General features: G+C 33.5%; 83 protein-coding genes, 1 tRNA gene and 2 riboswitches (2 of these 86 cut by a window edge). Of the genes, 50 read left to right on the top strand and 34 right to left on the bottom strand.

Annotated elements, in window-relative coordinates; translation table 11 throughout:
- The 6 genes from OZP08_RS01570 to OZP08_RS01545 all read right to left on the bottom strand — a co-directional run.
- Positions 1–1,157, bottom strand: partial view of a glycoside hydrolase family 31 protein gene (locus OZP08_RS01570; protein ID WP_281322833.1) — the start only. It extends 1,234 nt beyond the left edge of the window; 1,157 of the gene's 2,391 nt are visible here — the first part of the coding sequence; the start codon lies at positions 1,155–1,157; the stop codon falls past the left edge of the window.
- A gap of 10 nt (positions 1,158–1,167) precedes the next feature.
- Positions 1,168–3,006: a glycoside hydrolase family 13 protein gene (locus OZP08_RS01565; RefSeq protein ID WP_281322832.1), complete on the bottom strand. Its 1,839-nt coding sequence runs from the start codon at positions 3,004–3,006 to the stop codon at positions 1,168–1,170.
- A 124-nt stretch (positions 3,007–3,130) separates the two neighbouring features.
- Positions 3,131–5,437 (bottom strand): glycoside hydrolase family 65 protein, encoded by a 2,307-nt coding sequence (locus tag OZP08_RS01560; protein ID WP_281322831.1) that lies wholly within the window; start codon positions 5,435–5,437, stop codon positions 3,131–3,133.
- Between the two features lie 92 nt (positions 5,438–5,529).
- Positions 5,530–6,189 (bottom strand): beta-phosphoglucomutase, encoded by a 660-nt coding sequence (gene pgmB / locus OZP08_RS01555; RefSeq protein ID WP_268848005.1) that lies wholly within the window; start codon positions 6,187–6,189, stop codon positions 5,530–5,532.
- A gap of 102 nt (positions 6,190–6,291) precedes the next feature.
- Positions 6,292–7,620, bottom strand: a complete 1,329-nt coding sequence (locus tag OZP08_RS01550; RefSeq protein WP_281322830.1) for an MFS transporter — start codon at positions 7,618–7,620, stop codon at positions 6,292–6,294.
- A 710-nt stretch (positions 7,621–8,330) separates the two neighbouring features.
- Positions 8,331–9,353, bottom strand: a complete 1,023-nt coding sequence (locus tag OZP08_RS01545; protein ID WP_281322829.1) for a LacI family DNA-binding transcriptional regulator — start codon at positions 9,351–9,353, stop codon at positions 8,331–8,333.
- A 241-nt stretch (positions 9,354–9,594) separates the two neighbouring features.
- Here OZP08_RS01545 and OZP08_RS01540 point away from each other — a divergent pair, with 241 nt between their 5' ends.
- The 4 genes from OZP08_RS01540 to OZP08_RS01525 all read left to right on the top strand — a co-directional run bounded on the left by OZP08_RS01540 (position 9,595) and on the right by OZP08_RS01525 (position 18,006).
- Positions 9,595–12,570: a SusC/RagA family TonB-linked outer membrane protein gene (locus OZP08_RS01540; RefSeq protein WP_281322828.1), complete on the top strand. Its 2,976-nt coding sequence runs from the start codon at positions 9,595–9,597 to the stop codon at positions 12,568–12,570.
- Positions 12,571–12,592: 22 nt separating this feature from the next.
- Entirely contained in the window at positions 12,593–14,197 is a 1,605-nt protein-coding gene (locus OZP08_RS01535; RefSeq protein ID WP_281322827.1) for a RagB/SusD family nutrient uptake outer membrane protein, read from the top strand.
- Between the two features lie 21 nt (positions 14,198–14,218).
- On the top strand, positions 14,219–15,037 hold the full coding sequence (locus OZP08_RS01530; RefSeq protein ID WP_268848000.1) for a SusE domain-containing protein: 819 nt from the start codon (positions 14,219–14,221) through the stop codon (positions 15,035–15,037).
- An 86-nt stretch (positions 15,038–15,123) separates the two neighbouring features.
- Positions 15,124–18,006: an alpha-amylase family glycosyl hydrolase gene (locus OZP08_RS01525; protein WP_432419626.1), complete on the top strand. Its 2,883-nt coding sequence runs from the start codon at positions 15,124–15,126 to the stop codon at positions 18,004–18,006.
- Positions 18,007–18,184: 178 nt separating this feature from the next.
- Here the strand turns inward: OZP08_RS01525 and OZP08_RS01520 are convergent.
- Positions 18,185–18,257: transfer RNA gene (locus OZP08_RS01520), tRNA-Phe, on the bottom strand.
- Positions 18,258–18,357: 100 nt separating this feature from the next.
- On the opposite strand from OZP08_RS01520, the gene OZP08_RS01515 reads away from it, so the two are divergent.
- From OZP08_RS01515 to OZP08_RS01490, 6 genes are all read left to right on the top strand, one after another.
- Positions 18,358–19,092 carry a type III pantothenate kinase gene (locus tag OZP08_RS01515; RefSeq protein ID WP_268847999.1) on the top strand — a complete coding sequence of 245 codons (735 nt, stop codon included), beginning with the start codon at positions 18,358–18,360 and terminating at the stop codon, positions 19,090–19,092.
- Complete coding sequence (gene bamG, locus OZP08_RS01510; RefSeq protein WP_268847998.1) at positions 19,085–20,338, top strand: BamG family beta-barrel-assembly machinery protein; 1,254 nt, start codon at positions 19,085–19,087, stop codon at positions 20,336–20,338. Before OZP08_RS01515 ends, bamG begins: the two co-directional genes overlap by 8 nt.
- 44 nt (positions 20,339–20,382) lie before the next feature.
- Positions 20,383–20,937, top strand: a complete 555-nt coding sequence (lptC, locus tag OZP08_RS01505; RefSeq protein WP_268847997.1) for an LPS export ABC transporter periplasmic protein LptC — start codon at positions 20,383–20,385, stop codon at positions 20,935–20,937.
- A 19-nt stretch (positions 20,938–20,956) separates the two neighbouring features.
- On the top strand, positions 20,957–21,151 hold the full coding sequence (locus OZP08_RS01500; RefSeq protein ID WP_268847996.1) for a hypothetical protein: 195 nt from the start codon (positions 20,957–20,959) through the stop codon (positions 21,149–21,151).
- Positions 21,152–21,154: 3 nt separating this feature from the next.
- Positions 21,155–22,414 (top strand): hemolysin family protein, encoded by a 1,260-nt coding sequence (locus OZP08_RS01495; protein WP_281322826.1) that lies wholly within the window; start codon positions 21,155–21,157, stop codon positions 22,412–22,414.
- Between the two features lie 110 nt (positions 22,415–22,524).
- Complete coding sequence (locus tag OZP08_RS01490; RefSeq protein WP_281322825.1) at positions 22,525–24,630, top strand: peptidylprolyl isomerase; 2,106 nt, start codon at positions 22,525–22,527, stop codon at positions 24,628–24,630.
- A 113-nt stretch (positions 24,631–24,743) separates the two neighbouring features.
- Here OZP08_RS01490 and OZP08_RS01485 read toward each other — a convergent pair whose 3' ends face one another.
- Positions 24,744–25,655, bottom strand: a complete 912-nt coding sequence (locus tag OZP08_RS01485; RefSeq protein WP_268847991.1) for a GYDIA family GHMP kinase — start codon at positions 25,653–25,655, stop codon at positions 24,744–24,746.
- Positions 25,656–25,717: 62 nt separating this feature from the next.
- On the bottom strand, positions 25,718–27,040 hold the full coding sequence (locus tag OZP08_RS01480) for a hydroxymethylglutaryl-CoA reductase, degradative (protein WP_281322824.1): 1,323 nt from the start codon (positions 27,038–27,040) through the stop codon (positions 25,718–25,720).
- 318 nt (positions 27,041–27,358) lie between these two features.
- Between OZP08_RS01480 and OZP08_RS01475 the strand changes: the two genes are divergently transcribed.
- The 5 genes from OZP08_RS01475 to OZP08_RS01455 all read left to right on the top strand — a co-directional run bounded on the left by OZP08_RS01475 (position 27,359) and on the right by OZP08_RS01455 (position 35,441).
- The gene (locus tag OZP08_RS01475) at positions 27,359–29,512 is read left to right on the top strand and encodes a S9 family peptidase (protein ID WP_281322823.1); all 2,154 of its coding nucleotides are present in this window, start codon (positions 27,359–27,361) and stop codon (positions 29,510–29,512) included.
- 43 nt (positions 29,513–29,555) lie between these two features.
- Positions 29,556–31,247, top strand: a complete 1,692-nt coding sequence (locus OZP08_RS01470; RefSeq protein ID WP_268847990.1) for a peptide MFS transporter — start codon at positions 29,556–29,558, stop codon at positions 31,245–31,247.
- 283 nt (positions 31,248–31,530) lie between these two features.
- Entirely contained in the window at positions 31,531–33,282 is a 1,752-nt protein-coding gene (locus OZP08_RS01465; protein ID WP_281322822.1) for a peptide MFS transporter, read from the top strand.
- A 44-nt stretch (positions 33,283–33,326) separates the two neighbouring features.
- The gene (locus OZP08_RS01460) at positions 33,327–34,811 is read left to right on the top strand and encodes a peptide MFS transporter (protein WP_281322821.1); all 1,485 of its coding nucleotides are present in this window, start codon (positions 33,327–33,329) and stop codon (positions 34,809–34,811) included.
- A gap of 120 nt (positions 34,812–34,931) precedes the next feature.
- Positions 34,932–35,441, top strand: coding sequence for a thioredoxin family protein (locus OZP08_RS01455; RefSeq protein ID WP_281322820.1), 510 nt, complete (start codon positions 34,932–34,934; stop codon positions 35,439–35,441).
- Between the two features lie 10 nt (positions 35,442–35,451).
- Here OZP08_RS01455 and OZP08_RS01450 read toward each other — a convergent pair whose 3' ends face one another.
- The 4 genes from OZP08_RS01450 to surE form a co-directional block, all read right to left on the bottom strand.
- Positions 35,452–37,488, bottom strand: a complete 2,037-nt coding sequence (locus OZP08_RS01450; protein WP_281322819.1) for a ComEC/Rec2 family competence protein — start codon at positions 37,486–37,488, stop codon at positions 35,452–35,454.
- Positions 37,489–37,701: 213 nt separating this feature from the next.
- Entirely contained in the window at positions 37,702–38,814 is a 1,113-nt protein-coding gene (lpxB, locus tag OZP08_RS01445) for a lipid-A-disaccharide synthase (protein ID WP_281322818.1), read from the bottom strand.
- Between the two features lie 89 nt (positions 38,815–38,903).
- Positions 38,904–39,176: a hypothetical protein gene (locus OZP08_RS01440; RefSeq protein ID WP_268847988.1), complete on the bottom strand. Its 273-nt coding sequence runs from the start codon at positions 39,174–39,176 to the stop codon at positions 38,904–38,906.
- Positions 39,169–39,948 (bottom strand): 5'/3'-nucleotidase SurE, encoded by a 780-nt coding sequence (gene surE / locus OZP08_RS01435; protein WP_268847987.1) that lies wholly within the window; start codon positions 39,946–39,948, stop codon positions 39,169–39,171. Before surE ends, OZP08_RS01440 begins: the two co-directional genes overlap by 8 nt.
- A gap of 210 nt (positions 39,949–40,158) precedes the next feature.
- Here surE and OZP08_RS01430 point away from each other — a divergent pair, with 210 nt between their 5' ends.
- A complete protein-coding gene (locus OZP08_RS01430; RefSeq protein WP_281322817.1) occupies positions 40,159–42,336 on the top strand; it encodes a carboxy terminal-processing peptidase in 2,178 nt (725 codons plus the stop codon).
- 322 nt (positions 42,337–42,658) lie between these two features.
- Positions 42,659–44,839 (top strand): carboxy terminal-processing peptidase, encoded by a 2,181-nt coding sequence (locus tag OZP08_RS01425; protein ID WP_281322816.1) that lies wholly within the window; start codon positions 42,659–42,661, stop codon positions 44,837–44,839.
- 324 nt (positions 44,840–45,163) lie between these two features.
- On the opposite strand, the gene rodA is transcribed toward OZP08_RS01425, so the two are convergent.
- From rodA to purH, 6 genes are read right to left on the bottom strand one after another with little or no spacing between them, the layout of a single operon-like run.
- On the bottom strand, positions 45,164–46,399 hold the full coding sequence (rodA, locus tag OZP08_RS01420; RefSeq protein WP_281322815.1) for a rod shape-determining protein RodA: 1,236 nt from the start codon (positions 46,397–46,399) through the stop codon (positions 45,164–45,166).
- Between the two features lie 12 nt (positions 46,400–46,411).
- Positions 46,412–48,349, bottom strand: coding sequence for a penicillin-binding protein 2 (gene mrdA, locus OZP08_RS01415; protein WP_281322814.1), 1,938 nt, complete (start codon positions 48,347–48,349; stop codon positions 46,412–46,414).
- The gene (locus OZP08_RS01410; RefSeq protein WP_281322813.1) at positions 48,346–48,852 is read right to left on the bottom strand and encodes a rod shape-determining protein MreD; all 507 of its coding nucleotides are present in this window, start codon (positions 48,850–48,852) and stop codon (positions 48,346–48,348) included. Before OZP08_RS01410 ends, mrdA begins: the two co-directional genes overlap by 4 nt.
- A complete protein-coding gene (mreC, locus tag OZP08_RS01405; protein WP_281322812.1) occupies positions 48,845–49,675 on the bottom strand; it encodes a rod shape-determining protein MreC in 831 nt (276 codons plus the stop codon). The genes OZP08_RS01410 and mreC overlap by 8 nt, the downstream gene beginning before the upstream one ends.
- Positions 49,676–49,728: 53 nt before the next feature.
- Positions 49,729–50,757, bottom strand: a complete 1,029-nt coding sequence (locus OZP08_RS01400) for a rod shape-determining protein (RefSeq protein WP_268847984.1) — start codon at positions 50,755–50,757, stop codon at positions 49,729–49,731.
- A gap of 54 nt (positions 50,758–50,811) precedes the next feature.
- Complete coding sequence (gene purH / locus OZP08_RS01395; protein ID WP_281322811.1) at positions 50,812–52,338, bottom strand: bifunctional phosphoribosylaminoimidazolecarboxamide formyltransferase/IMP cyclohydrolase; 1,527 nt, start codon at positions 52,336–52,338, stop codon at positions 50,812–50,814.
- A 163-nt stretch (positions 52,339–52,501) separates the two neighbouring features.
- On the opposite strand from purH, the gene OZP08_RS01390 reads away from it, so the two are divergent.
- Together OZP08_RS01390 and OZP08_RS01385 are read left to right on the top strand one after the other, a co-directional pair.
- Positions 52,502–53,752 (top strand): ABC transporter permease, encoded by a 1,251-nt coding sequence (locus OZP08_RS01390; protein ID WP_281322810.1) that lies wholly within the window; start codon positions 52,502–52,504, stop codon positions 53,750–53,752.
- A 99-nt stretch (positions 53,753–53,851) separates the two neighbouring features.
- The gene (locus tag OZP08_RS01385) at positions 53,852–54,733 is read left to right on the top strand and encodes a cupin-like domain-containing protein (RefSeq protein ID WP_281322809.1); all 882 of its coding nucleotides are present in this window, start codon (positions 53,852–53,854) and stop codon (positions 54,731–54,733) included.
- A gap of 19 nt (positions 54,734–54,752) precedes the next feature.
- Here OZP08_RS01385 and OZP08_RS01380 read toward each other — a convergent pair whose 3' ends face one another.
- From OZP08_RS01380 to tamL, 4 genes are all read right to left on the bottom strand, one after another.
- Positions 54,753–55,397 carry a hypothetical protein gene (locus tag OZP08_RS01380; RefSeq protein WP_281322808.1) on the bottom strand — a complete coding sequence of 215 codons (645 nt, stop codon included), beginning with the start codon at positions 55,395–55,397 and terminating at the stop codon, positions 54,753–54,755.
- An 81-nt stretch (positions 55,398–55,478) separates the two neighbouring features.
- The gene (gene accD, locus OZP08_RS01375) at positions 55,479–56,333 is read right to left on the bottom strand and encodes an acetyl-CoA carboxylase, carboxyltransferase subunit beta (protein ID WP_281322807.1); all 855 of its coding nucleotides are present in this window, start codon (positions 56,331–56,333) and stop codon (positions 55,479–55,481) included.
- Positions 56,334–56,403: 70 nt separating this feature from the next.
- Entirely contained in the window at positions 56,404–57,471 is a 1,068-nt protein-coding gene (fbaA, locus tag OZP08_RS01370) for a class II fructose-bisphosphate aldolase (protein ID WP_281322806.1), read from the bottom strand.
- 64 nt (positions 57,472–57,535) lie between these two features.
- Positions 57,536–60,172 (bottom strand): translocation and assembly module lipoprotein TamL, encoded by a 2,637-nt coding sequence (tamL, locus tag OZP08_RS01365; RefSeq protein WP_281322805.1) that lies wholly within the window; start codon positions 60,170–60,172, stop codon positions 57,536–57,538.
- Positions 60,173–60,220: 48 nt separating this feature from the next.
- Between tamL and OZP08_RS01360 the strand changes: the two genes are divergently transcribed.
- Positions 60,221–60,949: a TrmH family RNA methyltransferase gene (locus OZP08_RS01360; RefSeq protein WP_281322804.1), complete on the top strand. Its 729-nt coding sequence runs from the start codon at positions 60,221–60,223 to the stop codon at positions 60,947–60,949.
- Positions 60,950–60,972: 23 nt separating this feature from the next.
- Here OZP08_RS01360 and porT read toward each other — a convergent pair whose 3' ends face one another.
- Together porT and ubiE are read right to left on the bottom strand one after the other, a co-directional pair.
- A complete protein-coding gene (gene porT, locus OZP08_RS01355; protein ID WP_268847979.1) occupies positions 60,973–61,677 on the bottom strand; it encodes a type IX secretion/gliding motility protein PorT/SprT in 705 nt (234 codons plus the stop codon).
- A 24-nt stretch (positions 61,678–61,701) separates the two neighbouring features.
- Positions 61,702–62,433, bottom strand: a complete 732-nt coding sequence (gene ubiE, locus OZP08_RS01350) for a bifunctional demethylmenaquinone methyltransferase/2-methoxy-6-polyprenyl-1,4-benzoquinol methylase UbiE (protein ID WP_268847978.1) — start codon at positions 62,431–62,433, stop codon at positions 61,702–61,704.
- Positions 62,434–62,668: 235 nt separating this feature from the next.
- On the opposite strand from ubiE, the gene OZP08_RS01345 reads away from it, so the two are divergent.
- Complete coding sequence (locus OZP08_RS01345) at positions 62,669–62,968, top strand: hypothetical protein (RefSeq protein WP_268847977.1); 300 nt, start codon at positions 62,669–62,671, stop codon at positions 62,966–62,968.
- 51 nt (positions 62,969–63,019) lie between these two features.
- Here the strand turns inward: OZP08_RS01345 and OZP08_RS01340 are convergent, their stop codons facing one another.
- The 6 genes from OZP08_RS01340 to OZP08_RS01315 form a co-directional block, all read right to left on the bottom strand.
- Positions 63,020–63,502, bottom strand: a complete 483-nt coding sequence (locus OZP08_RS01340; protein WP_281322803.1) for a dihydrofolate reductase — start codon at positions 63,500–63,502, stop codon at positions 63,020–63,022.
- A gap of 12 nt (positions 63,503–63,514) precedes the next feature.
- Positions 63,515–63,847, bottom strand: a complete 333-nt coding sequence (locus tag OZP08_RS01335) for a 2TM domain-containing protein (protein WP_281322802.1) — start codon at positions 63,845–63,847, stop codon at positions 63,515–63,517.
- 182 nt (positions 63,848–64,029) lie between these two features.
- A complete protein-coding gene (locus OZP08_RS01330) occupies positions 64,030–64,881 on the bottom strand; it encodes a thymidylate synthase (protein WP_268847975.1) in 852 nt (283 codons plus the stop codon).
- Positions 64,882–64,938: 57 nt separating this feature from the next.
- Positions 64,939–65,568 carry a bifunctional nuclease domain-containing protein gene (locus OZP08_RS01325; protein WP_281322801.1) on the bottom strand — a complete coding sequence of 210 codons (630 nt, stop codon included), beginning with the start codon at positions 65,566–65,568 and terminating at the stop codon, positions 64,939–64,941.
- A 164-nt stretch (positions 65,569–65,732) separates the two neighbouring features.
- On the bottom strand, positions 65,733–66,701 hold the full coding sequence (locus tag OZP08_RS01320) for an electron transfer flavoprotein subunit alpha/FixB family protein (RefSeq protein ID WP_268847974.1): 969 nt from the start codon (positions 66,699–66,701) through the stop codon (positions 65,733–65,735).
- A gap of 121 nt (positions 66,702–66,822) precedes the next feature.
- Positions 66,823–67,569 (bottom strand): electron transfer flavoprotein subunit beta/FixA family protein, encoded by a 747-nt coding sequence (locus tag OZP08_RS01315; protein WP_281322800.1) that lies wholly within the window; start codon positions 67,567–67,569, stop codon positions 66,823–66,825.
- Between the two features lie 402 nt (positions 67,570–67,971).
- Between OZP08_RS01315 and OZP08_RS01310 the strand changes: the two genes are divergently transcribed.
- The 6 genes from OZP08_RS01310 (at position 67,972) to OZP08_RS01285 (ending at position 79,866) form a co-directional block, all read left to right on the top strand.
- Positions 67,972–68,952, top strand: a complete 981-nt coding sequence (locus OZP08_RS01310) for a pyruvate dehydrogenase complex E1 component subunit beta (protein WP_281322799.1) — start codon at positions 67,972–67,974, stop codon at positions 68,950–68,952.
- A 127-nt stretch (positions 68,953–69,079) separates the two neighbouring features.
- Complete coding sequence (locus tag OZP08_RS01305; protein ID WP_281322798.1) at positions 69,080–71,581, top strand: DUF5686 and carboxypeptidase-like regulatory domain-containing protein; 2,502 nt, start codon at positions 69,080–69,082, stop codon at positions 71,579–71,581.
- 103 nt (positions 71,582–71,684) lie between these two features.
- Complete coding sequence (locus OZP08_RS01300; RefSeq protein ID WP_268847973.1) at positions 71,685–72,287, top strand: DNA-3-methyladenine glycosylase family protein; 603 nt, start codon at positions 71,685–71,687, stop codon at positions 72,285–72,287.
- Between the two features lie 110 nt (positions 72,288–72,397).
- The gene (locus OZP08_RS01295) at positions 72,398–72,928 is read left to right on the top strand and encodes an inorganic diphosphatase (protein WP_268847972.1); all 531 of its coding nucleotides are present in this window, start codon (positions 72,398–72,400) and stop codon (positions 72,926–72,928) included.
- A gap of 111 nt (positions 72,929–73,039) precedes the next feature.
- Positions 73,040–75,625 carry a sodium-translocating pyrophosphatase gene (locus OZP08_RS01290; RefSeq protein WP_281322797.1) on the top strand — a complete coding sequence of 862 codons (2,586 nt, stop codon included), beginning with the start codon at positions 73,040–73,042 and terminating at the stop codon, positions 75,623–75,625.
- 326 nt (positions 75,626–75,951) lie between these two features.
- Positions 75,952–79,866: a hypothetical protein gene (locus tag OZP08_RS01285; protein WP_281322796.1), complete on the top strand. Its 3,915-nt coding sequence runs from the start codon at positions 75,952–75,954 to the stop codon at positions 79,864–79,866.
- Positions 79,867–79,971: 105 nt separating this feature from the next.
- Here the strand turns inward: OZP08_RS01285 and OZP08_RS01280 are convergent, their stop codons facing one another.
- Together OZP08_RS01280 and metK are read right to left on the bottom strand one after the other, a co-directional pair.
- Positions 79,972–80,589 (bottom strand): deoxynucleoside kinase, encoded by a 618-nt coding sequence (locus OZP08_RS01280; RefSeq protein WP_268847967.1) that lies wholly within the window; start codon positions 80,587–80,589, stop codon positions 79,972–79,974.
- 236 nt (positions 80,590–80,825) lie between these two features.
- On the bottom strand, positions 80,826–82,076 hold the full coding sequence (gene metK, locus OZP08_RS01275; protein ID WP_268847966.1) for a methionine adenosyltransferase: 1,251 nt from the start codon (positions 82,074–82,076) through the stop codon (positions 80,826–80,828).
- Positions 82,077–82,791: 715 nt separating this feature from the next.
- Between metK and OZP08_RS01270 the strand changes: the two genes are divergently transcribed.
- From OZP08_RS01270 to OZP08_RS01160, 23 genes are all read left to right on the top strand, one after another.
- Positions 82,792–84,084, top strand: a complete 1,293-nt coding sequence (locus tag OZP08_RS01270; protein WP_268847965.1) for an O-acetylhomoserine aminocarboxypropyltransferase/cysteine synthase family protein — start codon at positions 82,792–82,794, stop codon at positions 84,082–84,084.
- A 90-nt stretch (positions 84,085–84,174) separates the two neighbouring features.
- Positions 84,175–85,176, top strand: a complete 1,002-nt coding sequence (locus OZP08_RS01265; protein WP_281322795.1) for an alpha/beta fold hydrolase — start codon at positions 84,175–84,177, stop codon at positions 85,174–85,176.
- Entirely contained in the window at positions 85,163–86,269 is a 1,107-nt protein-coding gene (locus OZP08_RS01260; protein ID WP_281322794.1) for a homoserine dehydrogenase family protein, read from the top strand. Before OZP08_RS01265 ends, OZP08_RS01260 begins: the two co-directional genes overlap by 14 nt.
- Positions 86,270–86,287: 18 nt before the next feature.
- The gene (locus tag OZP08_RS01255) at positions 86,288–87,496 is read left to right on the top strand and encodes a sterol desaturase family protein (protein ID WP_281322793.1); all 1,209 of its coding nucleotides are present in this window, start codon (positions 86,288–86,290) and stop codon (positions 87,494–87,496) included.
- A 702-nt stretch (positions 87,497–88,198) separates the two neighbouring features.
- Positions 88,199–88,516, top strand: a complete 318-nt coding sequence (locus tag OZP08_RS01250) for a hypothetical protein (protein ID WP_281322792.1) — start codon at positions 88,199–88,201, stop codon at positions 88,514–88,516.
- A gap of 124 nt (positions 88,517–88,640) precedes the next feature.
- A complete protein-coding gene (locus tag OZP08_RS01245; protein WP_268847957.1) occupies positions 88,641–88,850 on the top strand; it encodes a hypothetical protein in 210 nt (69 codons plus the stop codon).
- Positions 88,851–89,109: 259 nt separating this feature from the next.
- Positions 89,110–89,217, top strand: a riboswitch (SAM riboswitch).
- A gap of 78 nt (positions 89,218–89,295) precedes the next feature.
- Positions 89,296–90,258, top strand: a complete 963-nt coding sequence (locus tag OZP08_RS01240) for an alpha/beta fold hydrolase (protein WP_268847956.1) — start codon at positions 89,296–89,298, stop codon at positions 90,256–90,258.
- Positions 90,259–90,279: 21 nt separating this feature from the next.
- On the top strand, positions 90,280–92,694 hold the full coding sequence (gene thrA, locus OZP08_RS01235; RefSeq protein ID WP_281322791.1) for a bifunctional aspartate kinase/homoserine dehydrogenase I: 2,415 nt from the start codon (positions 90,280–90,282) through the stop codon (positions 92,692–92,694).
- A 40-nt stretch (positions 92,695–92,734) separates the two neighbouring features.
- On the top strand, positions 92,735–93,169 hold the full coding sequence (locus OZP08_RS01230) for an OsmC family protein (protein WP_268847954.1): 435 nt from the start codon (positions 92,735–92,737) through the stop codon (positions 93,167–93,169).
- A 38-nt stretch (positions 93,170–93,207) separates the two neighbouring features.
- Positions 93,208–94,380: a trans-sulfuration enzyme family protein gene (locus tag OZP08_RS01225; RefSeq protein WP_268847953.1), complete on the top strand. Its 1,173-nt coding sequence runs from the start codon at positions 93,208–93,210 to the stop codon at positions 94,378–94,380.
- Positions 94,381–94,566: 186 nt separating this feature from the next.
- A complete protein-coding gene (locus OZP08_RS01220; protein WP_268847952.1) occupies positions 94,567–94,977 on the top strand; it encodes an RrF2 family transcriptional regulator in 411 nt (136 codons plus the stop codon).
- 112 nt (positions 94,978–95,089) lie between these two features.
- Positions 95,090–95,791 carry a phosphoadenylyl-sulfate reductase gene (locus OZP08_RS01215; protein ID WP_268847951.1) on the top strand — a complete coding sequence of 234 codons (702 nt, stop codon included), beginning with the start codon at positions 95,090–95,092 and terminating at the stop codon, positions 95,789–95,791.
- Between the two features lie 81 nt (positions 95,792–95,872).
- Complete coding sequence (cysD, locus tag OZP08_RS01210) at positions 95,873–96,772, top strand: sulfate adenylyltransferase subunit CysD (RefSeq protein WP_268847950.1); 900 nt, start codon at positions 95,873–95,875, stop codon at positions 96,770–96,772.
- A gap of 151 nt (positions 96,773–96,923) precedes the next feature.
- Positions 96,924–98,168 carry a sulfate adenylyltransferase subunit 1 gene (locus OZP08_RS01205; RefSeq protein WP_281322790.1) on the top strand — a complete coding sequence of 415 codons (1,245 nt, stop codon included), beginning with the start codon at positions 96,924–96,926 and terminating at the stop codon, positions 98,166–98,168.
- Positions 98,169–98,253: 85 nt separating this feature from the next.
- On the top strand, positions 98,254–100,344 hold the full coding sequence (locus OZP08_RS01200) for a nitrite/sulfite reductase (protein WP_281322789.1): 2,091 nt from the start codon (positions 98,254–98,256) through the stop codon (positions 100,342–100,344).
- A 4-nt stretch (positions 100,345–100,348) separates the two neighbouring features.
- A complete protein-coding gene (gene cobA, locus OZP08_RS01195) occupies positions 100,349–101,116 on the top strand; it encodes a uroporphyrinogen-III C-methyltransferase (RefSeq protein ID WP_281322788.1) in 768 nt (255 codons plus the stop codon).
- An 84-nt stretch (positions 101,117–101,200) separates the two neighbouring features.
- Positions 101,201–101,776 carry a precorrin-2 dehydrogenase/sirohydrochlorin ferrochelatase family protein gene (locus OZP08_RS01190; protein WP_281322787.1) on the top strand — a complete coding sequence of 192 codons (576 nt, stop codon included), beginning with the start codon at positions 101,201–101,203 and terminating at the stop codon, positions 101,774–101,776.
- A gap of 141 nt (positions 101,777–101,917) precedes the next feature.
- The gene (locus tag OZP08_RS01185; RefSeq protein WP_268847948.1) at positions 101,918–102,970 is read left to right on the top strand and encodes an NAD(P)/FAD-dependent oxidoreductase; all 1,053 of its coding nucleotides are present in this window, start codon (positions 101,918–101,920) and stop codon (positions 102,968–102,970) included.
- Positions 102,971–103,174: 204 nt separating this feature from the next.
- Positions 103,175–103,282, top strand: a riboswitch (SAM riboswitch).
- 239 nt (positions 103,283–103,521) lie between these two features.
- A complete protein-coding gene (locus tag OZP08_RS01180) occupies positions 103,522–104,523 on the top strand; it encodes a homocysteine S-methyltransferase family protein (RefSeq protein WP_268847947.1) in 1,002 nt (333 codons plus the stop codon).
- Positions 104,524–104,627: 104 nt separating this feature from the next.
- Positions 104,628–107,309: a methionine synthase gene (gene metH, locus OZP08_RS01175; protein WP_281322786.1), complete on the top strand. Its 2,682-nt coding sequence runs from the start codon at positions 104,628–104,630 to the stop codon at positions 107,307–107,309.
- 82 nt (positions 107,310–107,391) lie between these two features.
- Positions 107,392–108,348, top strand: a complete 957-nt coding sequence (metF, locus tag OZP08_RS01170) for a methylenetetrahydrofolate reductase [NAD(P)H] (protein WP_268847944.1) — start codon at positions 107,392–107,394, stop codon at positions 108,346–108,348.
- Positions 108,349–108,958: 610 nt separating this feature from the next.
- Positions 108,959–114,106, top strand: coding sequence for a T9SS type B sorting domain-containing protein (locus OZP08_RS01165; protein ID WP_281322785.1), 5,148 nt, complete (start codon positions 108,959–108,961; stop codon positions 114,104–114,106).
- 9 nt (positions 114,107–114,115) lie between these two features.
- A complete protein-coding gene (locus OZP08_RS01160) occupies positions 114,116–115,054 on the top strand; it encodes a PorP/SprF family type IX secretion system membrane protein (protein ID WP_268847939.1) in 939 nt (312 codons plus the stop codon).
- 81 nt (positions 115,055–115,135) lie between these two features.
- Here OZP08_RS01160 and gldA read toward each other — a convergent pair whose 3' ends face one another.
- Positions 115,136–115,343, bottom strand: partial view of a gliding motility-associated ABC transporter ATP-binding subunit GldA gene (gene gldA / locus OZP08_RS01155; protein ID WP_268847938.1) — the 3' end only. Its footprint extends 689 nt past the window's final position; the window shows 208 of its 897 coding nt (coding positions 690–897); the start codon falls outside the window, past its right edge; its stop codon occupies positions 115,136–115,138.

Genomic DNA, 115,343 nt, shown 5'->3' with positions numbered 1-115,343 from the left:
TTTCCTTCGGGTTTAAAAACGTCTACCAATCCGGTGTTGCCAAAATAGAAATCATATTTAAATGGATTTCCAACTTTATCTGTGGCTAATATTTTTTTGTCTACCGCTTCTTGCCATTTTTTTGAAGTTGTTAGAATAAATGGTTCTGTTATTAAAATCGTTTTTACTCCTTTACTGTTCAAATCGGTTATCATTTTCTTTGGATCAGAGAAATTATCTTTATCCCAATCTAAGTTTCCCATTGTCCCTTGAACGGTTTTCCCAAACCAATACAAATCAAGGATTATGGCGTCTACAGGAATTTCATCTTTGATGTATTTGTCTATGGTTTTCGTTACTTCGTCTTGTGTGTGATATCCAAAACGGCTTGAAAAATTTCCTAATGCCCAACGAGGAACAAGTGGTTGTTTTCCTGTAAGTATGGTATAATTTGAAATTAAATCTGTCCAAGTATCTCCAGCAATTACTTGATAGGTTTTTCTTCCAGAGATGGTTTCATAAACTAGAGTGTTGTCTTTTTTACTGTCTAAATCTAAATATCCGATGGCTCCATTATCAAAATGAACTGCATAAATTTTAGAAGACAGCACAAGCGGAATAGAGAAATTCATTTTCTTGGAATGCGTTCCATATCCATAATCGGCTTGGTTGTACAATTCCAAACGATTTCCGCGTCGGTTCATGCCTAATGCACGAGCTCCAGCTCCGTAAAGAGCTTCGGAAGCATCTAGATTAAACTCTAATGTTTCTTTGGGTTGCTCTTTACTGATAGCGACATTTTCTCTTTTTGCATATCCATTTTTTTCGGAAATCAGCTCTTTGTTTTTATACAAATAAGTGATTTGAAATGGACTTTTTACAATAGAAACTGTAATTCCATTAGAGGAAAAAACTAATTGGTTTTGGTTTTGCTTTATTTTAAAGACCGTTTTTGCAGGAGTCAAAACAACGGCATGTGAGTTGGAATTCAAATTTTCTCCAACAGGTAGAAAAGTGGTTTCGATTATTTTGTCTGAATAGGGTTTAATGAAATACTGCCCATCAGAAGTTTTTATTTCTAATGTGTTTTGAACTAATTTATAGCTTTCGAATTTCCTGTTTGCATTTTGCGCAAATGAAATACTTGAAACTAATAGGAATAAAATAATATTTTTCATTTTTTGCTTTTTAATTCAATTCTAAAATCAGAACCGATTTTCCTTCAATCGTAATATCACTTTTTAAATCAATAGATTTCCCAGAAAGTACATCGACTCCCGTTTTATAATTTAAAATACTTTCTTGAAAACGACCAGTTGGGAAAGTTTGTGTTTCTTTATTGTTGTTTATGACTACCATTACCGATTTTGAATTGGTATATCTGAAATAAACATAGACATTCTTTTCTGGGATGTAATGTTTCATTTTTCCAAAATGCACAACATCATTGGTTTTTCTCCAATTGAATAATTGGGCCGAAAATTCAAAATATTTTTGCTGTTCTGGAGTTCTTCCAGCTTTGGTAAAGGCATCATTTTTGTCTCCAGACCAACCTCCTGGAAAATCCTGACGAATGGCTGCATCTCCATCCTTGTCTTTATTACCAGACATTCCAATCTCGGAGCCATAATAAATTTGCGGAATTCCACGAACGGTAGCCAACAATGTCATTGCCATTTTATATTTCGAAAAATCATTTTTATATATTTCATTGAAGCGATTCGTATCATGATTTTCAACAAAAGTCATAATGCTATTGATATTCGGGTATAAAAAGTCATTGGTGAAATTCTCATAGACATTTACCATTCCGGTGTTCCAAGTATTATTATCTTCATTAAATACTTTAGCCAAAGTTTCGGTTAATGTAAAATCCATGACTGATGGCAAATGCGAATTATAATTTTCTATAGCTGCAATTTTACTGTCTTTTTGCCAATATGCCATTTGAGCCTGATCGTGCATCCAGACTTCACCAACGATATTAAAATTAGGATATTCATCGGTAATAGCCTTAGTCCATTCGGCAATTCCTTTTTTGTCGCAATAGGAATAAGTATCTACACGAAAACCATCCAAATTGGCATATTCAATCCACCAAATGGCGTTTTGTTTCAAATAGATATTCACTAATGAATTGGACTGGTTTAAATCGGGCATTGATTTTACAAACCAACCGTCCATACACATTTTGGAATCAATTTGTGATGCATTGGTATCAAACTGCGTTGTCATTCTGTAATTAGTTTGGGCGTAACCCGGAAATTGATGCAACCAGTTATAAGTAGGCAAGTCTTTCATCATCCAGTGTTCTGCTCCCCAATGGTTCGTAACATAATCCATGATGAGTTTCATGTCACGGTTATGCAATTCGGATGAAAGTTGCACATATTCTTCATTCGTTCCAAAACGAGGATCTATTTTATAAACATCAGATTGCCCGTAAGTATGGTACGAATAGGTTTTGTCATTGTCTTCGCAAAGTGGTGTTGGCCAAAGGGCCGTTGCTCCTAATTCTTTTATATAGTCTAAATGTTGAATCATGCCGGCAATATCGCCTCCATGTCTCCCACCGGGAAGTGATCTGTTTCCTTTTTCAAAAACCGATTTATCGCTGTCGTTTTTGGGATTTCCATTAGCAAAACGGTCTGACATCACCAGATAAATCAAATCAGAAGCATCAAAACTTTTTCTGGAAGCTGAATTTTCCCTTCTCTGTTTTAAACTATATTTTTTGGTAAAAACGACTTTTTTATTTTTAGAAAATGAAAAAATAAAATCTTGTGCCGTTGTATTTTTGGTGTCAATTGTAACGAAAAGATAATTGGGGTTTTCGGTTTTTTGAACTTCTTTTATGGCAATTGCATTTGATGCCGTTACTTCATTTTGTGCAATATCTTTGCCATAGAACATAATTTGCAGCTCTGGATTATGCATTCCGGCATACCAAAAAGGAGGCTCAACTCTTTCTATTTGTGCAAAAATTGAAGTAGAGATGAATAAAAAAAGAAGGACTGCTTTTTTCATAAGTTCAACAATTAAAAATATTTTTAAAGTCTAAGCCATATTTTTTTTAACCATTAAGACATCAAGAAAATTAAGTTTTGTCTTAATGAATCTTAATGTCTTAATGGTTCTTTTTTATTAAATTTTAAACAGTGACCAAACTATTTGGTTTGACCAAAATAGCAGTTTCGTTTACAAAAACGGTAAGTTCTTTTGAACCTTCGAGTGTAAGTGTGGTTTCTTTATGATTAATTGCAATTTTCAAAATTTGATTTCTGAAATTAATTTTAAAAGAATATCCGTCCCATTCTTTAGGGATTTTTGGAGAGAAATGAAGTGTGTTTGCTTTGACTCTCATTCCACCAAATCCTTCAACAATACTCATCCAGGTTCCTGCCATAGAGGTGATATGGCAACCTTCTTCTACTTCTTTATTATAATCATCAAGATCCAGTCGAGATGTTCTTAGGTAAAATGCATAGGCCATATCCATTTTATCCAGCAAAGCAGCCTGAATAGAATGTACACAAGGTGAAAGTGAACTTTCATGAACTGTAAATGATTCATAAAAATTGAAATTGCGCTCCAATTCATCTTTAGAGAAATGATCTTCAAAGAAGTAGAAACACTGCAGTACGTCGGCTTGTTTTATATAAGGAGAACGCAATACACGATCCCAAGACCATTTTTGATTTATTGGTCTTTGGGAACGATCTAACTCGCTTACCGGTGTTAAATCTTTGTCTAAGAACCCATCTTGCTGCAAGTAAATACCCATTTCTTCTGATTTTGGGAAATACATATTACCTGCTACTTTATTCCATTCCTGTATTTCTGTTTCAGATAGTTTTACCTTTTCCATAATACGTTTATAGTCGGATGGGTATTCTAGAGAAACTTTTTGAATCTGTTCATGGGTATAATCGATGCACCATTTAGCGATGTAATTGGTGTAGAAATTATTGTTGATGTTGTTTTCGTATTCATTAGGCCCAGTTACTCCCAAAATCACATATTGATTTTTGTTTTTGGAGAATGAAGCTCTTTGGTGCCAGAAACGAGCTATACCAATAAGTACTTCTAATCCTTTTTCCGGAATGTAACTGAAATCTCCAGTAAAGCGATGGTAGTTAAAAATGGCAAATGCAATGGCACCGTTTCTATGAATTTCTTCATGAGTGATTTCCCATTCGTTATGGCATTCTTCGCCATTCATGGTTACCATTGGGTATAAAGCTGCTCCGTTTTTAAACCCCAAATTATTCTCGGCATTCTCTATCGCTTTATCCAATTGATTAAAACGATAGGTCAATAAATTACGAGCTACTTGTTGGTCTTTTGTAGCCATGTAGAACGGAATACAATATGCCTCGGTGTCCCAATAGGTAGATCCTCCGTATTTTTCACCCGTAAATCCTTTTGGTCCAATATTCAAACGAGAATCTTTTCCTAAATAGGTTTGGTTTAGCTGGAAAATATTAAAACGAATTCCTTGCTGTGCTTTTACATCCCCATCAATAGTGATGTCTGACATTTCCCAGATTTTTGCCCATGCATCAATCTGTTCTTGTAGCAATTGGTCATATCCTTTTGCCAGAGCGATCTGAATAGTATTTTCGGCTGCAGCTATAGTATCTACATGGTTCAATGAAACGGTATAGCCGCCTATTTTTTGAATAGCGGTTTTTTCTCCTTTGGCAGCAATAACATCATAATAAAATAGAATTTTATCTGCATTCGTATCTACTGACGTTGGAGAAAGCTTTTGTTTCTCGCCATTCGACCAAATGGTATTTTGCATGAAGGTTGTTACCTTGAAATGGGTTTTGAAAGTTTGTGCCGTAACAAAAGCTTCATTTCTATATTTTTTAACGCTAAGTGGTTTCCAGAATTTTTCTTCCCAGTTGGCATCTTCATTAGTTACACCAGCATCAATATAGGGTTTGTAAATTATTTTTGCATCTTTGTTTAAAGGAGTGATTTCATAATTAATGATACCAACTTCATCTAAATCTAAAGATAGAAAACGACGGATGTTTGCTGAAATTTCGGTTCCGTTTTGCAAAGTTGCTGTAAAGGAACGATTGTACCAGCCTTCTTTCATGTTTAGCTCACGACGAAAATTTTTGACGTCTGTACAAGTATTCAAATCTAAATCTTCCCCGTTAATTTCTATGTTGATTCCAATCCAATTTGGTGCATTCAATACCTTGGCAAAATACTCTGGATATCCGTTTTTCCACCAACCTACTTTGGTTTTATCAGGGTAATAAATTCCGGCGATATAGCTTCCTTGAAAAGTTTCGCCTGTATAGTTTTCTTCAAAATTGGCTCTTTGGCCCATAGCACCATTCCCAATGCTAAAAAGGCTTTCAGATGATTTTACACTTTCTCTATCAAATCCTTCTTCGATGATAGACCAATTGTCTGGTTTTATATAATCTTGATTCATTTTGTATAAGTTTAAGGCGTAAGGCTTGAGGTTTAAGAATAAAACAACTCTTTTGCTTCATTCCTCTTTAACCTTATCTTTTGTTAATTTATTTATCTATTTATAAGAGACTCCAGAAAGTCGGAATCAATGTGCGTGAAGTCTTTAAAAAGGTGTTGCGCTTCATGTAAGGTTGTTTCTTCGCCAATACCAATACTTATCATATTGGCAGTATTTGCTGCTTGGATTCCTGCTACTGAATCTTCAAAAACAATTGAATCCTCATTGGCTACATTCAATAATCGGGCAGCGTGTAAAAATACTTCTGGGTCTGGTTTGGCATTGACAACATCATTACCGTCTACAATGGCATCAAAATAATTTAGAGTTCCGGTTTTTTCCAGAATAGGTCTGGCGTTTTTACTGGCCGATCCTAAAGCGATTAGTTGATTGTTTTTCTTTAAGAAATTCAAGACCTCTATAACACCTGGCAGAATTTCACTTTCATCCATATCTACTAGATAGGAGAGGTAATCTTCATTTTTTTGAATTAACCATTTGTTTTTCTCTTCTTCTGAAGCTTCGACATTCCCTAGACCTAAAATAATGTCTAAAGAACGAACACGACTCACCCCTTTTAATAATTCATTATGTTCTAATGTGAAATCAATTCCTAACTCATTGGCAATTTTTTTCCAGGCTAAAAAATGATATTTTGCAGTATCTACAATCACACCGTCTAAATCGAAAATAAATCCTTTACTCTTTTTCATTTTAATTTTACTTGTATTAATTAATTTTAGGTTTGCCTTTTTTTTCTGGTAAATATTTAAATTTTGATTGTCAGGAACCCATCTTTATTTGTTAGGAAGAAATTATTTTTTGATGTGGGTTTCTTTTACAAAAAACACTGCGGAACCTGCTATTAACATCGATACGCCCGCAATAACAATAATTGCCATAGGATTTCCCCCAAAAAGCATGATTAAAGTGCTTCCTAAAAGTCCGGCAGCAATTTGTGGTGTTGTTATTGTTGCGTTGAACAATCCCATGTAAACACCCATTTTATCTGCAGGTAATGATCCGGATAACATAGCATAAGGCATTGCCAAAATAGCTGCCCAAGCAAGACCCACACCTGATATTGATAACAATAACATGTTTTTATCCTCGACTATAAACATAGAAATCAAACCTAAACCTCCCATTACTAGAGAGAAACTGTAGGTTCTTTTTCTTCCAATTGCTTTTGCTATAGAAGGGATAAGTAAGGAGAATAATGCCGCTACTCCGCTATAAAAAGCAAATAGTACCCCAGTCCAATCTCCAGCTTCGTTAAATCCTATTGATTTTGGATCTAAAGCAGCAGGTCCCCAAACTTGATTTGCGATAGCTCTAGTTGTGTAAACCCACATCAAGAACAAAGCGAACCAAGAGAAAAACTGAACAATTCCTAATTGCCAAAAAATTGTTGGAGCATTACTTATTAGTTTAAAAATATTTGGCTTTTTCTTTTCATCAGGAGCATCAAGGTCTATTTTATTATATGCAGCATGTTCTTTTGGAGCGTATTCTTTGGTTTTAAATACAGTCCAAAGAACGCTAGCCAATAATATTCCTCCACCTATATAAAAAGACCAGATTACAGATTCTGCCACTTTTTCTCCAGCTGCAGGGACGTTTGACATTCCTATTTTTACTAGAATCCACGGTAATAGTGAGCCAAAAACAGCACCAAAATTGATTAATGCACTTTGAAGTGAATACCCCAAGTTGCGTTGTTCATCATTGACCATATCTCCCACAAGAGCTCTAAAAGGTTGCATGGTAACATTAAAGGATGTATCCATAAGCAATAGCATTACGGCACCAAAAACGAGTGGGGGCAATAGATCTGCGAAGTATTCTGCGTTTGGCATGAAAAACATGGCCAATGCGGATACTACTGCACCAAAAAATATAAATGGAATACGACGTCCTAATTTTGTCCAGGTTTTATCACTTGATAAACCAATAATGGGTTGTACAATCAATCCTGCCAAAGGTGCCGCCAGCCAAAAATAACCAATGCTGTGAACATCGGCTCCTAAAGCTTCTAGAATCCTACTTGTATTTCCATTCTGTAAAGAATATCCAATTTGAACGCCTAAGAACCCAAAACTTAGATTCCAAATTTGCCAAAAACTTAATTTCGGTTTTTCCATTATTAATTATTTATGTATTTGTACTAGATAAACGTAATGCCTTTCAATTGGTTTCTGATTTACATCAAATGAATTGATTATCAGAAAAATAAAAATTCTATACAACAAGAAAATGTTATTACTTTGAAGTAAAAACAGTTTTAAATTCTGAAAAACAAATAATTAAAATTTTATATGTTTTGGATAAACAGAATCATTCATCAGGATCTAAAAAAGACCAAGTTTGTATTTTTTGAATTATGAACCCTTAAAATAAATTTTAATAGTGTGATAGGAAGAATAGTTGAAGACTTTATTGGTAAGGAAATACATTCCTTAGCAATAATCAACTATACATTATGAAGATTCGTTATGTGAATTTTCATCTCTTTATTTCATCGTATTGTGTCGAACTTTTACGATTAAATTATCGTTTTAAAAAAACTTATCTTGTTTTTCGAAGTAAAAGAAAAGCTATAAACGTGGAGTAAATGTATAAAAATATTTTTGGATACAATTCAAAAAATAATAATAATGAGCAATTTTTGCAACTACAAGGTTGTAGTAATGAATAAAATATGTTTTTTTGTCCGCAAATTATTTCAGATTTGGTAAAAGTGAAATAAAAAATGGATAGGTTTTATGTCTATCCATTTTGATTTATAATTAGGACTAATCGGTCTATAGCAATTACGGAAGTCTATTTTACGAATAATTAAAATTGGGGTTGACTAATCGGTAGATTCTCTTTCTATAAGGTAGGTTTCAATGATTTCGGTTACATAATTTTCTTCCTCATCGTCTTCTTCAGATTCTAATCGGTCAATGATAATTTGCGCTGCTCGATTCCCCATTTTTATACCACTTTGGCTTACTGTTGTGATGGTAGGAGTTGAGTATTTTGAAATTATTCCGTCTGTAAAGGCAATTACTGCTAAATCTTTAGGGACATTTATCCCCATTTTGTTTGCGGTTTTAATACAGGTTACTGCAAAAAGTTCATTTACAGCAAAAACGGCATCAATAGCTTTGTCTTCCAATAATTTTGCAATTATTATTTCGCAAGTGTCTATATCTTCAATCTTAATAATTAAACTTTCATCAAATGGTAATTCATTATCTAGTAAAGCCTTGATATAACCATCGGTTCTTAGTTTACCTACACTTACATAATCAACAGTAGTAAGAAGTGCTATTTTTTTTCGCCCTTTATCTATTAAACTCTGTACGGCTTCATAAGCGGCCAGCTTGTCATCGATAATTACTTTGTCGCAATTTACCTCATTAGAAACACGGTCGAACATCACGACAGGCATTCCTTGATTAATTACTTCTGTAATGTGATGAAAATCACCTTTAAACTGGGTTTCTTTAGATAGTGACATGATAAAGCCATCAATGCTGCCATTGGCCAAAAGTTCCATATTTAAAACCTCTTTGTCAAATGAATCGTCGGACAGGCAAATAACTACACTATATCCGTTTTCGTTAGCTACATGTTCTATACCATTGATTACGGTAGAGAAAAAATGGTGTACTATTTCTGGAATAATAATACCTATTGTTTTGGTTCTTCTGTTTTTAAGGCTGAGGGCTATATTATTGGGTTTGTAATGGTAAAAATTTGCAAATGCTTGGACTCTCAATCTTGTCTCTTCTCCAATCTCTGGACTGTTTCTTAAAGATTTAGAAACAGTCGATATTGAAACGTCCAATTCTTTTGCAATTTGTTTTAATGTAATTTTTCTCTTCATGCTAACATTGCTTAATGCATTCTAATCAATTCGTAATAAAGGTAAGGTAAATTTTTATTTATTGTAAATTTTCGCGCTTAAATAAATAAAAAATACAAAGTTTTCAACACTATCACGTTTTCGTAACCTCCCCAAATTAACTCAATGTTAAGGGTGTTAATAAATTCCTAATTTTGAGTATTCGAAGTAAAAAAAACCAAACAAATCATCCAAAAAAAATTAATTCTAACAAGAACAAAGTATGAAAACAATTTATAGAAAGTTGTTATTTTTAGTACTCTTATTGCCGTTTTGTGCCTTTGCACAGAATAAAATAGAGGGAACTGTTGTTGATAATGTATCAGGGCAGCCTATCCCGGGAGTAAACATAAAAATAGAAGGAGGGTCGGCAGGAACTTCAACTGGTTTTGATGGGAAATTTCAATTAACCAATGTAAAACCAACCGATGTCCTAAATATATCTTACCTGGGATACAAAACAAAAACAATTACAGTTGGGTCTCAAAACTCTTTGACTATCAAACTAGAAGAGGAATCCAGCCAATTAAAAGAGGTTGTGGTTCAAGTAGGTTACGGTACTGTTAAGAAAAAAGATGCAACAGGAGCTGTAACGGTATTGGCTAATAAAGATTTTAACAAAGGACAAAACGTAACTGCAGAAAACTTAATTACAGGTAGAGTGGCAGGTGTAAGCGTTACTGGTGGAGGTGCGCCTGGAGCAAAATCTGACATACGAATTAGAGGAGGATCATCATTGAATGCATCAAACGAGCCTTTAATTGTAGTAGATGGATTGCCGTTAAGTAATGCCGTTCCTGATGGTACAACAAGTATTTTATCTACTATTGACCCAAATGACATTGAGACATTTACAATACTAAAAGATGCGTCTGCCTCAGCAATTTATGGTTCAAGAGCAGCAAATGGGGTTATTGTAATTACTACTAAGAAAGGTGCAAAAGGAGGAGTAAAAGTTGCTTTTAACACTAAAACAGGTATAAGTACTGTAGCCAAAAAAATTGATGTTTTAAGCGCAGATGAATTTCGTGCATTAGTAAATGCAAATGGAACAGCTGCTCAAAAAGCAAAATTAGGTACAGCAAATACAGATTGGCAAAGCGAAATCTTTAATGATGTAATTACTACTGATAATAACATATCTGTTAGTGGTTCATTATTCGATAAATTACCAACTAGACTTTCTGTTGGTAATACCAATACTCCAGGTATTTTGAAAAATACTGGCTTTGAAAGAACAACTACTTCATTGTCTTTGAATCCGGTATTTTTTGACAATCACTTAAAGGTTGATCTTAATGGTAATCTATCCTTTGGTAAAAACCAATTTCAGGATGAAAGTAATGTAATTGGAAGCGCTATAGGATTTGATCCTACTCAATCTGTTTACCAAGAAGGTTCACGTTATGGAGGGTATTTTGAATGGTTAGAAGCTAATGGAGATGTAAATCTTCTTGCAGCTAAAAACCCAGTTGCCCGTATTAACCAAAATAATAGAAGAGCAACTTCTACAAGGAAATGGGGTAATGCCAGAATTGATTATAAAATGCATTTCTTAGAAGACCTGAGAGCAGTTGTAGAATTAGGGATTGATAAGTTTGATAGTAACGGTTACGAGGAAACAAGTGTAAACAGCGTAAGTGGTTATCAACCTAAAACTTTTTCTTCAGGAGCTTGGGTTAATTTAGGAAATTATAGACATTATACAGATTCACGTCAAAACAAAAATTTAAATGCTTATTTAAACTACGTTAAAGAATTTGGTAAATTCAAAGTGGATTTAACAGGAGGTTATAACTACCAATTGTTCCAAAGAGAGGCTTATTCAACAGGAGAGACCAGACAACCAAATCCTGCGGAAGATGTAACTACTGATCCGGATATTAACCTTCAATCATATTTTGCTCGTGCAAATATAGGATACGATAGCAGATATTTACTTACTATCAATTACAGAAGAGATGGTACTTCCCGTTTTTCTGAAGCAAATCGTTGGGGTAATTTTGGTGGAGGAGCTTTTGCTTGGAACATAGCTGAAGAATCTTTCTTAAAAGATAATAAAACCATTTCGGCTTTAAAATTAAGAGTAGGATATGGTACTACAGGTCAACAAGATATTTCAGCTTCTTATGATTATTTAAGAAGAGTAACATTAGGAACTGTAAGTTCTAATTATGTTTTTGGCAGTACTGCTTACCAAGTGGCTAGAACTGAAGGGTATAACCCAGATATAAAATGGGAAACAGCAACAGAGTTTAACGTAGGTGCTGATTTCGGATTTTTAGACAATAGAATCAATGGGTCAATCAACTATTTCAACAAAGTAGCGTCAGATCTTTTGGCTGATATCGCATATCCTGATGGTGCCAATTTAAGAAACTCTGGTTTTTCAAATATTGGAAGTGTTAGAACTGATGGTATTGAGTTCAATGTTAATGCTGATATACTTAAAAAAGATGACTTAAACTGGAATGTTGGTTTTAACGTAGCTTACCTTAATCAAGAAATCACAGATTTAGGTGAAACAGTACCAGGTTTCCAAGGGTATATGACTGGTGATAATATTGCTGGAGGAAGTAACAATAAAATTAAAATTAACTCAGTAGGTTATAACCCAAGCTCTTTCTTCGTATTTGAGCAACTTTATGATGCGAATAAAAAACCTATACAAGGAGCATATGTAGATAGAAATGGTGATGGAAAAAGAGATATAAATGATATGTATAGATTCCATAAGCCTAATCCTGATTATACTTTTGGATTATTTAGCACTTTCAATTACAAAAAATTCGATTTTGCTATGAGCTGGAGAGCAAGCTTAGGAAATTACATATTTGATAATATTAGTTCTGACAAAGGATATTTACAAGCTGCATTAAGAAGAGATACTGATTTAGCTAATATTACTCCAGATTATTATAATACTGGTTTTACGTATGAAGACAATGGGACACAACGTTACCTATCTGATTATTTCGTAAAAGATGCTTCTTTTATAAAATTAGATAACATATCGGTAGGATATACTATGGATAAATCACTTCTAAAAGTGATGAGTTTACATTTTTCTTTAGGAGTACAAAATGCCCTTGTATTTAGTAAATATGACGGTATTGATCCGGAAAGCTTTTCTGGTGTTGACGGATCAGTTTATCCAAGAGCAAGAACATACATGTTTGGTGTAAATGCTAATTTCTAATTATAATTTTAAAAACAGCAAAATGAAAATATCATTTAAAAAAATAGGTTATTTATTCCTGATGATTTTAGGAATGAATATGGTATTTATTTCTTGTACAAATGACTTGAATGTAACACCAAAAGATGATGATGAGTTTCTTTCAGAGGATTTTTTTAAAAATCCAGCTTCTTATAAGCAAGTTTTAGCAAAATTATATGCTGGAATGTATGTAGGAGGAAATGATGGAGATGGTAAGGGAGATATCTCAGGAATTGGTGGGGATTTTAGTAGTTATTTAAGGCTTCTTTTTGTTTGTCAAGAGTTTACTACAGATGAAGCTGTTATTGCTTGGGCAGATGGTTCATTGCCAACAATGAATACTCAAACTTGGACTCCTTCAAATGAGTTTTTATACGGGACGTATTCCAGATCGTTTTATCAAATAAGTCTTGCTAATGAGTTTTTAAGAGAAACTACAGATGATAAATTGACTGCAAGAGGTGTAGATGCAGCTTTGAAAACTGAAATAGCTACTTTTAGAGCAGAAGCCCGTTTCTTAAGAGCATTTGATTATGTGCAATTAATGGACTTGTTTGGGAATGTGCCTATTACTACAGAAGTTGATCCTGTTGGATTCTACAATCCAGTTCAAAAGTCAAGAGCAGAAGTTTTTACTTTTGTTGAAAGTGAATTAAAAGATCTTGACTCTAGTTTAAAAGAATCAAGAGGAAATGAATATGGTAGAATAGATAAAACTGCTGCTAAATTTTTATTGGCAAAAATTTATCTTAATGCTAAAGTATATACAGGAACTGCAAAAAATACAGAATGTATCACAGCTTGTAAAGAGGTAATAGCTTCAGGTTATTCTTTTGCAAATGTGTCTTATTTTAATTTATTCTCTGCTGATAATAATGTGAATGGAGCTCAAAACGAAATCATTTTCCCAGTTGTAAGTGACGGAAATTATATTAGAGCTACTGGAGGTGGAATGAGTTTTATTATGCATGCTTCAATTGGAGGATCTATGAATGCAAGTGATAGAGGTATGGATGGTGGATGGCAAGGAATCAGAACAAGAAAAGAATTTGTTCAATCCTTCCCAGACGAAAATGCAATTGGAGATAAAAGAGGAAGTTTTTACAAGAATGGGCAGTCACTTGATATAAATAATATTGGAACTTTTACTGATGGGTATGCCGTTACAAAATTCATCAATAAGAAAGCTGATGGAAGTGCAGCTCAAAGAAATGATATTCCAGATACTGATTTCCCAATGTTTAGAATGGCAGATGTGTATTTAATGTATGCAGAAGCAGTTCTAAGAGGAGGAACAGGAGGAGATATACCTACAGCAGTGGGCTATGTTAACCAAATAAGAACAAGAGCAGGAGCAACTACAATTACTGCTGGGGATTTAAATCTTGATTTTATTCTTGCTGAAAGAGGTAGAGAATTATTTTGGGAATGTCATAGAAGAACTGATTTAATTCGTTTTGACAAATTTACAGGAGGCAGCAAAATCTGGCAATGGAAAGGTGGTGTTAAAAATGGTACTTCAACAGAATCATTCAGAAACCTTATGCCAATACCAGCTACAGCAATTCAAGCAAACCCAACATTAAAACAAAACCCTGGATACTAACCATCTTAAAAAATTATAAAAATGAAAAATCTAAATAAAATTTTAATCGCTTTTATAAGCGTAATAGCTATATCTTGCTCAGGTGATGATGTTGAGAATAGACCAGTAATTGTAAAAGGAACGGAACCTGTCCTACTTTCTCCTAAATCTGATTTTAATATCATATTATCAAAAGAGAATGAAAATGATTTGGCAACAACAGTTGTTTGGGAGCCAGCAACGTATGTAGGTGATGCAACGGTAATAACCTATACTATAGAAATTGCAAAAAAAGGGACAAACTTTGCTACTCCTTTTGCAGCAGCTACTTCAACAAGTACTTATAAAAACCTGACAGTGGCAGAACTTAATTCTGCTTTAATTAATGCAGGTTTTCCGGCTAAAGTGGAGTCTGAAATAGATATTCGTGTGAAGTCAACTATTGGGGGCGTTGGCTCAACTCCACAAATTTCTAACTCGTATACTATCAAAGCAACTCCTTACCATGTGCCATTGGCAACTTCTCATTGGTTAGTTGGTGATGCTACACCAGGAGGTTGGACATGGGCTGGTGATGCTGAAACAGAATTTCCTTTGATTATAGGAAGAACGGATGCTTATAAAGTTGCAGTTGTATTAAACAGCGGAAAAGCTTTTAGAGTATTTCTAGGGAATAACTTTACAGCTGATGGAAACTGGGATGCTTCTCATAATTACACTTATTATGCTTCTAATGGTTTTGTAATACCAGCTGACTTAGTAGACGCATTAGATGGGGATCATAATTTTAAATACACAGGTCCTACTAAAGAAAGAGTTTTGACTATTGACTATGCTTCTAAAAAGATTACATTAGAATAATACTGATTTGTCTTTAAAGGATCAATAAATATATGGGGCTGTTATAATTAACAGCTCCTTTTTTTTTAATTTAATAATCAAATATTGTGAAAAAACTTACACTTTTATTATTGTTCTTTATGTCATTAGGGAGTATTGCTCAGCAAGTAACAATTTCTCCTTCGGCATTTAATGTTACTGATCAAATAACGATAACGGTTTCATTTGCATCTTCTACTTGCAACACAATGGGATCGTCTCCAACAAAAGTTTATATGCATTCAGGGATTGGTGATGATGCAAATGCATTCGGGTATGCTGTAATAGGAAATTGGGGCGCAGATGATGCAGTGGGGTTAATGACAAAAAATGGAGATGGCACCTGGAGTAAAACGATTACACCAAGTACTTATTTCGGCTTAAATTCTTCGCAACAAATCACAGCTACCAAACTAGGAATGGTATTCCGTAATTCATCGGGTTCACAAACATTGAAGTTAGCTCCTGGTTGTAATGACTTTATTTTTAATGTTGGTACTTTTCAAGTAACAATGACTTCGCCAGTCCAAAACAGTACTACCATTATCAATTCAGGAGGTAGTCTTTCGATATCGGCAAGCAATACCAACGGGGTGGCCAGTTATAATTTAAAATCAAACGGAATTAGCATCAATACTAATTCTAGTACTTCGAGCTATAGTTATAATCATACCAACATTACGGCCAATCAAAACTATGAACTAGAGGTAACGCAAGGAGTGACTACAGTTACTAAAAAGTTTTCGGTAGCTATAAATCCGGGAACAATTTCGGGAGTAATACCAGCAGGATTATTGGATGGAATAAATTATGATGCTACAGATGCGACCAAAGCAACTTTGGTGCTTGATGCTCCTCTAAAGGATTTTGTATATGTTGCAGGAAGTTTTAATGACTGGCAGCCGAGTGCTGTGTATGCTATGAAAAAAGATCCTGTTACTGGTAAGTTTTGGTTAGAATTAACCGGATTGGTTTCGGGGACAAATTATACTTATCAATACTGGGTGGGAGAGTCAACACCTCTCTTAAATTCTCCTGCATTAGTAAAAACAGCCGATCCATATTCAACATTAGTATTGTCTCCATTTGACGACCCAAGTATTCCGGCAACCACATATCCTAATATGCCAGTTTATCCCATAGGTCAGGAAAGGGAAGTTACAGTTTTGCAAACGGGCCAAACACCATATCCTTGGAGTGCAGCAACTACTAATTTTGTAAAACCCGAAAAAGATAAGTTAGTGGTTTATGAAGTATTGGTTAGGGATTTTGACGCCAATAGAAATTATCAAAACTTAATTGACAGAATAGACTATTTCAAAAATCTAAAAATAAATGCGATTGAGTTAATGCCTGTAATGGAATTTGAAGGCAATGAAAGTTGGGGGTATAATACTTCCTTTCACATGGCTTTAGATAAATTTTATGGACCATCTACCAAACTAAAAGAGTTAATCGATTTGTGCCATCAAAATGGTATTGCCGTTATTCTAGACGTAGCTTTGAATCATGCTTTCGGAAGAAATCCGATGGTTCGCATGTGGATGAATGATCCAGAGAATGACGGTTGGGGATCACCTAGCTCGGAGAATCCATATTTCAATACAGTAGCCAAGCACAGTTATAGCGTAGGAGAGGATTTTAATCATTCCGCAGCGTTGACCAAAAACTATGTGAAAAGAGTTATTAAACAATGGATTGAAGAATATAAAATTGACGGATTCCGTTGGGATTTAACCAAAGGATTTACGCAAAATTGCACAGCAGGAGATGATGCATGTACAAATGCTTACCAACAAGACAGAGTTGATATATTAAAAGAATATGCTGATTACTCATGGTCTTTAGATCCCACACATTATACTATTTTCGAACATTTGGGAACCAATAATGAAGAACAGCAATGGGCTAATTATAGAATTGGAGAAACACCAAGTAAAGGAGTTATGATGTGGGGGAATATGAATGCTAATTATAATGAATTGTCGATGGGTTATACCGCCAATATTTCAGGAATGACAAGCCAAAGTCATGGTTTTGCAGCCAACAGATTAATAGGATATGCAGAAAGTCATGACGAAGAACGTTTGATGTATAAAAATCTCCAGTTTGGTAACAGTGCAAATCCCGCTCATAATGTAAAAAACATAAATGTCGCCTTGTCTAGGATGCCAGCAATTGGAGCAGTTTCATTGTTAGTTCCAGGGCCAAAAATGATCTGGCATTTTGGAGAGTTAGGATGGGAGTCATCGATCTATACCTGTAATAATGGTACTGTAAATGATAACTCATCTGCGATTGCAGGAGATTGTAAATTGGATACAAAACCACAGCCGCAATGGGTAAATAATTGGTTGAATGATAATTTAAGAAATAAAATTTATTATGATTGGGCAAGAATGATTGCTCTTAAAAAAACTGAGGCAGTATTTTTGGGTACAGCAACTATGATTAATGCATCTAGCTTAACACCAAATATTAAAATCACCAATAGTGCTTTGGCAGATACAGAACTTAAAAACGTTCTCATTATAGCCAATTTTGATGTAATTGCGAAAGATGTAGCAACAGGATTTCAAAACACAGGAACATGGTATAATTTAATGAACAATGCTTCTTATAACGTGATCGATGCGAATGCTACGATTAATTTGCAGCCAGGTGAATATAGAATATATGGCAATAAAGCTAGTGTGTTAGGAACAACTGATTTTGAAGTTTTAAATGATATTTATATTTATCCAAATCCAGCATCGACTTATTTCACTTTAAATACCAATACTTCTAAAGTTCAAATTTTTTCTATTACGGGGCAATTAGTTAAATCGTTCGATAAAAATCAAACAATAGATCATCATTATGGCATAGGAGATTTAAATGATGGAATGTATTTTATAAGAGTGTATAATGATAAGAATCAGGTAAAAGTGATGAAGTTTATCAAGAAATAAATAGATCTTATTGAGGTTTTTATACTCAAAAGAAAACGTTCTATAGCCATCAAAATTAGTTTTTTGGTGGCTTTCCATTTAATGGAAAATTAGAATCTATTTTGTAATTCGATTCTAAAGAGAATCCTGACAATAATTGCTAAAAACAAAAAACCCAAACATTGCTGTTTGGGTTTTGTGGTACCTCCAGGGATCGAACCAGGGACACATGGATTTTCAGTCCATTGCTCTACCATCTGAGCTAAGGTACCGTGCTTGTTGCGGGTGCAAATATAGAATGTTTTTTTAATTAAACAATACGTTTTAAAAAAAAAATCTATTTGTATCTTCGCACTTTTAAATAAATAAGATATGATTTTAACCATTGATGTCGGGAATACCAGAATTAAAGGTGCTGTTTTTGAGTCTAATAACGTTTTGGAATATTGTGTTTTTTCGAAAGATGAGGTTCAGAAAAATATCGAAATTATTTTAAAAAAATATCAGGAAATTACTCATTTGGTTGTTGCTTCAGTCGGGAGTGTAGAAAAACAATTCTTTTTGCACTTTGAAAAAATGGTTGAGGTATGGTTTGTTTCCCATGAAGACTCTTTTCCGTTTGTAAATAATTATGCTACTCCAAAAACCCTAGGTATAGATAGAATGGTATTGGCAGCCGGAGCAACGCTACAATTTAAAGGTCAAAATCGCTTAATTATAGATGCAGGAACATGTGTGACTTATGATTTTGTAGACCAAAATGATGTATATCTTGGGGGAGCAATTTCTCCGGGATTGCGTTTGCGTTATGAAGCTTTGCATCATTATACAGAAAAGCTTCCGTTGCTGGATGTAACAGATCCAAATCACTTTATAGGGAAGTCTACTGCAGAGTCAATTCATTCAGGAATTGTAAACGGATTAGTACATGAGATTAGTGGTTTTATTGATGAATATAGTGCTCAGTATTCAAATTTTATAATAATTTTAACGGGAGGGGACACAGAATTTTTGGCTAAACGATTAAAAAATACCATATTTGCCAATTCAAATTTTCTTTTAGAGGGTTTGAATCAACTTTTTCAATATAAAATCAAAAATGATTAAAAAAATTATTGTCACTGCCTGTTTCTTTTTAACACTTGCTTCTTTTGCTCAAAGTGGATCTGCTTCTCCTTATTCTTATTTTGGACTTGGTGAATCTAGATTTAAGGGAACTCTTGAAAATCGTTCCATGGCGGGAGTTGCTATTGAACAGGATAGTATCCATATGAATATATTGAATCCTGCTAGTTATGGTGCAATTAAATTGACAACTTTTACCATGGGAGGTGGGTATACTAGCACAAAAATGAAATCAGACAAAGGAGATGCAAGTGCGCAAAGAACAACTTTGGATTATATGGCAGTTGCCTTATCATTGGGTAAAATGGGTGTAGGTTTTGGATTACTTCCATATTCTTCGGTAGGATATAATATTGAATCTTTAAATTCAGATCCTAATGGTAACAATAATCGTTTGACTGGATCAGGAGGATTAAATAAAGCTTTTTTAGGATTGGGTTATACTATTATACCTAATTTAGTTGTAGGAGCAGATATTCAATGTAATTTTGGAAGAATAAATAACAGTAATTTAGAATTCATTACTTCGGTTCCTATTGGAACTCAAGAACAAAATAAATCTGATTTAAACGGATTTAGTATGAATTTTGGAGTGATGTATCAAGGAAAGATCAATAAAAAATTAAATTACTACAGTAGTTTAACTTATATGCCACAGAGTACTTTGACATCAAGTAACACCAGAACAATTGCAACGGTACAATACAATGCGGATTTTAATGTGGTAGTTATAGATGCTATTGAATCAGAATTGATCAGAAAAGATATAAAAATACCTGAAAAAATAACATTTGGAGCAGGTATTGGTAGATCAAGAAAATGGTTGGTAGGTACACAGATAGTATACCAAAACATTGGAGAAGGAGGAAATGGGATTAATGAAGCTAAGAACGTGTCGTATGAAAACTACTCAAGTTATAGTTTAGGAGGATATTATGTTCCTAATTATAATGTTTTCTCAAAATACTATCAAAAAATCACGTATCGTGCAGGTTTAAAGTATGGTAAAACAGGAACTATAGTTAATTCAAAATCAATTGATGAGAAAGCAATCACTCTAGGTTTCGGATTACCTGCGGGAGGAAGTTACTTATCTAATTTCAATATCGGTTTAGAATTTGGAAAAAGAGGTACGACAGCAAATGGATTGATTCAAGAAAATTATGGTAGCTTTAGTCTAAGTTTTTCTCTAAACGACAAATGGTTTAGACAATCAAAAATCAACTAAGACTTAATAGTTGCTATTAAAATCAATTGGTTTAAATTTAATACATGATTTTTTATAAAAGATATTTCTTGTTTCCGGTCTCACTAACTTTAGCGATAGGTATGGCTATGGGATGTGAGAGTAATTTTAAGGAAGTAAGACAAAATGATTACTCGGAGTTTGTTCCTAGTGGCGATGCTGATAATGTGAATTTAAAATATACAGATTCAGGTAAAATTAAATCAATTTTGATAAGTCCAAAAATGTTGGATTATGCAAACGTAGATTTTGCTTTTACAGAATTTCCAAAAGGAATTGATGTAACCATTTTTGATAACAAAGCAAAGAAAACTTTTATTAGATCGAATTATGCGGTTTCGTATAAAGCAACCAGTATAATAGATTTGCAGGGAAAAGTTAAAATCACTTCCGAAGATGGGCAAATGCTGGAAACGGAACAATTGTATTTTGATCAAAAAAATCAATGGTTTTACACCGAAAAAAAATTTAAGTTAACAGATGCTAAAGGAAGTTCAACGGGTCAAGGAATTGATTTTAGTAAAGACTTTAAAATAATAAATTCGCAACGAATAGAAGGGGAAATAGAATCCTCAGAATAATACAAATAAAAATAACAACATGAATTTCTTAAAATATACCTCTTATCTTTACTTAGCTTTTGGAATCTACTTTTTATACGAAGGATATACACAATGGAGTTCAGGTACCGAGAGTCCTTTCTTGAGCCTTGTGATTGCGGGATTAGCAATTTTCATGTTTTTCTTTAGAAGAAAGTTTGCTAAGAAATTTGAAGATAGAAACAAACAATCTTAGAAAATGGGAATAGGCATTATAATATTGTGTTTAATACTATGTGCTTTTTTTTCAGGAATGGAGATAGCTTTTATATCTTCTAATAAAATTTATTTGGAGTTAGAAAAAAAACAAGACAGTTTTCTTTCAAAAACCCTTACGAAGCTTACCGAAAAACCCTCTAAATTTATAGCCGCAATGCTTATTGGTAACAATATAGCACTTGTGGTTTATGGTTTTTTTATGGGGGAATTGCTAACGAATTGGCTGTTGTCATTCAGTTTTCATTTTTCAGATTTTGCCAGTCTATTAATTCAGACAGTATTATCAACATTTATTGTTCTAATTACAGCTGAATTTTTGCCAAAAGTCTTCTTTCAGATTTACGCCAATTCACTAATCAAGTTTTTTGCTATTCCTACCTATTTCTTTTATAGGTTGTTTTATTTTATTTCTACTTTTTTAATATGGATTTCTGATTTTATTCTGAAAAGATTTTTTAAGACAGAAGGAGATCAGGTACAGCTTTATTTCAGTAAAGTAGAACTGGGAAATTATATTACAGAACAAATGAGTACTGTAGAGGATCATGAGGAAGTAGATTCCGAAATACAAATATTTCGTAACGCTTTAGATTTTTCAGGAGTCAAGGCCAGAGATGTTATGACTCCCAGAACAGAAATTGTAGCAGTAGATTTGTTAGAATCTCTAGAAACTCTTAAAGAATTATTTATTGAAACAGGGTATTCTAAAATTGTAATCTATCAAAATTCATTAGATGATATAATAGGATACGTGCATTCATTTGACCTATTTAAAAAACCAAAGAGTATAAAAGAGATAGTTATTCCTGTTGAATTTATTCCCGAAGCAATTTTTGTAAAAGATGCAATGAATTTGTTGACCAAAAAGCGAAAGAGCGTTGCTGTAGTATTGGATGAATACGGAGGGACTTCAGGGATATTGACTATAGAAGATATTGTAGAAGAGCTTTTTGGGGAAATTGAAGACGAACATGATTCGGATGAGGAATTGATTGAAAAAAACCTTGGAGATGATACCTTTTTATTCTCTGCTCGTTTTGATGTTGAATACCTCAATCAAACTTATAAATTGGCAATTCCAGAAAGCGAATCGTATGGTACTTTAGGAGGCTATATTGTGAATTTTACGAAGGAAATCCCTCAAAATGGAGATGTTATAATTATTGGAAACTATCATTTTAGCATAGAAGAAGCCACAAATAAGAAGATAGAATTGGTAAAAATGACTATTAAAGAGTGATATTTATTTTTATAAATAAAAAAAAACAAAAAAAAAACAGTAGTTCTATAATTATTAATTAGATAATTGTATTTTCGCAAACAAAATTTTAAAATAAACAATAATACACAATGGCAGTTTTATCAAAAATTAGACAACATTCCGCTATAATGATTGGAGTTATTGCTCTAGCATTATTCTCATTTATAATACAAGATCTTTTTACGAAAGGGAATTTTGGTAAAAGCTCAAAAGATGTTGGAAGTATCAATGGGAAAGACATTTCTTTTGAAGATTTTAGAATAAAAGTTAGCAATGTTGAAAAAAGCGGACAAGGAATTACTTCTACTGAAGCTTCAAAAAGAGTATGGGATCAAGAAGTTACCGTAGCTTTACTTTCTGCCGAGTTTGATAAATTAGGATTAAGAGTAGGAGAAAAACATATATTGGATATCCTTAAACAAGACCAAAATATTGGTAAAAACCCAATGTTTTTAAATGCTGCAGGTATGTTTGATGTGGTAAAATTCAAAGAATTTTTTAAATCAAATCCTGAGCAAGCTCAATATTTAAAAGATAGAGAAAAAGATGCTGAATTGAACGCTAAATTTCAAATTTATAATACTTTGATTAAATCTGGTATTTATACAACTGAAAGCGAAGGAAAATTCAATTATGAAATGGCTTCTAACAAAGTGAATTTCTCTTATGTAGCAGGTTTGTATTCTACAATTAAAGATAGTGATGTGAAAATATCTGATGCTGAAATTGTGGATTATATGAAATTGACTCCTAAAAAATTCAAATCAGAAGAAACTCGTGATATAGAATATGTTTTAATTGAAGATAAAGCTTCAGCTGCTGATGTGAATGAAATAAAATCTAGAATTAATGGATTATTATCAGGTAGTGTAGTTTATAATCAAGCTACTGGTAAAAATGATACATTAGCTGGATTTAGATCAACAACAAACGTTGTTGATTTCGTGAATTCAAATTCAGATGTACCATATGATTCTTCATATGTAGCCAAAAAAGATTTACCAGCTGTAGATGCAGATCAATTGTTTAATTTAGCTCCAGGAGCAGTTTACGGACCTTATGTTTACGGAAAATACTACTGTATCTCAAAATCATTAGGGAAAAAAGCAGGAGTAAATGCAAAAGCAAGCCATATCCTTATTAGTTATGAAGGAACACAAGTTCCTAACAAGAGAGAGAAAAGAACTAAAGCTGAAGCTAAAGCTAAAGCTGAAGCAATTTTAGCTCAAGTAAATGCTAATCCAGATAGTTTCCTGATGTTAGCATTCACAAATTCAGATGATTCATCAGCTCAACAAGGTGGAGATTTAGGATATTTTGGTCAAGGACAAATGGTAAAACCATTTAACGATTTCGTTTTTAATAACGGAATAGGAAAAGTTGGTTTAGTTGAGACTCCATTCGGTTTCCACATCATCAAGATTACTGACAAACAAGACGGAATTCGTTTGGCTACTGTAGCTCAAAAAATCGAGGCTTCAGAAGCTACTTCTGATAAAGTATTTACAGAAGCAACTAAATTTGAAATGGCTGTTGCTGATGGTGGTAAAGATTTTAATCAAACTGCCAAAGAAATGAAACTTACTGTAGCTCCTGCAGTTTCTGTAAAAGCAATGGATGAGAATTTTGGTTCTTTAGGAAATCAAAGAGCTATCGTAAGATGGGCATTTGAAAAAGATAGTAAAGACGGTTCTACAAAAAGATTTGAAGTTGCTAATTTAGGACATGTAATTGCAAAAGTTAAATCTATAGATAATTCAGGATTAGTTCCAGTTGCTCAAGTTAGACCTTATGTAGAGCCAATTCTTAAAAACAAGAAAAAAGCTGAAATGCTTAAGGCTAAAATGTCTGGATCATCTTTAGAAACTATTGCAAAAGCGGTAGGTTCATCTGTACAACAAGTGGCAGATGTTACATTAGAAAACCCAGTTTTAGCAGGTGGAGTTGGTCAAGAGCCAAAAGTAGTTGGTAATGCATTTGCTCTAGCTGCAAATAAAGTATCTGCTCCAATTGAAGGTGTTACTGGTGTTTATGTAGTTAAAAACACAAGCACAGTAAAAGCTCCAGCTTTGAAGAGTTATGCTCCTAATGTAGTAAAATTAAAAGCTCAAAGCGCTTCTGATGTAAACAGAGTATTGCCAGCTTTAAAAGAAGATGCTGATATTAAAGATAACAGAAAAGAGTTCAATTACTAAGCAGTAATTGTTCTAAACATAAAAAACCCGATACTACTAAAACTGCAAGTATCGGGTTTTTTATTTGCTATAGATTTCGAATTCAATTCATGAAAAAGAAAGAGATTGCTATTTTATAAAATCATCTCGCTATACGGAATTATAGTTTCATATCCTTTTGAAATGAAATAGGAGCTAGGATTGTCTTTTGAAATTGCCAATATAAAATCTCCGCCCCAGGCTCCAAGACTTTTAATGGTTCCTTTGAAATCTGGAAACAAAAATTCTTTTGCTGTTTTGGTTTCAAGAACGAAGCTAAGCGTCGTTTCGTGATTTTCTAATGCTTCTGCAAATGTATTGAGGTCATCAGCTTTTAAAACGATTTGAGTTATTTGGTTTATGGCTTTCTTCTTTGCTTCTATATTGTTTTTTTTCTCATTATAAGCGGCAATGGCATTCTTGCTACTTTGTTTTTGATTGAGATATACAAAATATAGATTTTCTGTAAATGCAGGGTTGAAATTTACTTTTTCAACTATTGGATTTCCTTGCTCCAGATGATAAATAATAGGGGAGTCATTTTGGGCACAGGCAATATCGTAACCGCTGCCTCCAAAACTGCTTTTAAGCAATAAAAAAGCATCTATTTTGAACCACTGAGCTATGTTGTTTATTAAGGTAGAAGAAGTCCCTAATCCCCATTTTTTAGGAAATGTTAAATGGGTAGTGACATTGTAACCTTCTGAATTTAAAATCGGTTCAGGACTCAATAAATAAGCTTCTCTCAAAATAGTGATTAATGTATTGGCTACCGATTCATTTTCAAATGGTGTAGTTGTAGTTATTGTTGAAAACGGAATCGTTCCTTCAAACCAAACACTTTCATCAGCATCATAACTGGTCCATTTTATTTCTTGGTTTGTCCCTTTTTCTACAATTAAGTTTTGTCCAAATTTTGTAGGTAGGGCCAATGCTTTTGCGCCATCAAGAACTAAATATTCGGCAGTTATTAAAAGTTTTCCGTTGCTGTAAAATGTTTTTTTCATTGCTGATGTTTTAACCCATTCATTATTGGTTACTATCGAGAATGAATGGGTTGTATTTAGGACTAATTGTCTTTTCTTAAATTTTCAATGTACTCAACGACTGCACTGTGGGAGACAACATGATGTTTAAAGTGTTTTTTTATCAAAATGCGTTCCTCATGATTGGCTTCAAATTGGTTTAAAATATTATTTAAGTGCATTTTCATGTGTCCTTCTTGTATACCTGTAGTGGTCAAGGAACGCAATGCTGCAAAGTTTTGTGCTAAACCAGCTACTGCAACAATTTGCATTAACTCTTTGGCTGAAGGTTTTTCAAGCATTTCTAATGATAATTTAACCAAAGGATGAAGGGATGTCAACCCGCCAACTGTTCCTAAAGCCAAAGGAATTTCCAGCCAGAAACTAAAAATTCCATTTTCTATTTTGGCATGTGATAAACTGGAGTAATGTCCGTTTCTGGAGGCGTATGCGTGTATACCGGCTTCGACAGCTCTAAAGTCGTTTCCGGTGGCAAGCACGACAGCGTCAATTCCGTTCATGATACCTTTGTTATGAGTTACTGCGCGAAAAGGTTCTACCTCTGCAATTCGCACGGCTTGAATAAATTTTTCGGCAAAATCTTGAGGGTTTGGAATATGTTTTTCGGCTAATTCTTCAATTGGGCAAGAAACTTCAGCTCGAACGATACAATTAGGAACATAATTAGAAAGTATGCTCATTACAACTTCTATATTTTTTTCTTCTTCAGAAAATAATTCATAATCCAACGCCTCTTCTTTAAGGGTTTTGGCAAATTGCTCTAAGCAAGAATTGATGAAGTTGGCCCCCATGCTGTCTTTAGTTTCAAAAGTAGCATGAAGTTGATAGTAGTTTGGTAATAAATTTGTTTTGTCTTTTAGAATAATGTCCAGAATCCCTCCACCACGTTTTTGCATGTTTTTGGTAATGCTTTCAGTAGTTTCGAATAGTTTCGATTTTAAATAGGCGAAAAATAAATATAATTTGGACTCATCACCTTTATACATAAAGTGAACTTGTCCTATTTTTTCGGTATTGATAACAGTAGTTTTGAAACCGCCACGTGTAGACCAAAACTTTGCAGCTTTTGCGGCAGCGGCAACTACAGAGCTTTCTTCTATAGCCATGGGAATGGTGCTGTATTGACCATTAATCAAAAAATTAGGAGCAACACCCAATGGGATATAAAAATTAGATATGGTGTTTTCTATGAATTCATCATGGAGTTTTTGAATCTTATCGTCAGTATTCCAGTAGTTTTTAAGTAGTGAGATGGCTTCACTTGGAGTAGAAAAATAGTGGTTGGCAATCCAGTTTATTTTTTCTTCTTTGGATAATTTTGAAAATCCGGCAACAGCGTTGTTCATATATGAAATAGTATAGTTAACAAAAGCAAAGATACACATTCCGTTGTATAGTGTTTTTTTTAATTGATAGGTATTTTAAGGTTTAGTTGTTTTGACTTATGAGTGATTGATGTATTTTGTAAAATTAGGAAAGTACTTAAGTTGCATTTTATTTATGAGGCTAAATCTGTATAAATTAAAAAACTGCATTCAATTATTATTTTGATAAACATATTTAAGTGGGGGATAAAATATTATTTTGCAATATTTAACAGTGAGAAAGTGTAATATGTGTAATTTTTTCACTAAAATTGCGCCTTTTATCACTTAATCGATATTATGAATTCAAATAAGCTTACAGCAATATTTTTGTTTTTGTGTTTTACTGTTTTTGGACAACAAAAAATAACAGTTGATGAAATTTTTTCAGGTTCATTTCGTGCCAAAGGTATGGATGAATTGCAATCGATGAAAAATACCAATCAATACACGGTATTGAATAATAATAAGCAAATCGATCTTTACGATTTTGCAAGTTTGAAAAAAGTAGCTACTCTAATTGATGCTAAGGATTACAAAGAACTACCTAAAATTGATAGTTATACTTTTGACTCTTCTGAGAAATTGATTTTATTAGCTTGTAATACCAATCAAATTTTCCGTCATTCTTTTACTGCAGATTATTATTTGTATAATTCAGTAACAAAATCACTAACTAAATTATTTGATTTTCAGATACAAGAGCCGACTTTTTCTCCTGATGGAACTAAAATCGCTTATGCTAAAGAAAATAACTTATATGTATACGATTTAGCTTCTAAAAAAATAACTACAGTTACTACAGACGGGAAAAAGAATGCAGTTATTAATGGAATTACGGATTGGGTTTATGAAGAAGAATTTGCGTTTGTTCGCGCTTTTGATTGGAGTAAAGACAGCAAAAAACTAGCTTACATTCGTTTTGACGAAAGTCAAGTTCCTGAATTTTCAATGTCAATCTTTCAAAAAGATTTATACCCTACAATCGAAACATTTAAATACCCTAAAGCTGGAGAAAAAAATTCAGAAGTTTCACTTCATCTTTATGATGTAAGTACTGCCGCAACTAAAGTTGTAAATTTATCAAACTACAACGATTTTTATATTGCAAGATTGAAATGGACAAATGATGCAAATGTTTTGTCAGCGCAAGTATTGAATCGTCACCAAGATAATTTAGATTTATTATTTATCGATGGTTCTACAGGAACTACGAAAGTAGTTCTGAATGAAAAAGATAAAGCTTATGTTGATATAACAGACAATCTAACATTCTTAAAAGATAATAGTTTTATTTGGACTAGCGAAAAAGATGGTTTCAACCATATCTATTTGTATGACGCTAGCGGTAAATTGAAAAACCAAGTAACTAAAGGAAATTGGGAGGTTACAAATTATTACGGTTTTGATGAGAAAACAAAAACAGTTTTTTATCAATCAGTAGAAAATGGATCAATCAATCGTGATGTTTATAGAATTGCGCTTGACGGAAAAAATAAAGTGCGTTTATCTAAAAACGTAGGTGGAAATGCGGCGACCTTCAGTCCAAATTTCCAATATTATATCAATACATTCTCAAGTGCTTCTCAGCCTACTATTTATACTTTAAATGAGTCTAAATCAGGGAAAGAAATTCAAGTTATCGAAAACAATCAGGATCTTGTTGCAAAATTAAAAGGCTATGATTTGCCTTCTAAAGAGTTTTTTGTTTTGAAAACAGAAAAAGGAAACGAGCTAAATGCTTGGATCATAAAGCCAAAGGATTTTGATGCTTCAAAAAAATATCCAGTATTTATGGTTCAATATTCAGGACCAGGATCTCAACAAGTTGTAAACCAATGGGGAGGTTCTAATGAGTATTGGTATATGATGTTAGCACAACAAGGTTATATTGTTATAGATGTTGATGGTCGCGGAACAGGTTACAAAGGAGCTGATTTTAAAAAGGTAACCCAACTGCAATTAGGAAAATATGAGGTAGAAGACCAAATTGATGCTGCAAAAGTAATAGGAAATTATCCTTATGTAGATAAATCTAGAATTGGAATTTGGGGATGGAGTTTTGGAGGTTTTATGGCTTCAAACTGTATTTTCCAAGGAGCAGATGTATTTAAAATGGCAATAGCTGTAGCACCGGTAACCAACTGGCGTTTTTATGACAGTATTTATACAGAGCGTTACATGCAAACTCCACAAGAGAATCCAGGCGGATATGATCAAAATTCACCAATTAATCATGTAAGCAAATTAAAAGGAAAGTTCTTGTTGATTCATGGTTCAGCAGATGATAATGTGCATGTACAAAATTCTATGCAAATGATGGAAGCATTGATCCAAGCGAATAAACAATTTGACTCTCAAATCTATCCAGACAAAAATCATGGTATTTATGGCGGGAAGACAAGAGCACAGTTATATACCAAAATGACGAATTTTATAAAGGAAAATTTATAAAAATAAGTCAAAACCAAACAAAGTTAAAACCAAAACAATTAAAATGACAGAAACTCAAGTTAAAACAGCACATCCAAAAGGACTTTGGGTGTTATTTGGAACCGAAATGTGGGAACGTTTCAATTTCTATGGAATGCGAACTTTATTGGTTCTTTTTCTTGTAAATTCTTTACTGATGAAAGAAGAAGAAGCTTCCTTAATTTATGGAGGTTTTCTAGGTCTTTGTTATTTAACACCAATGTTAGGAGGATTTATTTCTGATCGTTTTTTTGGAAATAGAAACTGTATTATGCTTGGTGGATTAATGATGGCTATTGGTCAATTATTGTTATTTACCAGTGCTAGTGTTTTTGGTGAAAATATAGGTTTAGCCACTACTATAATGTATTCTGGTTTAGGAATAATTATTTTTGGAAACGGATTTTTCAAACCAAACATTTCTAGTATGGTGGGAAGTTTGTATCCAAAACAGGAAAAAACTAAATTAGATACAGCTTTTACTATTTTCTATATGGGGATCAACTTAGGAGCATTCTTAGGTCAATTTATTTGCCCATTAGTAGGAGACGTAAAAAGTGCAGGAGGAATAAGAGATATTCACGCTTTCAAATGGGGATTCTTAGCTGCCGCTATTGCAATGCTTATCGGAACGTTAGTGTTTTATTTCTTGAAAAATAAGTATGTGGTTTCTCCAGAAGGAAAACCATTAGGAGGATTGCCTTCTAAAAATGAATCATCAGATTATGAAGAAGGAGAAGCACAAAGTGCAGTTTTTACTCCAAAAGCCTTAATAGTATCAGTAATTGCTTTTATAGGGATGTTTTTGTTGTTCCATTTTTCGGTAGATGGCACTAATGTTGTAAAAACGATTATTTATCCAATTATTTATGCAAGTGGTATAACATTAGCGGGATTAATTTTATCTGACTCGTCTTTAACAAAAGTGGAAAGAGATCGAATTATTGTAATTTATATCATTTCTTTCTTTATCATATTCTTTTGGGCTGCTTTTGAACAAGCAGGTTCATCGTTAACTTTTATAGCCGATAATCAAACGGATAGAAACTTTTTTGGATGGGCAATGCCAGCTTCAATGGTTCAGATTTTTAATGGATTATTCGTTGTTGCTTTAGCGGTTCCTTTTAGTATGTTATGGGATAAATTAAGAAATAAAGGTAGTGAGCCTATTTCTCCTGTAAAATTGGCTTTAGGATTATTGTTAATTTCGATAAGTTTCTTCATGATTGCTAATCAGGTAAAAGACCTTGGGACTTCAGGTTTATTAGCTATCAAATGGTTAATTCTATTGTATTTATTGAATACTTGTGCTGAGTTATGTTTGTCTCCTATAGGATTATCTTTAGTAGGTAAATTATCTCCAAAACGTTTCTCTTCTTTATTATATGGAGTGTTCTTCTTATCTAATGCATCTGGATATGCACTAGCGGGAACTTTAGGATCTATTTTGCCAGCTACTGGAGATAAATTTATTAAAGCGAAAGAATTAGGAATTGATTTGCAAGCTGTTTTAGATAAGAAAATTGTACCAACTGCAGAGCAATTGCAATTATTGGATAAAAATCAAATTATGGATCATAACCCAATTTTTGCTGGTTTTGAAATCCACAATTTATTTGAATTTTTTATGGTATTTGTTGTGTTAACAGGTATTGCTGCACTTGTTTTATTTGCATTAACACCATTTTTGAAAAAAATGATGCACGGTGTTCGATAATGTGCTGAATTAAATATATTAAATAAAAACATCATCTATTTTGAATGAATCAAAGAGATGGTGTTTTTTGTTGTAGAGCAAATATGTTTTAAAGGGATGAAATCTCCTGAAAGAAAATTTTTGATGTATGAAACTTTTCAATTTTAGTGGTTTTATAACCGTATGCGATACTATATTATCTTGTTTTTCAAAAGTTGAATTTATCTTGTTAAACTAAACAATAAAGAAGTATTTTAGAAGTTTCAATGAGTAATTATGTTAAGATTTTTATTACAAAATAAGCATGAAAGAGAATTCAACAGATCAATTTTTTAAGAGTACAGTTCTAGGTCATCCATCTGGACTGTTTGTATTATTTTTTACTGAAATGTGGGAGCGTTTTTCGTTTTATGGAATGCGGGCGCTTTTGGTAATGTTTTTAACGTCATCTATGATAGATGGTGGATGGGGTTGGTCTAGAGAACAAGCAATGACCCTTTTTGGATCTTATGTAGGATTGGTATATTTATCAACCATGTTGGGAGGGTATTTTGCGGATAAGAAAATAGGTTATAGAATGGCAGTAGTTGTAGGGGCATTATTGATGTCCTTGGGACATGCTTCTATGGCGATAGAAACAGAGTTTTCTATATATCTAGGACTTGTGTTATTGGTTTTTGGGAATGGCTTTTTTAAGCCAAACATGACATCAATAATATCAGAAATGTACAAAGATAGACCTGAAAAAAAAGATGGGGCATATACTATCTTTTATATGGGAGTTAATTCCGGATCATTTTTTGGAATACTTCTATGTGGTTATTTAGGAGAAAAAGTTGGATGGAGCTGGGGATTCGGTTTAGCGGGTATTTTTATGTTTATTGGAATGCTACAGTTTTGGTTGGCTCAAAATATTTTTGGAGAGATTGGTTTAAAACCAGTTAAAAAAGAAGTCACTTTGAAAGAGGTAGATGAGAACAATGATAAACTTAATCCTTTCCCGGTATGGCAATTGGCATTAATTGGAATTGTTGTTTTGTTAAGTATATCTTGGCTTATTTTTGAACCGGCAAAAGTTATTACAAATGGAGCTATAGATCTATTTGATTTTAGCTGTTTTGGATTAGAAGGGAATAACTTTGTTATTCTTTTGGCTCTAATTCTCTTTTTAATATTGTTGATATATCGCTTGTCAAGGTATTCACAAATAACCATGGAGAAATTAATAGCGGTTACATTTTTTGCATTTCTGACTATTTTCTTTTGGACAATTTTTGAACAATCTCCTGGGACATTAACCATTTTTGCTAAAGACTACACCAATAGAATTCTAGTGGGTAATGCAGGAATCGCTTTTAAAATCATCAATGCTTTAATTACTATTGTTCCGTTAATGATTATTAGCTGGGTACTTTATTTGTTATCTAAGCAAACTTTTAAACAGTATGCAGTTTCAAATATTATTTTAGCAGCTGGCTTTTTGTTTGTATGGGGAATCGGGATCTGGATGTTGTATAATCAATTTCAAGATGAAACTTTAGAAGTTCCGGCTTCATGGTTTTCAACACTAAATAATTTATTTATTATAAGCTTGGCTCCATTGTTTTCAAAATGGTGGGAGAGTAAATATAATCCTTCTGCAAATGCTAAATATTGTATTGGCTTTCTCTTATTGGCATTAGGAATGGCTTGTGTTGCATATGGTTCAGCAGGAATTGCTCCAGGAGCAAAAACGGCTTCGGTAAGTATGATTTGGTTGGTATTGGTCTTTTTATTTCATACAATGGGTGAGTTATGTGTGTCACCAGTAGGACTTTCTTATGTTAGTAAATTGGTACCGGCTAGAATGATTGCCATGATGTATGGAGTTTGGTATCTTGCCTTTGCAATTGGTATGAAAGGAGCAGCTAAATTTGGGGAGAATATAGATAAAATTGCAGACGAAAAGGGAATCAGTTATTTCTTTTGGATGTTGACAATTGTAGCTGTTGTAGTGGGATTGATCTCATTGTTATTCCAGCCAGTAATTAAAAAATTAATGCATGGAGTGCGCTAGTACTTAATAAACTAATAAAAACTAATTAAAATAAAATAGAATATATGGAACATCAACTAACACTTGAAAAAATTCAGAACTTTGAGGGCAAATACCCTAAGCAATTATGGTATTTATTTATCGTAGAAATGTGGGAACGTTTTTGCTTTTATGGTATGCGGGGTGTTCTAACTTTTTTCATGGTTGACCAACTTTTATTAAAAGATGATGCGGCTAATTTGCAATATGGAGCTATTCAGGCGTTTGTTTATGCTTTCACTTTTATTGGGGGTATTTTTGCAGATAAAATTTTAGGTTTTAGAAAATCTTTATTTTTCGGGGGAACCGTTATGATTTTAGGGAATTTGCTGATCGCTTTCTCTCCTCAAACATTGTTTTATTATGGGATTGCATTTTCTATAATTGGGACAGGTTTCTTTAAACCTAATATTTCTTCTATGGTTGGAGAGCTTTATCATGCTGGTGATCATAGGCGTGATGCAGGATATGGAATGTTCTATGCAGGGATAAATATTGGTGGCTTTTTAGGAGGAGCTCTATGTATTTATTTAGGTAAATATTATTCTTGGCAGTTGTGTTTCCTTTCTGCAGCAATTGTAATGACCATAGGATTAGTAACATTTTTATTCACTAAAAAACATCTTGGTCCAATTGGAGATTCTCCTTTGTTAAACTTACCTGCAGGTAAAAGAAAAATGAGAGAGATTACTGTGTATTTATGCTCTCTATTGAGTTTGCCGTTTATTTTTATAATGGTAAAAAACACGGATTATACAGATTATTTTATGTATACTATTGGAGTAATTGCTTTGTCGTATTTTGCTTTTGAGGTTTATAAATTAGAAGATAGTAAACTACGTAAAAAGTTGCTTGCAGCTTTTGTTTTTATCTTTTTCTATTTTGTGTTTAATGCTATTTTCGAGCAAAGCGGAGGATCACTTTCACTTTTTGCCAAAGACAATTTAAACAATAGTTTGTTGTTTTTTCACATGGATCCAAATGTTGTAAACAATAGTTCTAATTCTCTATTTGTAATTATATTTAGTCCAGTGGTTGGTTTACTATGGTTGTGGTTAGCGAAGAAAAAAATTGAGCCAAATACAATTGTGAAATTTGGTATCGGATTTTTATTTTTAGGGTTATCATTTTACATTTTTTATTATACTAGATTTTTTGCAAATGCCAAAGGAATAACTTCACTTAACTTATTTACTTTTGCATATTTAGTGACAACTTTAGGAGAGCTTTGCCTTGGACCTATTGGAATGTCTATTATTACCAAGTTATCACCAAAAAGACTTTTTGGAATGATGATGGGGTTATGGTTTTTAGCAACTGCATTTGGACAATTTGCAGCTGGTAAATTAGGGGCTGAAATGTCTAAGTCAAATACTGGAACAACTTTGGTTTCAAAATTGCAATCCTATACAGAAGGATATTATCAATTAGCAATTTATTCGTTTGTTGCTGGAGCAATTTTGATATTTATTACTCCATTGATGAAAAAATTAATGCAAGAAGTAAGATAGACGACAAATTTTGGTATTATTTTTGTTTAAATTTGTAAAAAAGAAATCAGTAGAGGACTAAGAGTAAAAGGAAGATTTCTAACTTTTATCGCATTCTATTTCACTTAAAAAAATAAACAAATGAAAAAAATTATTTTAGTTGCATTTTTCTTTATCGGGTTAAGCGTTTCCCAAGCTCAAGAATTAAAATGGTATACGAATGTAAAAGAAGCAATCACTGTTTCGAACAAAGAGAAGAAACCATTGATGTTGTTCTTTACAGGAAGTGATTGGTGCGGATGGTGTATTCGTTTGCAAAATGAAGTACTTAAAACACCAGAATTTTCTAAATGGGCTAACCAAAATGTTGTTTTAGTTGAACTGGATTATCCTAGAAGAGCTCCTCAATCGGATGAAATAAAAAAACAAAACAATGAGTTGCAACAAGCTTTTGGTATACAAGGTTATCCAACGGTATATTTTGCAAAAGCAACCGTTAATAAAGAAGGTAAGGTAAATTTTGAAGGTTTAGGGAGTACTGGCTATGTTGCAGGTGGACCAGCTGCTTGGTTAGCGGTTGCAGATCCTTTTGTAAAAAAACCAGTTTCGATGGAAGAACCTAAAAAATCAAAAAAATCTAAAAAAGCATAAGTCAAAGTATTTAATTGATCTTATAAAATCCCTTTTCGCTTGTTGAGTGAAAAGGGATTTTTTGTTGTGCACAAGTTTGTTTCCATCGGTTTTGAATCGTTTTATAATTCGACCCGTCTGCAATTATGATTTTTGGTTTTATGCTTTGTAATAACCTCTCTAAATTGATTTTTGTAGATTGTGTAAGCAGTAAAACATCAGGTTGTATCTTTTTAGGATAAACCATAAAGCTATCAAGAATCAGTATTTTATTTTCTTTAAAATAAATGGTGTTTTGTAAGCGTCTTTTATTTTTTAAAGTACTGAAGTTTCCAGTAAGATAGGAGGAAATGAGAGTATTGGTTTTACTTGTTTTTAGAATACTGTCCTTGGCAAACAAATTGGTATCGAAACCTTTCCGTTCTAGTAGTAAAGTATTTCTTTTGGCATTCAATATAATTAATTCTTCTTGGTTTTGTATGTCCCATTTTGTTTTTATACTTGAGATTTGAAGTACTGCAATTGTTGTTAACACAACCATCAAGCTTTTGAAATTTGGTTTTTTGAACCAAATAATTATTGCTATCAATACAAGATATCTGGTTATTAAAAGCAAAGTGTTTAAAGGAATGTCTTTGATAATGAATGATTCGAATGTAGCGATTGTATTTATTATTTTATCTAGATAGTAGATACTTATTTCTAAAGCTTTGGCAGGATAAAAAGGAACCCAATTGAACGTTGCGAGAAGCATAACTAAAACGCCTAAACTCATTATAATGCCCAGTAGCGGAATTACAATTAAGTTCGTAATAAAGAATAGCCCAGGGAATTGATGAAAATAATAAATGCTTAAAGGTAAAGTCCCGATTTGAGCTGCAAAAGAAACCGTTAGTATATCCCAAATGTATTTTAGGATTTTGTTTTTTGGTGTCCAAAGCATCGTTAATAGAGGTTGCAGCCATATTATAAAAAACAGGGCAATGTAGCTCAATTGGAACCCAACATCAAATAAGAAAGAAGGTTGGAAAAGTAAAATTAGTAAAATTGAAACGAGTAATGTATGGTAAATATTGACACTTCTTCTTAAAAACTGCCCAATAGCCACAAAAGAAAACATAGTGACAGAGCGTAGAACCGATGGTGCTAAACCGGCAAGTACTCCAAAAAGCGATAATGCAAGCAGAGTTATAATTAATTTAAGGAAACAACCGTATTTAGAATTAGGAAGGGGTTTTAGAATAAAAGTTACAAACAGCAATATAAAGCCAATATGTAATCCTGAAACGGATAGAATATGAACAGCACCCGCATATTGATAATCCCGAATTATATCAGGGGAAATATCTTGTTGTTGTCCCAAAATCAAGGCTATGGCTACGTTTAGTTCCTCTTTATGAAAATTGCTTTTATTTAAATTCTGAATAATTCGGGTTCTTAAACTTGAGGTATAAAACCAAATATCCTTTTCAGTTGTGGCGCTTATTTTTATTTCATTTGGTTCAATATAGAGTTGAGCATAGATTTGCTTGTTCTCTAAGTATTTTTGATAATCAAATTGATTTGGGTTTTTGGGAGAGGTATTTTTATAGAGTATTCCATTTAGTTTTAAACGATCACCAATTTCAAAATCTTTTTTTAAGCTGTCTTTACGAATGTTGAGCAATATTCTGCCTGTAGATTTTTTTTGGTCAATTGTATTGACTAGAGCAATATATCGTTCGTTAAAATTGGAGCTTTTTAATTTTTCCCTTAAAGTAACCGTAAAGTTGTGGTTTTTATCGAATATGTTTTTGTAGTTCGTGTAATTGCTTTGTTGATACAAATCAGTGTGAATGATTTGGGTTGTTGCTCCTATGGTGAATGCTAAGAGATTGACCGTTATTCCGAAAAAGAATGAGTGTTTATTATTTGTTTTGGTCCAAAAATATGCTCCGATGGCGATAAGAATTGCTACAAATAAAAATGTAAATACAATCGATGGGATTGGATTTAGGAAATAAATAAGTAATATGCCCAAAATAAAGGCAATAGTAATTCTTGTAAGTGGGAATTGTAGTACTTTCATAAAACTAAAGTACAAATATTTTGTAAGAAATAAGGTTGTTTTTTCGTTTGTGTTTTTGCGTAAAGGATAGAAGCAAGCTACCGAAGTAGCGCGGATAGCCTGACCGCATAAAGTAAAGGGGCCGACTTAGCGGTTTGCTAAGCTGGCCCCTTTACTTTGTGGGGTTACGCCCACATTAGTTTTAGTGAATAGACGTAGTAAATGCTGTTTAAATTACTTTATGGCTGCAACTATTAATTGAGCAGTTTTTTTACTGGCACCAATTCCGCCTAGTTTTTCTTCCAGTAGATCGTAATTGGCCAAAAGAGTTTTACGATAATTAGGTTCTAGAATTTTGGTTAATTCCTCTTTAATACGCTTGGTGGAGCAATCATCTTGAATTAATTCAGTTACAACTTCTCTGTCCATGATTAAGTTGACCAGCGAGATGTATTTTAAGGTAATTATTCGCTTGGCTATCTGATAAGAAATCCAGCTGCCTTTGTAGCAAACCACTTCGGGAACTTTGAAAAGTGCCGTTTCTAAGGTTGCCGTACCTGATGTGACCAATGCTGCTGTCGAATTGCGCAACAAAGAATAGGTTTTATTGGAGATGAATTTTATGTTATCGCTTGAGATAAATTGTTTGTAAAATGAAAATTCCTGGCTTGGTGCTCCAGCAATTACAAATTGGTAATCAGGGAAATCCTTAACCACGCTTAGCATTACCGAAAGCATTTTGCTAATTTCCTGTTTGCGGCTTCCTGGCAAAATGGCAATGATTGGTTTTTCGGATAATTGGTTTTCTGTTCTAAAAGCGTTGATATCAATACTTGATTGATTGTGAATGGCATCAATTAATGGATGACCTACAAATGAAACTGGAAATTGATGTTTGACTTCGTAGAAATCCTTTTCGAATGGCAAAATCACGTACATTTTATCAATATCATGTTTTATGGCAGTGATTCGGTTTTCTTTCCAAGCCCAGATTTGAGGAGAAATATAATAATGATTTTTATATCCGGTTTGTTTGGCCCATTTTGCAATTCGCATGTTAAAGCCTGGATAATCAATGTAAATGATAACATCCGGATTGAATTGGACTATATCATTTTTGCATATTTTAATATTATTCAGAATGGTTTTTAAGTTGAAAAGAACTTCGACGAATCCCATAAAAGCCAATTCACGATAGTGTTTTACTAGAGTACCACCTACATTTTGCATCAAATCTCCACCCCAAAAGCGTATGTCAGCATTTGGATCTTCTTCATAGAGTGCTTTCATTAAATTAGATCCATGTAAATCTCCTGAAGCTTCTCCTGCAATAATGTAATATTTCATTTTTTTTGAATTAAAAGTTGTAAAAACAACTCAATGGGAGCTGATTTAGTTTTTATACCAACAAATACAAATATAGTATTTATTCTATTTTAAATAAACAAAGTGATAATGGTCAGTATGATAACAGACAAAACGATACCTCTTGCCATGAGTTCTTTGTTCATTTTTAGCAATATGCCAAAAGCTATTAAATCAAGTATAGAACCTAGTGTTACTATTTTTCCTAGATGACCTTCGCTTTTCATCAATTGTATTCCGGCTATAAAATCAGAATGAACTGCAAACGTGATATAGAGGAACATGCCTAATATAGAGGCCAATATTCCAATCACAAATCCTATAAGTAAGTCTATTTTATTCATTCCATTTCCATTTATTAAGGTTTTGTATTGCATGATGAGCTGTTAAGTCAAATTGTACAGGTACTACAGAAATATACCCATTGGCGAGAGCCCATTCGTCTGTGTCTTCTCCGTTGTCTTGGTTTACAAATTCGCCGGTTAGCCAATAATAATCTTTGCCTTGAGGAGTTTTTCGCTTGTCAAATTTTTCCATCCAAAGCGCGTTTGCTTGACGACAAATTTTAATGCCTTTAATTTCTTTCTCTTTTAATTTAGGGAAATTCACATTCAAGATTACTCCTTCAGGTAATTTGTTGTTTAAAACCTGTAGCGTGATATTCTTAACAGATGATTTAATTTGTTCAAAATCGGCATCCCAATCATAATCCAATAACGAGAATCCAATAGCAGGAATTCCTTCTATTCCAGCTTCTACAGCAGCACTCATGGTTCCGGAATAAATAACGTTTATAGAGGAATTAGAACCATGGTTGATACCAGATACACAAAGATCAGGTTTTCTCTTAAGGATTTCATTAACGGCTATTTTTACACAATCTACCGGTGTTCCGGAACAGCTATATTCAGTGATAGAATCAGTGTCTTTAGATATTTTATTGAGATGAAGTGTGTTGTTAATAGTGATAGCATGTCCCATGGCACTTTGAGGTTTGTCTGGAGCTACAACAATAACGTCTCCTATTTCATGCATAACAGCGATTAGAGTTCTTATTCCGGGAGCAGAAACTCCATCATCATTTGTTATTAGTATTAAAGGCCTTTCAGTTTCCATTCGTATTGTTTTGAAAAAATGTATCGTTGAAAAAATTTGAGTTTCGAAACAAATGTAATAACACAAAATCTTATATTGCGAACAAATAAAATATATTTTTTAAAAGGGGTTTATTCTTATTAAAAATTCTATTTTGTATCTTTAACAAAAAATTATGTAGCAATCTAGCGGGTTGGCATAGTTTTTAACGTAATTTAGATAAAAAAATTGATGAATCCTATTATTAGATTTATGAAGAAGAATTATAAAATACTCATAGCATTGGTGTGCCTTTCTGCGACACTATTTGCATTTACTATTAATAAAAAAAGAGATATAGATCCAGATAGAGATAAAATACTTTTGGAACTGTTGACTTTTGTAATAGAAAAAGGGCATTATAATCCAGCTGCGATTGATGATAATTTTTCTAAGGGAGTTTATAAAGATTATATCGCCGCTTTGGATCCTTCCAAGCGTTTTTTCTTGCAGTCGGATATCAATGAGTTTTCAAAATTTGAAACAGAAATTGATGATCAGTTAATCAATAAAGATTTGACATTTTTTAATCTTACTTACGACCGTTTGATGCTTCGTATGGAAGAAAGTAAAAAAATATTCAAAGATATTTTGAGTCAACCTTTTGATTATACGGTAGATGAGGACTTTAATGTTGATTATGATAAAGCTCCATATTCTAAAAACACCACTGAGCTTAAAGAAAAATGGAGAAAACAAATAAAGTTATCTACACTTTCTTCTTATACTGATAAACAAAAAATAGAAGAAGATAAAAAGCAGAAAGATCCAAAATATGTTATGAAGTCTAATCAGGATCTTGAGAAAGAGACAAGAGAGAGTTCATTGAATTCATTAAATGAATCTTTTGGATTTATGAATGAATTGAAAAGAGACGATTGGTTTACATTGTACATCAATTCTATTATGTCTCGTTTCGACCCTCATACTTCTTATTTTGCACCAGAAGAAAAAGAACGTTTTGATGTAAGTATGAGCGGAAAACTAGAAGGTATTGGAGCTCGTTTGCAAAAGAAAAATGATTATACTGAAATTTCTGAACTTATATCTGGAGGTCCAGCTTGGAGAGGAAAACAATTGGAGGCTGGAGATTTAGTAATGAAAGTTGCTCAAGGTAATGGAGTTCCAGTTGACGTTGTTGGGATGCGTTTAGACGATGTCGTTAAAAAGATAAAAGGACCAAAAGGTTCTGAAGTTCGTCTTACCGTTAAAAAAGTTGATGGTACAATTCAGGTTATTTCAATCATTAGAGATATTGTAGAAATCGAAGAGACATATGCCAAATCTAGTGTTGTTGATAAGAATGGTCTAAAATACGGAGTTATTTATTTGCCTAAATTCTATATCGATTTTGAAAATAAAGATGGAAGAGATGCAGGTAAAGATATTGCTCTAGAAGTTGATAGATTGAAAAAAGCTGGAGTAAAAGGAATTGTATTGGATGTTCGTGATGATGGAGGGGGATCATTATCTACTGTAGTTGATATTGCGGGATTGTTCATAGAACAAGGGCCTATCGTACAAATTAAATCAGCAGGTAAGAAAAAAGAAATCTTATATGATACTGATAAAAAAATCGAGTGGGATGGGCCATTAGTAATAATGGTAAATGAGTTTTCAGCATCGGCTTCAGAGATTTTGGCTGCAGCTATCCAGGATTATAAAAGGGGTATCATCATTGGTAGTAAGCAAACTTATGGAAAAGGGACTGTACAAAATGTAATTGATTTGAATCAGTTTACGCGTAATAGTACTGTTGGCGATCTGGGGGCATTAAAAACAACGACTCAAAAATTTTATAGAATAAATGGAGGATCTACTCAACGTGAAGGAGTGAGTAGTGATGTAGTTATGCCAGATAGATATGCTTATTTAAAAATGGGAGAGCGTGATGAAGAGAATGCAATGCCATGGGATAAAATAGATCCAGCGCCTTATACAGTTTGGAAAGATAATGGGAAATTTGATCAGGCAATCATCAATAGTAAAAAGAGAATTGAAAAAAATATTCAATTTCAGTTGATTGAAGAAAATGCAAAATGGATTGACAGTAGAAGCAATGAAAATACTTATAGCTTAAATCTGGATAAATTTATTTTGGCACAAAGCCAAGTAGAGAATATAGCTAAAAAGTATAGGCCAATTGCTGATTATAAGAACAATTTGAAATTTACATCATTGCCATATGAATTGGAAGTTATGACAAAAGATGCTGCGCTAAAAGAAAAGAGAGAAAGATGGCATGAAAGTTTGTCTAAAGATATCTATGTTGAAGAAGCATTGAACGTTCTGGATGATTTACAAATGAAGCCAATTGTTAAAAATAATATGCCTAATGAAATTAAAAAAGGTAAATTAGTTAAATCATAATGAGTTTTATGATTTCAAATAATAAAAAGCGCTTCAAATATATTGAAGCGCTTTTTTTATTTTATTAAGAATAAGCATCGAGGAAAATTTAAGGATATTCAAGTTAAAATATGCTTTTTAAGTTGCTAATTTAGAATATGAAACAAACTGTCTTGAGAAAATTGATTAGTTTGAGTTTTCTTAAACTAAGTTTATATCTTTGAAAAAATATTATCTAAAAGTAGACAGATTCGATATTGATTTTTATGTAATTTAGAGACACATAGACTGGTTAAAATTTTTAGCTTTCTGAGATTGCTATGAGACTAAATTTTAGAGACTGATGAAGAATAATAAATATATACTTATGGGAAGAAATTATAAAAGAATAATAACTATGGTATGCCTCTCGGTTACCTTATCTGCCTTTAGTATTAATACAAACAAATCAATAGATCCAGAGAAAGATAAAATACTTCTGGAATTATTGACATTTATAATAGAAAAAGGGCATTATAATCCAGCAAAAATTGATGATAATTTTTCTAAAGGAATTTATAAAGATTATATAGCAGCTTTGGATCCTTCCAAACGTTTTTTCTTGCAGTCAGATATTAATGAGTTCTCTAAATTCGAATTGGAGTTGGATGATCAATTAAATAATAAGGATTTGACATTTTTTAATCTTACCTACGATCGTTTGATGCTTCGTATGGAAGAAAGTAAAAAGATATTCAAAGATATTTTAAGCAAACCTTTTGATTATAAAATTGAAGAAGATTTCAATGTAGATTACGAAAAAGCTCCATATGCTAAAAACACTACGGAATTGAAGGAAAAATGGAGAAAAAAAATAAAATTATCTACCCTATCTTCTTTGACTGATAAACAAAAGTTAGAAGAAGATAAAAAAAGAAAAGATCCAAAATACATTGTAAAATCAGAAGATGTTCTGGAAAAAGAGACTAGAGAGAGTTCTTTAAAATCATTAAATGAGTTTTTTGGACTTATGGATGAATTAAAAAGAGACGATTGGTTTACATTGTACATCAATTCTATTATGTCTCAATTTGATCCACATACTTCTTACTTTGCGCCAGATGACAAAGAGCGATTTGATACAAGTATGAGTGGTAAGTTTGAAGGTATTGGTGCTCAATTGCAAAAGAAAAATGATTATATCGAAATTATAGAACTTATTTCCGGAGGGCCAGCTTGGAGAGGAAAGCAATTGGAAAAAGGTGATTTATTATTGAAAGTAGCTCAATCAAATGGTATTGCTGTAGATGTGATAGGAATGCGCTTGGCGGATGTTGTAAAAAAAATAAAAGGCCCTAAAGGTTCTGAAGTTCGCCTTACTGTTAAAAAAACAGATGGGACTATACAAGTTATTTCAATCATTAGAGATGTTGTAGAGATAGAAGAAACGTATGTGAAATCTAGTGTCGTTGAAAAGAATGGCTTGAAATATGGAGTTATTTATTTGCCTAAATTTTATCTGGATTTCGGAAACAAGGATGGAAGAGATGCAGGTAAAGATGTTGCTCTAGAAGTTGACAGATTGAAAAAAGCAGGAGTAAAAGGAATTGTATTGGATGTTCGCGATGATGGTGGAGGATCATTGTCAACAGTTGTTGATATTGCGGGATTGTTTATAGAACAAGGGCCAATTGTACAGGTTAAATCAGCAAGCAAGAAAAAAGAAATTTTATATGATACTGATAAAAAAATCGAGTGGGATGGACCTTTGGTTATAATGGTAAATGAGTTTTCAGCATCAGCTTCAGAGATTTTGGCCGCTGCAATTCAGGACTATAAAAGAGGTATCATCATTGGTAGTAAACAAACGTATGGAAAAGGAACTGTTCAAAGAGTAATTGATTTGAATCCATATGGTAAGAATAGTGCAGCAGGTGATTTAGGGGCTTTAAAAACAACTATTCAAAAATTTTATAGAATAAATGGAGGCTCTACTCAACTTAATGGAGTGAGTAGTGATGTAGTTATGCCAGATAGTTATGCTTATTTAAAAATGGGAGAGCGTGATGAAGAGCATGCAATGCCATGGGATAAAATAGATCCAGCTCCTTATGCAGTTTGGAAAGATAATGAGAAATTCGATCAAGTAATTATCAATAGTAAAAAGAGAATTGAAAAAAACATTCAATTTCAGTTAATTGAAGAAAAAGCGAAGTGGGTTGACAGTAGAAGCAATGAAAATACCTATAGCTTGAATAAGGATAAATTTATTTTGGCGCAAAACAAAATTGATAGTATAGCTAAAAAATATAAACCAATTGCAGATTACAAGAACAATTTGAAATTTAATTCATTGCCGTATGAACTCGAAGGTATGGCAAAAGATACTATTCTAAAGGAAAAGAGAGAAAGATGGCACGAAAGTTTGTCTAAAGATATCTATGTTGAAGAAGCATTGAATGTTTTGGATGATTTGCAAGTAAAATCAATGGCAAAGAATAGCTTAGCTAACGAAATGAAAAAAAGAAAATTGGTTAAATCATAACAATTTTTTTTTGAACAATCAAATAATTATAAAAATAGAAAAGTGTTTCAGTAATCTGAAACACTTTTTTGTTGTATAAAGATGTATTTATTTCGCTTAGAGGGGAATTAAAAGTAAGATCAGAATAGTTAGCGCTAGATAAAGCTCTTCTGCTGAATATAGTCAAGGTAAGAAAATGGATTGCTCTTATTACGTAGTTAGGAGAATTAGATATGTACTAATTATAGTTCCCATGGGAATGATAGTTTTTACCCACGAAGGAATGATAATTAAAATAAATTTAGATAAGAGTATATAGAGAAAGTATTTTTACTTAACCTGCTGTTACCATTCATTTACTTTATTGGCATCCATTTTGATGAAAATAAATAACAAAATGGTGAATCCCCAAAGACCAGAACCTCCGTATGAAAAGAATGGTAGAGGTACTCCAATTGTTGGGAAGATCCCAATTACCATAGCAATGTTTACAAAAAAATGTATAAATAATATTCCTGCAACACAATATCCATAGACCCTACTGAATTTTGTTTTTTGTCTTTCAGCAAGGTAAATTATACGAAGAAATAAACCTGTAAATAATGCAATAACAACTAATGAACCCACAAAACCCCATTCTTCTCCAACCGTAGTAAAAATATAATCAGTATGTTGTTCCGGTACAAAGCCACCTTTTGTTTGCGTTCCTTCAAGAAATCCTTTACCAAACCATCCTCCTGATCCAATTGCGATTTCGGATTGATTGGTATTATATCCAATCCCTTTCATATCAACGGATTTTCCGAGCAAGATGTTAAAACGGTCACGGTGGTGTTGTTTAAAGACATGAGTGAAAACATAATTCACAGATAAAACAAAACCTGATATTACCGCAAAAAGAATACCGCTTAACACAATATTTCGATCACCCAGTCTAGATTTGTAATGAATTAAAATTAACACTATTAAAGCCATTAGAATAACATACTGTGGCTCAAAAATTAGTGTTAACATAAAAAGTAAAATAGTAATAAATCCAGTCCAAACATACCAAGAAGGTAGTCCTTCACGAAATAATACTATTATAAAAATACTGTAGATTAAAGCACTTCCAGGATCTGGCTGCGGTAAGATGAGCATAACCGGTAAAAAGACAATGGCCAATGCCTGAACCTGACGATTTACTTCTTTAAGATTTATCTGAGTATCACTCAGGTATTTAGCCAGTGCCAAAGATGTTGCTGCTTTTGCAAATTCAGAAGGCTGTAAAGTAAAACTGCCAAATCCATACCAACAACGTTGCCCCGCAATTGTTTTACCAAAAGCAAATAAACCTAACAAGGACAGTAAAGAAATGACAAATATGATACTGGCATATTTTTCATAAAATTTGCCATCGATATATAAAAGAACAAAAATCAAAGGAACAGATAAAGCAATAAAAATACCCTGCTTTTCATATGTCCCTTCAATAGAAGACAATGAAGAAGAATAAATATTTAACCAACCTAAAAACACAAGTGCTATATAGATAATGATACATATCCAATCAATATTGCTTGATAAACTTTGATTTTTCATTTGATTATGAATCTATTGTTTTTTGGTCTTAATTGAATCCCTTTTTTGCGCTTCTATTAACTTACTGTTCTTAATAGAGTCCTGAACGAACAATTGTCTTTTTACTTCATCCGAAAGCCCTCCTAGTATTGCATAACGGCTTTGAAGGCTTGTATTCAGTACTCTGGTCTCCAAATCGGTTCTGGTAATTTTTTTTCTCAAATATTTTTCAATCATTAAACTGGCAATAGGGCCGGCAATGGTAGCTCCAAATCCTCCGTTTTCAACCAAAACAGCAATAGCTATTTTGGGATTATCTTTAGGGGCAAAAGCAACAAAAATGGAATGGTCTTTCAGCTGAACTCTTTTACCACCAATTTTGGCAAAATTCTCGGCAGTACCCGTTTTTCCGCAAATATCGATTCCTTCCACGCGCAAACCGTAAGCAGTTCCTCTGTTGTAAACATCAAACAATCCGCTTATCATAGGAGGAAAATATTTTTCGTCAATAGTTGTAACATGTTTAGTTGTAAACTTAGAATCGATTTTCTCGCCTTTGATTTTTTTAATGATGTGAGGGGTATAGTAATACCCATGATTTGCAACAGTTGCCATCATGTTTGCCAATTGGATTGGAGTCGCCAATACTTCCCCCTGACCGATGGCATTGGATATAATTGTTTTTCCACTATAACCCCATCCAGGATACATTCTTTTATAGGTTTTGGAAGTCGGGATCTTCCCTCTTCTTCCTGTTGGCAAATCATACCCCATAAATTCACCTAATCCAAAACTTCTAACATGATTACTCCAAACATCGACTGAATAAGGAGTACTTTTATATTTCCCAATTGTTCTTAGATATACATTAGAGAAATAGGCATTACACGATTTATAAATCCCAACATGTAGATTTTGCACTCCACCACCGCAATGGCATCTTTGAAATCGTCCAGGAGCGTAATAAAAACCGTGATGACAAACAAAAGTGGTCTCTTCATCTACAACTCCCTCTTGTAATCCGACTAAGCCTGTCATAATTTTAAAAGGAGAACCAGGAGGGTATTCTGCTAGCAGTCCTCTATCATAAAGTGGTTTTGCAATAGAATCATGATATAGTTTTGTGTAATTTTTAGATCGCTGTCTTCCCACCAAAATTCCTGGATCATAGGAAGGAGCGGTAACAAGCGCCAAAATTTCTCCCGTTTTAGGTTCGATAGCAACTATACCTCCTCTTTTGTTTACCATTAATTGTTCACCATATTTTTGAATTTCGGAATCAATAGTCAGGTTAATATCTTCACCTTGTACGGGAATAGTATCGTATTTTCCTTCTTTGTAGGAACCTATTTCTCGATTGAATTTATCTTTCTGAAAGTATTTAACTCCTTTTATTCCACGAAGAATTTCTTCGTAGCTTTCCTCAACCCCTTGTACACCAATTAAATCGCCGCTTTTATAATAATGGTTTTTTTCAATTTGCTTCTCATTAACCTGATTAATAGATCCAAAAATATTAGCTCCGAAATTTACTTCATAATCACGTAAGGAACGCTTTTGAAAATAAAAGCCTTCAAATTTTCTGATTTTTTCTTGAAAAGCAGCAAATTCAGTTTTATTTAATTGAGCCAAAAATACCGAAGGTAATCTAGGGCTGTATACTTTTGCTTTTTCTATTCTTTTGATAAAATCATCCTTGGTAATATTCAACAATTTACAAAACTCAAGAGTATCTGTATTATTCAACTCTCTTGGGATTACCATTATATCGTAAGAGGGTTGATTTGCAACCAACAACACTCCATTTCTATCATAAATATAACCTCTCTCCGGATAATCATATTTTATTTTAATTGCATTATTTTCTGATTTCAATTTAAAAGAATCATCAATAATCTGCAGGTAAAAAATACGTATGATTAACAAAGATGCACCAATAATAATTAAAGTTGGTAGCAAGACTTTTCTCATCGTTTATTTGGCTTTATAAGATAAATTAATATTACGCAAGTGATAATGGTGAAAATGGTGCTTAATAAAGTTCTAAGTAAAACGTCTAGAATAAAGCTTATCTGAAAAGATTCTAATAAGAACAAGATTGTATTATGTGTTATTACTGCTAATAAAATAAAAGTAAATCGTTCAGGTGTTAAAACATCATTTAGCCTTATAGTCTGATATTCATAGCTTAAACCAAAAGAAAATTTAAAAAAGACTGGTCTGAAGTAAGCTAGTAGAACACATGCTGTAGCATGAACACCACCAGAATTACAAAATAAATCCATTATTATTCCAAGAAAAAAACTGGATAGTAAAAGCCCGTATTTATTCCCGTTTACAGGGTAAAGAATGATGAAAAGGATATAAGGAAATGCAGTTACATAACCTCCAAAATTCATATTATTAAAAACTAGAATTTGTAAAGCTAATAAAAGCACAAAACGAAAAATGTTCACTAATACCGTGCTATTCATCTTTTTTCTCTTGATTTTCTAAATTTCTAATCTCTTCGCTGTTTTCAGTCTTAATAATATAAACATGACCCAAATTAGTCATATCATTAAATAATTTTACATTAATAGTATAATAATGGGTTTTATCACCTGGAATAAATATTTTGTCAATTGTTCCTATACCAATGTTTTCAGGGAAAATTACTGATTGGCCACCTGTTACGATTGTATCTCCTTTTTTAATAGAAGCTAATCTCGGTACGTCAATCAATTGCACAAAACCTGCATTTTTTCCATCCCAATTCAAGGTCCCAAAATGATTCGAATGTTTAATTTTGGCGTTTATTTGAGATTTAATATTTAAGATACTAATAACAGTAGAATAATTAGCAGATACATTATCGGTTATACCAACTATTCCTAAACTATTAATAACTCCCATGTCAGGTTTAACACCAGATTTTGCACCAGCATTCAATGTTAAAAAATTCTCATGTAGATTGTATGAGTTATGAATCACTTTGCAGACAACAATATCTTTTGGCAGAACACCTTTTAAGCTGTCTAAATTAGGAGCCTTGGCAGTATCCTGAGTCTTAAACAATAAACTCTTCAAGTTGGCATTTTCGCGAGCCAATTCATCATTTTGTTCTTTTAAATGAAGATATTCTTCTATAGAATTGATTCTTTCATATACACCACCACTTAGAAAATTGGCAGAACTGATGACTTTACTCCTATGAAAAGAATGGGATTGTATAGTAAGAGATAACGAAATACCCAAAAGCAGCAAAAACAGTAATCTATTACTGTTTTTTAGAATAAATGAAAATATTTGCTGCATTTTTTATGGTATAATTGATGTTATATAACTAAAACTCTAAGGTGAACTAGGTTCTATTTAATTAAGATATTTTTAAATTTTGAAATATTTTTAAGTGCCATTCCGGTTCCTCGAACTACAGCTCTTAAAGGATCTTCTGCGATGTAAACCGGTAAATCTGTTTTTTGGGAAATTCTTTTGTCAAGACCTCTTAACATAGATCCCCCACCAGCTAAGTAAATACCAGTGTTGTAAATATCAGCAGCTAACTCAGGAGGAGTTTGAGATAATGTTTCCATTACAGCATCTTCAATTCTTTGTATAGATTTATCTAATGCTTTGGCAATTTCTCTATAAGATACTTCAACTTGTTTAGGTTTACCAGTTAGTAAGTCTCTTCCTTGAACAGACATATCTTCTGGAGGTGTCTCTAAATCTTCGATTGCAGCACCAATTTGTATTTTTATTTTCTCTGCAGTACTTTCTCCAACAAAAAGGTTGTGTTGTGTACGCATATAATAAACGATGTCATTTGTAAATACATCACCCGCAATTTTAACGGATTTGTCACAAACGATACCACCTAAAGCGATTACGGCAATTTCTGTAGTTCCTCCACCGATATCAACAATCATGTTTCCTTTTGGTTGCATAATATCGATACCAATACCGATAGCAGCTGCCATAGGCTCATGAATCAAATAAACTTCTTTACCATTAACTCTTTCACAAGATTCTTTAACCGCTCTCATCTCCACCTCGGTAATTCCAGAAGGAATACAAACAACCATTCGAAGGGCAGGTGTAAACATTCTTTTTTTCAATGCAGGTATGCTTTTAATAAACATACTGATCATTTTTTCTGAAGCATCAAAATCTGCAATTACACCATCTTTCAAAGGTCTTATTGTTTTTATGTTTTCATGTGTCTTCCCTTGCATCATATTGGCTTCTTTACCAACTGCAATAATTTTGCCTGATATTCTATCACGCGCAACTATAGATGGACTGTCAATTACGACTTTGTCATTGTGAATGATTAAAGTGTTTGCTGTACCAAGGTCTATCGCGATATCCTCAGTCATGAAATCAAAAAATCCCATATTCCTCTTAAGGGTTAAAAAGTTATAAATAAATTACGCACAAAGTTAAACAAATTAATGTTTAAAATGACGTGTTCCTGTAAATACCATTGCAAGATTGTTTTCGTTGCAATAATTAATGCTTAATTCGTCTTTGATTGATCCTCCTGGTTGAATTACAGCTGTTACTCCGGCTTCTTTTGCAAGTTGCACACAATCCGGAAAAGGGAAAAATGCATCACTCGCCATAGAAGCTCCTTCTAGGCTAAAACCAAAAGATTTTGCTTTCTCAACAGCTTGCATCAAGGCATCTACTCTTGATGTTTGTCCAGTTCCAGAAGAAATTAAAGTTCCATTTTTAGCAAAAACAATTGTGTTTGATTTAGTATTCTTACATACTTTAGATGCAAAAATCAAATCGTCAATTTCTTGCTCTGTTGGTGCTTTTGTTGTAACGGTTTTTAGGTCTGCTTTAGTATCAGTAATGTTGTTTCTTTCTTGGATCAATAATCCATTCAAACAAGTTCTTACCTGTTTTTGAGGCAATTCCACTTCGTTTTGAATCAATATAATTCTATTTTTCTTTTCTTGTAAAATAGCAATTGCTTCGGCATCATAAGATGGAGCGATAACCACTTCGCAGAATAGTTTGTTTATTTCGTTGGCAGTAGCAATGTCAATTGTTGCATTTGCAATCAATACGCCTCCAAAAGCAGAGGTAGGGTCACAAGCCAATGCAACATTGTATGCTTCGCAAATAGTTTTTCTTGTTGCTAATCCACAAGCGTTGTTATGTTTTAAAATTGCAAATGTTGGTCCGTCAGTCTTAAATTCGTGGATTAAGTTTACAGCAGCATCTACATCTAATAAGTTGTTGTATGATAATTCTTTACCGTGAACTTTGGTGAACATCGCATCAAAATCTCCAAAGAAAAATCCTTTTTGATGAGGATTTTCTCCATATCTCAATACTTGTCCGTTTTCTATACTGGTTTTATAAATTGTTTCGTCTGTGTTGAAATAATTAAAGATTGCTCCATCATAATGCGAAGAAACATGAAAAGCTTTGGTAGCCAATAATTTTCTGTCAGCAAGAGTGGTAGCTCCATTTTGGGTAGTAATCATGTCCAAAAATATGCCATATTGATCCATAGACGGAACGATTACGGTATCTTTAAAGTTTTTTGCGGCTGCACGGATCAATGAAATACCACCAATATCTATTTTTTCTATAATATCTTCTTCACTAGCTCCCGAAGCAACTGTTTTTTCAAAAGGATATAAATCAACAATTACCAAATCAAGTTGCGGAATGTTGTATTCCTGCATTTGCTGCACATCACTTTCATTGTCCTGACGGTTTAAGATTCCTCCAAAAACCTTTGGGTGTAAGGTTTTTACTCTACCACCTAAGATAGAAGGGTAAGAAGTTACATCTTCAACAGGGATTACAGGAATTCCTAAATTTTTAATGAATTCTTCAGTACCTCCAGTAGAATAAAAAATTACATTTTGCTCATGTAGTTTTCTTACAATTGGTTCAAGACCTTCTTTTGAAAAGACAGAAATTAATGCGGATTTGATTGTTTTTGTTGTATTCATCGGGTAGTTATAATTATAAAGTGCAAAAATAGTTTTTTTTGATAATATAATTCAATAAAAAGTTGTAACAATGTCTTAAAATAGCATACCAATCGTTAAAAGTAATTTTTTTAGGTTATTGCAATAATAATTTTGAAATTTACAATACACAAATTAAGAAGAGATGTTAGTTTATCTGCGATTATTAAAAGAGAGTTTTGGTTTTGCAATGAATGCATTGCGAAGTAATAAATTAAGAACATTACTTTCTTTATTGGGTGTTACGATTGGAATATTTTCTATAATAGCAGTACTCGCAGCTGTAGACTCTTTGGATAGAAAAATTTCCAAAGATTTGAGTAGTTTAGATAAAAATACAATTTATTTATTAAAATTCTCTTTTGGTCCTTCGGATATACCACAATGGAAAAGAGAACAATTTCCTAATGTTAAATACACAGAGTATGTTTATTTGAAAGGAGCAATGACTCATACCGATCAATTGGGTTATCAAATTTTTACTAAACGGGAATCTATAAAATACGGCTCTAATACAGTTAGTGATATAAATATCGTGCCAGTTTCACATGAGTTTATTGATATTCAGGGATTAGAGTTTGAAAAGGGGAGGTTTTATAATGAGTCTGAAGCTAATTCCGGATCTTCAGTTATTGTTTTGGGGAACGAAATTGCAAAATCACTATTTAATGACTCAGAGCCTATTGGAAAAAATGTTAGATTGTACGGGCAGCGCTTTACGGTTATTGGGGTTTTAAAAAAGCAAGGATCCAGCATGTTTGGTGACAGTGATGATTCATCTGTTTTTATTCCGGTTAATTTTGTTCGTAGGTTGTATGGGGATAATAATCCTAACCTAACTAATGTGATCATATTTAAACCAGAGAAAGGAGTGGATATGGAAGAATATAAAAGCGAAATATCTCAAAAACTACGAAATTTTAGAGGATTGAAGGCTGGAGAAATAGATAATTTCTTTATTAATGTGTTTGCTGGTTTTCTAAATATCATTGATGAGATCATTCAAAAAATGAATATTGTAGGTTGGATTATAAGCGGATTTTCATTGCTTGTTGGTGGTTTTGGAATTGCTAATATTATGTTTGTTTCTGTTAAAGAGCGTACAAATTTAATTGGTATACAAAAGTCATTAGGTGCCAAAAACCGTTTTATATTGTTTCAGTTTTTGTTCGAGGCCGTGATACTTTCTGTTTTGGGAGGTATAATTGGATTATTTATGGTTTGGATAATCGCTTTAATTCTGACTAAGGCTTTGGACTTTGAATTTGTTTTGGGATTTGGAAATATTCTTTTGGGAACTGGTTTAGCGGCTGTTATTGGTCTTATTTCGGGAATTCTCCCAGCAATTTCAGCATCAAAACTGGATCCAGTAGAAGCGATTAGAACTGGAATGTGATAAGCTTGTTAGTGTTTTTAATTGTAAATTTTGAAGGCTATAAATAATTCGGTATTTTTGAGTGTAAAATTGCAAGATAATAAGTTAAACAACAGATAAATGAGCTTTATTTTTAAACCAGTTGATACCGTTGAGTCTATTACTAGAGAAGATTTCAAGAAAAACTATTTGGATAAAAAAAAGCCATTAATCATAAAAGGATTAACTAAAGATTGGCCGGCCAGAGAAAAATGGTCTACCGATTATTTCAAACAAATTGCAGGAGATATTGAAGTTAAATTAGTCGATAATTCCAAAGCTGATCCAGCCAAAGTGATCAATTCCTCTATTGCTAGTATGAAATTTGGTGAGTATCTTGACTTAATAAAAAGAGAGCCAACTGACTTACGGATCTTTTTCTTTAATCTGTTTAAACATAGGCCAGATTTGGTTAATGATATAAAAGTTCCTAAAGATTTAATGGGAGGATTTATCGAAAGTATGCCAGCTATGTTTTTTGGTGGCTCAAAGGCTATTACTTTTTTACATTATGATATAGATTTACCACATCTTTTTCATACCCATTTTGGAGGAAGAAAACACATAATATTGTTTGATTATAAGTGGAAAAAAAGACTTTATTGTATTCCTAACACCACTTATGCCTTAGAAGATTATGATGTTACTAATCCTGATTTTGAGAAATTCCCAGCTTTAAAAGGAGTAGAAGGATATGAAGTTTTCTTAGAGCATGGAGATACTTTATTTATGCCAACTGGAATGTGGCATTGGATGCGTTATATAGATGGCTCTTTCTCTTTGACACTTCGTGCATGGGATAGATCAATAACCAGGAAAATGGCGAGTGTTTGGAGTTTGTTTATGCACGGTGCGGTAGATAGTGCCATAAAAGTGATTTTTAAAGAGCGTTATGCAAAATGGCGTGAGAAATTGACATTTAAAATCGCAGAAAAAGAACTTAAAAATGGGAAACCAAAATAATATTAAACAAAATCCCGATTCAATCGGGATTCTTTGTTATCAGTTTTTTTGTAAGTTTTACATACTCAGGAAATTTTATTTTTGCTTTGTCCCATTTAATATCTTTAAAATCGTAATACTCGCAATTTTTCTTGTATTTTAAAACAGTATCTTCTTCTTGGGTTGTTCTTCTAATGTAATAGGATTGAATAGTAGTTCTTTTCAAAAAATTTAAAAAAAGTTCATTTTTAATAGTATCACTTTGTGAGGCAATTATTAAAATTTGCCTTCCTTTCTCTTTTTTTAAAATGTTCTCAGAAATGAAATCATATAAATCCATTTGTGGAATTATAACAATATCTTTAGGCTTTAAATCTTGAAAAAAAGGAAGTGAATCTTTCTCTCTACGATAACTACAGAAGATTGGAATATACTCTCTCTGATAAAAATAAAAAAAACCTCTTTTATCAACAATAAGCTGACTTTCACCATAGAAAAATCCTTTTGTTGATGGAGGAAGAACTTTTCTCTCTGTATTTTTATTTAATGAATCATAATACTTTTGAAGTTTCTCATTTTCATATGAAATAACATAAGGCTCGTTTTTTGCCACAATCTCATTTTCTTTCTTTTTGCAATTGAAAAAAAGTAAACAAATCACAAAACCAATAAAAATTCTTCCCATACAATAAGATTTAAAATAAAGATATAAAAAAATCCCAAGAAGCAATTTTCTTGGGATTTTTATGTTTTAGAAGTTTTGAAACTATCTAATTTCATTATTTTGAATCAAATCGATATATAAGTTGATTTTATCTTTCAATTCTTTTCTGGCTGTAATAAAATCTAAGAAACCATGTTCAAGAAGAAATTCGGCTGTTTGAAAACCTTCTGGTAAATCTTTTCCAGTAGTATCTCTAACTACCCTTGGTCCAGCAAATCCAATTAAGGCACCTGGTTCAGAAATATTAATATCCCCAAGCATAGCATATGAGGCAGTAGTTCCTCCTGTTGTTGGGTCGGTACAAAGTGAGATATAAGGTAACTTCGCTTCGGCCAATTGAGCTAATTTTACAGATGTTTTTGCTAATTGCATTAATGAATAAGCAGCTTCCATCATTCTGGCACCACCTGATTTAGAGATCATTACAAATGGTAATTTGTTTTTGATAGCATGATCAATTCCTCTTGCAATTTTCTCACCTACAACAGCTCCCATTGATCCACCGATAAAAGCAAAATCCATACAGCAAATTACTAATTCTTTGCCTTTAGATTTTCCAACACCAGTACGAACAGCATCTTTAAGTTGAGTTTTTTCCATAACCTCTTTTAATCGGTCTGCATATTTTTTTGTATCAACAAAATGCAAAGGATCTTTAGAAGTCATGTTTTTATCTAATTCAACAAATTCATTGTTGTCAAATAAAATATCAAAATAGGCTGCACTTCCAATTCTAACATGGAAACCATCTTCGGGGCTTACAAATAAATTACGAGCCAATTCATCAGCATCAATAATTTTACCGGTAGGTGATTTGTACCAAAGGCCTTTTGGGATGTCCATTTTGTCTTCGGTAGCCGTAGTAATTCCTTTTTCTTTTCTTTTAAACCAAGCCATTTTTATTATTTTAGATCTAAGATTTTAGATTTTAGATTTCCTCGTGAAGTCTAAAATCTAAAATGTAAAATTATAGTGTATTCACGTTATTTAAGTCAGCAAAAGCTTGCTCAAGTCTCGCATTGAAGGTAGATTCACCTTCACGCAACCATTTTCTTGGGTCGTAATGTTTTTTGTTTGGTACGTCAGCTCCTTCAGGATTTCCAATTTGAGTTTTAAGGTACTCGATATTGTTAAGTACAAAGTCACGAACACCTTCTGTAAATGCAAATTGCAAGTCAGTGTCAATATTCATTTTTATAACACCATAGCTAATTCCTTCTCTGATTTCTTCTAAAGTAGAGCCTGATCCACCGTGGAAAACGAAATCAACAGGGTTTGGCCCGGTTTTGAATTTTTCTTGAACGTAGTCTTGAGAATTTTTTAAGATTTTTGGAGTTAATTTTACATTACCTGGTTTGTAAACTCCATGAACGTTACCAAAAGCAGCTGCAATTGTGAATCTTGGGCTTATTTTAGATAATTCTTCGTAAGCATAAGCTACTTCTTCTGGTTGAGTATATAATTTTGAGCTATCAACATTAGAGTTGTCAACACCGTCTTCTTCACCACCTGTAATACCAAGTTCAATTTCTAGTGTCATTCCCATTTTGCTCATTCTCTCTAAATATCCTTTGCAGATTTCGATATTTTCTTCGATTGGCTCTTCAGATAAGTCAATCATATGTGATGAAAATAATGGTTTTCCTGTAGCAGCAAAATGTGCTTCAGAAGCATCTAATAGTCCATCAATCCAAGGTAATAATTTTTTAGCACAGTGATCAGTATGCAAAATTACAGTTGCTCCGTATGCTTCTGCTAAGGTATGAATGTGTTTTGCTCCAGCAATACCACCAGCAATAGCCGATTTTTCACCAGCATTAGAAAGTCCTTTTCCAGCATTAAATTGTGCTCCACCATTTGAGAATTGAATGATAACTGGTGCATTTAGTTTTGCAGCAGTTTCAAGTACCCCATTTATAGTGTCTGAACCTGTTACATTTACAGCAGGTAAGGCAAAACCTTTTTCTTTTGCATAATTGAAAATCTCTTGTACTTGATCGCCTGTAGCAACTCCTGGTTTAATGTTGTGTGCCATTGTAATTTCTTTAAGTTTTTTAGTTTTTTAGATTATAAGCTGCAAAAATAAGAATTAATTAGCATTAGAAAGGGTAATTTATACCAAAATTAAAAACTGAGTTGGCAAAATTATACTGAGAGAACCATCTATCCCCAGATTCATTGGCTGGATTGTAAGTTTTAAACCCAATATCTACTCTAACTACAAAAAAGCCAAAATCATATCGCAAACCAAAACCTGTACCTAAAGCTATTTTGCTCAAATCTTTTATGCTCGAAAGTTTGGCGGGTTCATAAGTAGTACCGTCAAATACATTCCAGATGTTACCTGCATCTGCAAAAAGAGCTCCATTGAATTTACCTCCAATTAAGAATCGATATTCTCCACTAATTGCAATTTTTAAATTGGCTTCATTAAAGTTATTTGTTGAAGTGCTGCTTCCAGGTCCTAGACGATAGGGCTGCCATCCTCTATTATCATTAGATCCTCCAGCATAATAACTTTTGGTAAATGGAATAAAATTTGAATTTCCATAAGGGATTGCTATTCCAAAAAAGGTTCTCATTGCAAAAACTTTTCCTTTGTCGATACCCCAATATTTAACAAAGTCGAATTCGGTTTTAAAATATTCAGCATATTCTAGATTGAAAATTTCGTAATTTCCGTTTGAGTTTTTAGGCAAATTTCCAATGCTTGAAATGGCTGATAATAATGTACCGGCAGATTCTATTTTGGTTCTAAACATGTAGAAATCATTGTCTTGTAAATCTTTTTTAGTCGTTTTGGTAAAAACAAGATTAGTAGCCATGATGAAATCATTGTCAGTAAGCCTGATTCTTTGTTTTTCAATACTGTTTACATTTTGATAATCGGGATCACTTGGTTGTAATGAAGTTTTGTCGGATAAAACGTCATTTGTAAAACCCATTGTCCCGCTTTCTATAATCAAATTATTATTTGTGTCAACATAAGTAGTGTTTGTATTATACTTTTTGGCAATAGTGTTAAGCGCGTCGTATGAACTACCGTATACGTTATAGTAGTTTTCTGGATTCAGGTTATTTACAAACTGAATATTAAAAAGGTCTAAACGTGTTGTATTATTTCTTTTTGGAGACCAGCTATAAGAATAAATAGCACTAAAACTTTCTTTGTCTAATCCAATATTGGTTTGTTTTGAAAATCCTACACTCATTACAGTAGAGGGGATCATACTTTTAGGAATGATCTTTTCTGTTTTAAATGGAAATAAAATTCGCGGAAAGTTAAGTTTTGCATCCAAACCATATTCTGAAACGTTAAAAAAGCTATCACCTGGATCCGCAATGTCATTAGAAGCACCAATATTTCCTCGTGCTGAAATTTCCAGTGTTTCGGCGCCATTAAATACATTTCGTACTGTTTCTGTAATACTTCCGGCTATACCAAAATCTTCAATATTAGAATGGGTTAAGTCTAAAGTATAACCAAAGCTGTATCTTTTGCGAGGCGTTAAATAAATGTTTGCAATTAAAGATTGTGCAGTTTTATCTCTTTTGTCTATTTCGTATTGAATAGTTGGGTAATTAAAAATTTTAAGATTGTTTAAATAACGTGTAGATAATACGGTTTTATAGTCTGCGAATAAACCTCCTTTGGTAATAAATACCGCATCGGTAATGGCATGCGGAGTGTATTTTATTTTGTTATACCCATACAAGTTCATATTGTTATAGGTGGCACTATCTTTAATTTTAGAATTGTGATTCGCGTTTGTATAATCTGTATAAATGTTGATGTCGCTAATTTTGTATATCTTAAATGGTTCTGTTTTAGTTGAGTCATTTTGTTGATACGAATAATTGTCTATGCTTAAATTGATGTTTGCTTTGTCTTTTTTATGAATAGTGTCAATGTCAAAAGTTACATAGTTGGGTTGGAAACGATAGGCACCATTATTTCTAAAAAGGGTGCTTATCCGATCTTTTTCGTTTTCAAAATCTTCCGTTTTATATTGGTTTCCAGATACTATTAATGATTTCTTTGTTTTGTAAAGAGAATCTAAAACAGGTGTCTGTATAGAGGTTGTTATAGTATCTAGAAAAAATGGGTTTCCAGTTACGACATCATATTTGACTCCGGCTTTTTTAGGACTTAAAGAGTCTATTTTATATGAGGCTTTAACATTAAAGTAACCATTATTAAAATAATGACTTTTAAGACGTATTAATGATTTTTTTGATTTTACTGTGTCTACAATAACGGGAGCTTCACCTGTTTCTTTCAAAAAAGTATGTATTCCGTGATACCAAAAAGATTTACGAAGTCTTCCTATTTGCTTCTCGGAAAGCCATCTTACTTCTCTGTTGTATTTTTTTTCTTTGTTTTTATATTTTAAATTAAATGTAGAATCTGGATTAGGGTTGGCTAAGTTATATACATTCAACAACATGCGATATCCTAATATAGAAGAATTTGGTTGTTGATACAGTTGATCGTATATGTTTTGATTCTTAGTTAATTTACCATTTTCGGTAATTTCATTTTTTATAAGAAGTTGTTTTCTGGCAGGAACTCTCTTTTCTGAATTACAGGCATAGAAAAGGATACTAATTAGGATAAATAATGATATTTTTGTAAAATTCTTTTTCTTCAGAAAAAGTTTTGTTCGCCCAAGATTGTTATCCCGAAAATTTTCGGTGCTCTTTTTTATTGTATAAGATAATTTTTTTTGGGGCATGCGGGATTCAATTGTTATAAAATATTTAATTCAAAAGTACATTTTTTTATGCTTAGTAAAAACCAAATAAAGCTTATATCGAGTTTACAACAAAAAAAACATCGTTTTGCAAATCAGTTGTTTTTTGCCGAGGGCGTAAAAGTAATTCAAGAATTAGTAAAATCAAATTTTGAGTTAGAACATCTTTATACAACAAAGCCAGATTTTGATTCAATATCAGCTGATAAAAAAACAATTATTTCAGAAAGTGAACTAAATAAAATTAGTGCATTAGCAACTCCTAATACTTGTTTAGCGGTATTTAAAATTCCTTCAGAAAAGAAAAAAGTCAATTCTGGTTTGATACTAGCATTGGATTCTGTTAGGGATCCAGGAAATTTGGGTACTATTTTAAGACTATGTGATTGGTTTGGAATCAAACAGTTGTTGTGTTCAAAAGAAACCGTTGATATTTTTAATCCAAAAGTAGTTCAGGCTACTATGGGGTCTATTGCTAGAGTAAATGTGAATTATATAGATTTGAACGCTTTTATATCCGAAACCAAGTTGCCTGTTTTTGGGACATTTATGGATGGCACTAATATTTATAAAACAGATTTGCCCCAAGAAGGAATAATAATAATGGGTAATGAAGCTAACGGAATTTCAAAGGATTTGGAAAAATTGATTCAAAAAAGACTAACTATTCCACGTTTTGGTGATCTTCAAGAAACAGAAAGCTTAAATGTAGCTACAGCAACCGCAATTATTTTAAGTGAATTCAGTAGACGAAATTAAGCAGTAAAATTGAAATGAAAATTTTAGTGGAAAGTAAAATTAATTAAAACCCCTCTTGATTTCATAGATTCAATATTACTTGTCCAAGGACTATTTGGATCATTATCACGAATTAACTCATCTGAAATTCCAAAAGAACCTCTAATTGATGGGGAGAAAATGAAATATTCTGAAAATATATCAATTCCAAAGCCCAGTTCATAATTCGTAGTCCAGGATTTTACTCTAAAACGTTCCTCTAGATTGTCGTCTAAAGATTTTGCATTACTGGATAAATTTAAGTTTGCAGATACACCTCCAAGTAAATAAGGACGTATGTTTCCGGTTCTAAGTGATGAAAATTTTAATAATAAAGGAAAATGAATGTAAGTACCATTTACCTCTCTGGTAGCATCGCTTTGGGAAGTGAAATTCGGGTAATGAAAGGTTTTACTGGAATAATATAAACCTGGTTCAAAACGTAAATTCAGATACTCCTGTAGCCTAACATCAGCAACTATACCAACATTAAAACCTACTGGGGCATCTACTTTAATATCTGGTCCAACTGTTTTATAATCAATTTTGAAATCATAAGAGTTGAAGCCCAAATAGAAGCCAAAATAAATTTTGCGTTTTTGCCAATTTTCCAAATTTATTATAGGATCCTTGCTAAATATTCCTTTCGAATTTTGAGCGTTTCCATTTAAAGCAAAAACTATCAAAACAAGTGCAATTAATTTTTTCATATTTACGCTGAATGTTTTTCAGTATTATTTTTTTGAAGCTGAGTAAATGGTTGCAACGCCAAATGTTTGAGGCATGGCAACAACATCTATAAACCCAGTTTTTCGTAAAATATTGTTTAATGCTTCTCCATAAGGAAACGAAGCAGCAGATTCTGATAGGTAACCATAAGCAACATCGTCTTTAGAAAATAATTTTCCTATGATTGGTAATATATTGTTACTGTAGAATTTGTAGCCTTGTTTATAAGGCGTTTTGTCTGGAACTGAGGTTTCTAAAATAACGAAAATCCCTCCGGGTTTTAAAACTCTTAAAATTTCCGAGAGTCCTTTTTCTAAATGTTCAAAGTTTCTTACACCAAAAGCTACAGTTATTGCGTCAAAAAAATGATCTTCAAAAGGCATATTTTCCGAATCTCCCAAAACCATTTCGATTGTTTCGGATAGACCTTTGTCGGCAATTTTTTTCACTCCTATTTCAAGCATTCCTGGGGAAATGTCTAATCCAATGATTTTTTTAGCATTTGTTTTAGACATTAAAATAGCTAAATCTCCAGTACCTGTGGCGATGTCTAAAATATTTTCAGGATTGGTTTTGGCAACTAACTGTAGAACCTTTTTTCTCCACTTAACATCTATACCAAACGAAATGACACGATTAAGATTGTCGTAGTTTCCAGAGATTTTATCAAACATTGCAGCAACCTGTTCTTTTTTGCTAAGTTTTGAATTTTTGTAGGGTGTGATTTCTTTCGACATTTTTTTTGTTTGTACAAATATAACATAAACTGGATAAACAATAAATGCGTTTTTAAATTTGAATGAAACTTTATTAAATCATCGGATTTTGATGCTATTTTATGATAATTGAATGATTTTGGCAGAAGAAAAAAAAATGAAATATCACTAAAAGTGGGTATTGTGGTTCCTGTTTTTATTGCGGAAGTTTGTACTTTAAATTTTAAATATTTAATGAATGATTAAGAGGGAAGTAATGACCCAAATCAAATGGATGCTTCTTGCGCTATTTATCTCATTTGTTCTTGTAATTTTTTTTGAAGGTACTGTCAGTAATGGTGGTATTGTTTTAAAAGCGCAAAACACGTTCTTAGGATTAAATTTGTTTTTGGAAATTTTAATTTTCTTTGCCTTTAGTACCTTTGTGGTATTTGGTACTAAAGGTTTTTTTGAGTTGTACTCTCAAAAAACTTCAAATAGCATTGTCTTCATCTCTGGAGTTATAATGATATTTGTAATTTGTATATTATGTTATCAAATTTTATTACAAGAGTAGGTCATTCCTCTAATCATTTAAATTGAAACATCCCTTTTTGGGATGTTTTTTTTATTTCTTTACGTAAGTTTGATAGGTGTAACTATAAAGATGTTTGTCGTCAATAGGATTAAATTCTGTAAAAATTTCTTTCCAATGATCGGGGTTGATTTCTGGAAAAAAAGCATCGGCTTCAAAACTATGATGTACCCTTGTGATTTCTAACTGATCTGCGTAAGGAAGTCCCAGAGTGTATATTTCTCCGCCTCCAATAATAAATGATGTTTCATCTTTTGGGCAAATAGCAATTGCTTTTTCTATGCTGTCAACTACAATGCAGCCTTCTGGATGATAGTCTTTTTGTCTTGTGATTACGATATGAGTTCTATTAGGAAGAGGTTTGGGGAAGCTTTCAAATGTTTTTCTCCCCATTATAATATGATGTCCCGTGGTTAATGATTTAAATCTTTTAAAATCATTTGGCAGATGCCAAACCAGTTCGTTGTTTTTTCCAAGGGCATTATTTTCTGCTACTGCAGCAATCATTATTAACATACTTAGGGAATTTTATTTCGAATTATTTTCTTCAATTTTAGATTGTAACTGGGCTATTTTTTTTTGTTGCAAAGCGACAAGCCTGTCAATTTGATCTCTTTCCCAATACTTGTTCATAAAACGATCAGTAATGAACACCTTTATAAAATGTAATATAAAAAGGAATAACCATACGACAATGATCCATGTAGACCAATTTGAATCTATACCAATATCAAAAAAACGATGAGTAGTAAATAAAAAAATGCTGATCAAAGCAAATAAAACAAAATGGTAATACAGCCTTTTTTTTTGTCTTAAGCGTCTTCGTGCATATTCGTATTGCTCGTGTAATTCTTTATCCATGGCATAAAATTTAGTTTATAAAGATAAAATATATTTTTAAATGACACTGTTCTGATTATTGATTATTTAATTAGAGGCCTTTTTTTATAGCTTTAAGTTATAATCGCACCTGACTTTTCTTTCAATAAAAAAGCCCCCAAATAGTATGTAACTTTTGGGGGCAGTTATAAGTTTTTTTTATTTTAAACGGCAACATTTCCTTTAATTGGGGCATGCGGTTCATATCCTACTAAGGTAAAATCATCGTAATCAAAATCGAAGATATTTTTTATGGCTGGATTTAAAATCATTTTTGGCAATGGTTTTGGCACACGTGTAAGCTGTAATTCGAGTTGCTCAAAATGATTGTTGTATATATGTGCATCTCCAAAAGTATGAATAAATTCTCCAACCTCAAGGTCGCAAACTTGTGCAATCATCATCGTTAATAATGCATAAGAGGCAATGTTAAAAGGTACTCCCAAGAATACATCGGCACTGCGTTGATACAATTGGCAAGAAAGCTTTCCTTTGGTTTCTCCTTTAGTCTCGTCAGGGCTTGTTACGTAAAACTGGAAGAAAGCATGACAAGGAGGTAAGGCAGCTTTGTTATTGGCTACATTTTCCTCAAAAGATTTAGTTGTGTCTGGAAGAACTGATGGGTTCCATGCCGACACGAGCATTCTTCTACTGTTTGGATTTGTTTTTAGCTCGGTAATGAGTTCAGAAATTTGGTCTATTTCTTCACTGTTCCAGTTACGCCATTGGTGGCCATAAACAGGACCTAGATCGCCATTACTGTTGGCCCAGGCATCCCAAATTTTAACTCCTTTTTCTTGTAGATATTTAATGTTTGTATCTCCTTTGAGGAACCAAAGCAATTCGTAAATTATAGATTTAAGATGTAATTTTTTAGTGGTTACCATAGGGAAACCTTCGCTTAGGTCAAATCGCATTTGATATCCAAATACACTTTTTGTTCCTGTTCCGGTACGATCTCCTTTTTGACAACCGTTTTGCATAACGTGTTGTACTAAATCTAGGTATTGTTTCATTTTTTTAACGCTTTAAGCTATACGCTTTAGGCCATAAGCTAATTGCTTACGGCAATATTATGCTTCTCTTTTAGAAATTTCATCTCGAATCTTAGCAGCTTTTTCATAATCTTCATGCTCAACAGCTTGCTGTAGTAATTCATTTAATTCCTGTAAACTATGTTTAGTATAAGTGTTGCCTGATTCGTTGCTTTCTGAAGGATGACCAAAAGTTTCAGGATTAGATAGAATGTCATCTATCTCTTGAGAAGCTGCGTCGTTTTCATGAGGATTTGATTTTAAATAAATCCCTGCTTTGTCTAAAATATTTTTATAAGTAAACATAGGCGCATTAAATCGAATAGCTAATGCAATGGCATCTGAAGTTCTGGCGTCAATGATTTCTTCGATTTTGTCTCTTTCGCATATAATGCTAGAATAAAAAACGCCATCAACTAGTTTGTGTATAATAACTTGCTTAACAACAATGTCAAATCGCTCGGCAAAATTTTTGAATAAATCATGGGTTAATGGGCGCGGAGGTTTAATTTCTTTTTCTAAAGCAATAGCAATAGATTGGGCTTCAAAAGCTCCAATAACTATAGGTAATTTTCTTTCGCCATCAACTTCGTTCAAAATCAATGCATAGGCACCGTTTTGGGTTTGACTGTATGAAATTCCTTTAATGGATAATTTTACTAGGCTCATGTTCGTATAATAAAAAGTACTAAGTACCTTATTAATAGTGTCGTTTTTTATTTAAAAATAGAGTGCAATTTTAATCAAAATTTATCGAACAAAAAAGCTACCTAAAGCAAAGATACGATTATCTTGTTTTTAGGCAGCTATATTTAACTAGAGATATTTTGTTTTTAAGATTGTTGCTCTTTAAAAGCTTTTAATTTTGCTGTTAATTGAGGTATAATTTCAAAAGCATCACCAACAATTCCATAATCAGCAACTTTAAAGAAAGGAGCTTCTGGATCGCTATTAATTACAACTTTTACTTTAGAAGAGTTAATTCCTGCAATGTGTTGAATCGCTCCTGAGATTCCGATAGCAATATATAAATTGGTTGCTACAGGTTTTCCAGTTTGACCTACGTGTTCTCCGTGAGGTCTCCATCCTAAATCAGATACTGGTTTTGAACAAGCTGTTGCAGCTCCAAGAACAGAAGCCAATTCTTCAACCATTCCCCAGTTTTCTGGTCCTTTTAGACCACGTCCTGCAGAAACTACGATATCTGCATCAGCAATAGAAACTTTACCTGAACCTTTTTCAACAGATACTACTTTTACACCAAAATCAGCATCGCCAATTGTTGGATTAAAATCCTCTTCAGTTAATGTTGAAGCATTTTCGAAAATACCATAAGAGTTTTTAGCTAAAGCTAATACTTTTACATCCGTATTGATTTCTGTAATGTTGAAAGCTTTGTTTGAAAATGCATTTCTTTTTACTTGAAATGGAGAAGTGCTTACTGGTAAACCAACAACATTTGAAGCGAAACCAGCTTCTAGCGCTACAGCAACTAATGAAGATAAGTAAATACTGTCTGTAGTTGATGATAGTAAAACAACTTTGGCACCTTCTTTTTGAGCTGCTTGTTTGATCACATCAGCGTAAGCTTTAGCAGTAAAACCGGCTAATTTGTCATTGGCGACTTTTAAAACTTTGTCTACTCCGTATTTTGATAATTCTGAAACATCACCTGCATTTACAGTTACAGCTGTAACGGTAGTTCCTAATGATTCAGCTACTTTTTTTGCATAAGAAGCTAGTTCTAATGCTACTTTTTTAAATTTTCCTTCTGCAGATTCTGCATATATTAATATTGACATGATGATTTGTGATTTTAGATTTTAGACTTGTGATTCTAGATTTTTGAACTTTGATAAAGATTTTAGATTTTTTTGCCATCAGCAATCAAAAATCGTTAATCTTCGATCAGTAATTCAATTTTTAGATCACCTTAGCTTCGTTGTGTAATAAATTAATTAATTCATCCAAGTTGTCAGCAGAAACCAATTTCACAGCTGATTTTGGAGCTGGTTTTTCAAATTTCACAGCTTTAGTGTTTACAGAAGCGTCAACCGGTTCAAGGATTGTTAATGCTTTTGTTCTAGCAGTCATAATTCCTCTCATGTTTGGAATACGCAAATCTTTTTCTTCAACAATACCTTTTTGGCCACCAATAATAACAGGCAATGTAGTGCTTACGGTTTCTTTACCACCATCAATTTCGCGTACTGCAGTTACATTTGTACCTTCAACAGTGATGTTTGTGCAAGAGTTTAAAAAATTATATCCCAAAATACCAGCGATCATACCAGGAACCATTCCTCCGTTATAGTCTAAAGATTCTTTTCCAGCAATCACGATGTCATATCCGCCATTCTTGATTACTTCAGCTAATTGTTTTGCTACAAAGAAACCATCAGTAGGATTTGCGTTGATACGAATAGCTTCGTTAGCACCTATGGCCAAAGCTTTTCTTAAAGTTGGTTCAGTATCTGGTCCACCAACATTAACTACAGTAACTGTAGCTCCTTGTTGTTCTTGGAACCAAATAGCACGTGTTAAACCAAATTCGTCATTTGGATTAATTACATATTGAACTCCATTGGTGTCAAATTCAGAGTCTCCGTTGATGAAGTTGATTTTTGAAGTAGTATCAGGAACGTGGCTGATGCAAACTAATATTTTCATAATTTATATTTTATAATTCGTATTTTCTTCGACAAATTTAAAAAATAAATCCAATAAAATACTATGCATGCATAATATTTTACTCTGCTATTACGATTTCGTATTTTATTGTTTGAATCGCTGTGTTTTTGTCAAAATTATTAGAAATAATGGGTTTGTTTTTGTGAATTATTGTGTAACTCGTCTGGATAAGGACTTTTGTGTTAGATAGATTTCATAGCCCAGATAGAAGTGATATCCTTTTTCTCGCTTTTTTAGCGAGGAAAAGATATAACGGATAGCTGGAAATAGCTCCTAAAAATCATAAGAATAAATCCTTGTTATTTTAAAGTAATTTATGCTTTTAAGTAATTTAAAATAATTATTTTTGCGTTTCTAAAAAATTACACACGACTAAATAATATGAGAACGATACAATTTAGAGAGGCCATTTGTGAGGCGATGAGCGAAGAAATGCGTCGCGATGAGTCTATATACTTAATGGGTGAAGAGGTAGCAGAGTATAATGGTGCTTACAAAGCGTCTAAAGGAATGCTTGCCGAATTTGGTGAGAAAAGAGTAATCGATACGCCTATTGCTGAACTTGGTTTTACTGGAATTGCAGTAGGATCGGCAATGAATGGTTGTCGCCCGATTGTAGAATACATGACTTTCAACTTTTGTTTAGTTGGAATTGATCAAATTATAAATAATGCTGCCAAAATGCGCCAGATGTCTGGTGGGCAGTTTAATGTGCCTATTGTTTTTCGTGGGCCTACTGCTTCGGCAGGACAATTGGGGGCTACACACTCTCAAGCTATAGAAAACTGGTTTGCTAATACTCCAGGGCTTAAAGTGGTGGTTCCGTCTAATGTTTATGATGCTAAAGGTTTATTGAAATCGGCTATTCGTGACAATGATCCAGTTATTTTCATGGAATCAGAGCAAATGTATGGAGACAAAGGTGAAGTGCCAGATGGTGAATATACTATTCCTATTGGAGTTGCTGATGTTAAGCGTGAAGGTACAGATGTAACTATCGTTTCTTTTGGGAAAATCATTAAAGAAGCTTATGCTGCTGCAGATGAATTGATCAAAGAAGGTATTTCATGTGAAATTATCGACTTGAGAACCGTTCGTCCAATGGATAAAGATGCGATTTTGGCTTCGGTTAGAAAAACAAACCGATTGGTAATTCTTGAAGAGGCTTGGCCATTTGCAAGTGTATCTTCTGAGATTGCTTACCTAGTTCAAGAACAAGCTTTTGATTTTCTTGATGCGCCAATTCAACGTATTACAACAGCCGATACACCTGCACCATATTCTCCAGTATTATTGAAAGAATGGTTGCCAAATGCTGCTGACGTTGTAAAAGCTGTTAAGAAAGTAATGTATAAAAAATAGAATTTTGACTCTTGAATAATTAGATTTTTAATATGTATAGACGATCTAAACTTCTAATGTTCTGAAATTAAATGTATTTGAAACTTCATCAGAAATATAAATTTGATGAAGTTTTTTTTTGACGATTATGAAAAAAATCCAATTTTTTGGTTTGTTTTTGCTGGTTGCAATTATTACCCCCATTTTTGCCCAAACGAAAGTGAGCGGTATTGTTGTTGATAAATCTAAACAGCCTATTCCATTTGCCAATGTAGTTTTTAAAAATTCCAGTATTGGAACAGTAACTAATGAAGACGGACGTTTTTATTTGGAATCTCCAAATACCTATAAAACGTTAGTAATAACTTCAATTGGTTTTTCCGAAAAAGAAATTGAACTTAACAAATCTGTCAATTATAATTTTACGGTTGAATTAGGCGAACAGGAAAGTTTGAAAGAAGTTGTCATTTATACCGGTAAAACGTCAAAAAAGAACAATCCTGCACTCGATATTCTAAGGAAAATTTGGGAAAAAAAGCGAAAAAATGGCTTGTACCAATTTGCCCAATATCAAATGGAGAAGTATGAAAAAGTAGAGTTTGATATTAACTCTATTGACAGCGCCTATAGAAAACAAAAGATTTTCAAAGGGATGGAATTCATCTTTGACCATGTAGATACCTCAAAAATTACCGGAAAAACGTATTTACCTATCTTTATAAATGAAGCATTAGTAGATGTGTATGGAGACAATAAAATACCTAAAGTAAAAGAAATTACGAAGGCTAATAAAACTTCAGGTTTTGAAGGGAATCAGCAAATTTTGTCTTTTATAAAGGATTTGTATTCGGATTATAATATCTACAATAATTACATAACATTATTTGACAAGAGTTTTACAAGTCCGCTTTCCAGAACAGGAATAGATGTCTATAACTATGTGTTAAGAGACAGTGCTTACATTGATAAAAAATGGTGTTATAATATTGTTTTTTATCCGAGGCGAAAAAATGAATTGACATTCAAAGGAGATTTCTGGGTTAATGATACCACTTTTGCCATAAAGAAAATCAATATGGCAGTTACCAAAAGTGCCAATATTAACTGGGTAAAAGACGTATATGTTGAACAGGAGTTTGATGTTTTAAACGATTCTGTCTTTTTGTTAACCAAGGATTATTTGATGTCCGATTTTGCTTTGAATAAAAAAGAGAAGTCAAAAGGGATTTATGGAAAACGAACAACCTATTACCAAAACCACAAATTCAATATAGAGAAACCAGCTAAATTCTATAAAGAGGAAGTGAATTTTGTAGATAATGAAGTATATAAAAAGAGTGAAGAGTTTTGGAATGAAAATCGTTTCGAAAAATTAAGTAAAGACGAGCAAGGCGTCTATAAAATGCTGGATACGCTGAAAACAGTCAAGGCGTTTAAGCGGCTTACAGACTTAGTGACTATACTTGCAAGTGGTTATATAAATTACGATATATTTGATGTTGGACCTATTTTCTCCACATTTGGATACAATGAAGTAGAAGGATTTAGGGTGCAATTAGGAGGACGAACCTATTTTGGGCCAAATGATCCTTGGCGTGTGCAAGCTTTTACAGCCTATGGTTTTGACGATAATAAGTTTAAGTATGGTTTTGCCGGAAAATGGATGATTGAAAAGAAAAACCGAATTATCATTTCTGGAGGAAACAGACGCGATATTGAGCAATTGGGAGCGAGTCTCACTACCACCAATGATATATTGGCTAGAAACTTTGGTTCTTCGGCCTTTTTTACAACAGGATCTAATGGCAAATTAACGAATGTAGGATTAACCAATGTTTACATTGCAATGGAGCCTATCAAAAACCTAACGTTTCAAACGGGAGTAACCTATAAAACATTAGAATCGGCTTCTCCGGTTTTTAGCTTAGACTATTATACTACTTTACCAACAGCAGAGAATCCAGCTGGAGTTGTAAAAAGTAATACAACACAATCGGAGTTTAATATTCAGGCTGAATATACGCCCAACCGAAGAACTATAGCGTATGGAGTAGAGAGAAGTATTGCTAATAGTCCTTATACTACACTCTTTGTTAACTATAGTCAAGGATACAAAGGGATTATGAATAGTGATTTTGATTATAAAAGAATTGAATTGTATTATAAGCAACCCATTATTATAGGTCCACTTGGACGTACCAATTTGATTTTTGAGCTTGGGAAAACTTTTGGAACCGTTCCTTTAGGATTAATGAGTATAGTACCGGGTAACCAGACTTTCTTTACTATAGAGAACACTTTTAGTAATCTTAATTATTATGAATTCGTTACAGATCAATATGTCACAGCCCAATGGAATCATGATTTCAACGGAAGACTATTTGCTAGAATTCCTTTTATGAGAAAACTCAATTGGAGAGAGATCGTAGGTGTCAAAGCGGCTTATGGAACCGTATCGGATGCGAATAGAGCCATAAATGCTTCGGGATTAGTATATACAGCACCAGAGAATGTTTATTGGGAATACAATGCAGGTATTGGAAATATTTTCAAAGTATTCCGTTTAGATTTTGCTTGGAGAGGTAGTTATCTAGATACACCAAACATAAATAGATTTACTGTAAAAGGATCTTTTGGATTCTATTTCTAGAATCTATTTGTTTTGTTAGTTCGTTTCGTCTATGTCAGGCTGTCAATTGCAAGCCTATTAAAAAAGATTTCTATTTTTAATCTAGGTTAAAAAACATCAAACTATGCAACAAGCTATTGACTATCTTTTAGAAAAAGATTCCATATTCAAGCACATCATAGATACGTATGGATTGCCAATAATCCCTAAAAGGCCTCAGGGATTTGAGACTTTAGTATTGTTGATTCTTGAGCAACAAGTATCAATAGATTCTGCAAGAGCCACTTTTTTAAAAATAAAATCAGAGCATACTACTTTCAAACCGGAATTATTGGTTGAGTTGTCTGATGAGGAATATAGAGCCTTTGGAGTTAGTAGGCAAAAAACGGCTTATATAAAAGCATTGGCATCGGCTATTCTGAATCAGGAAATAGATTTAGACAGTCTGCCTCAAAAATCAGCAGAGCAAGTAAGGGAGGAGCTAATAAAGATTAAAGGAATTGGTAATTGGACAATAGATATTTATTTGATGTTTTGTTTACAAGAGCCAGATCTGATTCCTTTAGGGGATATTGCAGTGGTCAATACCTTAAAGGAATTGTTGGATATTAAGGAAAAGGAACAAATGGAATTGCATACATCAGATTGGAGTCCTTATCGATCTTATGCTACTTTTTTGTTATGGCATTATTATCTCAAAAAGCGTAAAAGAACAATAGTGTATTAAGCTAAAATTTAATGAAAAAGATATAGCATATATTGTCTATATTTTATTGTAAAAAAGTATTGTTTGATTACTTTTGCACTCGTAAATAATTTAAGAAAGATATAAGAATAATGACAGCAGACAAATTAACAACTTTTGATGTATTAATCGAAATACCAAGAGGAAGCAGAAATAAATACGAGTACGATTTTGAAATAAAAAGAATGCGTTTTGATAGAATGTTATTCTCTTCTATGATGTATCCTGCAGATTACGGTTTCATTCCAGAAACTTTAGCTTTAGATGGAGATCCATTAGATGTTTTGGTATTGGTAAATGAACCAACTTTTCCTGGTTGTGTGATGGAAGTAAAGCCAATTGGAGTTTTTCACATGGCAGATGATAAAGGACCAGACGAAAAAGTAATCTGTGTACCAGTTTCTGATCCAATTTGGAATTCATTAGAAAACTTATCAGATATCAACCCACACTTATTGAAAGAAATCGAGCATTTCTTCCAAGTATACAAAGATCTTGAAAACAAAAAAGTTGATGTAGAAGGTTGGGGAGATGTGAATGAGGCATATGCTATCATAAAAGAATGTACAGAACGTTTCAATCAAATTGAAAATAAACCAGCAGGATTATTTAGTATTAAATAATTTCTCACATTAATTGAATAAAAAAAAGCAGCACTCTTCAAAGAGTGTTGCTTTTTTTGTTTAAATTGCTTACGTTTAATGTTTTATACTAACCAACCAAAAAGTAAATTTATGAATTCAATTATGATTTATGTGCCAATTTTTATGGCATTAGCAGGGCTTGTTTTTATGGCTATCAAAAAATCTTGGGTATTGAAGCAAGATGCTGGCGATGGTAAAATGAAGGAAATATCGGAACACATATATGAGGGGGCATTAGCTTTCTTAAAAGCAGAATATAGATTGCTGGCAGTATTTGTAGTAATCGCAAGTGTTGTTTTGGCAGGGGTCACTTTTATTCCGGGAGTCAAAACAAATATATTAATAGTGGTAGCATTTGTATCAGGCGCATTCTTTTCTGCCTTAGCAGGAAATATGGGAATGAAAATTGCAACAAAAACAAATGTAAGAACCACTCAGGCTGCCCGTACGAGTTTACCACAAGCCTTGAAAGTCTCTTTTGGTGGAGGTACGGTAATGGGATTAGGTGTAGCCGGTTTAGCTGTTTTAGGTTTAACCGGTTTTTTTATTATTTTCTTCCAAATATTTATGAATGGGCATTGGTCCTCTACAGAAGATATGACGGTAGTTTTAGAAACACTGGCGGGTTTTTCTCTTGGAGCAGAATCTATCGCTTTGTTTGCACGTGTGGGTGGCGGAATCTACACCAAAGCGGCAGATGTAGGTGCTGATTTAGTAGGTAAAGTAGAAGCAGGTATTCCAGAAGACGATCCTCGTAATCCTGCGACAATTGCCGATAATGTTGGAGATAATGTTGGAGACGTTGCAGGAATGGGAGCCGATTTATTTGGTTCATATGTGGCAACAGTACTTGCGGCAATGGTACTCGGGAATTATGTAATAAAAGATATGGGCGGAAATATTCAAGATGCTTTTGGCGGAATAGGACCTATCTTATTACCTATGGCAATTGCAGGTTTCGGAATTTTATTTTCTATAATAGGAACAATGCTTGTCAAAATTATTGATGAAAATGCCAAAGAAGCAGAAGTTCAAAAAGCATTAAACATAGGGAACTGGGTTTCTATTGTTTTAACGGCTGTTACTTGTTATTTCTTGGTGCAATATATGTTGCCAAAAACAATGAGTATGACTTTCTTTGGAGAGGAATCCATGGATATTTCGTCTATGAGAGTCTTTTATGTAGCACTTATTGGTCTGATAGTAGGAGGAGCCATTTCATCGGTAACAGAATATTATACAGGATTAGGTAAAAAACCAGTTTTGGCCATAGTACAAAAATCAAGTACAGGGGCAGGAACAAACGTAATAGCAGGATTAGCAACGGGAATGATTTCTACTTTTCCAACAGTATTACTGTTTGCAGTAGCTATTTGGTCGTCTTATGCTTTAGCAGGATTTTATGGAGTAGCTTTGGCGGCTTCTGCAATGATGGCTACAACAGCTATGCAATTGGCAATAGATGCTTTTGGACCTATATCGGACAATGCAGGTGGAATCGCAGAAATGAGTGAACTACCTAAAGAAGTGCGTACCAGAACTGATATTTTGGACTCGGTTGGTAATACAACGGCAGCAACAGGAAAAGGTTTCGCAATTGCTTCTGCAGCTCTAACGTCTTTGGCTTTATTTGCAGCTTATGTAACTTTTACAGGAATAGACGGAATTAATATTTTCAAAGCACCAGTATTGGCTATGTTGTTTGTTGGGGGGATGATACCAGTTGTTTTCTCAGCTTTAGCGATGAATTCAGTGGGGAAAGCCGCTATGGATATGGTATACGAAGTACGTCGTCAGTTCAAGGAAATTCCAGGAATTATGGAAGGAACAGGAAAGCCTGAATATGCAAAATGTGTTGATATTTCAACTAAAGCGGCATTGCGCGAAATGATGTTACCAGGAATTTTAACGATTGGTTTCCCAATTGGGATAGTACTTCTTGGTAAATTGGTTTACGGAGGAAACAACCAAATGATTGCCGAAATGCTTGGAGGATATATGGCAGGAGTTACAGTTTCTGGAGTACTTTGGGCTATTTTTCAAAATAATGCAGGAGGAGCTTGGGACAATGCTAAAAAATCATTCGAAGCAGGGGTTATGATTAATGGAGAGATGACCTATAAAGGATCTGATGCGCACAAAGCTGCAGTGACGGGAGATACCATTGGAGATCCGTTTAAAGACACTTCAGGACCATCGATGAATATCTTAATTAAATTAACTTGCTTAATAGGATTGGTTATGGCTCCAATTTTAGGAAGCGGAGGTAGTACAATTGATTCACAAGAGGCCTGTTGTATCAAGAAAGAAATTAGTATGAAAAAATGTCACATGGGAGAAGAAGCCATGATGATGGGGAAATGTGATATGTCTCAATTGTCTAAAATGACCAAAGAGGAATGTGCTAAGATGTGCGACAGTCTTAAGTGTTCTCCTGAGCAAAAAGAAATGTGTTTGTCTCATTATGATAAAGACGGGAAATTTGTAGCTCATAAAGGGAAAGCTTGTTGTGCTAAAAAGGCAATGTCAATGAATAATGAAATTAGAATAGAAAAAACAAATCTAAACGGAAAAGTAAGCGCAACAATTACAACCACAGTTGATGGTAATGTTGTTGTTAAGAAATTTGAAGGAACAGACGCTGAGGTACAAGCTCAGATTGATGCTGCGGAATAAGAAACATTCTTTTAATAATAAAAAATGCCTCGAAAATCTCGAGGCATTTTTTTGTAATACTAATTTTATATCTTTGGTTTTTTTGTAATTAAATCTAAATTTATTTCATTGACTAAAAGTATAAAGTGAAAGGTACTATAAAATAAACCCCTTGTTAGAAAGGTGGTTTTTGAGGTTGTTATTTCTTCCAAAAAACTTATAGAATAAATAGATTAGATTTTGAACCCCATTTCTTGAAGAGGTAAATGTAGAAGAAATGCATATTCTTTTAAAAAACGGGAAAATGGTTGGTAAAACAAAAAAGATACGTTAAAATGAATAATTTTATGACAAACAAAGCATTCGAATTTATAAAACAAAATCCAACATTAGATACCAAATTTATTGTTTCGCTAGATAATATTATTGAACTCGAAGAAAAACTAGGTTATTCTATTCCAACTTATATTAAAGAATTCTGGTTAGAATTTGGTGCTTTTCAATATTTTAATTCAAAGGAATTTACTGAAAATGATTTGAATGAAATTGTAGCGGTATATATCTATTCAAATATTGGTATTTTTGATTGTAAAATATATAGTGTCTATAATTATTTTACTGTATTGGTTGATGATGAAAACACTTCTATGTTAGGAGATAATTTTCAAAAAGAAAAAGAATTTTTAAGTAGTTGCTTTTGGATTTATTGTTTTCTAAATGAAATTGTAGATGGGAAAAAATACAATCAATTTTTTTATATTGATGCTTTAGGAAATAGTAATTCTTTTAGAATTGAAGATAATGAAGCCATTACTTTTGTTGAATTTATAGACAAACTAGTTGCTTTAAAACCTAATTATACTGATTTTTTAGATCAGCAAGAACAAAAACAAGCTAGAATATTAGCCCAAGAACAAGAAGAAATAGTTGAAGCCAAAAAAGAGGAAGATAGAAAAAAGCTAGCCAAAGAAAATTTTCTCGTTAAACATGGTTTTAAAATAAAAACCTATCAGGAAACACTTGATTTACTTGGTGTTAATAAAATGTTTGATACGTATGATGATAATGACTTTGAGGAGGATGAAGTTGAAAATAACGAACAATTTCTTTTAGATTATAACGAAGAGGATCTTGACGAAATTAGAGTCTATTACGCTGACGGTGATGTAAGTATTGATGGAGATTTTATAATTCCAAATGATAATAGCTGGAATATAATCATTGTAGTAAATGGAAATCTGGTGGTTCACGGATATAACTCTCTACGTTATTATGTCACTGGTAATGCTACTTTCGAATGGCTTTCCATGAATAATTTTCAGATTTGTCTTGGTGTAGAAACTGTAAAATACATTCAAGAACAACTAGCAGAAGATGATGAAGCATTAAAAACGTCAAGAAAAAGAAAAGTGAGTGCGCCTTACTTTTTTTCTTGGTTTTATAATCTTGACAGCTATATTTTTGATGCGAAAACCGTAATAATAGCTCTTTATGATTATGATGAACTTAAATCGTTTGAAACGGAGAATGCCATTTTTAGATGGCACGATGCGGCTTATGCTTTAAAAAAGGAGTTGTTTTATAGCTTAGATGAAAGCTGGCACGATCCTATTTTTTGGAACAACAGAGATATATTTGAAGTACTCAAAGAAGAGAAATCAATTTTTCGAGATGGTTTTGATATTTTGTGTATGCCCAGTTACCAAAAAGGAGTTGAATATAGTCAAGATGAAGATTTTGGAGCTGCATTTGTATGCTTTAATGATGTAACCAAGCAATCGCCAAATTTTTATTTAGGTTGGTTCAATTGTGGTAAAATTTTATATAAAAATAATGCTTACGTTCAGGCTATTAGCTATTTCGAAAATGCTATAAAATGTTGTCTCCCTTTTGCAGATACTGGATATGCTTATGAAAATGCTGCCAAATATTTAGCTTTTTGTTATTTGCGAAAAGGTGATTACCAAAAAAGTATTGAGCTCACAAAAGATATACTCACAAAAGTAGAAAATGACAAAGGTTTTGTTTATAGAATCCAAGCAGAATCTCATTTGCTTTTAAATAAAAACGAAGAAGCACTAAGCGATTTGGAACTGGCTTATGAGGATAATCAACATTTACCTGTTTTATGGCTCACGGGTTTGGCACATTTTCGATTAAATAATAAAAGCAAAAGCGACAATTGGCTTGCTAAAGCCAGAACAAAACAGGACAATGTACCAAGTTATGAAGAAACAGAATCACTAGAATTTTACACAGGTATAAATGTAAATTTCGATTGGGAAAACCAAAAAGTAGAAGACATCAAAATTGTACCGAAAGGACAAGATTTTTACGACGAATTTTTTAAAAAGTATCAGGATATTGCTGTTATTCCTGAGGAATTTATCACTCAGAAAATGGTGGAGTGGACTTATAATCACGACAACCAAAAAAGATTTTGGGGTGCAACTTTTAGAACTGTTCCTAAACGATTGCTGACCAAAGATATTGTAATGCTTGCGTTTACACATCCATTGCATCAACCCGATTTTATAGATGTCCCAGTTGAATTCATGGATAAAGAATTTTGTTTAAAAGCATTGAATGTTAGTTTAGAAAATGTTCCAGAGGAAATTCTCGATCGCGAAATCTATCTTGATGCAGTAGGTAAAAATTACACGAATTTAAAGTTTGTTCCCAACCAGTTCAAAGATGATGATATGTATGTCAGGGCTGTTTCATCTGGCGTTTTAAGTGAGTATTCCGGTGTTGTGATACCCAAAAAATTTGCTGAACAAGAATTTATTCTCAAAGCAATTGAAATAGATATCGATGCTTTAAATAAAATTCCAAATAAATATATCGATGCAACGGTTTTTGAAGCTGCGAAAAAATTATACGAAAATCATAATAAATGGGAAGAAACAGTAACTCAACATTCGTTTAATGGAACTTATGAATACGATACATTTGATAAGGTTTGGCCGTGTTTTTATACTGAAAAATTTATTTTAGAAACGCTGAATAAAGCAGATGAAAGAATTTTAGACATTCCATCATCACATATTACAGCAAAAATCGCTGAAGTTGCCATCAAAAAAAATTCGTATGATTTGCAATTTGTGCCTATAGAGTTTCTTACGCCTGAACTTTGCGAGAGCGCCTCCGGGAGGGACTATGGTAGCTCCATCGCATATATTCCTGTAGCTATGCGCTCTGAAAAAGTCTCTCAAAATGCAATGTCTCGAGATATAGAGAACATAAAATTTGTTCCCAAGGAATTTAGAACGAATTCTTATTGCCTAAAAGCGTTGAAAGAAAATTTAGATTTACTGGACTATATACCTTATGAAAACTATATAGCCGTAATGGATGTTTTATTAAAAGATCATCAAGATGATTTTGATAAAGAATTCTCTTATTATTATAGAGGTTTTGGATATTTATTTATCGAAAATTATGAAAATGCTATTATCGATTTTATAGCTTTAAGAAACAATCGTACGCAAGATGAAGGAGGATATGCAGAGAGTTTATACTATGAAGGTTGGGCAAACTTCAAGTTAGGTAGAATTCAAAAAGCACAAGAACTTTTTGATCAATCGCAAGTTGTGTTTAAAAAAGAATTTCCCGATGCTTTAATAGACACACCGTATGAAAGGACTCAATTGCCAATTATCCAAACAGAAATTTTCGATTTTAACCTTGAAGATTTTGAACTAAAAATTCAGGATATAAACAAGTATGTAACATGCGGCTATCCGGAAGAAGCGTTGCAAGAGATTATTGAACAAGAAAAAAAACTAAAAGAATCACAATGTTCTGATATGAATTATTGGGCAATGCTTTGGGATCACAAACGATTTGCGCTCTATGCCACAGACCGTAAGGAAGATTGCTATTCTTTTTGCAGAGAAACAATCAAAACGCTTCAAAAAGTCACAACTTGGCCATATGTCGCTTTTGATAATAACATTCGTCACGCGTTGCGTTCTATGAACAATACTTTGGCGTATCATCTTTTTGAAACGGCAACCACTTTTGAAGACATAAAGTTGGGTTTGGAACATAACAAAAAATCGTTTGTAAAAGCACCTATTGAAGATGAAGAGTGTTTCTATTGGTTTTATGAAACCAAAGCTGAATTGCTCCAAAAAGCAATTGCATTTGATGATAAATATCAAAAAGAATTAGATAAGACCATTAAAAAAATTATCAAACTAAAACTAAAGAGAAAGAGTATTCTAAGTGAAGGTTTTATTGAAAGATTTGAGATTTAAAAGGGGTAATAGCCTAGAAAAATAAAATTATATGTGGTTACCTAACATAAAAAATGCCTCGAGATATTTCTGAGGCATTTTTTATTATTAGAATAGGGGTGTTGATTAAAACAATCCTCCGTTTAATTCAGCATCAATTCTGTTAATGATGTTTCCTAAGTCCTCAGGATTGTCAACAAAATTAATATGATCAACATCAATGATCATTATTTTTCCTTTATTGTATGTATGAACCCAAGCTTCATAACGCTCGTTAAGACGGCTTAAGTAGTCGATAGAGATAGAATTTTCATATTCGCGACCACGTTTGTGAATTTGTCCAACTAAGTTTGGGATAGAGCTTCTTAGGTAAATCAATAAATCCGGAGCTTTGACAAGTGATTCCATTAATTCAAAAAGCGATGAGTAGTTCTCAAAATCACGGTGAGTCATTAAGCCCATGGCATATAGATTAGGAGCAAAAATATGAGCATCCTCATAAATTGTACGATCCTGAATAATCTTTTTTCCGCTTTCTCGAATTTGCATGATTTGACGGAAACGGCTATTCAAGAAATAAATTTGCAAATTAAAGGACCAACGTTCCATTTGATGGTAAAAGTCGTCTAAATATGGGTTGTCTACCACTTCTTCAAAATGTGGCTCCCATTTAAAATGCTTGGCTAATAAGCGTGTTAATGTTGTTTTTCCTGATCCTATGTTTCCTGCTATAGCTATGTGCATTACGGTATTACGATTTTAATATTTATAAATATCTAAGCTTGTAAAAATAGATAAAATTTAGTTTTACTGATAGAATTTAACGTGCCATTTTGTAAAATAGTATTTTTATCATTTTTTAATGAAATCATTTTATTAAGTGTTGATATTCTAACTTATAAGTGGCTTTTTTTCTCAAAAAAGCAAAAAAAAACCATTCGTACTTGCCGAATGGTTTTGTATATAAATGTTTCAAATTTTTACAATCCAAAAGCAGCTTTTACTTGATCAACAAAATCTAGCTTTTCCCAAGTAAATAAGTCAACCGTTACTGTTTTAGTTAAACCACCGGGAGCAGAGAAAGTTTTTGTTACTGTTTCTGGAGTACGTCCCATATGTCCGTAAGCGGCAGTTTCGCTATAGATTGGGTTTCTTAATTTCAAGCGTTGTTCGATGAAGTAAGGACGCATATCAAAAATAGCTTCTACTTTTTTAGCAATTTCACCATTAGTTAAATTCACTTTAGATGTTCCATAAGTTTCAATAAAAATACCCATTGGTTTAGCTACTCCAATTGCATATGAAACTTGCACTAAAATCTCATCTGCAACACCAGCTGCAACAAGGTTTTTGGCAATATGACGAGTAGCGTAAGCAGCACTTCTATCTACTTTACTTGGATCTTTTCCAGAGAAAGCACCACCACCGTGAGCTCCTTTTCCTCCGTAAGTATCAACAATAATTTTTCTTCCAGTCAATCCTGTATCTCCGTGTGGTCCACCAATTACGAATTTTCCAGTTGGGTTGATATGGTATTGAATTTTGTCATTGAATAAATGCGCGTGAGTTGGATTTTTTGCAATGATTCTTGGAATCAAAATTTCGATGATGTCTTTTTTGATTTTAGCAAGCATAGCAGCTTCTTCATCAAAATCATCGTGTTGTGTAGAAATTACAATGGCATCAATACGTGTTGGTTTGTTGTCATCGCTGTATTCTAAAGTAACCTGAGATTTTGCATCTGGACGTAAATATTTAATTTCGTTGTTTTCACGTCTTAAAATAGCTAGTTCTTGCAATAATTTATGAGATAAATCAAGTGCCAAAGGCATATAATTTTCAGTTTCATTTGTTGCATAACCAAACATCATTCCTTGGTCACCAGCACCTTGCTCTTCTTTACTTGCTCTATCAACACCTTGGTTAATATCTGCAGATTGTTCGTGAATAGCTGAAAGAATTCCACAAGAATCAGCTTCAAACATATATTCACTTTTAGTATATCCAATTTTGCGAATTACTTCGCGTGCAATTTGTTGTACATCTAAGTAAGTATTCGACTTAACTTCACCTGCCAAAATTACTTGACCAGTAGTAACCAAAGTTTCACAAGCTACTTTTGAGTCAGCATCAAATGCTAAAAAGTTATCAATTAATGCATCCGAAATTTGATCTGCAATTTTATCTGGGTGCCCCTCGCTTACAGATTCTGACGTAAATAAATATGCCATAATAATTATAAATTTAAAAATTAGTCGAGAAAAAATAATTGCTGGGAAAAGGACTAAAGGAGAGTTTCTGCTTTAGCATTTTTTCTACTGAAAATTTTTCAGCATCCATAATGAATTCGTTTCATTATGAAGAGGTTGCAATCAGTTCAAATTTTTCCTCTGGTATTCGGGTGCAAATGTATGAAACCATTTTGAATTGCAAATTATTCTTTTACTTTTTTTAATTTAATTATGAGGATTTTAACATGTTCTACTAAATCCATAGAATTTGTAAAAATAATTTGATTTTTCTTTGGTAGATTAAAAAATAGTTTGCAAATTTGCCTCAACAAATAAAGAAAACATGAAACTAACGATTTGCAATATGTGTTGTATGATGTGGAAAATTTCCGCAGGGCGTGTTATTGTATAATTTTAAAATAGTACAATTAAGACCTCTGCCAACAGCAGAGGTTTTTTATTTTAAGTAAATAAGTAAAAACAAAATAATGAAAACAATAGGAAATAAAATAACAATGTGTTGTATGATGATGTGTATGTGCATCCCAATATACTATTGCCTAAAGTGGAGGATTTAATCTTTGTTATAGTTTTAAGCTATAAGCCCTTTTGGTAAACCTTCCAAAAGGGCTTTTTTATTATCCCGAGTTTATTTCAAAATCAAAATATTAAGTAAAATCATTAACTAATTATATAACATTAAAAACTAGAAATTATGAGCACAAAAAACTTTGCAACAAACGCATTACACGCAGGACACGACGTAACTAAAAATGGTGGAACTAGAGCCGTACCAATTTATCAAACCACTTCGTATGTATTTGATAGTTCAGAACATGCAGCCAAATTATTTGGACTTGCTGAAGACGGATTTATCTACACACGATTAAATAACCCGACCAATGATATTTTAGAGAGGCGTTTAGCTGAACTAGAAGGTGGTATAGGAGCAGTGGTAACCGCATCTGGAACTGCAGCAATTTCGACTACTTTATTGGTCTTGCTAAGAGCGGGAGATCATATAGTAGCTTCGAATAGTCTATATGGAGGAACTTATAATTTATTGAAAGTTACATTACCAAGATTAGGAATCACAACTACGTTTGTAGATCCTGCAGATCCTAAAAATTTTACTAGAGCCGCTAAAGAAAATACCAGAGCATTTTTCGTAGAGAGTTTAGGAAATCCAAAATTAGATGTACTGAATTTAGAAGCCATTTCAGAAGAGGCCAAAGCCTACAAAGTGCCTTTTATTGTCGATAATACAGTTGCATCTCCGTATTTATTGAATCCTATTGACTATGGGGCTGATATTGTTATTCATTCTTTGACCAAATATATATCTGGAAATGGAACTTCATTGGGAGGTGTAATCATTGATGCAGGAAAGTTTGATTGGAGCAACGGTAAGTTTCCTGAATTTACAGAGCCTTCCGTTGGGTATCACGGACTGATTTATTACGAAGCATTAGGAAATGCTGCTTTTATTGCAAAAGCACGTATTGAAGGATTACGAGATTTTGGTGCAGCTTTAAGTCCGTTCAACGCTTTTCAAATCATACAGGGATTAGAAACCTTGGAAATCCGCATCAAAAGGCATAGCGAAAATGCTTTGGCATTAGCCAAATGGCTAAAAATTCAGGACGAAGTAGCTTGGGTTAACTATCCAGGGTTGAAATCGAGTAAGTATTATACTCTAGTACAAAAATATTTGCCAAAAGGGCAAAGTGGTGTGGTGACTTTTGGACTAAAAGCTGGTTTTGATGCCGCCAAAAAAGTAGCAGATAATACCAAGCTATTTTCAATATTAGCCAATATAGGAGATACAAAATCCTTAATTATTCATCCGGCCAGTACAACACATCAGCAGTTGTCTGATGAGGAACAAATAGCAACTGGGGTCACCAAAGATCTAATTCGACTTTCGGTTGGGCTAGAAGATATAGAGGATTTAAAAGCAGATTTGAAGGCGGTTTTCGAAACTATTAAGGAGCCTCAATTAGTATAAGATGTGTTATTTTTTGTTAGTAAGGCTGTCTTAGTCATTAATTACAGGCTAAGGCAGTTTTTTAAAAATTAACCTTAAAAAGCATTCAAAATGGGAAATCTAGAAAAAATAGACATTTTTAATTTTGATTTAGAGATAGGAAAACTGAAACCTTATCTTCCTTTGTTTTATCAAGTTTTTGGTAAACCATTAGGCAGTTCGCCCATAGTAGTGGTAAATCATTCTTTAACGGGAAATTCTAATGTTACTGGAGAGAATGGATGGTGGAATGAGATTGTGGGAAAGAACAAGGCGATAGATACGGATTATTTTACGGTCATCGCTTTTAATATTCCTGGAAATGGGTATGATGATAATTTTGGAAATCTGATAGATAATTACCAAGACTTTACCATTCGTGATATTGCTCGAATTTTTTGGGAAGGATTATTTTTCTTAGGAGTTAAAAATGTTTACGCCATCATTGGTGGAAGTTTGGGAGGGGCAATAGGATGGGAAATGACAGCTTTGCAGTCTGATAAAGTTGATAATTTTATTCCAATTGCAACAGATTGGAAAGCTACGGATTGGGTTATTGCCAATGTTTTAATTCAGGATAAAATCTTAAATTATTCAGATGATCCTATTGCAGATGCTTGTTTGCATGCTACACTATTGTTTGGAACTCCAGAATACGTCAATCAAAGGTCTCGAAGAGGTAAATTAGAAGATTTATCCATTTTGCAAACAGAAAATAGATTGTTCGAAAATGTTTTTAAGTTAAAAAATAGTTATCCGTTGGCAGCTTATAAACTCATGAATCACTTGCTAAAAACAAATGATATCGCTAGGAATAGAGTCGATTTCTTGACAGTAGCCAATGTTTTTGAGGCCAATATTCATCTAGTTACTGTAGATACAGATCATTTATTTATTGCAGAGGAAACACGAAAGACTTTTAGGGAGTTGAAAAACACGAAAGAAAATGTTTTTTATCATCAAATCCAATCCATTCACGGGCACGATGCTTATTTGATAGAGCTTAATCAGTTATCAGATATTTTGAACCCTATTTTTAGCTATCCAAAACAACAAAATTATGTCAGTGCTTAGAATAAATATTATCCTTTTTGGAATTGGAAATGTGGGGAGTGCATTAATAAATCAAGTTCTTGAGAGTCAACAGTATTTTCAGGAAAAAAGAGATATCGATTTGCGTTTTCCGATAATAACTAGTTCATCTTTGGCTTTTTTTGAAAAAGAAGGGGTTAAAAATGTTTGGGAAGCTAATTTTGAACGATTGGCAATACCTTTTACAATTGAAGATGTTATAGAGTTTGCCAAGGATCAAGGACTTGAAAATGTAATAGCTGTAGATGCAACGGCAAGTCCAGAGTTGGTAAGGCATTATATTCCTTTTATTCAAAACGGATTTGATATAGTTGCAGCCAACCAATATGCTAATATATTGCATATCGATTTTTATAAAGAAATACGAAGAAATTTAAAAAACTTCGACAAGACATTTTTGTACGAAACCAATATAGAGGGAGGAGTTTTAGTATTACAGACTATAAACGATCTGTATGATTCTGGAGAAAAAATAACCAAAATCAGAAGTGTCTTTTCAGATTCATTGAGTTATATATTTAATAGGTTTTCGTCTGAAGAGTTGCCTTTTTCGACTATCTTGAAAGATGCTAAAAAAGTGGGCTTGCTTAAAAAAGGTTTTAAAGAAGAATTTTCGAATAATGAAAAGGCAAAGAAATTGCTTGTGTTAGCTAGAGAATTAGGAGAAAATGTAGAATTGTCAGACATAAAAAACATTCCGCTTTTGCCAAGTCAATTAGGGGAGCCGGATTTGAAATCTAAATTTTCATACAATACAACTATACTCGATAAACATTTTGAAATAGCTAAAATGATTCAGTCAAAAGATCATGTGTTACGCTGTGTGGGGGAGATTTCGATTCCAGAAAATAAATTTGAAGTTAAGTTGGTATCAGAACCAATCACCTCAGCTATTGGGCAATTAAAAGGATTTGAAACTGTTTTCGAAATCTACACAAAATCTCGAGGTAATATTCCGATAGTAGTAAAAGGAGAAGGTACAGGAAACAAAGCTTTAATTATAGCCAGAAGGATTCTTATCGATATTCTAAAAGTGACAGAAGAAATAAAAATGAGAGAAATAATTTGGCTTTAAGCAAATAAAAAACACAAAATGAAATTAAATTATATTGCTTTTGCAGTTCCATTTTTTGCATTCTTTATGCTTTTGGAATATTATATCAGCACAATAAAAAATAGAAAAGTGCACCAAATTAATGAAAGTGTTGCTAATCTTAATGTTGGAATAGCTGAACGAATTACCGACCTATTAACAAGCGGGACTTTTTATTTCATTTTTACTTGGTTAAATGCAAATTTTTCTATTTTCTCTATAGAATCATCTGTTACAACTTGGATACTTTTGTTTTTGGTAACAGATTTACTTTGGTATTGGTATCATAGGTTTGGGCATACGGTCAATATTTTCTGGGCAACACATATTGTGCATCATCAAAGTGACGATTTTAATTATACAGTTGCAGCAAGAATAACAGTTTTTCAGGCAATTGCCAGAGGGCTGTTTTGGTGTGCTTTGCCTATTATTGGCTTTAAAGCGGAGATGATTACAGTGTTGTTATTGATTCATGGGACATATCCTTTTTTTACCCATACGCAATTAGTGGGGAAATTAGGATGGTTAGAATATATAATAGTTACGCCATCACATCATAGAGTACATCATAGTAGTAACCCTGAATATTTGGATAAAAATTATGGAGACATGTTGATTATATGGGATAAAATTTTCGGGACATATATCGAAGAAACTACAGAACCTAAATATGGTCTAACGAAATCACTGGATAGCTACAGTTTTTTGTGGCAACATTTTCATTATGTTTTAGAGCTGGTGGTAGCGTTTAGAATGGCAAAGACATTTAGAGATAAAATAAAAGTAATTTTTGGAGGGCCAAATGATATAGACGGGAGAATACGATTACTTTTGGAAAGAAAATTTTCTAAAAAAGCGGTAGATATTCAGTATTCAAATAAGTTGCTAAATGCAATTACGGTAAAAACAATCGCAACAATGGTTGTTTTGTTTTTTACCATACTTTTTTCGGAATATATAGCGACATCTAATGTGTTTTTGTTAGCGGGCTTTATTATTTTGAGTGTGATTGTTACTGGAGCTATGTTGGAGCAAAAAAAGTGGATTTTTCATTTAGAATTTTTAAGAATCTGTATTATAGGTTATGTTGGTGTTTCGGCTTTTTCAAATCCGTTTTTGCTTTTTGTTGCCGTATTGTCGGGGATAATTGGGGTACTATTTTATGAAACAATTCATATGAAATACCAGGAGTTTTTGTTCTCAGCTTAATTTATAGTTAAAAAAATAGTTTAATTGAGAAATGTTTGTTAAAAAACATCGAGGGATTTGTAAAGTTTAACTTTTGCTTTTGTGTAATTATTTGATGTTTAGATAGTTTTGATTTTTGTAATTTGTTTTTTAATTATTAAAAATGGGATTGTCGTTAGGATTATTGAAAAAAAGTTTGGATATTTGTAAAACAGAAATAAAAAAAGAAAATGCAATTTAAAGAAAAGATACAATTTAATGTATTTAATATGTCTAAAGCCATTCAGGATAAGTCCTGCAGTGGGGGTATAGCTTAATTTTAAATTTTTTAAAAATATATAGCAAAACCTCCCAATAAATTTGGGAGGTTTTTTTTTAGTCCATTTTCAAGTATTATTTCAAGGTTAAAAAAATAAGAATAAATAAAACAATATAAACATCTATCATATGAAACAACTCGACATTATTAAGGTTACCATTTCGAAGACGAAGGCAATTAAGACGATGATGATGTGTATCTACGCCATGATGTGTGTTTGTATCTGCTGATTCCAAAAGTATAAGTTTATAGTATAACTTAAAACCCTTTTGGATATTTGTCTAAAAGGGTTTTTTGTTTTTCGGACCAGAAGTGTATCAGTAAACAGAGAAAGAAATTAGGGGAGTAGAAACTGAGGAAGATTCAGTTTTTAATGAAATATAAAATTTAATAAAGTAGAAATTATGAATTCAAAAAATTTCGCAATCAAATCATTGCAAGCTGAACATAATATCGCCAAACAAGTAACCAATTTATTTGGTGCAGCCAAAACAGTCAAAAAAATAGAGGATAAGACAAGGTTTTCTTTTTTGTCGAATATAGAAGATTCCAAATCCGGAATGATTCATCCGGCTAGTGTAAAGCACCAGCGGTTAAGTGCTAAAGATCATGTCGTCACGGGAATGTCCAAGGATTTGATTCTGCTCTCAGTAAGACGGAAAAATAGAAAAGATTTAAAAGTCTGTTGTTTATCAGAAGTTTTGATCGAATTAAAAGCATAAAAAAGCACAATTGATTTTTTAGAAAACGAAACTCATTGTGCTATAAAATAGAAAGAAGAAAATGTTGTAAAAACATTTGAATTATAAGCCATAAATAAATTAATAATTGCAAAAATAAAGTATCATGAAAACTATAACATATATCACAAACAAAGTAGGATTACTAAAAAAATCAATTTTAAAAACAATAAGAATAGAACCATTTAACCCTAAAAAAGAATTAGATCACCCAAGATTTGATGTGGATGAGAACTTCGATTTGAAAGCTAAAAAAGGCAAGAATTCTTTATTGTTTCACATGTATTCTAAAGAAAACGGAACTCTTTTTATCTAAAAAATGAGTTTTAAAATCCAGAAATGGTAAAAATAAAGTTCTTTGCCACGAATTACACGAATAAAAACGCGAAATGTTTTTTTGAGCGGAAAAGATTCGTGAGAATTTATTCCGCCAGTTCGCTATCGCTCTGGCAGTAATTCGTGGCAAATTTTTGATTTATGAAAAACCACAGTTTCTAAAATGAAATTGAATAATAATTTGGTCGTTTCATAAAATTGTAGTTAATTTGCACCGTTAAGTTCAGAAAAGTATTGAAATGTTATAAAGAAAGGCAGAGGGATTAGACCCAATGAAGCCTTAGCAACCCTTCGATTTATCGAAGAAGGTGCTGCATTCTACCACGCCCAACGTGGAAAGATAACACACAGAATTGATTCTAGTTTCTCTAGCTTTCTTCATAATATTTCCAGGTACAAATCAAATAATAAAAAAAGATTTGAAATTGGAAAATAAGCCAACCACAATTACCATACAAAATTTTACTACCGAAAAGGGTGCTTTTTGTGCAACCATCAATTTGAGTTATCATCTTTTTGGCCCTGCATTACATACAGCACCTATTATTTTGGTCAATCATGCACTAACCGGAAACTCTCAAGTTGTGGGTTTAAATGGATGGTGGAATGTACTCATTGGTGAGGACAGAACAATAGATACCAATAAATATACCATACTAGCTTTTAATGTACCAGGAAATGGCTTTGATGATACCATTATCGAAAACTATCTGGATTTTACTGCAAGAGACATAGCCAGACTTTTTATAGAAGGGCTCAAAATCCTTAAAATAAATCAATTGTATGCTATTATTGGTGGTTCTGTAGGAGGCGGAATTGCATGGGAAATAGCTGCATTAGAACCTAAGATTGCACAACATTTAATTCCTATTGCAAGCGACTGGAAAGCGACTGACTGGCTGATTGCCAATTGCTTTTTGCAAGAACAAATTCTGAATAATTCTTCTAAACCAATAGAAGATGCTCGCATTCATGCAATGTTGTGTTACAGAACTCCAGAATCCTTTAAAGAAAAATTTGACCGAACAATCAATAATGAGTTAGCCGTTTTTAATATAGAAAGCTGGTTGAGTCATCACGGAACAAAACTGCAAAAACGCTTTCAGATTTCGGCTTATAAGTTGATGAATCAATTGCTCAAAACAATAGATATTGCTAGAGAAAGAGAATCTTTTCTTGCTGTAGCAACTCAAATAGAGGCAGATATACATATTGTTGGAATCAATTCGGATTTATTTTTTACGGTAAAGGAAAATAAAGAGACATACGAAACATTAAAAAAACACAAAGAGAATGTAACCTTTCAAGAAATAGATTCTGTACACGGACATGATGCTTTCTTGATAGAATATAAACAATTAGACAATTTGCTTAAAGGAATTTTTTAAGCTAGAAAAATATATCAAAAAATGAAAATATTAAAATTTGGAGGAAAGTCTTTGTCAAATGGAGACGGGATCAATAAAGTGTTGGCAATTATTGCCGGAAAAGTAAATAAAGGAGAACAAATAGCAGTTGTGGTTTCGGCTCGTGGTAATGCTACGGACGAATTAGAAAATATATTGACATTGGCTTCTAAAAATGGAGATTACAAGCCACTTTTAGAAGATTTTAAGAGCTATCAACAAAGTGTCTATAATGATGTTGATTTATCTGAAGAGTTCAATAAGTTGGATAAACTTTTTGAAGGGGTGAGTTTGATTGGGGATTACAGCATCAAAATTAAAGATGAGGTATTGTCTAAAGGAGAATTGATCTCGGCAAAATTACTAACCGCTATTCTAGTCAAGAACGGTATAAATGCTCGTTTTACAGATACGAGAGAGTTAATCAAAACCGATTCAAATTACGGAGATGCACAACCAGTGGAGCAGCTTTCTAAGAAAAATGTAGTAGCTTTTTTTAAACAAAATAATGGTTCTACAGTAAATGTTGTTACCGGTTTTATAGGTTCTAATAGTAAAAACGAAGCAACGACTCTGGGAAGAAACGGTAGTAATTATACAGCTTCATTACTGGCTAATTACTTGGATGCAGCGGAACTCCAAAATTATACTCACGTTGACGGAATTTATACAGCCAACCCAGATTTGGTTTTGGACGCGAAAAAAATAGATCATTTGTCTTTTAATGAAGCGAATGAGTTAGCCAATTTTGGAGCAACAATTTTGCATGCAAAAACGATTATTCCTTTGATCGAAAAAAATATTCCGCTTCGTATTTTGAATACATTCAATCATGAAAACCAAGGAACATTAATTACCTCTAATGCTGATAAAGAAGGAATTAAAACACTTTCGGTTCTAGAGAATGTAGCTTTGGTAAATCTAGAGGGAAGAGGATTGCTAGGAAAAACAGGTGTAGACGCCCGTATTTTTAAAGTAATGGGAGATAACGAAATAAGTGTTAGTATTATTTCACAAGGTTCGTCAGAAAGAGGAATCGGATTGGTGGTTGATGCCGATAAAGCGACTCGTGCAATGATTGAGCTTGAAAAGGAATTTGAAAATGATTTTTATTCTAAAGATGTCAATAAAATTACAGTTACAGATAATGTATCGGTGATTTCGATTATTGGGCAAGATTTAAGTACGTTTCACAAACCATATACAGCACTGATTAAAAATAAGATCGTTCCTATCCTTTTTAACAACACGGTTACAGGGAAAAACGTGAGTTTGGTGGTGAGAAAATCAGAACTAAACAAAGCTCTGAATGTAATACATGGAGAAATTTTTGGAGTTTCCAAGAAAATCAATATCGCGATTTTTGGTCACGGATTGGTAGGAGGAACATTGATCAATCAGATTTTAGAATCGGCTGATGCAATCGAGAATAGAAAAGGAATCAAATTGAATGTATTTGCGATTGCGAATTCTAAAAATGTACTTTTAAATAAAGATGGCGTTTCGCCAAATTGGAGAAATGAAATTCAGAACAACGGAATTTCATATTCTATAGATGATGTTATTGCTTATGCAAATGAACATCACTTGGAGAATCTGATTGCGATAGACAATTCGGCATCTGCTGTATTTGTTGAAAATTATATCAAGTTGGCGGAAAACAGTTTCGACTTAATTTCGTCTAATAAAATAGCCAATACTTTGAGTTACTCATTTTATAAACAATTGAGACAAGTATTAGAGGACAATCAAAAAACGTATCTTTATGAAACAAATGTTGGAGCAGGTTTACCATTGATAGATACTATAAAATTGTTGCACCTTTCTGGTGAAAACATTACTAAGATAAAAGGAGTTTTTTCAGGAACTTTGAGTTATTTATTCAATAATTTCTCTGCGAAAGATGTTCCGTTTAGCGAAATATTAAAAGAAGCTATAGACAATGGCTACACAGAACCAGATCCTAGAGAAGACCTTTGCGGAAATGACGTGGGAAGAAAATTATTGATTTTGGCTAGAGAATTAGACCTGCAAAATGAATTTGAAGAAATTGCAATTCAGAATTTAATTCCAGAGCATTTGCGCGAAGGAGACGTTTCAGATTTCTTGAATAAATTGACAGAGTTTGATCCAATTTATGCTAAAATTAAAGCAGATCAAGAACCAAATCATGTGTTAAGATACATCGGTGAATTATCGGGTGATTTGCAAAATGATAAAGGAAATCTAGAAGTGAAACTGGTTTCGGTACCAAAAGATACCGCTTTGGGTGGATTGAAAGGTTCGGATTCATTCTTCGAAATTTACACAGAATCTTACGGAGATCGACCAATTGTTATTCAGGGAGCAGGAGCAGGATCGGCAGTAACAGCGAGAGGTGTTTTTGGAGATATTTTGAGATTATCAGATAAAGGATAATAATTTTAGAATTTAGATTTAAGATATAAAAAAAGCTAAAATGAAAATAACATTAAACAGAGTAAACGAAAACTTTCATTTTGAATTAAAAAATGAAAGAGGTCATATCGTAAATGTAGATAGTCGCCCAGAATTTGGTGGAGACAATATGGGACCGAGTCCAATGGAATTGGTATTGATGGGCGTTGCAGGATGCAGCGGTATCGACATGATTTCGATTCTAAAGAAACAACGTCAGGAAATCACCTCTTTCAAAGCAGAGGTTGAAGGTGAACGAGTACAGGTAGATGAGGCGAAACCATTCAAAGATATTCATGTAGTATTTTATTTGGAAGGCCCAATCAACGGAGAAAAAGCGGCAAGAGCAGCACAACTTTCTTTTGAGAAATACTGTTCAGTTTCAAAAACATTGGAACCAACCGCAACGATACATTACAAAGTAGTTCTAAACGGAGAGGAATTAGCAAAAATCTAAGGGACTACCATAAACAAAAAACAACAAACAATAAAACAATGAACGAACAAGAATGTGGTTTTGAAACACAGGCCATCCGTAATCAATTAGAAAGAACACAATTTTTGGAGCATTCAGTGCCTTTGTACTTAACATCTAGTTTTGTATTTGAAGATGCTGAAGATATGCGTGCTTCTTTTGCAGAAGAGAAAGATCGCAATATTTATAGCCGATACAGTAATCCAAATAACAACGAATTTGTAGATAAAGTTTGTAAAATGGAAGGAGCAGAGGCTGGTTTTGCATTTGCATCGGGTATGGCGGCAGTATATTCTACTTTTGCAGCTTTGCTGAAATCAGGAGATCATATTGTTTCTGCCAGTAGTGTTTTTGGAGCAACACATTCCTTGTTTATGAATTATTTTCCGAAGTGGAATATTGAAACATCATATTTTGATCTTACTAAACCGGAGACTATTGAGAGTTATATAAAACCGAATACTAAGATACTTTTTGCTGAATCACCAACCAATCCAGCAGTAGATATTATAGACTTGGAACTTTTGGGAGCTATTGCCAAAAAGCATAATCTGATTCTGATTATCGATAACTGTTTTGCTACTCCGTATATTCAACAACCAATAAAATGGGGAGCGCATTTGGTAGTGCATTCAGCTACTAAATTGATTGATGGTCAAGGAAGAGTATTAGGAGGAATCACAGTTGGAAATGCTGATTTGATAAAAGATATTTATCTGTTTTCTAGGCTTACAGGACCTTCATTGTCACCGTTTAATGCATGGGTATTATCGAAAAGCTTAGAAACATTGGCAATTCGTGTTGAAAGACATTGTGAGAATGCGTTAAAAGTAGCAGCGTTTTTGGAAAGCCATCCAAGCGTGAACAGTGTTAAATATCCATTCCTGAAATCGCATCCACAATACGAAATAGCCAAAAAGCAAATGAAATTGGGAGGAAACATTGTTGCTTTTGAAATCAAAGGCGGAATCGAAGCAGGAAGAGCCTTTTTGGATAAAATAAAATTATGTTCGTTATCGCCAAATTTAGGAGATACGAGAACAATAGTTACGCATCCAGCCTCTACAACACACAGTAAATTGACTGTTGAGGAACGTTTGGCTGTGAGTATTACAGATGGTTTGGTACGTGTATCCGTAGGATTGGAAACCGTAGAAGATGTAATTGCCGATTTAGAGCAAGCGCTTTCTTAGAGATTTTGATTTTTGAATGATGATTAACGATTTTAGATTGCAGATTTTCAATCTAGCAAGATTGTTAATCATCATTTGTTTTAAAATAATTTAAGACTATTGACTTACAAAAGGATAAAGTTTGTAGCTTCGTAATAGGATATAAACCAAAAATCTACAATCGTTAATTCGCAATCTTAGATCATAATGCTTTCAAAGAAAACAAAATACGGAATAAAGGCACTGACTTTTTTGGCACGCCAAGAAAATAATAACCCTGTCCAAATTGCTGAAATTGCCAAAAATGAGCATATTTCAATTAAGTTTTTGGAAAGTATTTTGTTATTGCTTAGAAACTCCGGTTTTCTTGGAGCAAAAAAAGGGAAAGGCGGTGGTTACTATCTGATAAAAGACCCAAAAGATATCAGTATGGCCAAAGTATACCGTATACTTGAAGGACCTATAGCTTTGCTTCCATGTGCGAGTCACAATTTTTATGAAAAGTGTGATGATTGTGATGACGAGACTACCTGCGCAGCACGACGCTTAATGACAGAGGTTAGAGATAATACCCTCAAGGTTTTAGAAAGTAACTCACTTGCAGATATTGCATTTTAATCTATTAATTTTTTTAAAAAAATAATTTTCAATTTAAAAAAAAGTATTACTTTTGCATCATAATCTAGTAAGCCGATAGGGTAATGGATTTAAAACTAAAAGGAAGAATAAAATGAGCACAGAGACAGTAAATACTTTATTAGAAAAAACGGCAGGTTTCTCGATTGAGGAAACATTGGCTTTTTTAGCTAATGAATACAAAGGGAAAGTGGTTTTTTCTACTTCATTTGGACAGGAAGATCAGGTTATAACAGCTTTGATTGCTAAAAATGATTTGCCAATCAACATTTTTACATTAGATACCGGCAGATTGTTTCAAGAAACGTATGATGTTTTTCATAGAACAGTAAAGAAGTACAAAGTAGCAATTCAAACTTATTTTCCAGAAGCTAGTGATGTAGAAAATTTATTGAATAAAAAAGGGCCAAACAGTTTCTATGAATCAGTGGAGAATAGAAAAGAATGTTGTTTTATTCGAAAAGTAGTGCCGTTAACCAAAGCTCTAAAAGGAAACGAAATCTGGATTACAGGATTGCGTGCCGAACAATCGGAAAACAGAAATAATTTGGCTGTCTTTGAATACGATGCTCATTTTAATATTATAAAATTCAACCCATTGCTAAAATGGAGTTTGGAAGAAGTTCAAAAATATATTGATGATAATAATGTGCCACAAAATGCTTTACACAAAAAAGGATTTGTAAGTATAGGTTGTGCGCCTTGTACAAGAGCCATTGTAGAAGGAGAAGATATCAGAGCAGGAAGATGGTCATGGGAATCCAGTCATAAAGAATGTGGCTTACACCAGAAGTGATTTTAAATTAGGAATTATAAATTATAAATGATTATTGGAATTTTTAAATTTTTTAAATCATTTAATCTTTAAATAAAAAAAATGAGTTCAATATTAAAAACAAATGCTTTAGAAAGCGAAGCAATTTACATATTCAGAGAAGTAATTTCTCAATTTGACAAACCCGTTTTGCTTTTCTCAGGCGGTAAAGATTCGATCACATTGGTGCGTTTGGCACAAAAAGCCTTTTTTCCGGCTAAAATTCCTTTTCCGTTGTTACACGTAGATACAGGGCATAATTTTCCAGAAACGATTGAGTTTAGAGACAAATTGGTAGCTGAGTTAGGATTAGAATTAATCGTTCGTAATGTACAAGACGCTATTGATGAAGGGAAAGTAGTAGAAGAGTCTGGGAAATATTCAAGTAGAAACAGCTTGCAGACAACTACATTATTGGATGCTATCGAAGAATTTAAGTTTGACGCTTGTATTGGAGGTGCTCGTAGAGACGAGGAAAAAGCAAGAGCCAAAGAACGTATTTTCTCGGTTCGTGATGATTTTGGTCAATGGGATGAAAAAAATCAACGTCCTGAATTGTTCGATCTTTTGAACGGAAAAATTGAAAATGGACAAAACGTACGTGTTTTTCCAATTTCAAACTGGACAGAGTTAGATGTTTGGAGTTACATAGAACAAGAACAAATCGAAATTCCATCAATTTACTTTTCACACAAACGTAAAGTTTTCTTGAGAGACGGTTTAATTTGGTCGCACTCACCTTTTGTATATCAAGAAGAAGACGAAGAAGTAGAGGAAAGAGTTGTTCGTTTTAGAACTGTTGGGGATATGAGTTGTACAGCTGCTGTTGAATCTTATGCAGCAACCATTCAAGAAGTAGTTGGAGAGATTCGTTCTTCTACCATCTCTGAAAGAGGAGCCAGAATTGATGATAAACGTTCTGAGGCTGCTATGGAAAAAAGAAAACAACAAGGATACTTTTAGAAAAATGTTGTTGGTTGATGGTTTTTAGTTGATAGTTCAATGATGAAATCAGAGCCAATTTCATGAAGAGTAGTTTTAATATTTTGATGGTTTTAGTTGATAGTTTGAAAACCAACAACCAATAGCCAACAACCAATAACTTATAAAAAAAATGGAAGTTTTAAAAATAGCAACAGCAGGAAGCGTAGATGATGGAAAAAGTACTTTAATCGGAAGATTATTATACGATACCCAATCATTGACAACAGATAAGATTGAAGCAATAGAAAAAAGCAGTAAGCAAAAAGGATACGATTATCTAGATTTTTCTTTGGCTACTGACGGTTTGGTTGCCGAAAGAGAACAAGGAATTACAATAGATGTAGCGCATATTTATTTTTCTACAGAGAAAAAAAGTTACATCATCGCCGATACTCCAGGTCATGTGGAGTATACTCGTAACATGGTAACCGGAGCATCGACTTCACAAGTATCTATCATTTTGATTGATGCGCGTAAAGGAGTAATTGAGCAAACGTACCGTCACTTTTTCATCAATAATTTATTGAGAGTAAAAGATGTAATCGTTGCTATAAACAAAATGGACTTAGTAGATTATTCAGAAGAAGTTTTTAATAAAATCAAAGCTGATTTTCAAGCATTAAATGCAAAAAGTGCCTACAAAGAACAAAACGTAAGTTATATTCCGTTAAGCGCCATCAATGGAGGGAATGTGGCAGATAAATCAGAGAACATGCCTTGGTATACAGGACAAACAGTTTTGGAACATTTAGAAGGCTTGGAACCAAAAGATATTTACGAAAACGGAAAAGCACGTTTCCCAGTTCAAACAGTAATTAGACCTAAAACTGAGGAATATCATGATTTTAGAGGATATGCCGGAAAATTATACGGTAATAATATAAAAGTAGGAGATGCAGTTACGGTACTTCCTTCTTTGACAGAATCAAAAGTGACGAATATTCACTTTTTTGACCAACAGTTTGATGAAGCTACAGCTGGTTCTTCAATCACTATCGAATTAGAAAATGATATCAATGTAACGAGAGGTGATATGATTGTAAAATCGGATGAGCTTCCTAGAATTGAAAAAGACATTACAACAACGGTTTGTTGGATGGACAGTAAAAAATTAGTGGCAGGAGCAAAATATTTTGTACAACACAATACCAATAGAGTTTTGGCTAAAATTGACAGTGTGAAAAATGTAATCGCTACTGATTACTCTGGAACAACACCAGCCACTCAATTAGCAATCAATGAAATTGGAGAAGTAACCATAAAATTAAGCAAAGCCATTTATTTTGATGCTTACAATGATAACAAATCAAATGGAGCATTCATTTTAATTGATGCAGCAACGAACGCAACAGCAGGAGTTGGATTTATAAAATAGTTGAAAGTTGAAGGGTTTTAGTTGATAGTTATGATACAGAACTAAAAACCATTAACCATTAACAAACAACCATAAACTAAAAAATATGCAAAGTTTTAGAACCGAAATAGAAGATCCGATCGTCCAAAAAGACATTATCGATTTAGAAAGAAAAATTGCTTTATTCCGTGACGGAAAAATTGATGACGAACGTTTTCGTAGTCTTCGTTTAGCAAGAGGAGTATATGGTCAGCGTCAGGAAGGCGTTCAAATGATTCGTATCAAACTGCCTTTTGGTAAAGTAACAAGTGAACAATTACACCGTATTTGTAAAGTTTCTGAAGAATATTCAACCGGACGTTTGCACATTACTACGCGTCAGGATATTCAGATTCACTATGTAAGTTTAGACAGAACACCTGAGCTTTGGGCTGAATTAGAAAAAGACGATGTTACATTGAGAGAAGCTTGTGGAAATACCGTGAGAAATATTACGGCTAGTGAAACAGCAGGAATAGATGTAGACGAACCTTTTGATGTGTCGCCTTATGCACATGCTTTGTTTCAATTTTTCTTGAGAAACCCAGTATGTCAGGAAATGGGACGTAAATTCAAGATGTCATTTTCTTCATCAGATAAAGATACGGCTTTGAGTTATTTACACGATTTAGGATTTATTCCAAAAGTGGTAAATGGTGAAAGAGGATTCAAAGTAATGCTTGGTGGAGGATTAGGATCACAACCGAGCCACGCCGAATTGCTTTCTGAATTTATTCCGGTAAATCAAATTATACCAACAACAGAAGGAGTTTTAAGAATCTTTGATCGTTATGGAGAAAGAGCCAAACGTTTGAAAGCACGTATGAAATTCTTAATCAAAGATTTGGGAAGAGACGAGTTTTTGAGATTGGTAGAAGAAGAGAAAAAAGCGTTGTCATTTCAAACTGTTGAAATTGATACGACTGCTTTTGATGGAGCAATTGCAAGCCCATTATTAGAAGTTCCAAAAGTAACAATTGATGATACTGCCGCTTTTGAAGCTTGGAAGAAATCAAATGTAATTGCACAAAAACAAGCAGGATACGTTGCTATTGGTATTAAGGTTTCTCTAGGAGATTTTTATATAGACAAAGCAAGATTATTGGCAGATTTAATCAAAAATTATGGAGCGAATGAATTGCGTTTCACATTGAGACAAAATATTCTTATCCGTAATATTAAAGAAGAAAATCTTCCTTTTTTCTATCAGGAATTAGCTAAGTTGGATTTTGTGACATTAGGATACAATACCGTTGCAGATATTACCGCTTGTCCAGGAACAGATACTTGTAATTTAGGAATTGCAAGCAGTACAGGAATAGCTACTGAATTAGAAAGAGTTTTTGCAACAGAATATCCACAATACAGCAACAATCAGGAAATCGCTATAAAAATTAGCGGATGTATGAATGCTTGTGGACAACACAATATGGCAGAAATAGGTTTCCAAGGAATGTCTATTAATGCAGGGAAACTAGTAGCTCCAGCACTTCAGGTATTATTAGGTGGTGGAAATTTAGGAAATGGAGAAGGACGTTTTTCTGATAAAGTAATCAAAATTCCAAGCCGAAGAGGACCGGAAGCTTTACGATTAATCTTAAATGATTTTGAAGCTAATGCAAACGGAGAATCATTCTTGAATTATTACGATTCCAAAGGAGAAAAATATTTCTATGAGTTTTTGAAACCATTGGCAGATGTGACTAATTTGACCGAAGCTGATTTTGTAGATTGGGGAAATGCCGACAACTACGTAAAAGCAGTTGGAGTTGGAGAGTGTGCCGGTGTTGTAATTGACTTAGTGGCTACATTGTTATTTGAAGCTAAAGATAAATTAACTTTTGCTCAAGAAGCTTTTGATGATAAAAAATGGGCAGATGCAATTTATTTGGCTTATGCCGGATTTGTAAATGGAGCCAAAGCCTTATTATTGGCAGAAAAAGAAAAAACAAATCACCACGCAGGAATTATCGATTTATTTGATACCGTTTTCATTGAGAGCAAAAAAATAGAGTTAGGTTCAGCATTCAAAGATTTGGTTTATCAAATCAAAGCGAATGAACCATCTGAGGTGTTTGCACAAAAATATATACAAGATGCTGTAACCTTCTTTGGAAAAATAGAAGAATACAGAGCAAATGATTTAGCTAATGCATAAAAAAATGATAGAACCCAAAGTAACTTTAGTAGGCGCCGGACCTGGCGATCCAGATTTGCTTACCCTAAAAGGAGTAAAAGCACTTGCTGAAGCGAACGTGGTTTTGTACGATGCTTTGGCAAATGAAGAAATAATGAATCACGCTCCTCAAGATGCCATAAAAATATTTGTGGGGAAAAGAGTGGGTCGCCATGAATATTCGCAAGATCAAATTAATCAATTGATTGTAGATAATGCGCTTACTTATGGACATGTGGTTAGACTAAAAGGAGGAGATCCGTTTATTTTTGGCAGAGGTAGCGAAGAAATAGAGTACATAGAAAGTTTTGGAATTCCTACATTTGTAGTACCCGGAATTTCATCGGCGATTGCAGTTCCTGCTTATCAGGGAATTTCATTAACCAAAAGAGGAACTTCAGAAAGTTTTTGGGTAATTACAGGAACGACTTCAAGTAGAAAATTGTCTAATGATATTGTACTCGCAGCACAATCATCAGCAACAGTGGTGATTTTGATGGGAATGAGTAAGTTATCACAAATTGTGACATTATTTCAAAAGGAGTCTAAAGGGGAAACTCCGGTGGCAATTATTCAAAACGGTACAACACCAAATGAAAAAATAGGAGTGGGAACAATTGATACAATCCAAGAAGTGGTTGCCAAAAACAAATTAAGTTCACCGGCAATTATCGTAATTGGAGAAGTGGTCAAGGAAAGCAATAAATTAAAAGGATTTTACGAAGAATTTTTATCAAGGGAAATTATTTCATAAAGCAATAAAACACCTTAGAAGCGATAATTAATTGTAGCTTTGATAGCTCGGGAAGATTTCAATTAAGAAAATTAATGAACAACAATGGAAAGGAACGAATTATATCCTATTTTTTTAAAACTGCATAACATCAATGTACTTATAGTAGGTGGTGGAAATGTAGGCTTAGAGAAGTTGTCGTTTATGTTGAAATCCAGTCCCAATGCCAATGTTGAGGTTGTGGCCCCAAAGTTCATACCTGAGTTGGAAGCATTAGTAGAAAAGCATCCTTCGGTAAAATTGACCCAAGCGAAGTTCAAGAAAAAAATGTTGAAAAAAAGACATATGGTTATTGCTTGTACAGATGATTTAAAAGTCAATAAAAGAGTTTATGAGCTAGCTCGAAAGCGTTATTTGATTTGTAATATTGCAGATACGCCCGATTTATGCGATTATTACTTGGGAGGAATTGTAACCAAAGGAAACGTGAAAATTGCTATTTCGACCAACGGAAAATCACCAACAACAGCCAAAAGATTGCGTGAGTTTTTTGAAGAAGTAATTCCGGAGGATATTAATAAAATGGTTGAGAACCTAAATGAATACCGAAAGACTCTGAAAGGTAATTTTGAAGAGAAAGTTCAAAAAATGAATGAAATCACAGAGGGGTTAAGAAAGTAAATTAATTTACTGAGAATAGAATAAAGAGAATACAGCGAATGGAAAAGAAAAAACGGTTTGTGACAAATGTCATTTAAACTAATAAAAATCATTCGTTCATTTGCATACAAATTTTAGCATAATTATATAAAGAATAGAAAAATGGTTAAAACAGACATACTAATAATAGGAGCAGGACCAACAGGTTTATTTGCAGTTTTCGAAGCAGGATTATTAAAATTAAAATGTCATATTTTGGATGCCTTACCGCAACCGGGAGGACAATTGTCAGAGTTGTATCCAAAGAAACCAATCTACGATATTCCTGGATTTCCAGAAGTATTGGCAGGAGATTTGATAGACGGTTTAATGGAACAAATCAAGCAGTTTGAGCCTGGATTTACTCTTGGAGAGCGTGCAGAAACTATCGAGAAACAAGAAGATGGAAGCTTTATTGTTACGTCTAATAAAGGAAAGAAATTCCACGCACCAGTAATTGCTATTGCAGGGGGATTAGGAAGTTTCGAACCAAGAAAACCACTTATCGAAGACATCGAGTTCTACGAAGATAAAGGAGTGAAATACTTTATCAAAAATCCAGAAAAATTCAGAGACAAAAGAGTTGTAATTTCCGGAGGAGGAGATTCAGCATTAGACTGGAGTATCTTCTTGGCGAATGTAGCTTCGGAGGTAACATTAATCCACCGAAGAAACGAATTTAGAGGAGCATTAGATTCAGTAGAAAAAGTACAGGAACTGAAATCAGCAGGAAAAATCAAATTGATTACTCCAGGTGAAGTTGTTGGATTAAACGGAGCAGAGCATTTAGAGTCTGTAGATGTTGATGAAGATGGAGCACACCAAAACATCAAATGCGATTATTTTATTCCGCTTTTTGGATTAACACCAAAATTAGGTCCAATCGGACACTGGGGATTAGAAATCGAAAAAAATGCCATCAAAGTAAACAATGCATTAGATTATCAAACCAATATTCCTGGAATTTTCGCCATAGGTGACGTAAACACTTATCCGGGAAAACTAAAATTGATTCTTTGCGGATTCCACGAAGCCACATTAATGTGTCAAGCGGCATACCAAATTATCAATCCAGGTAAAAAATATGTGATGAAGTACACCACCGTTTCCGGAGTTGACGGATTCGACGGAACTCGTAAAGAAGCTCCAAAAGCAGTAGTAAAAGCTATTGTTTAGTTTGAGAGATACTAAATCTCTAGGAAACTAAGTTTCTAAGATTTTTTTAAATAGAAAAGCTCAAACTTGAAATATAGTTTGAGCTTTTTTATTAATAGGTATTCAACTTAGAGGCTTAGTAACTAAGCCCCTTAGAATCTTATAAAAAAACTTGCAATTGTTAGCGTTATGTCTTTACTTTGCACCGTTCTTATTTTTTATTGAAAGTTATCACGAAAGGCGGAGGGAAAAGACCCGATGAAACCTTAGCAACCCTTTACTTTTTTAAAGAAGGTGCTACATTCTACCAAGCATAGCGCGGATAGATAACATAAAGAATACATCCTTAGTATTTTTCAAAACTTTTCCTGACAACATTTCGATATTTTTTTTAGAGCGAATAAATGGCGCGTTTTTGCCATTAACGTTCCCGCTGTACGCTATATCTTTTATTCTGAACGCCAGAATAAAAGGATATCGCTTCCATCGGGGCTAAAGAGCCAAAAACATTGTTTTTTTGGAATTAATAATAAAAGCTTAGCGCCTTTGCGTCTTTGCGAGAAATAAAAAATATGTCAAGAATTCAAGAAGAAATAAAAAAGAGAATACTCATACTCGATGGAGCAATGGGAACCATGCTGCAACGCTATAATTTCTCTGAAGAAGATTTTCGTGGGGAGCGATTCAAAGATTTTCCACATCCGCTTAAAGGGAACAACGATTTGTTGTCCATAACACAGCCACAAGCTATCAAAGAAGTTCACGCAGCTTATTTTGAGGCAGGAGCTGATATTGTAGAAACAAACACTTTCTCAGGGACCACCATAGGAATGGCAGATTATTATTTGGAGGATTTAGTTTATGAATTAAACTACGAATCGGCAAAAATTGCCCGTGAAGTAGCTGATGAATTCACGGCTAAAAATCCAAATCAACCTCGTTTTGTTGCAGGTTCAATAGGTCCAACAAACCGTACGGCAAGTATGTCACCAGATGTAAATGATCCAGGATACAGAGCAGTAACATTTGATGATTTACGAATCGCTTACAAACAACAAGTTGAAGCCTTAATGGATGGAGGTTGCGATTTACTTTTGGTAGAAACAATTTTTGATACATTAAATGCCAAAGCAGCACTTTTTGCGATCGAAGAAGTCAAAGAAGAACGCAATATTGATATTCCAATTATGGTTTCAGGAACCATTACAGATGCTTCCGGAAGAACACTTTCAGGACAAACGGTAGAAGCGTTCCTGATTTCAGTTTCTCATATTCCATTATTGAGTGTAGGATTCAATTGTGCACTTGGTGCCGATTTGTTGAAACCGTATTTACAAACCTTGTCTCAACATACTTCATTTAATGTTTCAGCACATCCTAATGCCGGATTGCCAAACGCCTTCGGAGAGTATGATGAAACACCAGAGGAAATGCAAGCACAAATTAAAAGTTATTTAGACGATAATTTAATAAACATTATAGGCGGTTGTTGTGGTACAACTCCTCAACATATCAAGCTGATTGCAGATATAGCTAAGGATTATAAACCGAGAGTTTCGACGGCTGTGATGTAGTCTAATAATTAAAATAAATATGTCTACAGTTTTTAATCGTAGACGAGAATAATAAAAACTCAGATTCTAAGCAACTTAGAAACTTAGTAACTCAAAATAAAAAAATGGTACACAATAAAGATAGAAGAAATCTGGTATTATCAGGATTAGAGCCTTTAATCATTACACCAAATAGCGTATTTGTAAATGTTGGGGAGAGAACCAATGTAACAGGTTCCAGAAAGTTTCTTCGATTAATCAAGGAAGAAAAATATGAGGAAGCACTCGATATTGCTAGACAGCAAGTAGAAGGAGGAGCTCAAATCATCGATATCAATATGGATGAGGGGATGTTGGATGGCGCTTATGCTATGACCAAATTCCTGAATTTGATTGCTGCCGAACCAGATATTTCTCGTGTACCAATTATGATTGACAGTTCAAAATGGGAAATCATTGAGGCTGGTTTGAAAGTTGTACAAGGAAAATGTGTAGTAAACTCGATTTCGTTAAAAGAAGGAGAAGAAGCATTTATACATCATGCCAAATTAATAAAGCGTTACGGAGCAGCTGTAATTGTAATGGCTTTTGATGAAGTGGGACAGGCAGATAATTACGATCGTAGAATTGAGATTTGCCAGCGTTCGTATGATATTTTGGTAAACAAGATAGATTTCCCTCCACAGGATATCATTTTCGATTTGAATATATTCCCCGTAGCGACAGGTATGGAGGAACACCGTTTGAATGCTTTGGATTTCTTTAGAGGAACCAAATGGGTTCGAGAAAATTTACCACACGCACACATTAGTGGTGGGGTGAGCAACGTTTCGTTTTCGTTTAGAGGAAATGATGTCGTGAGAGAAGCGATGCACTCAGTTTTCTTGTACCATGCTATTAAGAACGGAATGACAATGGGAATTGTAAATCCAGAGATGCTTTCTATTTACGATGAGATTCCAAAAGATTTATTGGAGCACGTAGAAGATGTAATTCTAGACAGACGTGATGATGCTACAGAACGATTATTGGATTTTGCTGAAAATGTAAAAGGAGATGTAAAGAGCAACGAGAAAGTGGTTCAAGAATGGAGATCGGGAACTGTTCAAGAAAGAATTACACATTCCTTGGTAAAAGGAGTAGATGAATTTATTGAAGTTGATGTTGAGGAAGCCCGATTGGCAGCCACAAAACCTATCGAAGTGATCGAAATCAACCTGATGGCAGGAATGAATGTAGTGGGAGATTTGTTTGGTTCCGGGAAAATGTTTTTGCCACAAGTGGTAAAATCGGCTCGTGTGATGAAAAAAGCGGTAGCTTACTTATTACCATTTATTGAAGCCAGTAAACAAGCCGGAGACAAACAAGGGAATGGTAAAATCCTAATGGCAACCGTAAAAGGCGATGTACATGATATTGGTAAAAATATTGTTTCAGTGGTATTGGCTTGTAATAATTATGAGATTGTAGACTTAGGGGTTATGGTGCCTCCTGAAAAAATTATTGCAGCTGCTATAGAACACAACGTAGATATTATTGGATTGAGCGGATTAATCACGCCGTCATTGGATGAAATGGTGTATCTGGCGAAAGAATTAGATAAAAGAGATATTAAAATTCCTGTAATGATTGGTGGTGCAACTACTTCACGTGCACATACAGCAGTGAAAATTGCTCCGCAATACAGACAAACAGTGATTCACGTAAATGATGCTTCGAGAGCTGTTACTGTGGCAGGAAATTTATTGGATCACAATCGAAAAATTTATGCAAGTGATATTCGTGCAGAATATGATGCGTTTAGAGAAACATTTTTGAACCGTTCACGTGACAAGAATTTCCTAACTATCGAGCAAGCCCGTAAAAATAAATTGCTATTGGATTGGAAGCATTTTGAGCCAACAAAACCAAAGGTTATCGGAGAGCAAACTATCGAAGTAGATCTGGATGTATTGGTTCCGTATATAGATTGGACACCATTTTTTAGAACATGGGAATTGTTCGGAAAATATCCAGCGATTTTAACCGATGAAGTAGTGGGAGAGCAAGCGACTTCTGTTTATGCAGATGCTCAGAAAATGTTGGAAGTAATTTTGAGAGAAAAGAAATTACAGGCAAAAGGTATCTATGGAATTTTCCCTGCGAACCAAGTCAATGATGATGATATTGAATTGACTGATGAAAACGGAAAGCCATTACAGACATTCTTAACTTTAAGACAGCAGTCACAGAAAACCAAAGGAGCTCCAAATATTGCATTGTCAGACTTTATTGCTCCAAAAGAGAGTGGAAAAGTAGATTATATGGGAGCATTTTGTGTAACTACCGGTTTTGGCGTAGATGAATGGGCGGCTGAATTCGAAAAGGATTTGGACGATTACAATTCGATTATGGTCAAAGCTTTGGCTGACCGATTTGCAGAAGCTTTTGCCGAATATTTACACGAAAAAATCCGTAAAGAAATTTGGGGTTATGCTGCAGATGAGGTTTTAAGCAAAGAAGCGCTTATTGATGAAGACTATAAAGGAATCCGCCCGGCACCGGGTTATCCGGCTTGTCCAGACCATTTGGAGAAACCAACGATCTGGAAATTACTGAATGTAGAGAAAGAAATCGGAGTGACCTTGACAGAAAGTATGGCAATGTGGCCGGCGTCATCGGTTTCTGGATATTATTTTGGAAATCCGGAAAGCAAGTATTTTGGTCTCGGGAAAATAAAAGAAGACCAGGTTATTGATTACGCTAAAAGAAGAAACATTTCAACCGATATGGCTATGAAATGGTTGAATCCGAATATAGCAGATTAAAAAATAGTCATAAAGTCATAAAGTCAAAAGTCATAAAGAGAGGGACTTTTGACTTTCGACTTTCAAACTTTAAGACATAAAAATGAAGGTAACAGAACATATAGGAAATGCCAAAGGAGAAACATTATTCTCTTTCGAAATTATACCACCACAAAAAGGGAAAAGTATTCAGGAGTTATATGATAATATAGATCCGCTAATGGAGTTTAAGCCTCCATTTATAGATGTGACAACTTCACGTGAAGAGTATATTTATATCGATAAAGGCAACGGATTATTAGATAAGAAACTAACCAGAATGCGTCCTGGAACATTGGGTATTTGTGCTTCGATAAAGCATAAATATAATGTAGATACGGTGCCACACTTGCTTTGCGGAGGATTTACAAAAGAAGAAACAGAGTATATGTTGGTTGATTGTCATTATCTGGGGATTAATAATGTAATGGCACTTCGTGGCGATGCAATGAAGGATGAACAATCTTTTGTACCGAAAGCTGGGGGTAATAGTTTTGCAGTTGATTTGGTTAGTCAGATTAATCGATTGAATTGCGGAAAGTATTTACACGACGTAATGGATGTCGATAATAAGGCCGATTTTTGTATTGGTGTAGCTGGTTATCCAGAGAAACATTTAGAATCTCCTTCTTTAACTTCAGATTTAAAAAGGCTAAAAGAAAAAGTAGAAGCAGGAGCTGATTATGTAGTTACTCAAATGTTTTTTGATAATGCTAAATATTTTGAGTTTGTAGCCAAAGCCAGAGAAATAGGAATTACAGTTCCTATTATTCCAGGAATAAAGCCTATTGCAATACAAAGGCATTTGCAAATATTGCCTCAAATATTCCGAATCGATTTGCCCGAAGATTTAATAAATGCAGTTGATAAATGTAAAAATAATGCCGAAATCCGAGAAGTGGGTATCGAGTGGGCTATACAACAATCAATAGAATTGAAAGCGGCCGGAGTACCAGTATTGCACTATTATTCTATGGGAAAATCTGAAAATATCCGACAAATAGCCAGTAAGGTTTTTTAAAACTCATTAAGAGTCCTGATCTTATTAGGAAAGAAATAATCTTAATAAAGAAAGTTTATTATTTAATTCGAGCCAAATAGGTTTTATAAACCTGTTTGGCTTTTTAATTTAAATTAAAAAAGGAAATAAATATTTAATACTGAAATAACAACACACAAAAAAGTTATTTCAGGACAGCACATTAGACAATGATAGAAAGACTCGTTCCTATTTGGAACGAGTTTTTTTATTGATATATTTTTAACTCTATGTTTATCAGTATTTAATGATTTATTTTTTTTAAAACGTCAGAATATTAAGAACATGTTAACTTAGTATTAATATTGATTAATATTGAGTCGTAATGGTTCAAGTCTAAAGGTATACTTTTATTTAATCGATAAAATACGTTTTTTGTCGACATAATATACCAATTTTTGTAGTGAAATAGTCATGATTCTATAACCAAAAAGGAACATGAGTAGTAACGACAAAAAATCCAAAAAAGAACAAATAATATCTGCAGTATTGAATTAGCATGATTCATAATTGGTGAATAACCAATGATGATTTGCAAATTATTTTCGATAATTATCGCGATACTGATAAAGAACAATAAATACCACATCAAATGAAAAAAATATATATATTATTCATTTTTTTAAGCTGTTCGGTTTTTGCACAAGTAGATCCAAGAACAATTTCTCCAGTTCCAGTTGGTTGTAAGCCAGCAGTTGTACCACCTCCATTACCAATGTCACCTAGTTCAAAGAAGCCGGGAAAAACAAAAATAGTTGGTGCTGCAGGAATTGCAGCTACTGGGTATGTAGGCAGTGTTGAAAGTATTCATAGTGCTTTTGTAAATTGGCCTGTTGGTGGATTCGACAGTTTTTCGATTGGAACAGATCCAACTCCAAATGGTACTAATGCTCAGAATATAAAATGGGGGCAAGGCTTAAATTCAACTGATAAATCAACAGGAGGATATAGTTATGAAGAGTTGCGTTTGTCAGCATTAGCTTTAGGAACGACATTTGCACAAGGACAAAACTTTTATTTTCATCTTTTTAATGGAGGTACTGACACAGTGGTTGGTCCTTTAAATTTTACTTGGCAAGACTTAGGTGTTGCAGGAAATGCTTTGACTGTAAATGTTGAGACTAATTATGGGATCAATGGAAAAAGCGGATTTACAGCAGGAGAGTCAGCCAATATGATGGATTTTTATAGTAAAGTTATACCTATAGTAGAACAAGTATATGGGGCTTCTTCTCATGCATATACAGTAAACGTAATCAATGATGGAAATTCCGCTGGAACAAATACATTTTATAATGGGCCAAACCGGATTACTACTCAATTTACCGCAGATGCTTCGGGAAAAATGACACAACCTCGCCTTATGGTTCATGAATTGATTCATGCTTGGCGTGACAATGTATGCCTGTCTAGTAGTAATGTGTGGCATTATGATAATACACTAAGTGGTTTTGAAGAAGGAATGGCTGATTGTGTTGCAGAAATTGTAATGGACAAATTTGCAGCAGCTTACCCTAATTATTTTCCGGCGGGAATAAGTTATTTAAATAAGCACTGGAGCCACGAAGATGGATATGCCTTTGATTGGGATTATGATTTTCAGAATCATCCCCAACTAACAACTACTGATTTTTGGTCAAGTGATCAAGGAATTGGAGCGCAGTTAGAACGCTATGGTACAGGTTCTGCGGCATTTTATAAAATGTATGTCGAGGATAATAATTTCTTTAAAAACTTTAATGCAGAATATTATAGAAGGATGAACGCAGATCATACCTTGACAACTTCACGAGCATTAATGGTAGATATATGTAAAACAGTACTATCAAAAGTAGAAGAAAAGCCAACAGAAAAATGGATTGATAAGCAAAGAATATTAGATTGTAAGGTGGTGCCAGGAAAAAAAGTGCACATGCTTAGTTATGAAGGAACTGGTGGATGGCAATACATGACCCATGACAATAGAATTCATTTGATCGAAACACAAAATTTACCAGGAGGAAATGAGTGGTCTTGGGATAAATATTCTGGAGGGACTTTAATTGAAAGATGGTTTCATCAGCTTAATAACCAGGCAGGTAAGATTGATATTGTAAATTATACTACTGGAACAATATTCAATACTCAAAATTTCAGAAATAATGATAGTGGTTATGGAGGACCAAATCAAGGACCATGTACACCGCCAAATACAAATGGTAATAGTCCTGCATCACCTTGCTTTCCTAGAGGTATAGATGGACATGGGTTATATACGACTTCGGCTGATCCCGCTATAACAGGAGGTGTCGTGAATAGTGCAGATTATTATCTCGGTTTTGGACTTGCTGCAGACAGATTCATTTGGAAAATTCAGGACACAGGTCTTTATATTTACAATATAGAATTTCAAACAGGAGGAGAAACAGTTAAAGGTAAATACTATCGTTTACATGGAAATGGTTTTTTAAGTAAAGATGGTATATACGCTGGAGTACGTAATAACAACGATACACCAGTATTGGGTAAAATGTTTGTAGAGCAGAAAAATTTTGTAACTCCACTAGCAGGAGAGGAACCAGCTATTCCTATAAATAATGGAACTTTAATTGATTCTCGTGCATGGGCTTCAGTTCCAGAAACTCAATCTCAATTTCAAGGAGGAAGAACAGATACTCGTTACACAAAGCCAGGGAAAGTACATGTTATATATGTAGATCAAGATTGTACTAAACCCCAAAAAATAGGATTTAGGAATGTTGGATATGGTGCTGGTGTATCGGGAGTGCAGATGTTTTTGTTTAATGTAGATGATTTTGATGATATTAAATACAAAGAAACAATGCCTGATAAGCTTTGTGAAGGAGATAAGGCCGAGTTTAGTGTGACTTATGATGCAGACGCAGATCTATTACCAGTCATGCAAAAGTATTTGGATACTGATTCACGTATTACTTACAAATGGATAAATCCCGCAGGGACTGTTGTCTCTACTAGTAAAACATATACAATAGCTGCGGTTACATCTGCAGACTCAGGAGAATATACCTTGGAAATTACGTCTTATGGATGTTCCCTGCCACCAATAACTAAAAGGCTAGAAGTGACAGAGCTAAGAGCAACGTTGAGTTCAAGCAGTCCAATTTGTTCTGGGGATAATGCAGTTTTCAAAATATCTGGAAAAGCAGGAAATACCGTAACCTACACTGGAGCAGCATCAGGTACAGCAATAGTAGGTGTTGGAGGGACAGTTGATGTTACTGTTAATGGGGTTACTGCAGATGCAACTTTGAACTTAACGAATGTGAGTGATGGTACTTGTAATCATGCATTAACAGAGACTAATACCATTAGAGTAAATCCATTATTGAAACCTGTAATTTCATGTGGTACACCTACACAAAATTCCGTAACATTTAATTGGGGTGCCGTTTCTGGAGCTACAAATTATACGGTTTCTTATCAAGTAAATAGCAATCCAATACAAAATATAGGAGCTATTGGTAATCTGTTAACTTATTCAGTAGCATCATTAAATGCATCAGATAATGTAACTATTTCTATTACTCCTACTGGAGCTACTGGTATTTGTTTTGCAATAGAAACAAAAACATGTCAGGCTAGTCCAATACCGCCTTGTACTATTCCTGTAGCTAATATTACTTCAATAAATCCTAGTATTAGTTGTGCAAGTCCAACAGTTACTTTAGACGGAACTGGCTCAACAACAGGGGTAGGTATCACTTATCATTGGACAACGACAGGTGGTATAATTACAAGTGGTGCAACTACATTGAATCCGGTAGTTAGTGCTGCGGGAACCTATACATTAGTGGTTACTAATGCAGAAGGATCAGGATGTAATTCTACACCTGCTACTGTAACAGTTTCCGGTAATTCAACATTTCCAGATGTTCCCCAACTCCTTAGTTCTTCTGATAGCCCAATTTGTGCAGGAGAAGATATTACTTTTACCATAACTGGGACACCTGGGGATAATGTAACATATGATGGAGCAGCTTCTGGGACAATTACAATACAGCCAAATGGAAAAGCTATTGTTAGTATTATAGGAGCGATTTCGGATACTACTTTGCGCTTGACTAAGGTGTCTAACGGGACTTGTGATTTATCTATGAGTAGAAATACTAAGACGGTTTATGTAAGGGCAAAACCAAATGCTGGTACGGATAGTAGGCTAACAATTTGCTTAGGAACTACACCAACCAATGCGCAATTATTCGCCCAGTTAAAAGATAACCCAGATGCAGGAGGAACTTGGACAAATGTTGGAAACGAATATACTTATAAGGTATACGCAAAGGCTCCATGTACTTTGTTTGCTACTGCTAAAGTAATAGTGACAACACAAGCTTTACCAAATGCTGGAGTAAACGGCGTGTTAACAATTTGCTCTGGAACCAGACCTACTGATAAACAATTGTTTGATCAGCTGGGAGGACATCCAGATATAGGAGGGAAATGGACAAATGTTGGAAATATATATACTTATAAAGTAAAAGGAGAAAGTCCATGTAGCTCATATGCAACAGCTACAGTAACAGTAACGACACAAGCAAAGGCAAACGCTGGAATTACTGGTGTGTTAACAATTTGTTCAGGAGCTACACCTACAGAGGCACAATTATTTGCACAATTAGGCGGAAAACCTGATACAGGTGGTGTTTGGAATAGAAGTAATGTCAATGCCAATGAATATATTTATACAGTTTCGCCAACTGGGGTTTGCACCGAGCCAGTTACTGCCAAAATTACAGTGACTGAAATAAATGCAATTGCTAAGGCAGGTGATGATAAAGAAATTACTTGTAAATCATCTGTAGTGACTTTAAATGGAGTTGAATCAAGTTCAACAGGTTATACTTATTTATGGACAGGAGGTACAATTGTTAGTGGTGCTACTACATTGACACCAACTGTAAATGCAGCCGGAACATATACCTTGACAGTTACTAATACAGCTTTAGGCTGTAAGCAATCTGACAGTGTTTTGGTAACTAATAATACTGTACTCCCTATAGCTGATGCTGGTAATACTGGAGTTATTACCTGTTTGTCTCCAGTTGTAAAACTTGATGGGACGGGATCTACAAATGGGGCTGATATGGTTTACACATGGACAGGAGGCAAAATAGTAATGGGAACAAATACATTGACTCCTACGGTGACCACCATCGGAACGTATACTTTAAAAGTCGAAAATTCGGCGACTGGATGTAGTTCAACTGATACTGTTGAAGTTATTCAGGATATAGAAACGCCTGATTTTTCTATAACAGACTTAGGATCAAATCAATTTGAAATAGTTCCTTCAGGTGGTATGGGACCCTATGAGTACAGTCTTAATAATGCAAATGAATATACTTCTAATCCAATCATTAAGATTTATTCCTCAGGTAATTATACTATTTATGTAAAAGATTCAAAAGGATGCTATACTTCTCAAAGTAAATATTTGGATTATTTAGGAATTGAATTCCCTAAATTTTTCTCTCCAGAAGGAGATGGTACAAATGATCATTGGTATCCAACAAGGATTGAAGATTATCCAAATCTTGAAGTGCTTATTTATGATAGATACCAACGTTTGATCGCCAAGTTTAAAGGGAATAATGAATTAGGTTGGGATGGTACTTATCAAGGCAAGCCATTGCCATCAGGTGATTATTGGTATGTTATTAAAACAAACAATGATAATGATAAGAGAGAATTGGTCGGAGGAATGACTTTATTTAGATAAATTAAGAAAATGAAAATTAAAATAATAACACTATTTTTTATAATAATTGCTCCTGTTGTCATGTATGGACAGGAATTTAAAATGGCAGCAACAAGCCAATATCTTACAGAAAACCCATTTGTTATTTCGGCAGCTTATGCTGGTATTGGTGAATTTTATGAATTGCGTTTTACAGGAGAAACACAATGGCTTGGGGTAAAGGACGCTCCACAAACACAATCGGTTTCATTTGATGGTCGAATTGCAGACCAATCTGGTATGGGAATAATAATTTTTAATGATAAAAACCGAAATACATCTCAAAAAGGAGGACAAGTAAGTTATGCGCATCATTTAACTCTTTCAGAATATAACAATCAATTTTTGTCTTTTGGTTTGTCTTATAAATTCACCAATTTCAATATTGATATTTCTGATATTAATTCATCAGACCCTACTGTTCAAAGTTACAATGAAATTAATTCTAATTTTGATTTGGGTTTTTTATATCGCCTAGAAAGTTTCTTCTTTAGTTTTAACGCCGTAAATATATTAGAGAGAAAGATTAAACCGGCAATTTTAAGCGAGCCGGCAAATATTAGAAACTATTATTTCTATTCTGGATTTGTTTTGAAAAGTAGATTTACTTCTTTAGAATTCGAGCCATCTGTTTTTTATCAAATTTATGAGAGTGACGGACGTTCTAGTGCCGATCTTAATTTTAAGATACGAAAAATGACTGGTAAAAATTATATTTGGGCCGGATTGAGTTTGAGAATGTTAGCTGACCAAAATTTTCAGCCTAATTCAATTGCACCATTATTTGGTTTAAAACAGAATAAATTTTATGTGGCTTATTCATTTAATGCCAGTTTAAATGAACTTCAGAATTATAATGCAGGAACTCATATGCTAACACTTGGATTTGATTTTGATGGAAGAGAGAGTCCTTGTAGATGTGTGAATTAATATTTTAAATGGTTTTGGGATAATTTGTTTTTTCAAAAAGGCTCTTTTAATTATTTAAAAGAGCCTTTTTTATGCTATTAGCTATTTGGTAATTTCCCTAAACATTGCTTCTAAATTCTTATTCTTTTGGTTGAGTTGTAAAGTCTTCAATCCATTGTCATAGGCAAAATCAAATACAGTCGGACGCATATCTTTATCCGAAACAAAGGTTAGCTCCCAAGATTTTCCTTGAGTGTTTTTAAACGATTTTATATGAGGAATTTGTGCAATAAGTTCTTCTTCAACTTTC

The sequence above is a fragment of the Flavobacterium aestivum genome, from assembly GCF_026870175.2.
GTDB lineage: Bacteria > Bacteroidota > Bacteroidia > Flavobacteriales > Flavobacteriaceae > Flavobacterium > Flavobacterium aestivum.
The sequence above is the reverse complement of the archived record's forward strand: the minus strand, read 5'-3'. Positions and strand labels throughout refer to the sequence as shown.

Excerpts from the sequence above, each read along its gene's own strand:
- OZP08_RS01565 (WP_281322832.1), bottom strand. The coding sequence starts at position 3,006 with ATGAAAAAAGCAGTCCTTCTTTTTTTATTCATCTCTACTTCAATTTTT.
- OZP08_RS01560 (WP_281322831.1), bottom strand. The coding sequence starts at position 5,437 with ATGAATCAAGATTATATAAAACCAGACAATTGGTCTATCATCGAAGAA.
- pgmB (WP_268848005.1), bottom strand. The coding sequence starts at position 6,189 with ATGAAAAAGAGTAAAGGATTTATTTTCGATTTAGACGGTGTGATTGTA.
- OZP08_RS01550 (WP_281322830.1), bottom strand. The coding sequence starts at position 7,620 with ATGGAAAAACCGAAATTAAGTTTTTGGCAAATTTGGAATCTAAGTTTT.
- OZP08_RS01545 (WP_281322829.1), bottom strand. The coding sequence starts at position 9,353 with ATGAAGAGAAAAATTACATTAAAACAAATTGCAAAAGAATTGGACGTT.
- OZP08_RS01540 (WP_281322828.1), top strand. The coding sequence starts at position 9,595 with ATGAAAACAATTTATAGAAAGTTGTTATTTTTAGTACTCTTATTGCCG.
- OZP08_RS01535 (WP_281322827.1), top strand. The coding sequence starts at position 12,593 with ATGAAAATATCATTTAAAAAAATAGGTTATTTATTCCTGATGATTTTA.
- OZP08_RS01530 (WP_268848000.1), top strand. The coding sequence starts at position 14,219 with ATGAAAAATCTAAATAAAATTTTAATCGCTTTTATAAGCGTAATAGCT.
- OZP08_RS01515 (WP_268847999.1), top strand. The coding sequence starts at position 18,358 with ATGATTTTAACCATTGATGTCGGGAATACCAGAATTAAAGGTGCTGTT.
- bamG (WP_268847998.1), top strand. The coding sequence starts at position 19,085 with ATGATTAAAAAAATTATTGTCACTGCCTGTTTCTTTTTAACACTTGCT.
- lptC (WP_268847997.1), top strand. The coding sequence starts at position 20,383 with ATGATTTTTTATAAAAGATATTTCTTGTTTCCGGTCTCACTAACTTTA.
- OZP08_RS01500 (WP_268847996.1), top strand. The coding sequence starts at position 20,957 with ATGAATTTCTTAAAATATACCTCTTATCTTTACTTAGCTTTTGGAATC.
- OZP08_RS01495 (WP_281322826.1), top strand. The coding sequence starts at position 21,155 with ATGGGAATAGGCATTATAATATTGTGTTTAATACTATGTGCTTTTTTT.
- OZP08_RS01490 (WP_281322825.1), top strand. The coding sequence starts at position 22,525 with ATGGCAGTTTTATCAAAAATTAGACAACATTCCGCTATAATGATTGGA.
- OZP08_RS01485 (WP_268847991.1), bottom strand. The coding sequence starts at position 25,655 with ATGAAAAAAACATTTTACAGCAACGGAAAACTTTTAATAACTGCCGAA.
- OZP08_RS01480 (WP_281322824.1), bottom strand. The coding sequence starts at position 27,040 with ATGAACAACGCTGTTGCCGGATTTTCAAAATTATCCAAAGAAGAAAAA.
- OZP08_RS01475 (WP_281322823.1), top strand. The coding sequence starts at position 27,359 with ATGAATTCAAATAAGCTTACAGCAATATTTTTGTTTTTGTGTTTTACT.
- OZP08_RS01470 (WP_268847990.1), top strand. The coding sequence starts at position 29,556 with ATGACAGAAACTCAAGTTAAAACAGCACATCCAAAAGGACTTTGGGTG.
- OZP08_RS01465 (WP_281322822.1), top strand. The coding sequence starts at position 31,531 with ATGAAAGAGAATTCAACAGATCAATTTTTTAAGAGTACAGTTCTAGGT.
- OZP08_RS01460 (WP_281322821.1), top strand. The coding sequence starts at position 33,327 with ATGGAACATCAACTAACACTTGAAAAAATTCAGAACTTTGAGGGCAAA.
- OZP08_RS01455 (WP_281322820.1), top strand. The coding sequence starts at position 34,932 with ATGAAAAAAATTATTTTAGTTGCATTTTTCTTTATCGGGTTAAGCGTT.
- OZP08_RS01450 (WP_281322819.1), bottom strand. The coding sequence starts at position 37,488 with ATGAAAGTACTACAATTCCCACTTACAAGAATTACTATTGCCTTTATT.
- lpxB (WP_281322818.1), bottom strand. The coding sequence starts at position 38,814 with ATGAAATATTACATTATTGCAGGAGAAGCTTCAGGAGATTTACATGGA.
- OZP08_RS01440 (WP_268847988.1), bottom strand. The coding sequence starts at position 39,176 with ATGAATAAAATAGACTTACTTATAGGATTTGTGATTGGAATATTGGCC.
- surE (WP_268847987.1), bottom strand. The coding sequence starts at position 39,948 with ATGGAAACTGAAAGGCCTTTAATACTAATAACAAATGATGATGGAGTT.
- OZP08_RS01430 (WP_281322817.1), top strand. The coding sequence starts at position 40,159 with ATGAATCCTATTATTAGATTTATGAAGAAGAATTATAAAATACTCATA.
- OZP08_RS01425 (WP_281322816.1), top strand. The coding sequence starts at position 42,659 with ATGAAGAATAATAAATATATACTTATGGGAAGAAATTATAAAAGAATA.
- rodA (WP_281322815.1), bottom strand. The coding sequence starts at position 46,399 with ATGAAAAATCAAAGTTTATCAAGCAATATTGATTGGATATGTATCATT.
- mrdA (WP_281322814.1), bottom strand. The coding sequence starts at position 48,349 with ATGAGAAAAGTCTTGCTACCAACTTTAATTATTATTGGTGCATCTTTG.
- OZP08_RS01410 (WP_281322813.1), bottom strand. The coding sequence starts at position 48,852 with ATGAATAGCACGGTATTAGTGAACATTTTTCGTTTTGTGCTTTTATTA.
- mreC (WP_281322812.1), bottom strand. The coding sequence starts at position 49,675 with ATGCAGCAAATATTTTCATTTATTCTAAAAAACAGTAATAGATTACTG.
- OZP08_RS01400 (WP_268847984.1), bottom strand. The coding sequence starts at position 50,757 with ATGGGATTTTTTGATTTCATGACTGAGGATATCGCGATAGACCTTGGT.
- purH (WP_281322811.1), bottom strand. The coding sequence starts at position 52,338 with ATGAATACAACAAAAACAATCAAATCCGCATTAATTTCTGTCTTTTCA.
- OZP08_RS01390 (WP_281322810.1), top strand. The coding sequence starts at position 52,502 with ATGTTAGTTTATCTGCGATTATTAAAAGAGAGTTTTGGTTTTGCAATG.
- OZP08_RS01385 (WP_281322809.1), top strand. The coding sequence starts at position 53,852 with ATGAGCTTTATTTTTAAACCAGTTGATACCGTTGAGTCTATTACTAGA.
- OZP08_RS01380 (WP_281322808.1), bottom strand. The coding sequence starts at position 55,397 with ATGGGAAGAATTTTTATTGGTTTTGTGATTTGTTTACTTTTTTTCAAT.
- accD (WP_281322807.1), bottom strand. The coding sequence starts at position 56,333 with ATGGCTTGGTTTAAAAGAAAAGAAAAAGGAATTACTACGGCTACCGAA.
- fbaA (WP_281322806.1), bottom strand. The coding sequence starts at position 57,471 with ATGGCACACAACATTAAACCAGGAGTTGCTACAGGCGATCAAGTACAA.
- tamL (WP_281322805.1), bottom strand. The coding sequence starts at position 60,172 with ATGCCCCAAAAAAAATTATCTTATACAATAAAAAAGAGCACCGAAAAT.
- OZP08_RS01360 (WP_281322804.1), top strand. The coding sequence starts at position 60,221 with ATGCTTAGTAAAAACCAAATAAAGCTTATATCGAGTTTACAACAAAAA.
- porT (WP_268847979.1), bottom strand. The coding sequence starts at position 61,677 with ATGAAAAAATTAATTGCACTTGTTTTGATAGTTTTTGCTTTAAATGGA.
- ubiE (WP_268847978.1), bottom strand. The coding sequence starts at position 62,433 with ATGTCGAAAGAAATCACACCCTACAAAAATTCAAAACTTAGCAAAAAA.
- OZP08_RS01345 (WP_268847977.1), top strand. The coding sequence starts at position 62,669 with ATGACCCAAATCAAATGGATGCTTCTTGCGCTATTTATCTCATTTGTT.
- OZP08_RS01340 (WP_281322803.1), bottom strand. The coding sequence starts at position 63,502 with ATGTTAATAATGATTGCTGCAGTAGCAGAAAATAATGCCCTTGGAAAA.
- OZP08_RS01335 (WP_281322802.1), bottom strand. The coding sequence starts at position 63,847 with ATGGATAAAGAATTACACGAGCAATACGAATATGCACGAAGACGCTTA.
- OZP08_RS01330 (WP_268847975.1), bottom strand. The coding sequence starts at position 64,881 with ATGAAACAATACCTAGATTTAGTACAACACGTTATGCAAAACGGTTGT.
- OZP08_RS01325 (WP_281322801.1), bottom strand. The coding sequence starts at position 65,568 with ATGAGCCTAGTAAAATTATCCATTAAAGGAATTTCATACAGTCAAACC.
- OZP08_RS01320 (WP_268847974.1), bottom strand. The coding sequence starts at position 66,701 with ATGTCAATATTAATATATGCAGAATCTGCAGAAGGAAAATTTAAAAAA.
- OZP08_RS01315 (WP_281322800.1), bottom strand. The coding sequence starts at position 67,569 with ATGAAAATATTAGTTTGCATCAGCCACGTTCCTGATACTACTTCAAAA.
- OZP08_RS01310 (WP_281322799.1), top strand. The coding sequence starts at position 67,972 with ATGAGAACGATACAATTTAGAGAGGCCATTTGTGAGGCGATGAGCGAA.
- OZP08_RS01305 (WP_281322798.1), top strand. The coding sequence starts at position 69,080 with ATGAAAAAAATCCAATTTTTTGGTTTGTTTTTGCTGGTTGCAATTATT.
- OZP08_RS01300 (WP_268847973.1), top strand. The coding sequence starts at position 71,685 with ATGCAACAAGCTATTGACTATCTTTTAGAAAAAGATTCCATATTCAAG.
- OZP08_RS01295 (WP_268847972.1), top strand. The coding sequence starts at position 72,398 with ATGACAGCAGACAAATTAACAACTTTTGATGTATTAATCGAAATACCA.
- OZP08_RS01290 (WP_281322797.1), top strand. The coding sequence starts at position 73,040 with ATGAATTCAATTATGATTTATGTGCCAATTTTTATGGCATTAGCAGGG.
- OZP08_RS01285 (WP_281322796.1), top strand. The coding sequence starts at position 75,952 with ATGACAAACAAAGCATTCGAATTTATAAAACAAAATCCAACATTAGAT.
- OZP08_RS01280 (WP_268847967.1), bottom strand. The coding sequence starts at position 80,589 with ATGCACATAGCTATAGCAGGAAACATAGGATCAGGAAAAACAACATTA.
- metK (WP_268847966.1), bottom strand. The coding sequence starts at position 82,076 with ATGGCATATTTATTTACGTCAGAATCTGTAAGCGAGGGGCACCCAGAT.
- OZP08_RS01270 (WP_268847965.1), top strand. The coding sequence starts at position 82,792 with ATGAGCACAAAAAACTTTGCAACAAACGCATTACACGCAGGACACGAC.
- OZP08_RS01265 (WP_281322795.1), top strand. The coding sequence starts at position 84,175 with ATGGGAAATCTAGAAAAAATAGACATTTTTAATTTTGATTTAGAGATA.
- OZP08_RS01260 (WP_281322794.1), top strand. The coding sequence starts at position 85,163 with ATGTCAGTGCTTAGAATAAATATTATCCTTTTTGGAATTGGAAATGTG.
- OZP08_RS01255 (WP_281322793.1), top strand. The coding sequence starts at position 86,288 with ATGAAATTAAATTATATTGCTTTTGCAGTTCCATTTTTTGCATTCTTT.
- OZP08_RS01250 (WP_281322792.1), top strand. The coding sequence starts at position 88,199 with ATGAATTCAAAAAATTTCGCAATCAAATCATTGCAAGCTGAACATAAT.
- OZP08_RS01245 (WP_268847957.1), top strand. The coding sequence starts at position 88,641 with ATGAAAACTATAACATATATCACAAACAAAGTAGGATTACTAAAAAAA.
- thrA (WP_281322791.1), top strand. The coding sequence starts at position 90,280 with ATGAAAATATTAAAATTTGGAGGAAAGTCTTTGTCAAATGGAGACGGG.
- OZP08_RS01230 (WP_268847954.1), top strand. The coding sequence starts at position 92,735 with ATGAAAATAACATTAAACAGAGTAAACGAAAACTTTCATTTTGAATTA.
- OZP08_RS01225 (WP_268847953.1), top strand. The coding sequence starts at position 93,208 with ATGAACGAACAAGAATGTGGTTTTGAAACACAGGCCATCCGTAATCAA.
- OZP08_RS01220 (WP_268847952.1), top strand. The coding sequence starts at position 94,567 with ATGCTTTCAAAGAAAACAAAATACGGAATAAAGGCACTGACTTTTTTG.
- OZP08_RS01215 (WP_268847951.1), top strand. The coding sequence starts at position 95,090 with ATGAGCACAGAGACAGTAAATACTTTATTAGAAAAAACGGCAGGTTTC.
- cysD (WP_268847950.1), top strand. The coding sequence starts at position 95,873 with ATGAGTTCAATATTAAAAACAAATGCTTTAGAAAGCGAAGCAATTTAC.
- OZP08_RS01205 (WP_281322790.1), top strand. The coding sequence starts at position 96,924 with ATGGAAGTTTTAAAAATAGCAACAGCAGGAAGCGTAGATGATGGAAAA.
- OZP08_RS01200 (WP_281322789.1), top strand. The coding sequence starts at position 98,254 with ATGCAAAGTTTTAGAACCGAAATAGAAGATCCGATCGTCCAAAAAGAC.
- cobA (WP_281322788.1), top strand. The coding sequence starts at position 100,349 with ATGATAGAACCCAAAGTAACTTTAGTAGGCGCCGGACCTGGCGATCCA.
- OZP08_RS01190 (WP_281322787.1), top strand. The coding sequence starts at position 101,201 with ATGGAAAGGAACGAATTATATCCTATTTTTTTAAAACTGCATAACATC.
- OZP08_RS01185 (WP_268847948.1), top strand. The coding sequence starts at position 101,918 with ATGGTTAAAACAGACATACTAATAATAGGAGCAGGACCAACAGGTTTA.
- OZP08_RS01180 (WP_268847947.1), top strand. The coding sequence starts at position 103,522 with ATGTCAAGAATTCAAGAAGAAATAAAAAAGAGAATACTCATACTCGAT.
- metH (WP_281322786.1), top strand. The coding sequence starts at position 104,628 with ATGGTACACAATAAAGATAGAAGAAATCTGGTATTATCAGGATTAGAG.
- metF (WP_268847944.1), top strand. The coding sequence starts at position 107,392 with ATGAAGGTAACAGAACATATAGGAAATGCCAAAGGAGAAACATTATTC.
- OZP08_RS01165 (WP_281322785.1), top strand. The coding sequence starts at position 108,959 with ATGAAAAAAATATATATATTATTCATTTTTTTAAGCTGTTCGGTTTTT.
- OZP08_RS01160 (WP_268847939.1), top strand. The coding sequence starts at position 114,116 with ATGAAAATTAAAATAATAACACTATTTTTTATAATAATTGCTCCTGTT.